Source organism: uncultured Lutibacter sp. (assembly GCF_947493565.1).
GTDB lineage: Bacteria > Bacteroidota > Bacteroidia > Flavobacteriales > Flavobacteriaceae > Lutibacter > Lutibacter aestuarii.
Genome location: NZ_CANLRG010000002.1, coordinates 57672 through 173014 on the forward strand (window position 1 = coordinate 57672; position 115343 = coordinate 173014).

Here is a 115343-nt window from a genome sequence, read left to right on the forward strand (position 1 = left end):
TTTAATAAAGAGCAATGATTAGTAAACAGCCTTGTTTGAAGCATTTAGGCAGTATTTTAACGCTTTTAAAATAAAGAATACACAAAAAAAAGCCGAATTAAAGTCTTTTTTTTCAGTAAAATAAGAACTTCTTAAGTAAAATATCCATCAAAAATTGAAAATAATTAGATTTTATTAAAAGGTTAACTCCTTATTTTTTAAGTTTTTAAATACAATTAAAGCATTTTTTTAGTAGATTAGCAGTAAAAAAACAATAGTTTTAGTAAATCAATTATTGCATAATAAAAATTATATATGTAGTTTTGTTGACTAATTGTAATAACACAAGTTTATTAACCTATTTAAATTTTAAAGAATATTAATTAAAAAGTTACAAAATGAAACATTTAAAAAAATTGTCGGTAGTTCTGATGATAACTACCCTATTCAGTGCTAGCTTTACATCTTGTATCGATACAGAAGTGTCGCCAGTTGTTGAAGCCATTTATGAGGCTCAGGCCGATTTAATTGCTGCACAAACTGCTGTGCAAAATGCTGAAGCTGCCCTAAGAACTGCGCAAGCTAATGCTGCACAAGCACAAGCTGATTATACCGCTGCGCAAACTGCTCAGGTAGAAGCTATAACAGACGGTATTATTGCTGAAAACTCTTACCAAGCTTTAAAAAGAGAGCAACAATTACTTAAACTTGTTGCAGAAACTAATTTAGCAGTTGCTCAAGCTCAAATGGAACTTGAAAAAGAACAAGCTAAATTTAACATTAAAATGGTAGAACTTTTAGCTAAATTAGAAGAAGCTAAAGTTCAAGTTGCTATTGGATATGCTATTGATTACAGAAATGCTATGTGGGCTGCTAACAACATTTGGTCTGACTTATTAACTGCTAAAGCTGATTTAGCAGATGCTGAATTAATGCTTGTTGACCCTGATGGTAATGGTGTTGGAACTGAGGTTTCTTACGCTTACCATTTAGCGATGTTAACTAATGCGGTTGCTGAAGCACAAGCAAGCGTTGATGATATTCAAGCTAAATTAGACTTGTTTAATGAGCATGCTGAAGATCCAATTGCTGCTAAAGAATTATTAGATGCTCAAAAAATTGAATTAAAAGCTCAATATGAAATACTTCAACAAAAAAGAGCTGAACAAGAAGAGGTAATCGACGATCTTCAAAATGAAAGAGATAACAGAAATGAGTATGTTACTGAAATTGAAGATGCTATAAGCAAACATAATACTGCTGTAGGTCAAATTAATGACAGAAACTCTTGGATTTCAAATGCACAAAATAATATTGCTGATTGGCAAGCTGCAATGACTAACTATGATGCTATTAAAGCTACATTAGAACAAGCTGTAGTTGATGCTGAAGACAGAATTGGATATGATGGTACTGGTTCTGCTGCTGACCACGAACACAACCACCCTCTACCTTACGGTTTATTAGGTGATATTGATGCTGCAACTACTGCACTTGGACCTTTAAATACTGCGGAAACTAACGCAACTAATGCTTTAGGTACTTATACTGCTCCTGTAGTAACTGACAACTATATTGATCCTACTGTAACTGCTTATGATGTATTATTTAATGCTGAGTTAGCTATACTTAAACACGATCAAGCTTATGCTGCACTTACAGCAACTTATAATGCTGCTGCTACTGCTTTATCTGCTGCTACTGCTGCTTATAATGCTGCTAGCTATCAAGCTGATTATGACGCTGCTGTTTTGGCTGAAGGTGTTGCTCAAACTAACTTAACTAACGGTATAACTGCTTATAATGATGCTAAAGCTGATTTTGAACTAAATCCTAGTGGAAGTTTAGATATAGATACACCAATTTCTCCTGTTCTTATAGATGACTTAGATTTTGTAGGTATTCATACTGATGATCCTGCAGAAACAAAAACGTATGTAAAAGTTTCAGCTTGGAGTGCAAGTCATATTAATCCAGCTAACTATGCTCCATCTGCATTAGATGTTCCAGAAACTTACAATGGTACTGATGTACTAGTTGCTGCTGCTGATATCGTTGCTAACGATCCAAATATTGCTGCAATTACTGATGTAATTTTATGGAATCAAGATGGTACTGCTACAGATGGTGCTGGTGCTGCAATTGCTGCTCCAGGAACTTCATTAGCTGTAGCTGATGCTTCAGCGGCTTCTCCTAATATTGGCTATACTAAAGTTTACTTTTTAGAAGTTGAATCTGATGATGATAGCGAATCTTATCTATATACGTTCAATGTTGCTACAAACTTACTAGGTCTTGATGATTTCTCTGGTAGAGCAATTATTGGTAATGTTTTAGATCCAAACTACAATCCACCTTTAACTATTACTGATGCTAATGCATTTTATACAACAGATAATGCAGATGCTAATGGTGAATATCAAGCTGGAGGTACTGATGCTTTAACTTTATATGCACTATTATGGAATGCTAAATTAGAAACTGCAACAAAATTATTTGTAAAAGATAATGCTGATGCTAATTTACAAGCATTACAAGATGCTTATGACGCTCAAAAATTATTATATGATGAAGGTCTTGTAACTAGAGCTGGGCTTGTAGCTGATGCTGCTGCAATTGTAGCTGCTGGTGGTGCTGTATATGTTGCACAAGCGAATCTTACTGCTGCTCAAAATGCTGTAATTGCTCAACAAGATGTAATTGATGCTCTTGAAGCAGAATTAGGATCAATTGAATATATTACATCAGGAACAGCTGGTCCAGGACAAATTCTTAGAGAATTAAACGATGGTAACTTATTTATCTCTTGGGATGTACACGCTAACGATGGTGTGCCTGCTGCAAACGTAATGTACGAATACAGAGCTGATGCTGGATGGGAAACTGCTTATGATGGTGACGGTGCTATGGGTGATGCTGATGCATTAACTGCGTATGCTGAATTATGGAATGCTCAAGAAGCTTTAGCTAGACATACTGAAACTACATTAGCACAATACCAAGATAATATTGATCTGGCTAATGCGGATATTGCTGATTGGGAAAATGAAATTACAATTATTCAAGCTCGTTTAGATGCTAATTTAGCAATTGTTAATGATATGTTACCTGTATTAACTGATCTTGGAATAGAGTACACGTTTGAATTTGATACTGATGGTAAAGGAGTATTTGAAGTAACTAATGATACTATAGGTGGTCCAAATAGCTATGCTGATATAAGAGCAGAAGTAATTGCTGAAAACAAAGTACTATGGGATATTGATAGAGAAATTGCAATTCTTGACGATCAAATAGATAGAGTTAATGATTTAATTGCTGCTTGGAATTCAAGTTACAATAATTTTGTTAACACTATTATTCCTAATTTAGAAGCTAGTTTAGTTACAGCACAAACAGATCTTGCTGAGGCTCAAGCAGCATTAGCATTAGCTACAAATGATGAAGCTGCTGCAACTGCTAATATTGAGTACTTAGAAGCTAAAGTTGAAACTTTAGAAGCACGTTATGCAAATGCATTAGCAATTGCTGAAAAATATAAAGCATTACTAGATGCTGCATTAGCGTCATAATAAGATTCTTTAAGTAAAATAATAGGGCTGTTTAGGCAGCCCTTTATAAAACAAAAATTAACTCTTAAAGAACTAAAACATATGAAAAAATATTTAATTTTATGCTTTATCCTTGCTTTTACACTAACCAGTGTAAACGCTCAAGATAAAGATTCAAACCACGTTTGTAAAACAGACCCTTGTAACCATGGTGTAAAATATGCACCTGAGAAAGGAGACTTTACTGCAGCGATGGTTTTTGGACGAGGAGCATATCTAAATGGAGGGTTAACTGTACCTAGTTCTTATTATAGTGTTAGTGGTGATGCACCTTACGCAAATGACGTAGATGCTAACAATAACAGTATAACAAATATGGTAGGTGCTGAAGGACGTTACTACGTAAGTAATAGATTTGCCCTTTCATTAACAGGAGGTGCTATATTACGTAATACACCTTCTCAATTAAACATCCCAGCTGTTACAGATGTTAATGGTAATGTAATCATCCAAGCGTACGATGCAGTTGTTGCAGATGAACGTGCAGATGTTAGCTTTTCTGTTGGCGGACAATGGTTGTTTAATACAAAAAATAATAGATTATTTCCTTATTTAGGCGTTGCATTTCCTTTTGACTATGCTAGAAGATCTTTATATGATCCAACAGTAACAGTTGATAATTCAGGAAACCCTACAATCACAGATTTAGGTGCACGTCACGTAGATATCACAGCTTTTGGAATTCAAGCTGTAGCAGGTGTTGATTATTATGTTGCTAAAGATGTATTCTTTGGTTTCGATATCAAACCAGTATCTTATACATATGCTGCAAGCGTTAAATCTCCAGGTCCAGGTTTATTAAACTTGGAAGCTGAAAACAATACAGTTTCATTCTTTGCTCAATTTTCTTTCAAACTTGGGTTTAAATTTTAACTTGTAGGTTACTATAAATAATGAAAGGGTTACTTAACGGTAACCCTTTTTTTATATCAATACAATTTAAATTTGATTATTTTACTAAAGACAGTTGAATTCGTTTACGTACACTATCAACTTCTAAAACCTTTACTATAATTTGTTGATGTAAACTTACCACACTTGAAACATCACTTACAAAACCATCAGACAAGTTTGAAATATGAATTAAACCACTTTCTTTAATTCCAAGGTCAACAAAACAACCAAAGTTTGTAATATTATTTACTATTCCTGGAAGCAACTGGCCTTCGTGTAAATCGGTTATGGTTCTAATATTTTGATTAAACGTAAAAACTTTAGCTTTTTCACGAGGATCTAATCCTGGTTTTTCTAATTCAGATAAAATATCTTTTAAGGTTAAAATTCCAACTGTTTTTGTACAGTATTTTTCTAATTTTATTTTTTGAAGCAATTCTTTATTCCCAATTAAATCGGCAACAGTACAACCTTCATCTTTTGCCATTTTTTCTACAATAACATAGCTTTCTGGATGTACGGCAGAATCATCTAATGGATTATTAGGATTTTTAATTCGTAAAAAACCTGCACCTTGTTCAAAAGCTTTGTTTCCTAAACGAGCTACTTTTTTAATATCGTTTCTTGATGTGAATGCACCATTTTCATCTCTATACTTAATAATATTTTCGGCCAATTTTGGTCCAATACCCGATACGTAACTTAATAAAGAAACACTTGCAGTATTTATATTTACACCAACAGAATTTACACAACTTTCTACAACAGTATCTAACGATGTTTTTAATTTAGCTTGATCAACATCGTGTTGATATTGCCCAACTCCAATAGATTTTGCATCTATTTTAACCAATTCTGCCAAAGGATCAGCCAATCTTCTCCCAATAGAAACCGCTCCACGTACAGTTACGTCGTAATTTGGAAATTCATCTCGTGCAATTTTAGAAGCCGAATAAATACTTGCACCTGCTTCACTTACCACAAAAACCTCAACATCCTTATTAAACCGCATTTTTCGAATTAACTGTTCCGTTTCACGTGAGGCTGTTCCGTTTCCTATGGCAATTGCTTCAATTTTATACGCATCAACCAACGAACTTATCTTTTTCATAGCACCTCTAGCATCGTTTTTTGGAGCGTGCGGATACAGAGTTTCGTTATATTCTAAACCTCCTTGAGCATTTAAACAAACCACTTTACAACCTGTTCTAAAACCAGGGTCAATAGCCAAAATTGTTTTTTCACCTAATGGAGCACCTAATAACAATTGCTTAAGATTTTTGGCAAATACCTGTATGGCACTATCATCTGCTTTTTGTTTAGCATTACTAATGGCTTCATTTGAAAGTGAAGGCATTAATAACCGTTTATAAGCATCTTCAATTGCCATACTTAATTGCTGACTACAATTGCTGTTAGAATGAATAATGCGATCTTTAATTTTAGACAACGCTCTTTCGTTGTCAATTTCAACTTTTATGCGAATAAAACCTTCTTTTTCCGCTCGTAAAATGGCCAATATTCGATGAGATGGAATGCTGTTTAAACGCTCGGACCATTCAAAATAATCTTTAAATTTTTGAGCTTTCTCTTCATTAATTTTGTCTTTAACAACTTTGGTAGTAATTGAAGCAAATTTATTGAATTGATAACGAACATTATTTCTAATATCTGTTCGTTCATTAATCCATTCAGCAATAATAAAACGTGCACCTTCTAAAGCAGTTTCAATTGTTTTAACTTCTTTATTAATATATTTTGAAGCGGTATATTCCAAATCGTTCACACGCTGACTCATTATCATTTTAGCCAACGGTTCCAAACCATTTTTACGAGCAGTTTCAGCCTTTGTCTTGCGTTTTTTCTTAAAAGGCAGATAAATATCTTCTAAAACTGTTAAATCGGTTGTAGCCTCAATTTTTTGTTTTAATTCTGCAGTTAAAACCTCTTGCTCTTCTAATGCTTTTAAAATGGTTACTTTTCGTTTTTCTAGTTCTTCAAACTGTGATTTAAATTTAACAATTTCACCAATTTCAACTTCATTTAAATTTCCTGTTTGCTCTTTTCTATAGCGAGAAATAAAAGGAATGGTACAATCCTCATTTAATAATTGTACGGTGTTTTCTATTCCTTTGCTTGGAAGATTGGTTTTAGATTGTATAAAGTTGAATAATTGCATTGTAAAATTTTAATAGTGTAATTAAAAAAACCCTGAAAAAGTTCAGGGTTAAATTTATAAATTATGCTTTATAAATATCGCTATTTATATAGAATAACAAAAAATTAGATTAGCTAATCTGTTCTCCATTTTTTACCGCATCATTTTCTGGTTCAATAAAAGCCAATGTACCATCTTTCGTATCGGTCATTAAAATCATTCCCTGACTTTCAACTCCACGTAATTTTCTTGGAGCTAAATTCACTAAAACCGTTACTTTTTGTCCAATAATTTCTTCAGGTTTAAAACTTTCTGCAATACCAGAAACAATAGTTCTAATATCAATACCTACATCAACTTTTAATTGAAGTAGTTTTTTTGTTTTAGGTACTTTTACAGCATCAATAATAGTTCCAACTCTAATATCAAGCTTTGTGAAGTCGTCAAATTCTATCGTTGGTTTTTGAGGTTCTACTTTTTTAGTATCGGCATCATTTACCAATTTGGTTGCCTCTAATTTATCTAATTGAATTTGAATGTCTGTATCTTCAATTTTAGCGAATAACAATTCAGCCTTTCCAATTTGATGATTTGCAGCAATTAATTCGTCTTTCTCTTCAACATCATTCCATTTTAAAAAGTCATTGCGAAACTCATTCTTAGAGGAGATTACTTCGTCGCTTTGCTCCTTGTAATGACGTAAGTTCAAAATCCCTTTTAATTTTGCAGAAGTAAAAGGTAAAAAAGGTTCACAAACAACCGCTAATCCAGCAGCAATTTGTAAAGCCACATACATAATAGTTTTTACTCTTTCAGGATTTTCCTTTAGTTGCTTCCAAGGTTCTTCATCGGCTAAATATTTATTCCCTAAACGTGCCAAATTCATCAATTCTTGCGAAGCCTCTCTAAAACGGTAACGTTCTATAGAACTACCTATAATTGAAGGGAATTTTTGCAATTGTTCCAACGTTTCATTATCTATATCGCTAAATTCATTTGGTTCAGGAACAACCCCTTGATAATACTTATTAGTTAAAACTACCACTCTATTGATAAAATTACCTAAAATAGCTACCAATTCGTTATTGTTTCTTGCCTGAAAATCTTTCCAAGTAAAATCGTTGTCTTTAGTTTCAGGAGCATTTGCAGTAAGTGCGTATCTTAAAACATCTTGTTTATCAGGGAACTCTTCTAAATATTCATGCAACCAAACCGCCCAATTTTTTGAAGTTGAAATTTTATTGCCTTCTAGGTTTAAAAATTCATTGGCAGGTACGTTTTCAGGTAAAATATAACTTCCTTCTGCTTTTAACATTGCTGGAAAAATAATGCAGTGAAATACTATATTATCTTTTCCAATAAAATGAATTAATTTAGTGTCTTTATCTTTCCAATAAGGTTCCCAATCTTTACCTTCTCTTTGTGCCCATTCTTTGGTAGATGATATATAACCAATAGGAGCATCAAACCAAACATATAATACTTTGCCTTCTGCACCTTCCACAGGTACTGGAATTCCCCAATCCAAATCTCGAGTTACGGCTCTTGGTTTTAAACCATCGTCTAACCAAGATTTTACTTGTCCTAACACGTTCGTTTTCCAATCATTTTTATGGCCTTCAACAATCCATTCTCTTAACCACTGCTCGTACTTATCTAAAGGTAAATACCAGTGTTTTGTTACTTTGGTTGTTGGTACATTTCCTGTAATTGTCGATTTTGGATTGATTAAATCTGTTGCATTATGACTTGTTCCACATTTTTCACATTGATCGCCATAACTTTCATCATTTCCACATTTTGGACAGGTTCCAATTACAAATCTATCTGCTAAAAACTGTTTGGCTTCTTCATCGTATAATTGTTCTGTAGCTTCTTCAATAAACTTACCTTCATCATATAACTTTTTAAAAAATTCTGAAGCTGTTTGATGATGAATTTCAGCAGAAGTACGGGAGTAATTGTCAAAAGAAATTCCAAAATCACTAAAAGATTTTTTAATAATTGCATGATATTTATCCACAATATCTTGTGGAGAAACTCCTTCTTTTTTAGCTTTTATTGTAATTGGAACTCCATGTTCATCAGATCCACAAATATATAATACATCGTTTCCAGTACTACGTAAATATCGCGCATAAATATCAGCTGGTACATAAACACCTGCTAAATGCCCAATATGTACTGGACCATTGGTGTATGGTAATGCTGCTGTAATGGTATATCTTTTTGAATTGCTCATCAAAATTTGTTTAAGAAAGCACAAAAATAAGGATTGTTTATTAGAAAAATGAAAACTTCATTGGCTTTTCGTATTTTGCTGTACAATTAATTTGAAATGAAAAAGTAAAAAATGGCTACACACAACGAATTAGGAAAAAAAGGTGAAGAACTAGCAGTTGAATTTCTTCTAAAAAATAACTATCAAATTTTAGAACGTAATTGGCGTTTTAAAAAAGCAGAAGTTGACATTATTGCTTTAAAAAATAATGTTTTAGCCGTTATTGAAGTAAAAACTCGATCTACAGATTATTTTGGGAATCCACAAGATTTTGTAAATCCAAAAAAAATTAAATTATTAGTAGAAGCTATCGATTATTATATAACTACTAAAAATGTTGATGTTGATGTTCGCTTTGATATCGTGGCTATTTTAAAACAACAACAACATTATAAAATTGAACATTTAAAAGATGCTTTTTTATATTTTTAATGTTCAAAAAATTCTTTAACATTTTCAAAATAATAAGGCTTAGAGATTATTTTCTTGGTGGCATCTAATATAAAATAGGTGGGTGTAGCGTTTATTTCATATTCGCGAGCTATAGGATTTTCCCATTTCTTTAAACCTAGAATATTTGTCCATTTGGTCAGGTTTTGAGTCTGTTTTTTAAACTCTACATCATTCATTTCTAGCGCAATGGCAATTACATGAATCTTAGGTTTGTCTTTTGTGTATTCATATAATTTTGGTATCTCATTCAAACAATGTGAACAAGAGGTACTCCAAAAAACTACCATATATTGGTCTGCATTGTTAAGTTCACTTAAGTTTTTGGTTATACCATTTTCTTCCCACGTAATTTCTGGAGCGTATTTACCAATTGCAAGTTTAACTTTAAGCTGAATATCTTTAATAACATTTAAATCTATAAGTTCTTTTGGTAATTTTTTATAATAACTCTCTAAAATAAAGTCTATTAACCCCACATTTTCAACCTGAGCAAACGTATATAACAACGTAGTTAATAGTTCGCTTTTTAACAATTGGTGATTGCCTACTTTTTGCATAACTTCATTCACTGCATTTTTATACAAAACATTTTGAACTTCCACATCTTCTGAGCTGTTTAAGTAAAACACATAATCAATTATTTTTTCACTAAAAAAACTGGAGCTTTTAAGATTATCGTCTTCAAAGTTTATAAAATCGAAATAATGCTTTTTTTCACTATTTAAATATGCTTGTGGATTATTTATTAAACTTTTAGCATAGTATTTATTACTCGCGTAAATAAAACTATTTACCAACTTCCCTTTAGAGAGTTGCTCAAAATTAGTTTGTAAATTATTTTTTTGAAGTAATAAACTTGTGTATATTTTTTGACTTTTTAGTTGTTCATTTGTATCCGTTAATCTAAAAAAAAGTAGTTGGACAGAGTCTAATTGTTGCCTTATCTCAGAAGTTTTTATGGTGTACTCATCATAAATTTTATTTTCTTCAGAAACTAAAAAATTTAAGGTTGTTGAAGGTGTTTCTCGGTTAAATTCTAGTTCAATATTTTCATTATTATAAATAAAATCAACAAAACCTCTATGTTGCATATCGTACATTAATCGATACATACCAGATGAAGAATTTTCAGGAAAATCAATTTTAAACTCTCCATTGGTAATTGTTGCATTTTTAACATATAATTGTTTGGCTCCTTTTAATTGATATAAAATAATCCAATTATTTTCTTTTGAAATAGGTTCTACCTTTCCTTTTACAAAATGTTGCCCTGAAACAGTAAAAGAAATCAACAAAAAAAGAGGTAGTAGTTGTTTAAGCATCGTTTTTATTTTCAATGATTTATTCAATAATCACACCAAAAATAACTAAATTTATTATTTTGCCTAAAATAGCATTTATGAATTTTGAAAATAAAATTATTTGGATTACTGGAGCTTCTTCTGGTATTGGAAAAGCTTTGACTTTTGAATTGTCAAAAAGAAAAGCTAAACTGATTATTTCTTCAAGAAATGTGAAGGTTCTTGAAAAGGTAAAAAAAGAATGTCTTTATCCTGAAAACGTAAAAATTATACCTTTAGACTTAGAAAATTATGAGAGCCTAGCATCAAAAGTACGTGAAGCTATTAGTACTTATGGAAAAATTGATATTTTATTTAATAATGGAGGCATCAGTCAACGATCTTTAGCTAAAGAAACTTCAATTTTAGTTGATAAGCGTATTATGACAATAAATTACTTAGGCACTATAGCTTTGAGCAAAGCTTTGTTGCCTCACTTTATCGAAAACAACCAAGGTCATTTTGTAGTTACCACAAGTATTGTTGGAAAAATTGGAACTCCCATGAGATCATCCTATGCAGCTTCAAAACACGCCTTACATGGCTTTTTTGACAGTTTGCGTGCTGAAATTCATCAACACACTATTAAAGTTACTTTAGCATGTCCAGGTTTTGTTCAAACTAACGTTTCAATTAATGCTTTAACAGGTGATGGTTCTCCTCAAAATAAAATGGACAAAGCCACTCGCAATGGATTAACTCCTTTTACTTTTACAAAGCACTTATTAAAGGCTGTAGAAGCCCAAAAAGAAGAAGTTTATATTGCAGGATTTAAAGAAAAATTAGGCATTTATACCAAGCGATTTTTTCCAAAATTACTTTCTCAAATGATTCGGAAAATAGCGGTAACTTAAATCAATTGTTGCGCTTTAAAATACAATACGATGGCTTCTTTCATTAAAACCGTTTGTTCACCAGCTTTTAAAATAGGCAATTCTTCAAGCACTTTATAATGTGGCCATCCATCGTTATCAAAAAAGTCAAATTCATAATATCCAAAAGGTTCTAACAGCCTACAAATTGCAATATGCATTAAGTTTACTTTATCGTCTTTTTTAAATTCAACAGCTCCTTTACCTAATTCTTGTACGCCAATTAAATAAATAATAGCGTCTAAATTTAATTGTTCTCCATCCCCAAATTTAGAGCTTAAAATTTCTAAAACTCTTTCGTAATCTTCTTTTAATTGTATATCTCTTGACATTTGAAATCTATTGTTAGATTGCAAATATACAAATCGATTCATGTATATTTACAAAAACTATTACATGAATACTTTTGATATTATAATTACTGCCTTCTTGCTATTTGGATTTATTAGAGGTTTTTTTAAAGGTTTATTTGTTGAAATTGCTTCTTTAGTTTCATTAATAGCTGGAATTTATGGAGCCATTCATTTTTCATATTTTGTAGGAAATTTTTTAGCTAGTAAGGTATCTTGGGAAGAAAAATATATTACGATTGTTTCTTTTGCTATTACCTTTGGTATTATTGTTTTAATAATAGCTTTATTGGGAAAACTATTTACCAAAATGGCCGATTTTGCTTCGTTAGGGCTTTTAAATAAATTATTAGGAGGTGTTTTTGGAGCTTTAAAACTAGGATTGATATTAAGTGTTATTTTATTAGTTTTCAGTAAATTAAATAACACTATTCCTTTTATTTCAAATACTCAACAAGAAGCCTCTATTTTATACGAACCTGTTAAAAATTTAGCTCCAACACTTTTTCCTAATTTTTTAAAAGTTGTAGAAGATGAAACTGATTTTGAGATTTCTAAATAAAATTTGTTAGGATTCAAAAAATCTCACGTCAAAAAAGCATCAAACTATCAATATTTTATGAGTTCATTAAAAAAAATCTTATTTATAAGCAGTATTGCATTTTTATCTTTAATTGGCTGCAATTCAAAAAAACAAGCTTCCTTTAGAATATCTGGTAAAATAAATAGTTTAAAAAATACGTATATTTTATTACATAAAATTGAAGATTATCAACAGTCACAAACCTCATTAATTGATTCTATTTACATAAATAAAAAAGGTGAATTTAATTCCATTTATTTTTTACAACCCGCAATTTACACCTTGCAAATAGCTGCTAAAAAAATAACATTAGCAATAGACCACAAGCAGCATATTGTAGTAAAAGGGAGCAGTATTAATGATTTAAGTATCACTGGTTCTAAGGATACCGACTTATTGAATAAATATGAACAATACAGAGAAGAATCGTTAAACAGGTTGGTAACATCTGTTAGAACTCAAATTAAAAAGCTTCAAAACAATGATGTTTCCAATGAAGAAATTATTAGATTAAGAGCTTTAGAAGTTGAAAATTATCAAAAACACTTAAATGAATTAGTCAACTTTGTTAAAAATAAAATGGGAGTTTCTATTGCAATTTATCCTACTTCTTTACGATGGAACAATGAAAATTTACCTTTTTTAAAAGAATTGGTTTTAAATTTTGAAAACAAACATGGGCCAATCAACATAACTCAGCAACTAAAAGATAAAATTAAGCTATTAGAAAAAACAAATATAGGTAGTCAGGTTTTACCTATAGAGATGCCTTCTAAAAATGGTCAAATTGTTTCTTTAAACAGTGTAAAAAAAAGAGTAACTCTTATAGACTTTTGGGCTAGTTGGTGTCCACCTTGTAGAACTGAAAGTATTTTGTTAAATAACCTCTACAAAAACTATAATTCTAAAGGTTTTGAAATTTATGGTATCTCACTAGATACTAACAAAGATCGTTGGTTAAAAGCACTTGAAACAGATCAAAGAACATGGGTAAATGTATCAACCTTAGAAGGATTTAATACACCTATTGCAAAAGAATATGGTATTGCTGCTTTACCTACTAATTTTTTAATTGATGCTGAAGGGAAAATTATTGCTCAAAACATTCATGGGGAGCAGCTAAAACAAAAAATAAAAGAAGTGTTTGAAAATTAAATTTCTTTTAAACCTGTTGATGGCATCCAGCCTATTTTACCATCGGCAATTTTAATTTTTTTCCAATCATCAAGTTCGTCTAAAATTATAACTTTTGTACCTTCGTGCAATTCAAAAACTTCTTCACTTGTTTTGGTAGGTGCATTTTTAATTTCAACTTTTTGTTTGTAAATAATTGCAGTTCTATTTTTTTGAACAGTTTTATAATTATTAAAAGCAAAAAAAGTAGAAACTACCATAATAAAAGCAGCTAATATAGAGCCGTTAAAAAACAAAAATTTCTTTCTAGTTCCTAAAGAAAAATAGTACAATAAAAACATCATTGCAACCAAAAAGGAGGCTACAACAGCTATAATTGCCCAAGTATCAAACGGTAATTTTTGAATAATATTAGCTGAAAAACGTTGAAAAAATGTTTTAGGAAGCTCCTCAATTACATCAATAGTCATTCTTTTAGCAAAAGCTAAATTTGAATTTGCATCTTCATGTACAGGGTTTAACTTTAAAGCTTTTTCGTAATAATAAATTGAAGGAGCAACTTTATTTAACTTATAATAACAATTACCTAAATTAAAATACAAATCATCTGAAGCAACTCCTTGCTTTTCAATGCTTAAATACAATTCAATTGCTTTGTTGTATTTTCCGTTTTTATACAAATTATTGGCTTCATCAAATATTTTATTTGGTGTTTGTGAAAATGCAACCAAATTAAAAAGTAGTACAATGCTAAGTATTAAATTTTTCATTTTACAAATGCTTATCAATTTTGGTTATTACAGTTTTAGCTTTTTCAAATTCTTGCTCCATCATAACATTGGTTGTAGGTGTATAACGCGCAAAATCACAATCATTTAACACTTCAACAAACTCGTTTATAGTTGCTAAATCAACTCCTTTACTTTGTAAAATTTCTGATATTTTTTCTTTAGAAATATCGGAAGTTTCCACAAATAATTTAGCCTTTAAAAAGTTATGCAAGGCTTTCTCTAAAGCAATGTAAAAAGCTTCTTTTTTACCTAATTGTTTTTTTGCTTCCGATAAATATTTTCGAGCTAATTTATCTGCTTTTCTAATTTTATTTCCAAAAACATCTCCTGCTCTTTTAGCGCGATTTTTACCAATCATAATTCCTATTGGTATGGCTAAAAATGGCAATAGTAACAACAAATAAAATGTGATTGAATTTAAAAATATACCTTTTTTAATTGGGTTAAATGTTGTATTTAATGCTATAAATCTAAAGTTATTATCATTGGCTATTACTTGTTGTTTTTGATTTGAAACTATATTGTTGTTCGCTGCTGAAGGTAGTTCTTTGCCTTCTGTTACCTCTACAAAAATTGCTTCAGTTTTAATTGTTGTATATTTTTTTTCTTTTGGGTTAAAATAAGAAAATGTGACTTCTGGTATTTTGTACTTTCCTTTGTATTGTGGTACAACGGTATAAGCATCAGAAATAGTTCCTCTTAAACCATTTAAAGAAGTTACCACTTGTTCTTTATGCTCAGGTGTATAAACCTCCAACTCTGCTGGTGTTGTAATTTTTGGGATCTCAAACAGTTTTAAATTTCCTCTCCCTGAAACCTCTACTTTAATTTGAGCAGCATCATTAGCTTTCAGTATATTTTTATCTGCAAATACGTTAAATTCAAACTCTCCTACAGCACCTGTAAAATCAATAGGTTTACCTTCTTCAGGTAAAGGTTTTACCAGTACATTTTTAGTTGGAGATTCTGTTGAATAACTAATATTTCTAGTAATCATATTCCCAAAAAAATCGCCTCTTCCTGTAGGTACACCAACAGAAAAATCCATTTTTATAGGTTCAACAACTAGTTTTCCGTCTCTTTGAGGAATTAAAACTGCTCTTTTTAAGATAAGATATCTATAATCTTCACCATTATATTTCCCTCTTCTTACCGTACCATCTTTTACTTCAATATCTTGGTTCCAAAATCCATTATATTGAGGAGATTCCGTTACTCTCCAATCATTAACACTAATATTTTCACTTACAAAAAGTTTGTAAACCACATAAATTCCTTCGCCAACATAAGGTGACAAATTAGAAACTTCAGCAACTAAATGTATATTTTGTTGAGCTATATATTCTGGATTATTTGGATCTTTTGGTATTTCAACTTTTTCAGTAACTTCAATCTTTACTGTATTGGATTTTACGATATCATTATTATACTCTATAGTTGCAGGCTCTATAACAAAATTACCTTCATTTTTAGGTTCTAAGATATAAATGTAAGATTGTGAGTAACTTGCCTTACCATTAATCCAAGATTGATTTACAGAAGAACTTGGTCCACCTACCACTTTAAAATTGTTAAAAGATGGCGGTTTAAAATTATCTGCCCCTTGTTTATTAACTGTAAATTGTATTTTAAAACGTTGGTTTACACCCAATTTATTTTTACTAACTGATGTTGTAAACTCTATTTGAGCACTTAATAACTGAGTTGCAAGCAGTAATATACTTAATATGTAAAACTTTATAAATTTCATTTATTAAACTATTAATTACCAGTCTTTTTCTTGTTTTATTTTTTTGCCTTTAGCCTTTTGAGCATTTAACTTTTTTTGTGTTTTATTTTCTTCATTGTTCATTGCCTCTAATAACTGCTTCATTTGCTCAGGGGTTAATTGATTAGGCCTAGGTTGTTTATTTTTTTCTTCGTCTTTTTGATCATTTTTATCTTTTTTAGGATCTCCTTTATCATCTTTTTTGTCTTTCCCTTTATCTTGATCCTTGTTTTTATCATCTTTCTTCTCATCATCGCCTCCTTCTTTTTCCTTTTGATCTTTATTTTTGTTGTCTTTATTGTCTTTGTTATCCTTATTATCTTTGTTGTCTTTATCGTTTTTATTTTGTTGTTGTTGCTGCTTTAAAAGTTCTTGTGCCAAAGCTAAATTGTACCTAGTTTCATCATCTTTTGAATTATTTCGCATTGAATTTTTATATGCTTGGACAGCTTGTTCGTATTTTTTCTCTTTCATAAAAGCATTCCCCATATTGTGATAGGTTTCGGCTTTACTCATTTTTTCATTTACTGTTTTTTCAACCAATTCAAATTGTGTAACTGCTTCTTTATTCCTGTTTTGTTGATACACTGCATTTCCTAAATTATACGAAGCTTTCGGGTAATTTGGATTTTTAGACAGGGCTTTTTTATAAGCAATCTCTGCTTCATCAAATTTTAACTCATTGTATAGTTTGTTGCCGATTCTAACATCTTCTCTAGCTTCTCTTTCTAATGCTTTTTGATTTTTTTCTTGTGAAAAAGCAAGTGTTGCTAGCATTAATAGTGAAAATGTAAGTAGTTTTTGTATGTTAAAAAATTGTTTCATGTTGTTTTTATTTTTGATTGAATAAATTCAACTTTTGAACCCATTTCGTTTTCTTTTCTAATAATAATACATCAATAATTAAAAATAGCAATCCTAAACCAATAAACCATTGAAATTGGTCTTTATAATCTGAAAATTGTTTCGTTTCAAACTCGCTTTTTTCAGCTTTTACTAACAAATCTTCAATTATGGTTATGGTTTCTTGAGTTTTATTTCCGTTGATATATTTTCCGTTTCCTTCATTTGCTATTGCTCTTAAAACCTCTTCTTTCATTTGTGTAATTACCACTTCACCCTTGTTATCTTTTTTATAACTAATTACAGATCCATTGCTTTTTATTGGAATTGGTCCTCCTTTTTCTGTTCCAACACCTATGGTGTAAATTTTAATTCCTTGTTTTTTTGCTTCTTCAGCTAAGGAAACTGTATTTTCTTCGTGATCTTCACCATCGGAAACTATAAACAAAAATCTGTTGGTTTGTTCATCATTATCAAAATAAGTAATTCCACGTTCAATTGCTTCATTAATGGCTGTTCCTTGGCTTGAAACCATATCAGGATTGGCATTTTGCAAAAACATTTTTGCTGCTGCGTGATCTGTAGTTATTGGAAGTAAAGGGTATGAATTTCCTGCATAAATAATAATTCCAATTCTATCACTTCCTAAGCTTTCAATAATGCGCGTAATTATCTGCTTTGCTTTGTCTAAACGACTTGGGGCAATGTCCTCAGCTAACATACTTTTAGAAACATCTAATGCAAAAACAATGTCTACACCTTGTCTTTTAACGGTTTCTAATTTAGTTCCCATTTTTGGATTTGCTAAACCAATAATTAAAAAAGCTAAGCCTAAACAAACAACAATTATTTTTAAAAATGATTTAAATGTAGACTGCTCTGGACTTAATTTTTGAATTAAATGGGCATCAGCAAATTGCTTTTGAGTGCGTTTTTTCCACCAAAGCACCAACAAAAACAGTACAAAAAGTACAGGTATAATTGCTAAGTAAATAAAATATGTTGGTTCTTCTATTTGATACATTTTTAAATATTTATATAAAACTTTTAAATATGGTATGCTTTAAAGCCATTTCTATTAAAACTAACAAGCCCGCTATAAGTACTAAAATTCTATAATTTTCTTGATAGTTGTAATATTTAAACTCTTCTATTTCAGTTTTTTCGAGTTTATTAATTTCGTCATAAATAGCTTTCAATTTTAAATTATCGGTAGCTCTAAAGTACTTACCTTCGGTTTCTTTAGCAATATACCTTAATAAATCTTCATCTATTTCAACAGGAGAATTTCTAAATAACAACTGACCTGTTCTAGGATCTTTAGCATAAGGAAATGAAGCGGTTCCATTTGTTCCCAAACCAATGGTATACACTTTAATTCCTAAACCAACTGCTAATTCCGTTGCTGTTTTAGGATCAACAAAACCTGTATTGTTTACTCCATCGGTTAATAAAATAATTACTTTACTTTTCGCTTTGCTTTCTTTCAATCTATTTACTGCAGAACCTAATCCCATTCCAATAGCTGTTCCACCTTCTAATTGTCCCCATTTAATTTCTGAAATGGTATTCCTTACAATTCGTTTATCACTAGTAATTGGTGTTTGCGTAAAACTTTCTCCAGCATAAACTACAATTCCAATTCGGTCGTTTGGGCGCTGATTTACAAATTCATTGGCTACTTTTTTAAGAGCCTCTAATCTATTAGGTTCTAAATCTCGAGCTAACATACTTGCAGAAACATCAATTGCCATTACAATATCAATCCCTTTATTTGTTTTAGTTCGCTCACTAACTTCAACAATTCTAGGTCGTGCTAAAGCAATAATTAAAAGTGTCATTGCAATTAATCTTAAAACCGGCAATAAAGGTTTTAATTTTGATAACAAAGAAGGCTGCGTTTGAAAGCCTTTTGTACTTCCTATAGTGAATGTTGCCTGCCCTTTTTTTCTAATTAGAAAAAACCATACCGCTAATAATGGTATTAAAATTAATAACCATAAAAACTGTGGATGTAAAAATTCAAAATTTTCTAACATAGTTAATTATTTATGGATACCGAATTAATAATACGTTCGCTAACTTGTTTAGCAGAAGCCTCTTTTTCAGGGTAAGACACAAATACTTGTTGCATTCCTTTTGTATTGGCAAATAACAACATGGTTAATTTATTATTTTCCATTTTTTTAGTAACAGGGTTTTCTAACGTATAATCCATCAAAACTTTTCTACCTTCATTACCATCAATAAGTATAGGTTCTTGTTGAATATTGGTAAATGTTGTATTCATTTTAGCTTCCATAGACTTAATAGAGCCTTGTACACCACCATCTAAATTAAAATTGTCAACTTCACTTAAAAAATGGATGGTAGAAACTATCACATAAAAATTACTAATTAAACTTTTGTATGAATAGCTTGAAAAATCTCCAACTGAAGTGACACCGTTATCTGGAAGTTGTACTGATTCAATCTTTAAAATTTCAGGAGTTTCAATGGTTATTGGCGGATGTCCATAAGTAGCTTTATACCATTGTTTATTAGAATCCATCATTTCTGAAGTGGTGTCTCCTAATACATTTTTCTTTAAAAATTTATAACCGAAATAACCAGCAACTCCAATAATTATAATAAAAAAAGCTGCAAAAATTAATAAGTATTTTTTTAAATTACTTTTCTTTTTTGGTTCCTCAACTGCTATTTCAAAAGCTTGATCTTGAGTTGCCTCAGCTTCTTGTACTCTTTTTTTATGAACGGCTCCTTCTGTATCTTTTAAAATGTGTTCAATAATAGTTCTATCATTTTTAATTTCTTCAACTATTGGTTTAGATTTAGCAAATTTCACTAAATCTGCACTTTGTAATACTTGTTTTAATTGCTGTATGGTTGCTTTTGAGATTCCTAATTTACTAGATTCATTAAAGTCGGTAATGGTTTCAATTAATTCGTTAGTAGTAGATTCTAGTGCTGGAATTTTAATATCTTTTTCAATATAAGTTCTAACAATGTCTGTTAACTCTGAATAATAAATCTTTATTTTGTTTTGTTGTAATAGTTTTTTCCCATCCAATTCAACTAAACGTTGCATAGCTTCTTGTATTGGTGCTACATGTACTTTAGGGATGATTTTTTCTTTTTTCTTTCTAAAAATAACATAAAGAATACCAGCTATTAACAATAAAACTGGAATTAAAATCCACCACAAATGCTTATAATCATCAAATGTTTTTGGCTCACTTTTAATTGATTTTATTTCATATAAGCCTTGTTTGGTTGTATCAACTTTTACGGTTGCCACGTTTATTAACAACGAATCTGTTACATATTTTTTATTGCTAATTAAAATTTCTTGTTGAGGAATAACATAACTCCCACTATCAAAACTGGTAAGTAAGTATTTTTTTTCTAAGCTGTTTTTAAGAGTGTCTATAGGCAATGTTTCTACCACTTCAACCTTTCCTAAACTATCCAATTTTAACTTAGGAAAAATAACATTATTGGTTTCATTCACTGAAATTTTAAATTGAATTTGCTCTCCAATTTTTATCGAAGTAGTATCTGCTGTAACAGTAACTGGATTTTGTTGGGAAAACCCAATAAAACCGATAAAAAATAAGATATAAACTACTTGTTTTTTCATTTTAAATTCTTCTTTCCAATACCATTTGTTATTTAGCACCTTTGCGTTTAAAATAACCTAATAATTTTTTCACATAACTTTCATCAATCCTAGAACTAATTGTTCCTGCTCCACTATGACTAAATGATTTTTCGAAATATTCAACTGCGTTTTGATAGTGCTTTTGATAATTATTTCTCACTTTTTTTGAAGAAGTATTTACCAATAATGTAGTTCCTGTTTCGGCGTCTAGCATTGGTACCATTCCTAAATTTGGAATTGTTTCATCATGTTTATCAAAAACTCTAATTCCTGTTACGTCGTGCTTTCTTCCTACAATTTTTAGGGTATGTTCATAATGTGTATCCATAAAATCAGACAATACAAATACGATGGCTTTTTTCTTCATTACACTCGATAAAAATTTGAGTGCTTCATTAATAGTTGTTTTTGTACTTTTTGGTTGAAATTCAATCAATTCTCTAATAATACGAAGCACATGACTTTTCCCTTTTTTTGGAGGAATAAATAATTCAACCGAATCTGAAAAAAGTAGTAAGCCAACTTTATCATTATTTTGAATAGCAGAAAAAGCCAAGGTTGCGGCTATTTCGGTTAAAGTATCGCGCTTAAACTGATGTGTTGTTCCAAAAAATTCTGAACCACTTACATCAACCATGAGCATCATTGTTAATTCTCTTTCTTCTTCAAATACTTTTACAAAGGGTTCGTTATAACGTGCTGTTACATTCCAATCTATCGCTCTAACATCATCTCCATATTGATATTGACGTACTTCTGAAAAAGTCATACCACGCCCCTTAAACGAACTATGATATTCGCCTGAAAATATGTGATCAGACAAGCGGCGTGTCTTAATCTCTATTTTACGAACTTTTTTTAGTATTTCTTTAGTATCCATAATTCCTATTAAATTGTTTAAAGTGTATTTATTGAATTACTCTTTATTATCTTCTTTATAAATTAGAACAATAAAGCAGTTACACAAATAAACATTTTATGGTACTTCTACTTGATTTACTATTTGATTGATAATGTCTTCTGAAGTTACATTTTCAGCCTCTGCTTCGTATGTAATTCCAATTCTATGACGTAAAACATCGTGCACAACAGCACGTACATCTTCAGGTATTACATATCCTCTTCTTTTGATAAAGGCAAAACATTTAGCTGCCATGGCTAAGTTGATACTTCCACGTGGAGAAGCTCCAAAACTTATCAACCCTTTTAAGTCTGGTAAGTTATATTTTTCAGGGTAACGAGTAGCAAAAATAATGTCTAAAATGTACTTTTCAATTTTTTCATCCATATAGACTTCTTTTACTGCTTCTCTTGCTTTTATAATTTGATTGATAGATGCAACTGCATTTATGGTTCCAAAACTATTATTTAAATTTTGGCGCATAATTAGTTGTTCTTCATCCAATTTTGGATAATCAATCACTGTTTTTAACATAAAACGGTCAACCTGAGCTTCAGGTAACGGATAAGTTCCTTCTTGTTCTACTGGGTTTTGTGTTGCCATTACTAAAAATGGTTCTTCTAACTTGAAAGTAGTATCTCCAATAGTAATTTGACGCTCTTGCATTGCTTCTAACAAAGCAGATTGAACTTTTGCTGGCGCACGGTTAATTTCATCAGCCAATACAAAATTGGCAAAAATTGGTCCTTTTTTAATGGTAAAATCGTTGTCTTTTACACTATAAATCATTGTTCCAATTACATCCGCTGGCAATAAATCTGGTGTAAATTGTATTCTGCTAAAATTACCTTGTACTGCCTTTGATAGTGTGTTAATAGCCAATGTTTTAGCTAAACCTGGAACACCTTCTAATAAAATGTGACCATTCCCTAATAAACCAATTAACAATCGTTCTACCATGTGCTTTTGGCCAACAATCACTTTGTTCATTTCCATCATTAATAAATCGACAAAGGCGCTTTCTTTTTCAATTTTTTCATTAATTGCCTTAATATCAACCGAAACATTACTTTCTTCTATCATTTTATTTAATTTTTTAAACGCGTGAATTTAACATGCTTTCTTACACCATGCAAATAGCATAAATATTTTTTTAAACCTTGTTAAAAATTGGTTAAAAGTAGAATGATTTACAAAGGTTTAATAAGATTTTAACATCATTTGCTCCCCATCAAAAACAGCATAGGTAAAATGGGTAATCCAATCTCCGGTATTGACATATTTTGAGTTTTCAGAGAGGTGAATTTCTAAGGGAAGATGTCTGTGTCCAAATACAAAAAAATCGTATTTTTTTTCAGTTAATTTCTTTTTACAATATTGAACTAGCCATTCGTTATCTTCTCCTAAAAATTTTACATCTTCCTCGCCAGATATTAGCTTGTTTTTTACAGATAAATACTGAGCTAATTGTATTCCAATATCGGGATGCAACCACCTATATAACCACTTTGAAAAAGGGTTTGTGAAAATTTTTTTCATTCGTTTATACCCTTTATCTCCTGGTCCTAAACCATCCCCATGACCTATAAGAAATACTTTATTATTGAAGATAAATTCTTTAGGTTGATGGTAAATTGGTATGTTTAATTCCTTTTCAAAATAATCATGCATCCACAAATCATGATTTCCTACAAAAAAATGGATTTGCACACCACTATCTCTTAGCTCTGCAAGTTTTCCTAAAACTCTTACAAAACCTTTTGGAACTGCTTTTTTATACTCGAACCAAAAGTCAAATAAATCTCCCAATAGAAAGAGAACTTCACAATCCTTTTTAATTTCATTGAGCCAATTAACAAACTTTTGTTCTCTAATTTTACTGCTATCGGTTGTAGGAGCTCCAAAGTGTTGATCTGAAGCAAAATATATTTTTTTATGAATTGTCAAAATTTAGATGAATTAGAAACTCAAAGATACGTTTTAGTTCTTATTTTTATCTTCTTTCGCTTTTTTACCTTCCAACTCAAGTACTTTTAAAATCATATTATCTTTAGTTTGACTAATGACGAAATAACCTGTTTGATCAAATAAATCTCTTGCTACAAAGGCTTTAAAATATCGTTGAAGGTCTTCTCTAACCTTAGGTGCTAAAGGATACTTTATATCCAATTCTTTTAAATATTGTTTAAATATTCTACCATCTTTATCAAAATTTACAACAAAATCATCCAATTCCCATTGACTCATTTCACTTCTATGATTATCTATATATCTAAAAACAAAATCATTTAAACCTCTATACAACCTTGTACTATATGTACTTAATGTATCGATAGAAACAAAAATATCTGGAATAATACCTCCACCACCATAAACAATTTTTCCTTTAGGAGTTATATATTTCAAACTGTCATTAACTTTAATGCTATCTTTTGATAGTAATTCTCCATTATGAACTCTTTCAATATAATCATTATTATATGTTTTGTTTCCATTATGATCGTATGGTTTTTGAATAGATCTACCCGTTGGAGTATAGTATCGAGAAGTTGTTAATCTAACAGCCGAACCATCTCCTAAATCCATTTCTTGTTGAACCAATCCTTTACCAAAAGACCTTCTTCCAACGATAGTACCTTTATCATTATCTTGTAGTGCTCCTGCCACAATTTCACTAGCTGAAGCTGAATTTTGATCAATTAACACGTATACATTTCCATCTTCAAAACTACCTCTTTTAGTTGCGTAAGACTTATCAACTTCACCGTTTTTATTTTTTGTAAATACAATTAGCTTTCCATCTTCTAAAAATTCGTCAACAATGTTATTAGCTATGTCCATAAATCCTCCTGGGTTTCCTCTTAAGTCTAACACTAGCGAAGTCATCCCTTCAGAAATTAATTCGTTTAAAGCTTGTTTAAACTCTATATAGGTGGTTCTTGCAAATCGTTCAACATTAATATAACCCAGTGTTTTAGTAATCATATAATAACCCGAAACACTTTTTATTGGAACCTCACCTCTTGTAATAGGAATTTCGAGTATTTCGTTAGTTGATCTTCTATAAACAGAGACTAAAACATTTGTTTCTGGTGCTCCTTTTAAAGATCTCATAATTAGATCACTTACTTTTCTTCTCCCTAAAAAGGTTTGTTTTTCATTTGCTTCAACTCCAGCTCTTTTAAAAATACTTTCACCAAATAAGGTATCATTATCAGCTATCAAAATTCTATCCCCAGCTTTTATGCCTGCCTTTTCACTTGGTCCATTTTTAATTACACCTGTAACCGCTACCGTATCGTTATGCATTAAAAAAGAAACTCCTATTCCTTCAAATTTCCCTTGCATATTTTCTGTAACACGTTTTAAATCTTCTTTAGGAATATATACAGAATGTGGATCTAATTTTAAAAGCATATTAGTAATAGCATCATCTAATAAACTGTCGGTATTTACCTTATCAACATAATCATATTGAATATAATTTATCAAACGTTTTATTTTAGCTTCATTGGTATTTGAGCTAAATAACATGGTTTTATTTTTAAAATTAAAGGTACTTCCAATAAATATTCCAACTGCAATTGCAATTCCAATAAATAAAGGTAAATAAGCTTTTCTTTTTGCCATTTTTATTCTTTAAGATGTGTTAATTCAACTCCTGCTTTCTCTAAAAATTCTAATCCAGAGGTGTCTTTATATTTTTCAGCATAAACGATTCTTTTGATTCCGGATTGATGAATAAGTTTACTACATTCTTTACAAGGAGATAGTGTTATATATAACGTAGAATTTTTACAAGATTGTGTGGAACTTGCAACTTTTGAAATAGCATTGGCCTCTGCATGCAAAACATACCACTTTGTATTTCCTTCATCATCTTCACAACAATTTTCAAATCCTGTTGGAGAGCCATTAAACCCATCAGAAATTATCATTCTACCTTTTACTATTAATGCTCCAACTTTTTTTCTTTCACAATACGATAATTTTGCCCACTCCTTTGCCATACGCATATATGCTTGATCGTACTTTAGCTGTTTTTTACTCATAAAATTTGAAATAATTACGAAATTACTAAGATTCAAATGAACTTCAAGTTAAAGTTTTACCAAAAAATGGCTCCTTTTAAAATTGGTAATACAATTCCAATAACTATAGATGAAATGATAAGAACCCAATCTCTTTTTGAAAACCTAAAAATTGTTTGAAAAACAAATCCTAAAACTAAAATAATAAAAACAACTATTATTTGAGCAATTTCAATTCCTAAAGCAAACTCTAATAATGGAATTAATTTATCTGTTGATTTACCAATAAGAATTTTAAAATATCCTGAAAATCCTAAACCATGAATCAATCCAAAAAATAATGCAAATACTAAATTAGTATTTGTTTTGGTTAGTTTAGAGGTGTTTTTGGCGTAAAAAATATTAACTAAGGCTGTTATAATGATGGTTATTGGAATTAAAAATTCAACCCAATTAGAGTTTACAGAAACTATCTTATAAGCTGATAGAATCAACGTTAAGGTATGACCAATGGTAAATAAGGTGATTAACCAAAGTATTTTTTTCCAATTTTTAAAATCGTAAACTACTGCTAAAGCGATTAAAAAGAGTACATGGTCATATGCATTCCAATCCAACACATGAAAAAGTCCTTCTTTAAGGAAAAACATGAAATTATCCATAAATAATTAAAATTTTAGTCCTCAAATATAGAAAAAACTTTTTCCTATAATTAATTAAACCAATTATTTATCAAATCCTTTTCAATTGGTTTAGCTGTTTTATGGATGTATTCATTTTTAGCAGCATCATATGTATAATCTTCACCCCAAACTTTATAGTTTTCAGCAACCTGCTTAATGCTATCACAAACGTATAAAACTTCTTTATTGGTAATGGTTGGGTGTATTGACATACGTATCCAACCAGGTCTTTCAACCATACATCCATCTAATATTTTTTTCTCAATACTTTTAGAGGTTTGCTGATCTACATGTAATAAAAAATGCCCATAAGTACCCGCACAAGAACAACCTCCTCTAGTTTGAACTCCAAATTTATCATTTAACAGTTTAACAATTAAATTAAAATGAACATCTTTAATAAAAAAAGAAAAAATACCTAGCCTATCTGTATGCTGTCCGGCAAGTATGATTAAATTTGGAATTTTTGAAAGTTTGTCAAAAACAATTTTATTAATTTCATGCTCTCTAGCAATGATATTTTTTACCCCCATTTTTTCTTTTAGTTGAATGGATAAGGCAATTTTAATAGTTTGTAAAAAACCTGGAGTTCCACCATCTTCACGAGTTTCAATATCATCAACATAGTCATGATCTCCCCAAGGGTTGGTGTAATTTACAGTTCCACCTCCTGGATTGTCAGGCACTATGTTTTTATACAATTTTTTGTTAAAAATTAACACTCCTGAAGTACCTGGACCTCCTAAAAATTTATGAGGAGAAAAGAAAATAGCATCTAAATACATTTCTTCATCTTCTGGATGCATATTTATTTCAACATAAGGTGCGGAACAAGCGAAATCTACAAAACAAAGTCCGCCATGTTGATGAATGATTTTAGCTATTTTATGATAATCAGTTCTAATCCCTGTAACATTAGAACAAGCAGTTACAGATGCTATTTTAATTGGTCTATCTTTATATTTTTCTATAATTTGTTTAAAGTTATCAAAACAAATTAAACCAGAATCTTGACAAGGAATAATTTCAACATCTGCGATAGTTTCTAACCATGATGTTTGATTAGAATGATGCTCCATATGAGTTACAAAAACTATCGGTCTTAATTCTTCTGGAATGGAAGTATACTCTTTTAAATTTTCGGCTACTTTTAATCCTAAAATACGTTGAAATTTATTAACTACTCCAGTCATTCCACTTCCTGACGTTATCAATACATCATTTTCATTAGCATTTACATGAGCTTTGATAATATTTCTAGCTTTATGATACGCCATTGTCATTGCCGATCCAGTAATAGATGTTTCAGTATGAGTATTTGCAACAAAAGGTCCAAATTGATTTAACAGCTTTTCTTCAATAGGTCTATATAGTCGTCCACTTGCCGTCCAATCAGTATAAATAATTTCTTTTTCACCAAAAGGCGAAATAAATGTTTGGTTGTTGCCAATAATATTTTTTCTAAATTGCTGAAAATAGGTTTCTAATTCAGAAACCTGCGTGTCAGATTCATTCAAAATTTCTTTTGTTGTATCTTTTGAAAATAACTTTGAAAAAAAACTCATTTCAATTATCTTTAGTTTGTGATTTTAAAAAAGAAACACTCCAATTTATAAAAACTAGAGTGAATCTTCAACATTAAAAATCAATTTCTTATTTAAAATTCGCGATTCCCTCTTTTAACCAATTGTGGTATTCATCCACATCAGGTGTATATCCTGTTGGATCGATTAAATTTTCTCCATTATGATCAATTAACACATAAAATGGCTGAGCATTTGCACCATATTTAATCGTTTGAAATTCACTCCACTTTTGACCAATATATCTTAATTTTTTTCCAGGTCTTAATTTAGATTCAATTTCTCCATCTAATTTCCTTTTATCATCAACATATAAAGAAATTAAAACCACTTCATTTTTAAGTATTGGCAATACTTGATCTTTTGCCCAAACATTTTGCTCCATTTTTCTACAATTTACACAAGCGTGTCCTGTAAAATCAATCATTGCTGGTTTTCCTACTTTTTTTGCATAAGCCAATCCTTTTTCGTAATCATTAAATGCTAAAATATTATGCGGAGCCATTAAATGGGCGCCTTCAGGAATGTCAGAATGATTATCACTTGATCCACTTCCTAATTTTGTAAATCCTACTCCGTAAGGTGATTCACTATAATGTTGTGCTGGAGGAAATGCACTAATCAAGTTTAATGGAGCTCCCCAAAGTCCTGGAATCATATAAATTGTAAATGACAATGTTAATAACCCTAATCCTAATCTACCAACTGAGATGTGTGTTAATGGAGAATCATGTGGTAATTGAATTTTTCCAAATAAATAAAAAGCTAATGTTCCAAAAATTGTTATCCAAATTGCTAAAAACACTTCGCGCTCTAACCAATGTAATTGTAAAACTAAATCGGCATTTGATAAAAACTTAAATGCTAGTGCTAATTCTAAAAATCCTAAAACAACTTTAACGGTATTTAACCAACCTCCAGATTTTGGTAAAGAGTTTAACCAGCCAGGGAAAGCAGCAAATAAAGCAAAAGGAATTGCTAATGCTAATGAAAAACCTAACATTCCAACAATTGGTCCTATTTGACTTCCTCCTGCCGCAGCTTCAACTAATAAAGTTCCAACGATTGGTCCTGTACAAGAAAATGAAACTATGGCCAAAGCTAGAGCCATAAAAAATATTCCAATAATACCTCCTCTATCTGCTTGTGCATCTACTTTTGTTCCCCAAGAACTTGGCAATGTAATTTCAAAAGCTCCTAAAAATGATATGGCAAAAATTACGAGTAATAAGAAAAATATAATATTAAACCACACATTTGTTGACAAAGCATTTAATGCATCTGCACCAAATATTGCGCTTACTAAAATCCCCAATAACACATAAATAATTACTATAGAAAATCCATAGATAATTGCATTTTTCACACCCGCTGCTTTACTTTTACTTTGTTTGGTAAAAAAGCTTACTGTCATTGGAATCATTGGAAAAACACATGGTGTTAAAAGTGCAGCAAATCCTGAGAAAAAAGCTATGATAAATATGGTTAATAAACTTTTATTTGATGATTTACTTTTTGTTGTTTTCGCAACATCTACATTTGATTTGTTTGTCTCATTCTTTGTAGTTTCGTTAGCAACTGTTGTTGCTTTTTTTCCTGTAATTGAAAAGTTTAAATCAACAAATGTTGGAGGTAGGCAGTTAGAGTCATCACAAACCATAAACTCAACCTCTCCAGCAATTTTTAACGTATTTTCTGTTAAAAGTTTAATTCGTTGTTTAAAAATAGTTGAAGTTTCAAAATACTTGATTTTCATATTAAAAACAGGATCATCAACAGTATGTCCTTCTTCTTCAGATACATTTCCTATTAATTCGAAGTCAGCACTGGTTTCAAAAGAGAAAGCTGTTGGTATAGGACCATCTTCAGGCACATTTTGAGAATATAAATGCCAGTTTTCTTCTATAGAAGCTACAATTATTAAATCATATTCTGTATCACTAATTTTTTCAACATTTGTTGACCATTTTACTGGGTCATGAATTTGAGAATAACTAGTTACGCTTAAAAATAATATGGATAGAAGTAAAAATATTTTTTTCATATTAAAATTTGTTTCTTTTTAAGAATTGTCAAAATTAAACAATATTAGTTACTAAGTCGTTGAATCCTTTATTTTCCCCTAAGTTATTATGTTAAATTTTTCTTAATGTATAAACATTGCTATAAATAAAAATTTTAATATTTAAGCTACATAAAATATTACTTAGAATAAAAAACTAAGAAGTTTAACGTTTACAGAAAGGTTTTTCCTTACTATTGTTATGTGAAATCCATAAACTTTTAATAGATTTAAAAAATAAAATTAAAATTATTTTTAAGACTCAAAAAATAAATTACTTTTGAAACAACTATATGAATCAAATCATCCCCAAAGACATTTTTATAGTTAAAAAGGGTTTATTTAAATAAACCCTTTTTCTTTTGCTTTAAGTATTAATTCTCTATCGTCATTATCCTTAACTTTAAAGATATCTTTTAAATGTTTTTTTCTTTTTTCAAGCCCAGCCATAGACATTGGAATAAGCTTTGGAAGGTCTTTCATTTTAGTACCAATAGACATTTCATATAATAATTGCCTATCAATTTTATCTAATTTATAATTTACCGTAGCTTGTTTTCTAAACAATTCCAAAACTGATTTACTGTAATAGGGAGAATCTTCCATCACCGTTTTTATGGAAGCAATTAATTCTTCTTTATCAATATCATTTTTAATTAAAAATCCATTTGGATTTACATTTTTAAGAATTGCCTGAATTCTATAGTTGTCATTAAAAGTAGTTGCTACAATAATTTTACATTTGGGTTGTAATTCTTTAATTCTAATTCCTAAATCTTCACCTGATAAAAAATTCCCATCTGTTGAAGGAGGCAAGGAAATATCTAAAAAAACAATGTCTAATTGATTTACTTCTTGGATTAGGTCAAGAGCTTTATCGCAATTATTAGCTATTAAAATTTTAAAGTTGATATTTTTATTTTCTGCACTAATAAATTCGAATGCACTTTTATAGGCATCAGCAATTATTGGGTGGTCATCAATTATTAGTACATTATACTTATTCATCATAATTATATGGGGCAATTAACAAAAACTGAAGTGCCTTTGTTTAAGTTAGATGTTATTTTAAATTTACCACCGAGGTTAGTGGCTCTTGAATGCATATTTTTTAATCCGATTCCTTTTCTTTTATCTTTAGTGTTAAATCCATTACCGTTATCCTTAACTACTAAATTAATATTTTTATTTTTAATTTCAATTGTTATCGTTACAAAATCAGCGTTGGCATATTTAATTATGTTTTGTAGCGCTTCCTGAATTATTCTATAAAAATTAATTTTCACTTTATCATCAACCTTATCCCAATCTATTTTTTTATCACATTCAAAATTATATTTAAAATCTCCTATTTTACTTTTTTGTTCAATTAAATCATCAATAATTTTTGAAAAATCTTCTTTTGAAGATAAAATTTCATTTTTCAATTCATGTGAAATGGCTCTTATTTCTTTTTCAATATTTTGAAGTTCATCAATATAAGATTTATGTTTTTCAATAGTTGGTTCATCTCCCTTAATATTTAAAAATCCCAGCCCTAGCCTTGTACCAAAAATTCTACCCAAAACACCGTCATGTAAATCTGCAGAAATTCTATGGCGTTCTTTTAAACGCCCTTCTTTTAATTTGGCTTGTTGCTTTAACATTAACGTAAAAATTTCCTCGTTAGCTTTTTGTTGCTCTCTTTCAAAAATTAATTCTTTATTACGCGCTCTTTGGGCTCTCATTATATAGGCAAATGACACTAAAAAAATCAAGAATACTGAACCTATAATAATAAAAATATTTTGCTGTGAAAGTTTTTCAGTCTCCTCAATATATTCATCAGTCTCAAATCGAATTCGTGTAAATTTATTTCTAATTTTTCTTTCTTCTATTTGTAAACTGTCATTTAAATGAACGTATTCTTCTAAATATTTTGATGCATTTTTTTTATCAACTTTAGACAATAAGTGTAGTGTTTCTAATTTATCTCTATTATTTTCAACTTGATCTGCTAAACCAAAAGCATCGTTGGCTAATTTAATGGCGGTGGTTGTATCTAATTTATACGCATACAATTCAGACAAGTGCCTTTTGCTAATTACTATTCCTGAGCTGTTTTTTAAACTATCTCTAATAAAAAGCGCTTTATTAAATTGCGTAACAATATTGGCGGTGTCTCCTTTTAAAAACTTAGTATAAGCAATATTATCTATTAACCTTGAATAAAAATTAGCATCAATTTCTTTTAAATTTTTATGTGCCAAAGCATTTTCAAAATTTTCTATGGCTTTATCATAAGCTTTTTGTTTTTGGTATGCCAAGCCCAAATTACTCAAAGTCCATTCTTTAAAAATTCCTTTTTTATCATTCTTTTTTAAATACTCAATTGCTTTATTTAAGTAAAAAATTGAACGGTCAAATTCTTCAAGTTCTAAATAAATTAGCCCTAAATAATTATAACACTCATATAGCCTATCATACCTTTCAACTTTCTCAAACCTTGAAATTGCTTCAAAAATTGTTATTTCACTTCCCGTATAATCTTTTAAACGCCCCTGTATAAAAGCCATATTATAAAGCATTTTAGCAGCATAGTAATTATGTTTTACTTGTTCAAAACTTTCAAAAGCTTTATGATAATGATAATAGGCACTATCTACCGTTTCAACATCGGTATAATAATTTCCATAATTCCAATGCGCATCTCCTATTTTTAACCCATCATTCAATTTTTTAGCAAATGCTAACGATTCGCTATTTACTGCTAAAAACAAATCATTAATGTTTAAATATTCTGTTTCTATGGCAATTTTGGCTAAATAGATATTTTGTAAAGAATCTGAAGGCTGCTTTTTGGCAAATTGATACGCTTTTTCAAGCAATTCTTTTTTTTGAATAAATTTTAATTCTTTTTTTTGAGATTGTTTGATATAATAAGAAACACTGTCTTTCTTTGGCTCACTTTTTTTATTTATAACCAATAATGGTTTTTCACAAGACATTATGGCAATAAAAAACGTTATCCAAATTGATAATTTTATGAAAGATATGTGGTTTATTGCTTTGATATTATTTAGGGTTGTTAAATAACAAAGCTACTAAAAAAGCCTTAACTAAATTAGTTAAGGCTTTTTTAAATTTTTATCTATAAAATATTATTTTATCAATAATAAATTAATCTCTAGTTCTCATTACATCAGCACTACCATCTTCTCCAGTTGCAAAAACAGTATCAGGTGCATAAAGTTCCTCATCAGCAGCAATACTGTCTGAAGTACAAGAAATGAAAGAAGCTGATAATAATAGGAAAGCGAAGATAAATTTAATTGATTTCATAATAATGGTATTTTAAAATTTTAGGACTATATGTTTTTATTATTCTATGAGTATTTTTTTTAATACTATACCCCAAAAGTAGTCCATGAATGCTATTTAGCACTCTTTAAAATCCGTTAATTAGTAAAATCATACCATCTATACGTGAAACAGTACCATTTGATAGAAAAATCTAACTTATTGACAAATAAGAATATTCTGACAAAGATTTGTTAATACTTCTTATATTATTGATATAGGTTTTGGTGAAAGGCACCTCATAACTATTTCTTTTAATTGTACAAATAGATTTTCCAAACTGTATTCTAGAAATAAAATTTTTATTAATAATATAACTCTTATGAATTCTGTAAAAATTATTTGGCAGAATTTCTTGAAAAGTTTTTAGCGTTTTAAAAGCACTAATAATATTTCCATCATTCATATAAAAATCGGTACTATTATTGTCTGCTTTTAGAAAAAGAATTTCATCTGTTTTTAAATATTGGTAGTCTTTATATGATTTTAAACAAATGTTTTTTCTAGATTTTGCTGGTATTTTTTTTAATATTTTTAAAACTGTTTTTCTTATCTCTAATTCTTCTAGGGGAATTAATAAAAAGTCAAAAAACCCATTTTTAATTACTTCATACAACTTATCTTTTGAAAAAGACATTGCTATAAATACTGGAAAATCATCGTTAAACAAGTTAAGCTCTTGAGCAAATTCAAATGGATTTTCAAAAGTATTATCAATATTAAAAAAAACTAAATCTGGTGTTTCTTTTAAAATTGTATTCATTGACAGGTTATAATCACTCGAAGCTCCAATACAATTAAACTCGTAATATTCTTCTAAAACGTTTTTAATTTTTTGAATTGATGTAGTGTCTTTATCTATAATAAAATAGTTACGCATTTTGTGGGGACAAATTTTGTTTTAACAAAAATAGTAAAGTTTTGCTAATAAAAGTATGGTTTTCCCCTACTTTATTTACGGAAAAATTAAGATTAAAGAAAAATAATCATCGTAAATTTATGCACATACCCTATTTGAAGACACGTTTTTGATGCATTTTCATTAACCCTTATAAAACAATTAGTTAACAATTTTATTACGAATAATTCAACTTTTTGGAAAATCATGAAAAAGCAATCAAATAAAAAGTCTATAGCGAAATTTGATAAAAAAATGAAAGAGCAAACGAACCCTAAAAGTAATTCTCCAATTGACAGTTCAAATAACAATGAGTTTAAAAAAACTTTTAAAAAAACAACCTCTAACTACCCAAATAATATTTTAGAACTATTTAAACGTTTAGGTATTGAGTAAAATTTCAATTATTCACTTATTCTACAATAATATAGCCTCCTGTTAATTTAAATTATAACAGGAGGCTATATATAATATCTCACTTATATTTATATTGGATTTTGTTCTACAAGTGGATTTGCATCAATTTCATCTTGAGGGATTACCCAAACCCATCTATTATCACTTGCAGGTACTTCTAAAACCCCACCTGTTCTTGAAGATGTGTGCCTAGACCCAGGTTCTTTTCTATTTAATGGCAAATTCAAACGTTTTAAATCTAACCAACGGAAACCTTCACACCATAATTCAATTCGACGTTGTACCATAATTTCATCTATTAAATCTTGTCCAGTATTAGTAGATAAAGTATAAGCATCATCTCTTGTTATAATTAAGTCAAAAAGAGCTTGTGCTGCCAATCCATCTTGTCCATCTCGCGCCAAAGCTTCAGCCTCAATTAAATACATTTCTGCTGCACGCATCATAGGTACATCCATTAAACTAACAGCTGTGCTTTGTGATAGAAATTTTTGATTAGTATAAGGATGTCTACTGTGTCTAGATGATATTTCATAACCATCTTGTAATTCGGTGTGTTCACCATCTTCAGACCATAATGTTTTACGAACATCTGTGTCAGATATCATATCATATAACGGCTTGTTAATAGATCTTGGATTTGCTCTAATTGATGAAGAACTGTAATTTCTAGAAATATACGCTCCAAGGTTTCCAAAATAATTTGTTTGATCCTCTACAATATGACTTGCCCACATAAATTCACTGTTCTGATCTAAATCAGTAGAAAATCCTTTACGATAAGTTTCTTTATCCATTAATGTATAACCAGCTCTAGCTTCAGATGCATATTGAGCAGCAACTCCCCAGTTCCCTTGAACAAGAGCAACTCTAGCTTTTAATCCTTTTGCAACACCTACACTAAGGTGTGATTTATTAGGGTGTGATTTACCTGCTAATAATGTGATTGCTTCATCAATATCAGCATTTATTTGCGTGTAAACTTCTTCAACTGTTGCACGTGCAATAGGTTCAGTAGATGGTTCCGTTTTTAAAGGAACTCCTAATTGACTGTTAGTTTGCCCTTTTACATAGCGACCTGCCCATGTTTGTACCAGCATAAAGTGACCATAAGCTCTATATAATAATGCTTGTCCCTTTATATTGTCTTTATCATCCTGTTCTCCAACAGCATCATCTATACCAGCAATCAATATATTGGCATTTGCTATCCACTCATAAAACATAGCCCAATGAGCTCTATTATATGAATTTGTAGGAGAATCTGTTAAAATCCATCTAAGTCCTGTAGTCCAAGTACTAGAGTTAAAAACATGATCTTCACCCATTTCAGACATAAACATATTAAAATGACCAGCGCCACCACGACCTTGACTACCATATCTAACATATAAAGCTCTATGTATTCCATTTAATGCTGCCATAGCATTACCTGTTGTTTCGGTCACAACTGCGGCTCCAACTTGATCGGTAGGAGTTGTTTCCAAAAAGTCTTTATCACAAGCTGTAAACAGTACATTTATAGCAAGCATTCCGATAAAAGTAATTAGTATTTTTCTCATTTTATTTTTTTTAAAATTTAACATTTAAACCAAGACTTAGAATTCTTGAAGGTGTATATACATTATTAACAGTACCATTAAAGTTTTGCTGAACGCTCATTCCTTTTCTTGCATTTGATGTAAAGATGTTTTCTCCACTCACATAAATTAAGGCATTAGAAACTCCAATGTTGTTAAGGATGCTTTCTGGCAAGTCATAAGATAAATTAACACGTTTTAAATTAAGATATGAAGCATCAGTAAGCCATCTGTCAGATGTTGCGTTAAAATCGGTTGTATTACTAGGATCCATTCTAGGAACATCAGTAATGTCGCCAGGTTGTTGCCAACGATCTAAAATATCTGTACTTAACGCACCACCATAACTACCAGAATTCATAAGGCCTTGATAGCTACTGTCTAATATTTCACCCCCTATTTGAAATGTAAACAAAAAGGATAAATTAAAATCTTTATAAGTAATATTATTATTTATTGAACCTGTTAAATCAGGAATAGCAGTACCTGCATAATGGTATCTAGCTTGGGCATCATCAGTTGTTAATGTCATTCCATCTATGGTTCTAACAGATGAGCCTGTAGATCCTTCTTCAGCAACATACAAAATTTCACCATCAGTTGGATCTACACCATACCAATCTCTCAACCAATAATCATAAATTGAATGGCCAACCATTAATTTTTTAGAACCATTTATTATTTCCTCTTGAGGTAATTTAGTGAACTCATTTTTAATAGTTGCTGCATTGATACCAAAGTTCCAAGTTAAATCATCTGTTCTTAAAATATCATAATTTAAGCTTACTTCAATTCCTCTATTGTACATAGAACCAATATTCTCAGGAATACTAGTACTACCACTTGAAAGAGGTAATGGAACATTAAATAATAAATTATCAGAATTACGATTGTAGAATTCTATAACACCATCAAATCGATTATCAAATAAACGAAATTCAAGAGCAATATCAGAACTCTCACTAGCCTCCCACAATAAGTTTGGTGCAGCAAGACCAGCTTGCAATATCCCTGGCTCTGCTTGATTGTTATACCCTAAATCATACAATCCTTGATAAGCATAAAAACTAATGCCTGAATTATTTCCTAATTCACCGTATGAAGCTCTCAACTTTAAAGAGTTTATCCAATCTTTATCTTCAATAAATTTTTCTCTGTCTAAGCGCCAAGCAGCACCTATTGACCAAAAATCTCCCCATCTAGTTTCTTTAGAAAATTTTGAAGAACCATCTTGTCTATAAGAAGCACTAACAAAATATTTACCATCGTAATCATAATTTAAACGACCGAAATAACTCTCATCATTACGATTGTCTAATACTGACGTTAAACCTAAAGTAGTCACAAAATTAATGAGTTCAGAATTACCATCAGCAATTTGTTGCTGGCGAGAGCCATCTAAATCACTAATTTTATATTCTAGTGACTCATGAGCCAATAGTGCTTTAAAATTATGTTTTTCATTAAATGTCTTTGTGTAATTTAATAATTGGTTAAAACCAACAGAAGTTCTACGGTTGTATGTTCTACCAGCTCTCCCACCTGGAGCACCGTCACCTACATATTTATTTTCATAGTCTGTATTGTAAAAATGACGTTGATCAAAACTAGCATTTATTGTAAAAACAAGCCCTTCAGTTAATGTAATATCAAAAAAGGTTTTACCATTGATAGATGTAATTTCATCTAGGTCTTCATTAAAATCAATTTCTGCAACTATATGTCTACCAAAATTAGCATCACTTGGTCTAGCTGCATCTAAATCATATATTTTATCTCCATTAGCATCTAAAATATAATCTCCATTAGCAGACTGCTTATAAATATTATAAATTGGTCCCATGCCTCTAGTAAAGCGAATTGGATTCACAAATGAACTTGATTGTCCAGAAGTAGCTTGAGCTTGATTTCCTTGAGAAGTTGAAACACCAACATTTAAACCAGTTTTTAACCAATTAGTTGCTTGGTGATTTACATTTACACGTCCTGAAATTCGTTCAAAATCAGAATTTAATATATAACCTTCCTCCTTTAAGTACCCTAAAGAAACATAGAAATCACTTTTTTCAGTACCTCCTTGAAAGCTCATATCATAATTTTGACGAAATCCTTTTCTAGTAATAGCATCTTCCCAATCTAAATTATCAGGGTTTAATAGACTTGCACTTGGATTGATATTACCATCAATACCTACTATTTGATCGAAAGCTACATTGAATGGGTTGCTTTCTAACTCCTCAAAAATATTATTTGTAGCATATAAGTTTGCTGCAGTTACATCAGCAGGATCATCAACACCAGGTATTGCTTCACTGTTACGTAAAACTTCCCACATTATTTCATAATATTGTTTTGCATCTAATCTATCATATTCAGGTATAGAGCGGTCAATTACACTAGCAGACATATTTAAAGAGAATTGTCCTTTTCTATTTTTACCTTTTTTTGTTGTAATCATTACAACCCCATTGGCAGCTTTATTTCCATATAACGCAGTTGATGAAGCATCTTTTAAAATTGTTAGACTTTCAATATCTGCTGGATTAATAGAGTTGATAGAGCCTGTAAAAGGAATACCATCAACAACGTATAAAGGAGAACTACTTGCAGAGAAAGAGCCGAAACCTCTGATGCGAATATCTTGACCCGAGCCAGGTTGACCACTTCCAAATGTAGCAGTAACTCCAGCTGAAGAACCTTCAATTGCAGTAGTTACATTTGACAGTGATATTTTACCAATATCATCGCTATTAATTTGGGTTGCAGACCCTGTGAAATCTCCTTTTTTTGATGTCCCATAAGCTGTAACAATAACTTCTTCTAATAAATTTGCATCCTCTTGCATTACAACATTTAAGATATTGCTATCACCTACAGTAACACTTTGTGTTTTCATACCAACATAAGAAAAAACCAAAACATCACCTTTATTAGCAGCTATTTGATACTTTCCATTAAAATCAGTTTGAGTTCCCTTGGTAGTTCCTTTAATGACAATTGTTACTCCTGGTAAAGGGCCGGTAGCGTCTGTCACCGTTCCAGAAACCATATTTTGAATAACTGTAGTAATTTTGGATTTAATAACCTCATCTGAAGATTTAGTACTATTAGTCCCTTCCTCATTGTTAACTATTATTTCTTCAATTAACTCACTTATTGAGGTGTTATTTTTTGGAAATAAAACTATTTGGTTTTTAACAAATCTGAAATCTATTTCTGTTTTCGCTAATAATTGAACCAAGACTTTACTTAAATTTTGATTTTTTACATTTAGAGAAACCTTTTTGGTTACATCAATTAAATTATTACTATAAAAGAAGTTAAATTCAGTTTTATTTTCAATTTCAGTAAAAAATGTTTTTAGTTCAGCATTTTTTAAATTAATTGTTATGTTTTGCCCATAAGCGTCTGCTGCAAACAACTTTGCCATGGTAACAAAAAATAAGATGGTGTAAATTTTCATAATCCTTAAGAATAGAATTTTTCTTGAAAAGACCTTAATTTCAGTTTTTTTCATAATTTTGAATGGTTTTTAATTGTTGATTTCATTTGCGTGATTTGATGATTATTAATTATTTAAGGAGAGTGTTGCCGCACTCTCTTTTTTTATTTCATTTTTAATATTATTTTCTCATTTTTTATTGAATATTTAATTGGAGATGATATACTTAACAAGTCTAAAACTTCTTTGATCTTTAAATTATCAAACGTTCCAGTATATTCATATTCTAACAAACTTTCAGAACTCACAACAAACTGAACTTGATATTTTCTTTCCAAATCTTTTATAACATCTTTTAGACTTGTTTTATTAAAAATTAATTTTCCCTCTCTCCAAGCTATCACATCAGAAGAGTTAACTTCTTCAATTTTCATTTTTTTCTCAGCCTTATTAAAAACAGCTTTTTGAGATGGCGTTAAAACTATAGGGGTATCTTTATCTTTAATTAATTCTACTTTTCCTGTGACTAATGTTGTTTCAATTTTACTATCTTTTTCATAAGATTTTACATTAAAACTAGTTCCTAAAACTCTTATTTTTAGTTCATTTGCATTTACTATAAAAGGTTTATTAACGTTTCTTTTTATATCAAAAAAAGCTTCTCCTATGAGTGTTACCTCTCTAATAGTATCTTTAAACTTTTTAGGATAAATTAATTTACTATCGATATTTAAAGAAATTATTGAGCCATCTGGTAATATAACTTCTTGTTCATTACTATTAGATGTAATTTCATTAAACAAATCTTTTTCTTCCTCTTTATCTTTAATTAATTCTTTAGAATTAACATAACTATTATTGTTTATTTCTTGATAGTTCCAAAATAAGAGTACACTTAAAAATAAAACTGCTACACCAACCGAACTGAACACATATCTTTTTTTATTTTTAATTTTTTTACTAAAATTTATATAATGAGATTCATTATTATTATTTTTAATTTCTTTAAGTGCCTGCCCTATATACTTAGCCTTTAGAAAATTAAATTTATTTTGATTACTTTCACTTTCTCTAATCCATTCCAATACTTTTTTCTTTTCTGAAAGTGTACTTTTTCCTTCTATATACTTTATAATATATTTTTCTTGCATTTTTAAGAGGTTATATACTTATATGACGTAACTATTCATACGTATCCCCTACAATATTTAAAAAAAAGATAAAATTTTATCGGTATTATTAAAAAAAAGATAAAAACTCTCGAAGATAAAGTCTCATATGCTTTATTGCCTTAGTAATATGATTTTCAACAGTTTTAGTAGATATATTAAGCTCTTTTGATATTTCTTTATGCTTTAAACCTTCAATTCTACTCATTACAAAAACATTTTTACATTTTTCAGGTAAAAATTCAATTCCATTCATAATTGCTTCTTCTAATTCTTTTTCAATAATAGAAGAAGCTAAATCATCTGCAATTGCTTTGTAATTTATTGAAGCCTCAATTTGTTGTGTATTATTTTCAATATTTAATGTTTGTTTCTTTTTTCTCAAATAATCCAAACAAGCATTTCTAGTAACTGTATAGATATATCCATTGATATTAGTTTGAATATTTTTTTGAGACCAAACTTTTAAAAATACATCTTGAATAATCTCTTCAGCATCTTCATTGCAAGAAATATAACTATTTGCAATAAATAACAATTTAGATCTATAAAGTTTAAATAATAACTGAAATGCATTTGCATCTCCCTCATTAATTAAATCTATAAACTCAGAATTATTGATATTTAAGTTATTATTCATTTACACATCTTTCATATCTGTAACTAATTTACAGAAAATTTATTAAAAATAATTTAACCTCTTTATTAGCCTCTATTAAAAAAGTGTTGATTATATTTATAATGTAACTTTTTTAAACAATTTACTTCCTATAAAAATTAAAATATTTGTTAAGTATAAATTTTAAAAACCATTTTTTTTAAATGTAATAATCATTTTTAAAATCTCTATTGTTAAAAAGTTATCAATTATAGAATACTATTGTAATGTTTTCGATTTATATGATAACTGACTTGAATAATTTGTTCTAAACTATATGTTTTGTTAATTGGCTTCTTTATTTTTTATGATGGCAAATTATAATGAATGATGATTTGAATCGTTCAAATTTAAAAACAGAACCTATAAGAAAAGATTTTACTAAGCTTTTATTTTATAAATTACACCTTTAGATCCTTCAAAATCAAAATCTCTATCATACATAAGTCCAATTTTTTCCAACACTTTAATGGAGGCTTTATTATCTTTCATTGCTCTACCAATAATTTCAGTTATTTTAAATTTATTTAGTCCAAAATTAACACAAGCTTTTGCGGATTCAGTTGCATATCCTTTATTCCAATGTTTTCTAAAAAATCTAAATCCAATATCATATTCATTAAGATTTTCTGTAAATTTAAGTCCACACCAACCTAAAAATTCTTTATTTTCTTTGTTGATTACTGCCCATCTTCCTATTCCATATTTTTTATATTGGTCATAATTTTCTAAGAATTTTTTAGATTCCTCAATATCTTTAAATGCTCCTTCTCCAGTATATTTCATAACTTCTTTATCAAGATTCAGTTGATAAAAAGATTTCGCATCATTTACATTCAATTCTCTTAATAAAAGTCTTTCAGTTTCTAATATTGGAAAAGGGTTGAATTTCATTTCAGTTTTTTAAAGTTTTTATTCTCTTTGCAAAATAATCATTGCTACTTATTTCATAGGCTTTAGTTGCATATTCTAAAGCTTTTTTACTGTCTTTTTGAGAAATATAATAATCTGCCATTGAATTATATACATTAGGACTTTTAGGATAATATTTTATTCCTAATTCAAAAAACATCTTTGCTTTTTGTAATTTTTTGTTTCTATGATTTCCAAATTTGAGTTCCATTTTGTGTCTATTCCATTTAAACACCATGTCAATACTACTATCAATCAACACTTTGTTAGTGTTCAAGTTTTTTATTTGAAACACCTCCATTGGAGGTTTCATTTGTTAGTAAATTTCTTTAAGCTCTTTTTTTTGTTTTCATATCAAATAAATCCTAGTTGTTGCACAACAGTTTTTCTATCAAATATTTGTGTATGTCCTCTTATTAAATGGTTTTTGAAATGATAAATGGTAAATCCTTTTGTTTTAATTGATTTATTAGTAGGTGGGTGATCTCCAATCATTCCAAGATTTGTGCCTGTTAAAATCCAAGTTATTGCTACATGATTTTCTTCTGAAATAGCAGATGTTATTTCAAAATTCATATCTGGAAATGAATCAAACGAAAATTTTAAACGTTCTTTAAATTCAGAATACGACAAGGTTTTTCCTTCCCAAGGATCAGCAGTATCAAGATGAATTGTATATTCTTTATCAATAAAATTGTTCAACTTTATCAATTTTTTTATTATTCCAAATTTCTTCCATAAATTTCCGAAGGAAAGCTTCTTTATTCATCACTGCTTTTTAGTTTTTAGATTTATTTAAATAACATCAAACTCAACAAATATACTATAGAAATAATAGAATTGTTTTGTTTTTGATTTACTTAATAGGTTTAAATCTAACTTCTTTTAAATAAATGTTAATACAAATGGAACTAAAAAAGGTACAATTACTGTCAAAACAACACCACTAAAAACAGCTATAATTGCCCATTCTTTCCCTGTACTTTCTGAAATAATAGGTAAACAGGTATCCATAGAAGTAGCCCCACCAGATACAATACCTCCCAGTTTACCAAAATATTTTACAAAAAAAGGTGTAGCTAAAAGCGTAATTATTTCTCTTGAAATATTAGACAATAAGGCGATAACCCCTAAAGTTTCTCCACTAATTTCTGTTATAAATATAGAAGATAAACTATAATATCCAAATCCAGCAGCTACAGCCATAGCTTCAATTATACTAATTTCAGAAATAAAAAATGATATTAATGCTGCTCCTAATAATGAACCTAAAATAACACAAAGCGGAACTAGTATAATTTTAATTTTTGTTTTACGAATGATACTAAGTGCGTTACTATCTGCCCCAATTCCTATACCTACAAAAAACATTAAGGCATATAATGAGTACTTGGAAAAATCATTTTCTATCAAAAAATCGGGTAAAAATTTATACATACCTAAAACCACACCCACTATAAACATTAAAAGTATAATAATACTATTTTTCATTTTTATTGATAAAGAATAATTTGTAAGTGATATATGCAAAAATTAGACTTCCTAACACCGCTCCAAAAGTGATTAAAAAAGCTTGTATGCCAATATTTGTCATATTAGAAATAATGGTTTTATTTAAACCAACTCCAATTCCTAAAAGAAATAATAACATATAAATAATTAGTGTTGTAATCTTGCTTGAACATAAAATAAATTGGGGTTTGTTTCTGAAAACATATCCAAGAATTAAACCTATGGTCATTAAAAATAATACTGGTGTCATATCTATTTAAGATGATTATAGAAGCGTTTTATAAAGAAGTGCTTTAGAAAAACAAATGTAATTTTTAAAATTAGTTTACTATTGGTTGAATTGTAAATGAGTAACTGTATTTTTGATTTGCTGAAATCGTATATTCTTGATGTGGTAGTCTTCCCCAAGAAGTATCACCGCCAACTCCCATTTGTAAAAAATCAATATTCCATTGAATGGTATTTCCAATTTTAATATCAGCACCATGCTTTTTAGTTACAGGAACTAACCCAGACGCTGATTTTAAAGCCTCGTCACTATTAAAATCAATTTCTTTCATATCAAAAGGCCAAACACTTACATTTAATAATTGTTCTTTGGATGAAACTTTTAGAGTCATATTTTCAGAAGCTAATTCCATCCATCTAATATCTGTTTTATTACCTGTTTCTTGTGGTCGCAGATAGCGATGGAATTGCGCTTCAATTTTTCCTGAATATACTCCAGTTTTAACACCTGTTTTTCTATCCCAATAACTTTCATTAGGTCCGTTACCATACCAAGATACCTCTGTAAAATTATTTGGAATTGTAAGGTACATTCCTATTCTTGGTATATTTGGCAGCTCTTTTTTATTTGGACTGAAAGCATAATCTACTTTTAAATTTCCATTATTTGCAATCAAATAATTTATAAAAACAGTAGCTTCATTATTTGGAAAGTTGTACTCAACCTTAAAAGAAACCCCATTTTTATTCTTTTGAGGTTTATTGATTAATTTTGAGGTGTAATTGTACGATGCATTTTGCCATACCTTTGCCCATTTGTCCATTCCATTTCCTAAATCATTGTCAGTTGGAGGTCTCCAAAAATTAGGACGGATAGGTTGATTAGTAATTTCATTTCCGTCAAATACCCAAGAAATAATTTCACCAGATGTAGCGTTTATTTTTAAATTAGTTTTATCATTTTTCAACTCAATTCCGTTTTCAGAAGCAATAATCTCCAATGTATTTTCTTTTGAACTTGAAACTGATTTTTTAATCACTTCATTCAGTTTAAATTGATCCCAAGCTATTTCAAAACCTACAGGTATTAATTTTGTAGCATCTTTTTGAAGTAAACTTATTTCTAAAATATACTCTTTATTAGCGTCGAAACTTTTAGGGAAATTTTGCAATATAAAGTTTCTTTTTTGTTGAGGTAGTACTGCTATATTTGCAAGGTTTCCTTTAAGAAAGGTTTTACCATCAGCCAATAGTTTCCAAGCTATATTTTTATCTGAAAAATCAACAAAAAAGTTTTTATTTTCAATTTCAATAATTCCGTTTCCTAAATAATTAAATTGAGCAGGTTCATATACTTTCTTAACTTCAGTTATATGAGGATGCGGATTTCTATATGGATCAACTAATCCGTTATTTAAAAAATTACCATCGGTTGGTAAATCTGGATGAAAATCGTGTCCATACGCTAAATATGGTTTTCCATTTTCATCTTTATATTCTAAACTTTGATCAACCCAATCCCAAATATATCCACCTTGTAAATTTGGATATTTTTCAATTATATTCCAATAATCTTGTAAATTCCCAACGGAATTCCCCATCGCATGTGCATATTCAATCATTATTGAAGGTTTTTCAGAATTTGATTTTCCATGAGCAATTAAATTTTCAGGTCGTGGGTACATGGGACAATATAAATCGGTATAATTTTTTTTCCCAGCAGGTTCATATTGAACTATTCTATTTTGGTCATTTTCTTTTAACCATTGATAGGTGGTCCTAAAAACCTGACCTTCACCTGCTTCATTTCCTAAAGACCATGAATAAATTGACACATGATTTCTATCTCTATAAAACATACGTTGAGTTCGCATCATATGAGCTGGTAACCAAGTTATTTCATCACCAATTTGAGTATTTTTATTTATTGCTAATGGATGGCTTTCAATATTCGCTTCATTAATTACATATAAACCGTATGTATCGCATAAATCTAACCAATAAGGATTATTTGGGTAATGTGAACAACGTACTGCATTAATGTTATTTTGTTTCATTAATTGTATGTCTTTTTCCATAGTTTCTTTAGCAACCACATGCCCTGTAAAAGGATCCGTTTCGTGTCGATTAACACCCTTAAAATAAATAGCTTTTCCGTTAATTAATACTTGGCTATTGATAATTTCCACACGCTTAAATCCAATGTTTTTTGTTATAAATTGGTTGTTTTTAGGATTTTCATTATCATTCAAGCTAATTTTTAATTGATACAGTTCTGGAAGTTCTGCAGACCATTTTTTTACAAACTCAACAATTTTTTCAGCTTTAAATTTAATAGAAGAGTGTGCGTTTATTTCAATTTTTTTCAAAGTTTTAAAAACTGAATGCTCCCCATCTATAATTTCAAGCGAAATGGTTCTAGTGCTTTTAGTATTTGAAGTATTTGAAATTGAAACAGTTCCTTTAAAAATACCATTTAAGTATAAATCATCAAGATTGGTGTTTGCATAGTAGTCAGAAATAAAAACTTTTGGTTGAGTATATAAATAAACATCTCGTTCAATACCACTCATCCTTAACATATCTTGACTTTCCAAATAACTTGCATCGCTCCATCTAAATAACTGTAGCGCAATAAGATTTTTACCTTCTTTTAAATAACTTGTAATATTGAATTCTGCAGGGGTTTTGCTACCTTGTGAATAACCTACGTAACTTCCATTTACATATACGTACATAGCCGATTTTACTCCTGCAAAATGCAGTATAACATCCTCAAATAAAAACTCTTCTTTAAGTACAATTTCTTTTCTATAAGTTCCTACGGGATTGTATTCTGTTGGAGCATTTGGCCATTTTGTTGTAAAGGGGTAACGTTCATCCAAATATATTGGGTAACCATAACCTGCAACCTCCCAATTTGAAGGCACTTTAATTATTCCCCACTGGTTATCATTAAATTCTATGTTTTGAAAAGTTGTAGGGCGTTTTTGGGGATTTTTTACCCAATTAAACTTCCAATCACCATTTAGATTTAAAAATCGGCGTGAATTTTCCTTTTCAATAATTTTAGAAGATTCTGTACCAAAAAAAGTAGCTCTTGGAGGTAATTTGTTTTCTTCAAATATTTGATGATTGAAATGATTTTTTTGTTCAGGTATATTGTTTAATTGCTCCTGTTTACAAGAAATAACCACAAAAGAAATAATTAAAACTAGTAATTTAATTTTCATTGATTTGTATAATTTATAAAAATTGCTTTTAGCTTGCTCAGTTGAAGATAAATTGTAGTAATTCATTGTTATTAATCTGTTAAAAGCATAATAATGTGAGCAGCACTCCAGCTAAAATTTTGAGCATTTAGGCCTTCTCCTGTAATTGGATGATAATTTTCTCTAATCGATTTTCCCTTCCCTAAAATTCCTTCAGCTCCTTCTAATATTTTAACTGTTGCTAAATCTGCTTCAGTGTTAAAATTATAATTTCTCAAGCCTTTAACACCAAAATAAGCTTGATCTAACCAATTTGGACCTCTCCAATACCCTTTTAAAGGATTGAATTTTGGATGATCTGCACTCATAGTTTGGAATGGTACTTTTGTGAAAAACTTTTTAGGATCCATTATAAGGTTTTTAACTGTTTCTGCTTGTTTTTTGGAAACCACATTAGCCCAAAGCGGTATCCAACCTTCACTCCCTTCACCTTTAATAAATTTGTTTCCTTCTAAATTGGTATCGTAAAACCATCCGTCTTTGGTATCATAAAATTGATTTTGAATGCGAGTTTTTAAAATTTCAGCTTCATTTTTATAAACTTCCACATCTTCATTTTTTTGAATTGCTTCTGCTAGTTGTGCTAAGTACAATTTTTCTGCATATAGATATGCGTTTAAATCTACACTTTCTTGATTTAAAGAATAAGCCCCTTCTTCATTTTTTAAAATGATTGAATCATCAAATCTAATGGCATTATCCATTCCGCTTTCCCATTTTGCAGCAATTAAAGTTCCATCAGTTGAACCGTATTCACACAAGCCATCTTTATCGTGATCTCGTTTATTATACCACCAATAATGATATTTTTTTAATTTTGGGTATAGCTCTTTAACAAACTTAAGATTGTTGTCTTTTTCAAAAATTTTGACAACTGCCCATGCAGAAAGAGGTGGTTTGGTATCTCTATAATTATGAGGTTCAATATTGGTGTCTCTATATATACAATCAACTACAAAACCATCTTCACTTTGAAAATCAAACATAGCTCTAATTTGATTTTTAGCCAATTCAATATTGAAATAAGACAGGCCTACTGCGTGTTTCCACGAATCCCAAGACCAAAAACCATTAAACCATTTGTAATGATAGCTTGGAAACAAGCCTTCAAATTTGAGTTCTCCAGCTGGGATACGCCAATTATTTTGTAATGTTAAAATTGATTTAGCTAACGCCTCTGAATATTTTTTTGCAATAAATTGTTTTTTCTGATTAGAAATTAAGTGAGCTAATTGCTCCTCTTTTTCTAATTTTCGGGCTTTTAAAACAAGCTCAAAATTACTTTTAAGGACTTCCTTTTTTTCTTGCTCCCATGAATATTCTGGAAATATGAAGGTTTGTGAAACTATAAGTTCTTTTAATTCATTAGGCTTTAACTCCAAGGTTGTAGGAACAGTTGTATAGGTTGTTTTTGAACTCGATATTACAGTTTCATTTGGAAACAATAAATAACCAGTTGCTGTACTTTTAGACGAGGTTATTTTTAATCTATTTTTAGTTGATGACAGTGTTAAATTTTTAGTTAACAACCCTTGATTTCCCCACTGATATTCAATTTTTATGTTGCTATTACTTTTATTAGTAATGGTTGATCTAATTATGGCAGTATGTCCAGAACTAAAAACTAATTCTTGTTTTAATTCAATATTTTTACTTTTAAAAGTTTGCTCTAAATGGCTATTAAAGCTATTGGTTTCTATAGCCTTCCATTCAACATTTTTTAATTGTAACTTTGCAAGAGAAGGGCTACTCCAAATTCCATTTTGTTGAGTCATTAAAAAAGGACCGGAAAAACCGCCATAACTTGAAATTGAATTTGGAAAACCATAAGCAAACCAAGCTCCCTGATCTGAAAACATTAAACCCGATTTATCTATAGAATCTTTTGGAGTGATTCTATAATCAAGAATATTTTTACTATAATTAAGATAATCAACTTTCTTATCAATTTTTAGCGGCTCTTTTGATTTATTACAACTAAAATTGATAACCAAAATTAAAATAACTATATGCTTAACTACTTTATTTAAATACATTTTTTCAATTCATTTATTTTCTAAAAATACAATTGCAACAAATTTCGATTATTTTTCTTTATTTATTCAAAAAAGACCTTTACTTAACCTTTCATTTCATCGTTTTAAAAACATATCAATCTATAATATCTATATTTGTAACTTGATGAGATTTTTGGAAGTTTTTATATTTATTTCACCTTTATTTAATACTTTATCAATCATTAGCTTATGAAAATATTGATTAAAATTATTTTTTTCTTCCTTGTATTTATTTGTTTTCCGGTGTATTCTCAAACTAATATTTGGGATGAAAACCCAAGCGAATCTAAAAAAGAGTTAGATAGTTTATTAACTATTTTACCTTACTCAACAGGAAAAGATAAAATACCTTTATTAAATAGAGTTGCGGAAATTTATTGGCCTATAAATCCAAATAAAACTATAGAATATGCAAATGAAGCCTTAAACTTATCCCAAAAATTTAATGATAAAAGCCAAGAAGGGTTAGCACTTATTAATCTTTGTCAAGGTTATTTGTTTAATGATTTTTACAACAAAGCTTTAGAATTAGGGCTAAAATCTTTAGAAATTAGAAAGAAAATTGGCAATGATTACGACTTAGCTTTTACATTACGCACCCTAGGATGGTTGTATTATGATATTGCGTATTTTGATAAAGCTTTAGAATACCATATAGAAACCTTAAAACTACACGAAAAAATAGGTGACAAACAACGAATAGCGTATAGCTATAATAGTATTGGCTTAATTCATGAAAGAAAAGGAAATTGCAATTTGGCATTATCTTTTTTCAAAAAGTCTTTAGCACTAAAAAAAGAGTTTAAAAATAAAGATAGAATTGCCGAAACTATGAAAAATATGGGCATTTGCTATCGAAAAATTCATGAACTTGATTCTGCTAAAACATTTTTAGAATCTTCTTTAGAAATCACCAATCAAATTAAAGACGATCATAATAAAGTTGATATTTTAAATGAACTTTCAATAGTATATCTAATGCTTAAAAATTATGATAAATGCTATTCATTATTAAAAGAATCTAGACTAATTATGAACGGTTTAATGGATACTAAAGAATGGATAGTTGAAAATGATAGAATTATGTCTGATTACTATTTAGCAATTGGAGATTACAAAAATGCACTTAACAAATATAAAACATATGATTTAGGAAAGTCTGAAATTTTTTCAAGTAATAAAAGTGAAAAATTGGCAGAAATGAGAATTCTTTATGAAGCAGAGCGAAGAAAATCAGAAATTAAATTACTAGAACAACAAAGAAACCTAGAGGCGCAAAAAAGAAAATCGTTACTTGTAGGCTCTATATTATTAGTCATTATAGGAATTCTTATCATTGTTTCACTTTGGAATAATATAAAAAAGAAAAAAGCTATTTATTTACAAAGTGAAAGACTTTCAAAAGAAAAATTAAAAACACAATCACTTCTTCAAGAAAACCTTGAGCACAAGTTAGAATTTCGTATGAAAGAATTGACAAATTTAGCGTTGTTTATATCTCAAAGAACATCAATATATGGAGATTTGACCAAATCTTTTAAAAGTTTAAATTTTACAGATATAAATCAAATAAAAAAAGATATTAATGCACTTATAAAAGAATATGCATTTAAGCTAAATATTAATGAAGATTTACAAAAATTCCACACAAACGTAGAAACTTTACAAAGTGATTTTTTATTCAAAATTAAAGAGAAATATCCACACCTAACTAATAAAGATGTACAACTAGCAGTACAAGTTAAACTTAAACTTAGTTCTAAAGAAATATCTAATATTAATAACATTTCTCTAAATTCTGTAGAAATTAGTAGACACCGATTGAGAAAAAAATTAAACTTAGATAAAAAAGAAAACTTAATTAATTTTCTAGAAAATATTTAGTTTCTCACCACATTAAACTCGTATAACTTTATCTCATATAAAAGTTTCTTCTTTTTATTTTAATCTTTTATATGAGATATAATTCTGATATTTCAATAATAACATTACTCTTTTTTTACTTCATATTAAAAATACTTTAAAAAAAGTATTTAGACCTATTGTAAAGGTCAAGTAAAGTCCATTTTTAACTTTTTTTGGGAAAATAATTCAATATTTGAAATGACAAAACTCATACAAAATTTAAAGTATGTACAAATTCTAATAATTAACTTTTTTAATATGAAAAAACAATCAACAAATCAAAACCAGTCTTTTAACAGTCTGTTTTTATTGCTTTTTATGTTAGTAACGTTTGGGTTTACTTCCAATTCTTTTTCTCAAAGCATTAGAGTAAATGGAACGATAACTGACACTGCAGGAGTCCCATTTCCTGGGGCAACAGTTACTATTAAAAGTAATCAATCTATTGGTGTACAATCTGACTTTGAAGGAAACTATTCAATTGAAGTTCCTAATAAAGAAACAGTATTGGTTTACAGTTATTTAGGATATATTACGCAAGAAATTACCGTAGGAAACCAAACAACAATAAATGTTTCTTTATTAGAAGGTGCAGAAAATTTAGATGAAGTAATAGTTATTGGTTATGGAACTCAAAAAAAGAGTGATGTAACTGGAGCTATTGGTCAGGTTAAAGGAGATGATTTAACTCAAGTTGTAACTACAGAACCTATGGATGCTTTACAAGGTAAAGTAGCTGGTGTTAGTGTTACTTCATCTTCAGGTAGTCCAGGTTCAGCTGCTGAAATTATGATTAGAGGGGTGGGTAGTTTTGGAAACAATCAACCATTATATATTGTTGATGGCGTTCAATCTGACTCCTATTTTTTAGATGCCAATAATATTGCATCAATTGAAGTTTTAAAAGATGCTGCATCTGGTGCAATTTATGGTACAAGAGCAGCTAATGGAGTTATTATTATTACTACTAAAAAAGGAAAAATAGGAAAGCCTTCAGTTAATATAGAAACTTCATATAGCATGAATTCTGCAAGAAATAAAATGAACGTTTTAGATGCTGATGGTTATGTAAGTGTACATAAACAAATGTTTGAAAATGCTGGGGTTAGTTTACCAACGTATGTTCAAAATCCTCCTTCTGTCAATACTAATTGGGTTGATGAAACACATCAAAATGGAAATCTTTATTTGTTAAATGCGAGATTAAGTGGAGCTTCAGACTTTATAAATTATAGTGTAAGCGGAAATTATGCAAACGAAGAGGGTTTATTAATTGGCTCAGGGTTTTCAAAAAAAGGAATAAATGCTAATATTGGAATTACAAAAGAAAAATTAAAAGTTACAACAAAGCTTAATTATAGTGAAACAACTACCGATCCTTATAAGTTTTCTTTAAGAGAAACATATATGATCTCTCCATTAATTCCAATATATGATGAAACAAAACAATCTGGTTATGGTTATAGAGATGGAGACATTCCCGATCATAGAAACCCAATTGGAGAAAATGATTTCCTTCGACAAAATCATACAAATTTGAAATACTTTTCTGGTAATGTGAATGTTGGATACGAAATTATTGACGGTTTAAATATAAATGCAAACTTATCAATGTCTAATTTAAATAATTATACCTTTAATTTTCATGAACCATTTAGAGTAAGAGATGTCCAAGATACTGAATCTAGAGAATATTCATATGTTTCTGAATATATAAGTGAATTTCGTAGAATTAATCAAGAATATACCGCTAATTATAATTTTGAGGTAAAAAAGAACATCTTTGATGTGTTAATTGGTTATCAAAGAATTTCTGAGCCTTTTAAAGAAACATTTACTCAAGGTGAAGGTTATAAATTTGATGATGATGGAAATAAAATTCCTGCAATTATTTTAGACCCTAGCTTTAATACACTTAATGCTTTTAGTGATGGAACTTATACAGCAAGTGGTACAAATGCAGAATATGCCTTAGTTTCATATTTTGGGAGAATCAATTATTCTTTTGATAATAAATATTTAGTTCAAGCTAGCATTCGTAGAGATGGTAGTTCAAAATTTGGACAAAATAATAAATATGGCGTTTTTCCTTCATTTGCTATGGGATGGAAAATCACAGAAGAAAACTTTATGAAAAACCAAGATTTTGTTGACTTTTTAAAATTAAGATTAAGTTGGGGACAGGCAGGTAATGATAGTGCTTTAGGTTATTATGATTATGTTGCTTTAATAAGTCAAGGAAAAAGTCAAGATGACGGTGGTTATGTATTTGGAATGCCTCAAACCTCTTTTTTAGGAAGTATTGCTAGAGATTTACAAAATGATGATTTACAGTGGGAAACAAATACTTCATCAAACTTTGGACTTGATTTTGCTTTTTTAGAAAATAAATTTAAAGGATCAATGAACTACTATAATAGTAAAACAGCTGATTTATTAATTACTAAAATTGTGTCACCATCAGCTGGAATTAATAGCCCAGTGATCAATGTTGGTGAGTTTGTAAATAATGGATTTGAATTTGAGTTAGGATATTACAATAACTACAATGAGTTTAACTATAGTGTCTTTGCAACTTTAACCACAATACATAGTGAAGTAACTAAATTGAGCAGTGATGATCAAGTATTATATGGTGTAGGTTTAAAATATGGCTCCGACCATTTTGTAAACCAAACAAAAGTTGGTTACGAACCAGGCGCATTTTTTATGCCAACTTCCTTAGGAATTTTTCAAAATCAAGCAGAAATTGATGCACATAGTTTAAATGGAAATTTAATTCAACCTGATGCTGCTCCAGGTGATCTTAAATTTGAAGATATTAATAATGATGGTGTTATAAATGATGATGACGCTGTTTATCAAGGAACTGCAATACCAAAATTTGAGTATAGTTTAAATTTAACTGCCGACTATAAAGGTTTTGATTTTACCGTCTTTTTACAAGGTGTGGGTGGAAATAAAATTTATAACGGAAATAGTTTTGAATTGTTAGGAATGGACAGTGGAAGAAACTTTAGAACCGAAACATTAAATGCCTGGACACCAACAAACACAAACACAAATATTCCAAGAGCAGTTTTAGGTGATCCCAATTTAAATACTCGAGCTTCAACACGCTTTTTAGAAAATGGCTCATATTTAAGATTTAAAACGTTACAAGTGGGTTATTCTTTGAATTCAAAAGTATTAGAAAATTCTTTTATAAATAAATTAAGAGTATATGCAACAGGTCAAAATCTAATTACAATAACAGATTATAAAGGCCTAGACCCAGAAATAGGAGGCAGTATTTTGTCAAGAGGAATTGATAGATCTCTTTATCCAAAATATAAGTCTGTAATTTTTGGATTGCAACTTCAATTTTAACCTAAAAAATTAATCACATGAAAAATATATATAGAATCGCTATAATTCCATTTTTATTAATAGCCTTCTCATCTTGTAATGATGATGAGTTTTTAAATCAATCGCCTCCTGATAAGCTTACATCTTCAAGTTTCTGGAGAAATGTTGAAGATGCAGAATCAGGTTTAACCGCAGCATATTCAGAATTAGAATCAAGAAGTAACTTTTGGGATGGATGGCAAGAAGGTAGACCTGTAGTCGAATATTTTAGATCTGATTATGCTTTACCAGGACCTGATGCTACAAATTATGGACACTGGATGTCTATGTTTAATTTTACTTATACAAACGGGCATACCTTTATTGATGTGTTATGGAAAACCAATTACAAAGGTTTAAACTTTGCCAACCAAGTAATTACTAAAGTTAATAAAATGACCTCCGAACAAATTTCCGACGCCGATAAAAAACAAATCATTGGTGAAGCTACTTTCTTAAGAGGATATTACCATTTTAAGTTACTTACACTATTCAATCAAATAATTATTAGAGACGAATTAATTTCACAAGAAACTTTAGACAAACCATTATCTACAAGACCTGAGGCTTGGAATATGATTATTACAGATTTTACAGCAGCATCAACAATGCTGTCGGAAACAAATGAAGTAGATAAATTAGGTAGAGCTACCAAAGGCGCAGCTTTAGCCTACTTAGGAAAAGCATATTTACATAAAGCCGGAGATGCTTCATCATCAGAAAGTACTGATTTTGAAAATGCTGCAAACGCTCTTAAACAATTAGTAGTTGATAAAGTAGGTAATTACTCTTTAGAACCTAACTTTTTAAGTCTTTTTAATGGCGAAAATGAAAATAATAACGAATCTATTTTTGAATTGCAATTTAAAAGTGGAGATGCGTCTTCTTGGAATGCAACAAGACTTCATGCATTTGTAGGTGATTGGTGTATTGGAGGCTGGGGAGGTATAGAAGCTACAATGTCCTTAGTAAATGAGATGAAAAAAGAAGGCATGATAGCTACAAATGGATTGTATGATAATAGACTTTATGGTTCAGTTTATTTTAAAGACTCCTTTTATAATGATACGAATACCAATGAAATGCAAGGAAGTACTTGGGATCTATTAATAAATGATACTTACGGATCTCCTAATGCAAAAGATCAAACTGCATACTTTAGAAAATGGTTGCCAAATTATGTTTGGAATAATTCTTATGTTGGAGTTAATGTTGTATTAATGCGCTATGCAGATGTTTTATTAATGTATGCTGAAGCACTTAATGAAATAGGTAATACAGCAAATGCTATTACATATATAAATGAAGTTAGAGAAACTCATGGTCTAATGCCAGCCTTAACAATAAGCTCACAAAGTGAAGTTAAAGAACAAATTATTCACGAAAGAACAATGGAATTAACACTTGAATCTACTCGATTTTTTGACTTAAGAAGATGGGGGATGTTAGACCAAGCAATGCAAGCTGCAGGAAGAAATAGTTTCAATAGTACTGAACATGCATATTTACCTGTACCACTAGTTGAAGTTCAATCAAATTCTAAAATCAATTAAACCTTTAGAGTGCAAATTTAATTGTATCCATTAATTGAAAAGACCCCAGTCAGTTGGGGTCTTTTCAATTAAGAAAAATATTTCAGCAATTTAATTTTATAAGTTCAAGAATATCTTAATTTTTTTGATAACAATACGGTAACAAAAATTAGAAAAAAAGCATTAAAAAAGGAAAACAAAATAAGGTTAATTTTATAGATATACTGAATATCAACTACTTAACACTTTATTTGTTTTCCTTTTTTTATTATAGTACCTCGAGTGGGAATCGAACCCACACTCCCGAAAGAACTGGATTTTGAATCCAGCGCGTCTACCAATTCCGCCATCGAGGCTATTCAAATTGGTGTGCAAATTTAAAAAAAAATTCCATCTAAAACATAAAAACTTATCGAAGTTCTATAATTACTGCTCAAATAATTTTAAATTTGCACGCAACAAACAACAACACAATACAAACTTATTAAATAACACAACTAAAAATGGGAAGCTCACAATTAGAACCTAAAATTTTTGCCTGTTCACAAAGTAAAGAATTAGCTGAAAAAATAGCCAAAAGCTATGGTGTAAAACTTGGAAACGTAGTAGTTTCACGCTTTAGCGATGGTGAATTTCAGCCTGCTTTTGTAGAATCAGTTAGAGGAAGAAGAGTTTTTATAATAGGTTCAACATTTCCAACAGCTGATAATTTAATGGAAATGTTACTAATGTTAGATGCTGCTAAAAGAGCATCCGCTAGACATATTACAGCTGTTATTCCTTATTTTGGATGGGCACGACAAGATAGAAAAGACCAACCTCGAGTGGCTATTGGGGCTAAATTGGTAGCTAATTTAATTCAAACTGCTGGAGCTACAAGAATAATGACAATGGATTTACATGCAGATCAAATACAAGGGTTTTTTGAAAAACCTGTTGATCATTTATTTGCTTCAACCATTTTTCTTCCTCATGTTAAAAAATTAAATTTAGAAAACATAACCATTGCATCACCTGATATGGGTGGTTCAAAAAGAGCTTATGCTTATTCAAAATACCTAGAAAGTGAGGTTGTAATATGCTACAAACAACGTTTAAAAGCTAATGTTATTAGTACAATGGAATTAATTGGTGATGTAAAAGATCGCCATGTAATATTAGTTGATGATATGATTGATACTGGAGGTACTTTAACCAAAGCTGCAGATTTAATGATGGAAAAAGGAGCACTTAGTGTAAGAGCAATATGTACACATCCTATACTTTCTGGTAACGCTTACGAACATATTGAAAAGTCTAAATTACTAGAACTTATTGTTTCTGATACAATTCCGTTAAAAAAGCAGAGTTCTAAAATAAAAGTTGTATCTTGCGCCCCTTTATTCGCAGATGTGATGCATAAAGTCCAAGACAATACATCCATAAGCGGACAATTTTTAATGTAAATAATTAATAAATAAATATAAATGAAATCAATTACAATCACAGGATCTAAAAGAGAAAGCGTGGGTAAAGTTGCAACTAAAGCCTTACGTAATGCTGGAAAGGTACCTTGCGTGTTATACGGAGGGGATAAACCACTACACTTTTCAGCGGATGAAATTTCATTCAAGAATTTAGTGTACACTCCAAATGTATACACTGCAACGATTGAATTAGAAGGTGTTACCTACAATGCTATTTTACAAGACATTCAATTTCACCCAGTAACAGACAAAATTTTACATGTTGATTTTTACCAATTATTTGATGATAAATTGGTAACTATGAATATTCCTGTAAGATTAGTTGGAGTATCTCCAGGTGTTATTAATGGTGGTTCTTTACGTTTTGCAATGCGTAAATTAAGTGTTAGAGCATTGCCTGCAGATTTACCAGACTTTATTAACGCTGATATTTCTAAATTAAAAATTGGAAGCAAATTAACAGTTGCTGAATTAGCACAAGACAATTTATCAATTCTACATCCTGAAAGCAGTGTTGTAGTTCAAGTTAGAACTTCTCGTAGTGCTGTTTCCACAAATGATGAGGAAGATGAAGAAGGTGAAGAAACTGCAACTGAAGAAGCTACAGAATAACATTCTTACTTTTAAATTAACAAAAGCGTTGCAATTAATTGCAACGCTTTTTTCTTTTTATTCAAACCACTTCTTTTTTTAGTACTTTTGCACCATGTACTTTAAACGTGTAATACAATTATTATTCGGTTCAATAAAAGACGAATCAACTATTAATGATATGAAAAAATTTCTAATTGTTGGCCTAGGAAATATTGGAGAAAAATATGATGAAACTCGTCATAATATTGGGTTTAAAATTTTAGACAAGTTAGCTTTAAATGAATCCATAAATTTTGAAAGTGAAAAATTGGGAGCTATCGCAAAATTTAGATTTAAAGGAAGAACATTTATATTATTAAAACCTTCAACCTATATGAATTTAAGTGGAAAAGCTGTAAAATACTGGCTTACCAAAGAAAAAATTCCTTTAGAAAATTTATTGGTAATTTGTGACGACTTAAATTTAACTTTTGGAGCTATTAGATTAAAAGGTAAAGGAAGCGATGGAGGTCATAATGGTTTAAAAGATATTCAAAACACATTACAAACCCAACAATATCCTCGATTTAGATTTGGTGTTGGAGCTGAGTTCTCTAAAGGACGACAAATTGATTATGTTATGGGAAATTGGAATGAAAATGAAGTTAAAGAACTTCCTGAACGTTTAGAAAAGTCTTGTGAGCTAATCAAATCTTTTGGTACAGCAGGCTTAAACAATACAATGAATACTTTTAATGGAAAATAATTAAGCTATTAAGTTTTAACTTTGATCATTTGCATACCACTCAGCATGTGAACTTCCTGTTTCTTGTAATTTTAAAGAATGAAGTTTGATATTATTTGGCAACCTATTTTTAATTTTTTTGGCAAAATCAACTAGCATCATTTCGCTCGTTGGTTGATAATCCACTAAAATAACATTATGCCCTCTTTTTTCTAATTCATTGGCTAGTTCAATGTGAGGAGTATTTTTATTAAATACCGTAGCATGATCAAATTTATCGACAATTTCAGAAGCAACAATTTTTTTTAAATCTCCAAAATCTATAACCATTCCGTACTTAACATTTGATGTATCATTAATTGGGATTCCAATTACCGTGACAGATAATTTATAACTATGTCCGTGCACATTTTTACATTTACCATCATATCCGTATAGTGCATGACCCGTTTCAAAATCAAATTGTTTAGTTATTCTAATTTTATTATTCATTGCTTTTCAGCTTTAAAAATTCATTTATTAATCATCCAAATCTTTTCTATTTTTAGCTTTATAATATATAAAATATGCTAAAGCTGCAAGTAATACAAAAGGTAGATATGTTCCTATTACAACACCTATTTCATAGCTACTATCTGGTGCATTTTTCATTTTTTCTTCAATGTCAACTTGTTGAACCAAAAGAAGTATCATTGATAATTTCATTGTTTTTTAAATTTTTGAAGTGCTGTTTTAGTAAATTCAGATAGTACTAAAGCACCACTAGTTTTAGCTCTTTCTTCTAGTAAATGACCCCAATTTTCTGTTCCTTCCCATAACACTTTTTTCATTTCATACAATGCTTTTGGGTTGTAACTAGTAAGCTTTAATGATAAATTTTGAACTTCAGCATCTAATTCATTAATAGATTCAAAAACTTTTGCAAATAACCCTTTTTCTTTTGCCCAATAGGCATTTTTCCAACTTGTAGCATCCAAAGTTAACTCACTTAAAGCAGCTATTCCAATTTTGCGTTCTACTATTGGAGCAATTACAAATGGTCCAATACCAATGGTAAGTTCAGATAGTTTAATAGAGGCTTGTTCTGTTGCAAAGCAGTAATCACAAGCAGCAGCTAAACCAACACCTCCACCTACAGCTTTTCCTTGTACACGACCTATAATTAATTTTGAGCATGTACGCATTGCGTTTATTACATTGGCAAAGCCCATAAAAAAATGTTTTCCTTCTTCGTTGTTTTTAATAGCTATTAGTTCATCAAAAGAGGCACCTGCACAAAAAGTTTTTTCCTTCTCGCTTTTTAAAACAATTACTCGAACATCATCATTTAAACTTAATTCATTAAATGTAGTTGCTAACCTTTTTAACAATTCACTTGGAAAAGAATTACTAGCAGGGTGATAAAACTCAACCGTTGCTATATTATTTTGAATATGCGTATATAAACTTCCGTTATTCATAGTGTTCAAAGTTACGTGTTTTTATGCAAATATTTTCGTCTAAATATTACTACCAACACACCTGATCGAATTAACATCCATACAGTAAATGCGATCCAAACAGCATAGAGCTTTAAATTGAAATAATCTCCTATTAAAAGAACAGGCGTAAATCCTAAAAAAGTTGCTCCTAATAATAAATTTCTTAAAATAGTTGCTTCTGCTAAACCCTTAAAAATACCATCAAAAACAAATGCCACAGCATTTATTGGCTGCATTATTAATACTATCCAAAAAATACTATAAAAAGAAGTTAATACTTCCATTTCTTGAGAAAAAAGTTCTCCAATTTGAATGTATAAAATACTACAGACAAAAGCTAGCGATATAGCTATTGTAATGGAATATTTACTTAATTTAATACTTAACCTCCAAAGTTTTTTGTAATTTTTTTCTCCTAATAATTTCCCTGAAACTATATTTCCTACACTCGCGTACCCATCAATAAAAAAAGCAAAAAACAACCAAATTTGAAATGCAATGGTCTGTGCTGCAATGTAATTATCTCCATATTTGGTTGCATATGAATTTGCTAAATACAATGCAACATTTAATGCAGCAGCTCTTATTGCTAAATTTAAACTTATAGCAAGTAAATTTTTAATTTCTTTATTAAATGGAAATTGAATTTTTAGTTTAAATGGCGTTTTTTTAAGTAATAAAATCAACGCTAAAATTACCATTACTCCTTGCGAAATTACACTTGCCCAAGCTGCCCCTGCTATATGCATTGGATTTATAAAACCTTCAATTCCATACACCAATACAATGTCTAAAACAATATTTAATGCAGCCCCAATGATACTAATTACCATTGGCCAAAAAGTATTTTGCAACCCTCTGAAAACTCCAAATACTGAAAATATAAATAACGTTAAAGGGAAACCAACAGCCCTAATTTTAAAGTATTCAACAGAATAACTTAAAATAAGACCTTCTGCATTGTATAATTGAAAAATTTGATTTACAAATAACAGAGATACTAAATAAATAACTACACTAACAATAATATTAATACCAATTATTTGAGCTGGTAAAGTTTCAATTTCATGAAGTTTTTTAGCTCCCAAATATTTTGCTACCGTTGCCGAAATGGCTGAACGTGTTTGTGCTAAAATCCAAACTAATGCTGAAATAAAAGACCCTGCAATACCAACTGCAGCTAGCGCTTCTGTTGGATGTTGCTGAATATTACCAACAATGGCCGTATCGGTTATAGAAAGTAAAGGTTCTGCAATACCTGAAATAATGGCCGGTATTGCTAATTTATTTATAGCTTTAAATGATATTGTGGTTTTTTTATTCATTTAAAATTAGTTCGAAACAATAAAATGGGTAACTACTTTGATTTGGGAAATAAATTTCTTCTAACTGAGCGTAATTACGTTTTTTATAAAATTTTAAATTTCGATTATTTTGACTAAAAGTATCTAACCTAACAGAGTTATATTTATTCTTTATGGCATAAGATTCAGCAAAATCCATTAACTTTTGAGCAAATCCTCTTCCTTGAAATTTAGGGTGTACTGCCAAGCGATGAACATATAAATTATTTCCATTTTTTGTTTTCCACTGCACATTTTTATATTCTTTATCTTCAATTTCGGTTAGTACAATTAAACCCACAATCAAGTTATTCTCTTCTAGCTTCCAAATTTGTTGTAAATCAATATCTTTTTGCAAAATCTCTTTTGAAGGATATGTTTCATTCCATTGAAAAACACCATTTTTAATTAAATGTTGTGCGCAACTCCTTATAACCTGATACAGTTGATCTAAATCTTTCTCAATTGCTTTTTCTACTTTCATGTTTATTCTGAAATGTGCTGTAAAATTAAGGGTTAAATACTTATATTTGTGTAACAAAACTATTTTAAATTGAAAACAATTTTAGTACCTCTTAATCCTTTAGAAAAAGGATATACTATTTTACAATATGCTTTTGATTTTGCTACATACTTTTCAGCAAAAATAGTGATTTTAAAAACATTTGAGATCTCAACCGTTACAGGTCCTACACCAGCAATAGATAAAGCTCTAAAAGAAAATTGCTTAAAAGAATTAAAAGAAGTTTTAAGTGAAATAACCTCTAAAAATAATTCTTTTGAAATACGTTTAGTCAAAGGAAATTTGGTGGAAAATTGTGCGGAATATTTACAAGAAAATGATGTTGATTTAATTATTTCAAGACCAAAAAGATCGGAAAAAAGTCCTCATTTATTTATAGGAAATACTACGGGGAAAATGATTAAAACCATAGATTGTCCTTTATTATTAATCCCTAAATCCTTTAAATTTCAACCCTACCAAAAAATTTTAATGGCCATAAAATCGGGAATAATTAAAAAAGAAAATGTATTTACTTCTTTAAAAGATATTATTACAACATTTAATGCTCAATTAAATTTACTACAGGTAAAAACTCCCAAACTAAAAGAAAGTGATTTAATTATTAATGAAGAATTGTTACAATTAAAATCGTCTCTAGTTTATACAGAAAACGAAACAATTTATCATGGAGTTTTAGAATATTTACATGATGTTAAACCTGATTTAATTTGTGTGATTAGAAGAAAAAGAGGGTTCTTTTCTAAACTTTGGGAACAAAATACAGTTAAAAAAACGGATTTTGAAAGCAAAGTTCCTTTATTAATTTTAAAAGGAGCTTTATAAAATAAAATCAATACTTAATTCAACTACTTTTTTTAAGTGATTTGGCATTTCGTTATTTAGCCAAGGTTGCGTACATCCCAATGTGTGTTCCATTTTTTCAATCATCGCAAGTTTACTATTTGAATTCCATTTATGTAAATTTTTAGCTTCGTTAGGTACAACTACTTCATCTTTTTCTCCTTGAATAATCAAATGAGGAATATTCAACTTAGACGCCGATTTTTTTATAGTTAACCGCTCTTCATTCTCTTTAAAATTTTCATAAAATTGAAATAAATGAGGCATCTTTTGTTTAGTTCTAGAGTTTTGAATATATGAAACCCCTGCTTCTTCCCACTGTTTTAAAGCATCTCCTGTAGGGAATCTTGCTCCAAAATCGGAAACAGCTGCCCAAGTAATTAGCTTTGTTATTTTTTTATTTTCTGAAGCCTTAATTGTTACTATTCCTCCTCCTCTTGAATGACCTATTAAAGTGATATTTGAAAAATCTATTTCATTTTTAAAGTCATCATTTTCAAGTACCCAATTAATAACATCTTCTAAATCATCAAGCTCTATCGAAAAGTTATTTTCACCAAAAGCTTCTAAATCTGGGAAGTCAATTGGATTTTCTAATGTTCCTCCATTATGAGAAAAATTGAACTTTACAAAAAATAGATTCTTTTTAACAAACTCTTTTGTGGCTATATTCCATGCACCCCAATCTTTATACCCCTTATACCCATGACAAAAAATAACAATTGGTTTCTTCTCATTTGTTTTATTAAAAAAAACATCGGTTACTATTGGTTTTTTATGCTTTGAACTTTTTACAATGGTATTTTTTATTGACTTCATTAAGTAAATTTTTTAAAATGGTAAATTTTTATTTTCTGTAAAAGGAATTTCTGGGTTTAAAATTTCAATAAAAAGTTGATTCACTTCAACCATAAACTCATTTATTCGCTCTAAAGTTACCTCATAATCTTTTCCTCTAGAATTTTCAGAAAAATTCATTTTTAAAAATCCTGAATTCAAATTTTTGAAAGAAATGATACCGCTTTGTAAATTTATATTTTTATTAGTAAGATTTTTAGAATACATATAACTATACAACATTACTTGTAGCGCTTTAGTGTATTTATAATCTTCGGCAATGACACTAAAATTAGTTAATTTTAAATTTTTAGCTTCTACTTTTCCCGTTTTATAATCAATAATTCTAATAACACCATCCAACTCATCAATTCTATCTACAATTCCTTTTATTTTTATTGGAAAATTAATTCCTTCTACGATTAATTCTGTTGTTAAAGACTCTTCTAAAGCTTTAATTTTTAATTGATGATTTTTTAACAATTGTAATTCTTGCTTTAAAAAGCGTTGAATATGGTTTTTACATACTTCAAAAATTAATTTGTTTTTACCTGTTTGTATATTTCCGTTTAAATAATGTTTTTGGAAAAACTTACTTAATAAACCATTTGTTTGTTTTTCCATATTAACAATATGCTCCTTAGTTAAAAACACGTTAATATATGGCTTGTACAGGGCTTCTAACACATCGTGTATAACAGAGCCCATTGTATTCATAGCTATTGTTTCTTCAACTTCATCTTGCTCTTTAATTCCTAAAATTTTTTGTTCATAAAAACTAATAGGATTATAAATGTAAGTTGCTAGTGCTGAAGGTGAAATTCCTTTTGAAAAAACTTCTTTTAACTTTTGTAAAACTTCTGGTGTTTTTTCAACTTGAAAAACCACTTCTTTTGAAGATTGAATTTTGGGGCTTATAATAGACTTAATAATATTAGGGTTTTGAATCTCCAATTTAGTTAAAAAACGACTTTTTTCTCCTGCTCCATATCCATCTGTTTCTGTATTGTAAATTAAATAAACATTTTTAGCGCGTTGTAATAAACGTTGAAAATGGTATGAAAAAATAGCATCTTTTTCTTGATAGGTTGGCAATTTAAAATGTTTTTTAACATCAAAAGGCATAAATGAAAATTCATTTTTTCCTGCCGGTAAAATTCCTTCGTTTACAGAGGTAATAATAACTGTTTCAAAATCTAAAACCCGAGTTTCTAACATACCCATTAACTGTAAACCCTGCAAAGGTTCTCCTTGAAATGATAATTTTTCATTTTTCAACAATTGATTAAAAAAATGAATAAGTGTTTTTAGGTCTGAAATATGTTGATACTTTAAATTTAACGTTTTTAATTGCTGAAAAACTGCATAAAAACGATATAAATACTCTTTTTCTACACCTTCAACAAAAGTTTTTAATTTATTTATTAAGTAAATGCATTGTTCAATTATTAAATTAACGTTTGTAGGTATTATAAATAATGAAAACAATAATTGAAGTTTGTCCTGTTCTTCAGTTGAAATATACTTCTTCAAAGCATTAGCACTTAAAAATATAGAATTTTCATTTTTAATTTTTTCTATTAATACTTGGAGCAGCTCATCTTCAAATTTATTTAAAAAAGGATCATTTAAAAGGTTTAAAACATCTTTATAATAAAACTGTTCTTCACTTTCTTTATTAAATTTTTGTTGATTAAGATATAATTTAAATAGTTTTTCAAACAAATTAGCTAAAGGAATATCGTTTAAAGGATATCCCATAGTAATATTAATATTTTTTACTTTATTTGGTAAAGAATTTAGGGTTAGAGTTAGTAAATTTTCATCAGCTAAAACTAAGGCTGTTTTATTAAAATTATCAAATTTAGAAAGTAATTCTCCTACATATTTAATTTGTGTTATATTTTTTGGAGCGCCAATTATGTGCGTTTTTTGATTGTTTTTTTCAATAGTTTGAGTCCATAAAAAAGGATTGCTTTTATAATAATTCCATTCATTTTTATATTTTCTTAAAAACACACCCGCTTCATTTGATTTATGGAAAAAAGTTTCATTAGCATCCCAATAAACAGTGGCTATATTATTATTAAGCATTTCTTGAAAAATATACTCTTCCGCTTTATTTAAGGCATTAAAACCTACATAAAAAATATGTTTGTTTAAATTTGTTTGAATATAAAACTCTAAATTATTGGTAGCTTCTTTATAGATTAACCCTTGATATCCATACTTATTGCTCTTCAACTTTTCGGAAAGAGCATTGTATAATACATCTAAACTTCCAAAAAAATTAAGATAGTTAATGGCTAATTGACTAGGTTTTTGATTTTGGAACCATTTATCTAATTGTTTAATATCTTTTAAACTAGAAAAAATAGCATTTGAGTTTACCAAATAGCTATCTATCTCATTAAAATCGTGGAGTGCTATGGTTGCCCATTGAGAAAAAGCTTCAAAAGACTCTCTATTTTCCTTAGGAAAAAACTCTTTATATACATCGTAAAACTCAAAAAGTAATTGTGTATTATCAATTAAGTTAAGGTCTGCAAGTTCCTGAATATAATTTTCTATACTTATAATTTTTGGTAAAAATGAAGATTTTGGTAGCTTCGCTATAAGTTCTTCTTTTAAAAAAATACAGGCGCGTTGACTAGGAAGCACAAAAACTAAATTAGCATAGTTTTCATGATTTTTTATAACTTCATTTACAACATTTGAAATAAAAGTATTCATATCATTTATATACACCATAAAAATAGAAAAGTCAAAACAAATGTTTTGACTTTTCTAAAACTATTTTTAGTTATTTAGTTAGATCATTATTAATCTATTAACTTCACATCAACTCTTCTGTTTTGTGCTCTTCCTTTAACGGTGTTGTTAGAAGCTATTGGCATTTCTTCTCCATAGCCTTTAGCAGTTAAATTACCTGAAGAAACTCCTTTAGTAATTAAGTAATTTTTAACAGCTTGTGCTCTACTATCAGATAATTCTTGGTTACGAGACTTACTTCCAACACTATCTGTATGACCAGAAATGGCAAATTTTTCAGTTGAATATTTAACCATAATACGAGCTGCTTCATCTAATTTTGAAATAGTTTCAGATTTAAAGGTTGTTTTTCCCGTATCAAAATAAACTGTTTTAAACAATTCTTCAAGTTTTGCCACTTCAGTTTCAGTAATTTTTGGGCATCCATTATTTGAAGCTGGACCAACTTCATTAATACATTTATCATCTTTATCTAATACACCATCTCCATCGGTATCTGGCCAAGGACATCCTTTGTTTAAAGAAGGGCCTGATACATTAGGGCAGGCATCATCTTTATCTAATACACCATCTCCATCGGTATCTGGACAACCATTATTAGCTTTAGTTCCTTTGTTATTAGGACACGCATCATCTTTATCAGTTATACCATCTCCGTCTGTATCTGGGCAGCCATTTAATTCTTCTAAACCAGCCACAGAAGGACAGTCGTCTTTTGAATCAATAACTCCATCTCCATCTGCATCTGGACAACCATTATACTCAACCAATCCAAATACATCAGGACAGGCATCATATTTATCATAAATAGTGTCTCCATCCCTATCATTTCCTCCAAACTTAAGTACAAAACCTAACGAGTGTTGAAAATGTTGTACAATGTTACTTTCAAAAGTGTGTTTATATTTAGACTCTATATTTAATCCAAATTTTTCATTAAACCACACGTTAAATCCTACTCCTCCATTAAAGGTTCCTATTCCAAAATCATCCATCCAAGTATATCCACCTCCAATGGTAGCATATGGATCAAACCAAGAAGTTTCACCAAAAGCTTCATTTAAGTCATATTTAACAGCACCATCTAAACTAACATATGACATATTGCTCTCTGAATTATCTCCAACTTTTGAAATTCTATTTAATGAAGCAGCTCCCTCAATGCTAAATCCATCAGTTAAGTACTTTCCAATAGTTAATTTAGAAACTGAAGCCAGTATGTTATAATGATCTTTTGTATTAACAAATTCATCGAACCATCTACCATGTCCATTCAAATTTGCATTGGTTGGGTAAAAATCAATTGCATTTGTACCAATTCCAATAAGCCAAGTATTGTTTTTGTCTTGTGCCACTAAACTGGCAGTTCCCATAATTAGAAGTATAACTAATAACGTAGTTTTAAAATATTTCATCGGTGAGAATTTAATTTGTGAATAATCTGTTTACTAACAAATTTAACTTATTCATTATAAAATATCCAAATAATTTTAACAAAAAAAAGGGGTGATTCATATGAATCACCCCTTTTTTACTGATAATTTTTTATAATTTATTTTATCTCGTTGATTTCAACTCTTCTATTGTTGAATCTTCCTTCTTTAGTAGCATTAGTATCAATTGGAGATGCTTCACCAAATCCTTTAGTTACCAATCTATTTGCATCAACTCCTTTATTTACAAGGTAAGTTTTTACTGAGTTAGCTCTAGCTTTAGATAATTCTAAATTTCTAGCATCAGAACCTGTATTATCTGTATGACCATCAATTGAGAATCTAAATTGTAAGTTTTGGTTTTGATTTAAAATAGTAGCAACATGGTCTAAAATGGTTGCAACTTCAGGTCTAATTGTTGATTTTCCTGTATCAAAGTTAATCCCTTTAGCAGCTTCATTTACTGTTTCTTGATCAACAAAAATTTCTGGACATCCTTCATTTGATGCAGGACCAGGAACCTCAACACATCTGTCAATTAAATCAATTACACCGTCTTCATCAGTATCTTTGAATGGACAACCCGCATTTGTTTTTGGGCCAGGTACTTCAGGACATGCATCATCTTTATCTGCAACACCGTCTTTATCTTTATCTGGACAACCGTGTAATTTCATTTCTCCAGGAACAGTAGGACATTTATCTTTCATATCGATAACACCATCACCATCTGTATCAGGACATCCATCAAATTTTGCTAAACCAGCAACTTCTGGACATTTATCACAACAGTCACTAACACCATCATTATCAGAATCTGTATCAGGGCAACCATCAAATTCTGCTAAACCAGCTACATCTGGACATTTATCATCTTTATCTCTTACACCGTCTCCATCAGAATCAGATTTTCCAAATCTCCAAGTTAATCCAACTGAATGTTGGTACATTTCAAAATCAATAGGTGTATTTACTTTTTTGTATCCTGTAGTAAAGTTGATACCAACTTTATCTGATATCCAAGCATTAAAACCTGCACCAGCATTGAAACCTAATCCGTCTTTTGAACCTACCCAGTTTTCACCAATACCAGCATATAAGAAAGGATCAAACCATCCTGTTTGTCCAAATGCATTGTTTAAATCATATTTTACATTCAAATCTAATCCTACGAAAGTAACATCAGAACCAGCACCCCAAGGTCTGTCAATTTTATTAACTGCTCCAGCTACTTCAAGGCTAAATCCTTTTCCTAAAAATCTGTTCACAGAAATTCTGCTCAACCAAGGCACAACATTTACGTCGTTTCCATTAAAGTCATAAGACCCAAAATAACCAGATTTTGCATCTGATGCTGTACTAACGTCAATAGCATTAGTTCCAAAGTTTAACATCCAAGGATTTTCTTTGTCCTGAGCATTAGCAGTGCTATAGGATGCAATTAATAACAAAGCCAATACGGCAATTTTTAAATGTTTCATTTTCAATAAATTAAATTAAATGTTCTTTTTTTATGTTTTAAGCAACAACCCTTATGCTGTATAACTTAATTAACAAATTTACAAATTATTCTTAAATAGAGTACAATATTATGATAATTCTAGACAATATTCAACTTTTTACCCACTTTTATAAAGGCTTTTATGGCTTTATCTAAATGATTTTGGCTATGAGCTGCTGATAATTGAACTCTAATTCTAGCTTTTCCTTTTGGCACAACTGGGAAAAAGAATCCTATCACATAAATTCCTTCTTCTAGCAACATATTAGCCATATCTTGAGATAATTTGGCATCGTATAGCATCACTGGAACAATGGCAGAATCTCCTTTTACAATATCAAAACCAGCTTTGGTCATTCCTTCTTTGAAATAATTAGTATTCCATTCCAATTTATCCCTTAAAGAAGTATCTTTAGAGATCATTTCAAATACTTTTAGTGAAGACCCTACAATTGCTGGAGCTAATGAATTTGAAAATAAGTAAGGACGTGATCGTTGACGAAGTAGCTCTATAATTTCTTTTTTCCCTGTTGTGTAACCTCCCATAGCTCCTCCAAGAGCTTTTCCTAAGGTACCAGTTACAATATCAACTCTACCCATCACATTTTTTAACTCCAAAGTTCCTCTACCTGTTTTTCCAATAAAACCTGCTGCATGACATTCATCTACCATTACTAAAGCATCATATTTATCCGCTAAATCACAAATTTTGTCTAAACTTGCAACTACACCATCCATTGAAAAAACTCCGTCCGTTACAATAATTTTGAAGCGGTGGTTATTTTTATTTGCTTCAATTAGTTGTTCTTCTAAAGCTTGCATATCGTTATTTTCATATCTATAACGAGCAGCCTTGCATAAACGAACTCCATCAATAATTGAGGCGTGATTTAAAGAATCTGAAATTATAGCATCCTCTTGTGATAATAATGGCTCAAAAACACCACCATTAGCATCAAAAGCTGCAGCATATAAAATAGTATCTTCTGTTTGATAAAAATCGGCTATTGTTTGTTCTAATTGTTTATGAATGTCTTGTGTTCCACATATAAAACGAACCGAAGACATTCCAAACCCATGCGTGTCAAGAGTTTCTTTTGCTGCTTGAATTATTTCTTTATTATTAGATAAACCTAAATAGTTATTTGCACAAAAATTAATTACCTCTTCTCCAGTATTAATTTTAATTACCGCATCTTGAGAAGTTGTAATAATTCGTTCAGATTTGTATAAACCTGCTTCTTTAATCTCTTGCAGTTCGTTTTGTAAATGTTGTTGTATTTTACCGTACATGTTGTTTATTTTTTTACAAATTTATAAGTTTTTAAACTTCTTCAACAATAATTTCTTCATTAATATATACCAATATTTTTTTAATAATTGAATAATTTAAATCTTCAAGAATATTTTTATAATTTATTAGTTGTTGATGATATTTTTTATGAGGATTTCCTGTTTTATAATCTATAATTACTACTTCATTATTATTGACTACTAATCTGTCGGGGATGATAATTTGTTGATCTTTAGAAAGAATTTCTTGTTCGGTATAAACTTCATTATTTTGCTCAAAATACATTTGAAGTTTTGGGTGATTTACAATATTGTTGAGTATTAAACTTATGGCTACTTTTTCATTTTTTGAAATAGTACCATTAAAAATATATGTATTTACAACCTCTTCAATGTCGTTTTTGGTATTAATTTTTGATAAAATTTCATGAATTAAATTTCCATAACCAATTGCTTTTCCTTGTTCGGTATCCCAAAGTAAAGAAGAGTTAGCTACAATAGAAATGTTATGGTTTTTCCAAGAATTTGAAATAAAACTTTGTTGAAAACTCGATTTATTTTCTTCCTGTACTTCAATAGTTACTCGTTTTGGGTTTCCAAAAGTATAGTCATTTATAGCTGCATCCCAGGCATTTATTTTTTTTAAATAATTAATGAAAAACCCCGAGGTTACTGATAATTTTTCCTCTCCTTTTGTTAAATTTTGTTTTTCTGAAATAATATATAATTGTTCTATAGGACGAGTTAATGCAACGTATAATAAATTAAAATTATCTAATTCTAATTCTTCTCTTTGTTTTTCAAACAACTGTACTCCTTGCTCTCCAACATAATTTAACTTATTACTATAGTTAACCAATACCGAGTTTATAGTACTTTCGCTATTAAAATTATACCAAACTTTTGGGTTAATTTGTCGATAAATTTCAATATCATACGGAAAAATAACTACTGGAAATTCTAATCCTTTAGCTTTATGAATGGTCATAATTCTAACCGCATTTTTAGCTTCAGGAGCTACAATGCTAAGCTTCTCTTTTTTTAATTCCCAATAATCTAAAAAAGCATTTATTGAAGTTTCCTTTTTTTGTTGGAACTCAAAAACTACATCTAAAAAAAATTGAATATTTGAATCGGATTCTATAGCTAATTTAAAACTTCTAATACAATACTCTATACTTTCATAAAATGGACTTTGAACAAACTCATTATAATTAAAATAAAGCTGATACTGTTCAAGTTCTTCAAAAAACTGAGTAAAAGGAAGTTCAATAAAATGACTGAAAAATTTATGTTTTGACTCTTTAATTTTTAAAAAATCATATAAAAAATAAAGCAGCTTAATCTTATATTCTTTAGCTAGTGGGTTTTCTAACGCGTATAATAAATTAATAAGAAAGTTTATTTTTTTACTGTTTTTTAACAACAAGGTTTCTGATGAAATTATCTCAATTCCGTTTTCTGATAAATAATTAGCAACTGCAATGCCTTGATCTTTTTTTCTAACCAATACACACACTTCATTTTTTTGAAATGAAGCATCTAAATTTTGAATAATATTTAAAACCTTTTTAGGATACACTAATTCTTTATCTTCATCCTCATTACTTTTTTCTACAAATGACAACTGTACAAAACCTCCTATATTAGTAGTTGTATTTTGATTATTTCCATTAAAATACAAATTACTATAATTTGCGTTACTTAAAAATTGTGAAATATGTTGAAAAAACTTATTGTTAAAATTTATTATTTCGCTAAAGCTTCGGTAGTTGGTTTCTAAATTTTGTAGCTTTTTAGGCACATAAAAAGGATTATTAGTTGGAGCTATTTCTTTTGAAGAAAGGTTTATAAACTGTTCTGCTTTACCTCCTCTCCAACGATAAATAGACTGTTTTGCATCTCCAACAAGTAGTAATTTACCTTTTTCACCCAATTCATTTTCAGATGAAAGGGCATTATCTATTAATGGTATTATATTTTGCCATTGTAGTTCAGAAGTGTCCTGCATTTCATCAATAAAATAATATCGAAATTTTTCACCAATACGTTCGTAAATAAATGGTGCAGGTTCATTTTTAATGGTATTGCTAATTAACTGATTAAACTCCGCATTAAGCATTATATTATTTTCACTTTTTAATTCTTGTAACGCATTATTGATATAATTTAAAACAGCTAAAGGAATTAAACTTTCAATAATTAAACTGTTTAAAACATAGCTATTGTAAAAAGTTTCGAATATTTGTTTTGAAATAAAGTAGTAGTCTTTTAATTGATCTGAAATTGCTTCAATAGATGACTTGGAAACGGCATTACATTTGGCTGCATAGAGGTTTTTATTTTCTTCGATTGTTTTATTTAACCTTCCATCAAATTTTACAGCCTCTGGCTTTTGTTGCTTTAAGTTTTGGAGCTTTAAAAAATGTTTAGGAAGTTCACCAGCATAGCTAAACTCATTAAACTCTAAGCCATTATTTTTAATAAGTGTTATTGCTTTTTGGGCAACTTCCTTAAAATTATGTTCAATTTTTTGATTTTCTTTTTGAAGTTTATTTTTCAGCAATTTAAAATCTTGAACAGAAACATTTGTTAATAATTTTAAATGAGAAGCATGATTTTCATTTAAAATAATTTTTGCAAACTCTTTTAATTCTCTTGAAACATCCCAAGCTTTATCTTCATCTACTTTTTGAAGTGAATAATTAACCAATAAGTTTGTTAGCTCTTGATCTTCTCCTATTTTTGAAATTACTAAATCTACCGCTTCATTTAACAAACTTTCAGCATCCATTTCTACCTCAAAATTTAATGGAATTCCCAAATCAAAAGCAAAAGTTCTAATTAATTTATGGGTAAAACTATCAATAGTTGTAATATTAAAAGCTGAATAATTTTGAAGTATTGCGTTTAAAATTATCTTCGATCTTTTAAAAATTATATCATCTAACAAGTTTGTTTCTACGCCTATAACCTTAAGCATTTGGTTGGTAGTTTTTTTGGAAAATGCATTTAAATTTTCAACCACCCGCTCTTTCATTTCGCCAGCCGCTTTGTTGGTAAATGTAACTGCTAATATTTGTTGAAATTTATAAGGATTCTCACTGGTTAAAAGAATTTTTAAATACTCCTTTACCAAAGTAAACGTTTTACCGCTTCCAGCCGAGGCATTATATACTTGAAATGATGTTTGGTTTTGCACGTTCTATTTTTGATGCAAAATACCACTTTAAACACAAAAAGCCGAACGTTAAGTTCGGCTTTTTCAACATTTATTTAACCTATTAAATTTTATTTACCTTTTTAATAGCATTTGTAAATTCATCTAAATCGTTGTCATTTAGCACTAAATGAATGGCTTCATCAGCTACTTTTTCAACATTATCAATTGGAAATCCAAGTCCAACACATATTTTTTTTAACACTTTAGCTTCATCTCCTGTAGCTTCATTATCAGCAAAAACCATTTTTGCTAAATCATATAAATGTTCTATACGTTCTTCATAACTATGAGGAGTGTATATTGGATAATCTTCTGGATTATTTAAAATTTCTTTGTATTTTTCTTCTAAAATATGAAATCTTTTAGCCAATCTTTTTAATAATACTTCTTCTCCTTCAGACAAAAAACCATCTGCCTTTGCCAATCTAACTACACTAGCAAAATGTGCAATATTTCTTTTTTGTTTACCACTTAAATTATGATCTGAAATTCCCATTTAATAAATTTTAACCGCAAATATAAATAAATATCTAAATATTTAAATTTAATTTTTCAAGTTAATGTTTCATGGGGTTTGCTTGTTTAATAACTTTTTTAAAATCGTCCATATCAGGTTCTTTTAAAAAAAACTTAATTGCTTCTTTAACAATTAATCTTGCGTTTTCTGCTGGAAAACCTAAACCTACGGCAATTCTATCCATCATAGAGGTTTTATCTATTGTTGGATTTTTATCTAAGAATAGCATTTTGGTTAAGTCGTATAAATGCTCTAATCGCTCCTCATAACTTACAGGCGGATTAATAGGGTACTTGTTTGGGTTTTTTAATATGGCTTCGAATTCATTTATAGTTATATCTAACCTTATCGCTAATCGTTCAAGTAGCCTGCGTTCATCTGCGTTAATCACATTATCAAGCAAAGCTAATCTAACTATCGAAGCAAAATGCCCAATATTTTGTTCGTGCAACCCTGTTGGGTATAAATCTGAAATAGACATAATAACTGATACTTTTTTAATTCACTTACCTAAATTTACATAATAATTGTTAATTTTTTTCATTTTTTTTATAAAATACTACCTTTGGCAAAATTTGCAACAGTTGAGTAAGCAAAATATTATTAAAACCTACGAACAAATTGTTGAAAACAAACAATTTGTTCAACTCTTATTAAAAGAAAAACAACAAATTCAAATTTCGAATTTGGTTGGATCTTCATTGTCTTTTATCATTTCTGAAAGCTTTAAAAAAGTAGATAAGCCCTTCCTATTAATCTTTAACGATAAGGAAGAAGCAGCCTATTATTTAAACGATTTAGAACAATTGTTAAATGATAAAGATGTGCTTTTTTATCCAGGATCTTACCGTAGGCCTTATCAGATTGAAGAAGTTGATAATGCCAATGTTTTATTACGTTCAGAAGTTTTAAACCGATTGAACTCTAGAAAAAAACCAGCGGTAATTGTAACCTATCCAGATGCACTCTTTGAACAAGTTGTTACCAAAGCGGAATTAAAGAGAAACACCCTAAAAATTGGTGTAAACGATAATTTAAGCTTAGATTTTGTAAACGAAGTCTTGTTTGAATACCATTTTAATCGTGTTGATTTTGTTACCGAACCAGGTGAATTTTCTGTTCGTGGGGGTATTATTGATGTATTTTCATTCTCAAATGATGAACCCTATAGAATTGAATTTTTTGGCGATGAAGTAGATAGCATTCGAACTTTTGATGTTGAAACTCAACTTTCAATCGAAAAACTAACAAAAGTTAGCATAATGCCAAATGTTGAAAATAAAACATTGGATGAAAAACGAGATAGTTTTTTAAAATATATTTCCTCTAAAACTGTTGTTTTTACTAAAAATAAAGACCTATTTGCTGATAGACTTAATAAACTATTCTCAAAGGCAGAGGAAGTGTTTAAACAATTATCTACTTCCATAAACCACACCAAACCAAGTGAGCTTTTTTGTAATGGTCAACTCATAAAAAAACAATTAAAAGATTTTACAACTGTTGAAATTGTAAACACATTTCAAGCAGGAGTTACTTCTAAAACACAACAAAAAATTCTTCAAAATGGAGAAAACAATGCCATAATATTTAATACAAAACCACAACCAGCATTTAATAAACAATTTGATTTGTTAATTGAAAATTTTCATCAAAATTCAGAAAAAGGTTTTACCAATTATTTGTTTTGTGATTCTCAAAAACAAGCCGATCGTTTTCATGATATTTTTAATGATGTTGACAAAGAAATTGAATACAAAACCATTGTTTTTCCATTATTCCAAGGTTTTATTGATGTAGATAACAAGTTAGTTTGCTATACCGATCATCAAATTTTTGAACGTTATCATAAGTTCCGTTTAAAAAATGGCTACGCTAAAAAACAAGCTATTAGCTTAAAAGAATTAACCAATCTTGAAATTGGAGATTTTGTTACCCATATTGATCACGGTATTGGAAAATTTGGAGGACTTCAAAAAATAGATGTTGAGGACAAAAAACAAGAAGCTATTAAATTAATTTATGGAGAACGCGATATTTTATACATCAGCATTCACTCACTTCATAAAATTTCAAAATACAACGGAAAAGATGGTAAAGCTCCTAAACTTCATAAATTAGGTTCTAAAGTTTGGAAAAACCTTAAGCAAAAAACCAAATCTCGTATCCGTCATATTGCTTATAACTTAATCGAGTTGTATGCAAAACGAAAATTTCAAAAAGGATTTCAATATCAACCAGATAGTTATTTACAACACGAGCTTGAGGCTAGTTTTTTATATGAAGATACTCCAGATCAATCTTCAGCTACTCAAGATGTAAAAACAGATATGGAAAGTGAACAACCTATGGATAGGTTGGTTTGTGGAGATGTTGGATTTGGAAAAACTGAAGTTGCGGTTAGAGCCGCTTTTAAAGCAGTCGATAACGGAAAACAAGTTGCTATTTTAGTGCCAACTACAATTTTAGCTTTTCAACATTTTAAAACATTTAGCGAACGTTTAAAAGATTTTCCCGTAACTGTAGAATATTTAAATCGGTTTAGAACAGCAAATCAACGAAAAGGAGTGTTAACTGGTTTAGAAAATGGTTCTGTTGACATTGTTATAGGTACGCATCAATTAACTAATGCAGCTATAAAGTATAAAAATTTAGGATTGTTAATTGTTGATGAAGAACAAAAATTTGGTGTTGCTGTTAAAGACAAGTTAAAAACCATTAAAGAAAATATTGACACTCTTACATTAACCGCAACTCCAATTCCAAGAACATTGCAATTTAGTTTAATGGCAGCTCGAGATTTATCAGTAATAAGCACTCCGCCACCAAACCGGGTTCCTATTGAAAGTAATGTGATTCGTTTTAATGAAGAAATTATACGTGATGCTATTCGATATGAAATTCAACGAGGTGGACAAGTATTTTTTATACATAACAGAATTGAAAACATAAAAGAAGTTGCTGGAATGTTACAACGGCTAATACCAGATGCTAAAATTGGTATTGGTCACGGGCAAATGGATGGTAAAAAATTGGAGCAATTAATGCTTTCTTTTATTAATAATGAATTTGACGTGTTGGTTTCAACCACCATTATTGAAAGTGGTTTAGACGTGCCGAACGCAAATACCATTTTTATAAACAATGCCAACAATTTTGGCTTATCCGATTTACACCAAATGCGTGGAAGAGTTGGACGTTCAAACAAAAAAGCGTTCTGTTATTTTATTACACCGCCTTATCATATGATGACAGATGATGCGCGTAAAAGAATTGAAGCCATTTCGTTATTTACCGATTTAGGAAGTGGAATTAATATTGCCATGAAAGATCTAGAAATTCGTGGTGCTGGTGATCTATTAGGTGGTGAACAAAGCGGTTTTATTAATGATATTGGTTTTGATACGTATCAGAAAATATTGACCGAAACCATTGACGAATTAAAAGAAAATGAGTTTAAAGACTTGTACAAAGATGATTCAAATGAGCCAAAAAAATATGTAAAAGAGATTCAAATTGATACTGATTTTGAAATATTATTTCCAGATGATTATATCAATGTAATTTCTGAAAGATTGAATTTATACAACCATTTAAGTGAGTTAAAAACCGAAGAAGAATTACAACAATTTGAAGTACAATTAATTGATAGATTTGGTGAGCTTCCAACACAGGTAGTAGATTTATTAGACAGCGTTCGTATAAAATGGATCGCTAAAAAATTAGGTATAGAACGTTTAATTTTAAAGAAAAATAGAATGATTGCTTACTTTGTTTCTGATCAACAAAGTTCATATTATCAAACACCCATTTTCACAAAAGTGCTGTCGTATGTTCAAAAAAACCCAACAAGTTGTGTGATGAAAGAAAAGGAAACCAAAGCTGGGCTACGTTTATTACTTACCTTTATCAAAATAAATTCGGTTGAAAAAGCTTTAAATACCCTTGTAAATGTTGAAAAATAATCATTTAAAACATGTTTTAGAACTAAATATAGCTGTGCTTTTAGTTAGTACGTCGGGGGTTTTAGGGCGTTATATTGAAATGCCACCACCTGTTACTATTTGGTTGCGATGTGTTTTTGCTGCAATTATTTTAGGGATCTTTTGTTGGTATAAAAAAATAGATTTAAAAGTACTTCGAAAAAGAGACTGGTTCACTATAGGAATCAGTGGTTTATTTTTTGGAGCACATTGGGTAACTTATTTCTACGCCTTGCATCTTTCCAATGTGGCAATTGGAATGCTTTCATTATTTACCTACCCTGTGGTAACAGCGCTACTTGAACCCTTATTTTTTAGAACTAAATTAAATATTAAACATGTAGTTTTAGGCGGTATAGTTTTAGTTGGAATTTATTTTTTAACACCCGAATTTGATATTCATAACAACTATACCAAAGGAGTTATTTTTGGACTAATTTCTTCAGTTTTTTATGCAATTAGAAATATTTTAATGAAGAAAAAAGTAGCCAACTATCATGGCTCTATGCTAATGTTTTATCAAATGATTATAATTACTTTAGTTCTATGGCCAGTTCTTTTTATTTTTGAGACAAATCCAACTATAAACGATTGGTCTGCTCTTATTGTTTTAGCTTTATTTACTACTGCCATTGGACATACGTTATTTGTAATAAGTTTTAAAAACTTCTCGGTAAGTACTGCAAGTATTATGAGTAGCGTACAACCTATTTATGGAATTATATTCGGCTTGTTATTTTTAAATGAAATACCAACCTCAAAAACTATTATTGGAGGAATTTTAATAATTTCGACAGTAATTATTGAAAGTATTCGAACAAACAAAAAGTAATATGGAATTTTTCAGAATTATTGATAAACAAACTACAGAAGAACAGCTTCAAAAAAATATACTGCCAACTACTATTGATAGGTTTACTGAGACTATGCTTTTTCTTGAAAGTTTCAATTCTGATTTTAAAGGCGTTACTCTTTGGGGTGAATTCAATATTAGTTATCACAAAATTAATGGAGGTGTACGATTTACTTTGCTGGATTGCCCAAATGCACTATCGTGGACGATAACCACAGGCTTTCCACCTGAAAGAAATAAAATTGTAGTACACTGCACCATAAACCGAATTCAAAAACCAACTGAGTTTATTGAAGAAATTGAAGAATTTTTAGGTGAATGGGAGGCTGGATTGTTTGAAAATTTCTAAAATGTAAATTCCATTGTAAAATAATTAGTTACATCTATCACATGCATTCCCACACTTTCTGCAGCTTGCATTCCTAAAATTCCATCTTCAAAAACCACGCAATCTTTTGGAGCAACTTTCATCAATTCAGCACATTTTAAAAAAGTTTCAGGATGTGGCTTAGGGTTGATAATATCTGTAGAAGTAACAACTATATCAAAATATTGTTGCATATTAATAACTTCTAATGTTTTTTGGGCTCCACTTCTAGTACTCCCAGTTCCAATAGACATTGGTAAAACTTGATGATATTTTCGAATTACATCTGCTACTATTGAAATTTCTTTAGTACTCTCTACTAATGTTTTAAAATGAGATGACTTTATGGCTCCAACTTCAATAGGATTCATGGTAGTTCCAAATAACTCATTTAGTTTTAAAATAGTTGCAGTTCTTGGCTTTCCAGTTAAACTCATAAATAACTCTGCATTAAAATCAATGCCATAAGGAGTAACGGCTTTTCGCCATGATTCAAAATGATATTGCATCGTATCTGCTATGGTGCCATCTAAATCAAAAATGAGACCCTTTACATTTTTTGGGATTTCAATCATATCGGGTTTGAATAGGTTTTGTTGCGTGTTTAAAGTTCAAATTTAGCAAAAAAACGAATAGGAAGTCCTTTAGAGTTTTCGTAAGTTGGCTTAAATTAGCAATAAACTATATTACTGTATTACAGGTAGTTTTTTTAATAATTTTAATATTTTTTTCATCAACTCTTTTAAATGAGTTCCGTTTTCATACTCTATATTGTAAGTTGAACTTCCAGAAGCTGTAGTTGAATATTCGGAACCCTTTTTACGTAAATAAATAATCGGTTTTCCTTTTGCTTTTGCATATCCAATTTCAATTCCTACTCCAATTGATTTAGTCGTCAATTCAGCAATTAGAAAATCAGAGTTGTCAATCTCAACAAACGCTGTTTTCATCATTTCAATTTCCTCATTTTCTTTGAAATTATATTTATCAACAAATGAAAGTAATTTAATATCATTCGTTTTACATATTTCAATCAAGCTTTGTACTTCTTTATCGAATAATTTTCGGTTAGAATAACTTATGGCTAAATATGCATTTCTCATTTTTGTTAAATTACCTAACAATTATTTTTATAAACGACAAAAATAGAAATTATTGAAAGAACCAACGTAAACAAACCATTAAATAGCTTCAAACAGTTTTCCAGGTAATGGTTTTACTATTCCTTTCATTTCTAAATTAAATAATACTGTAGTTGTTTTATGGATGGGCAAATTACAATTCAAAGAAATTACATCTAACATTTTTTTACCTTCATCTACTAAAAAATCGTACACTAATTGTTCAATTTCGTCTAATTCAACAAATAATTGCTTTTGAATTGTTTTTGTTAAGGTAGTTTCCAATTCCCAATTTAACATTTCTATCAAATCTTTTGAAGAAGTTAAAATGGCCGCTTTATTTTGCTTAATTAAATTATTACAACCCTTACTATAAGTGTCAGATGCTCTACCAGGAACTGCAAAAACATCTCTATTATATGAATTTGCAATATCTGCAGTTACTAAAGAACCTCCTTTTTCAGCAGATTCAATGATAATAGTTGCCTCAGAAATACCCGCTACAATACGGTTTCTTTTTAAAAAATTTTCTCGAGTTAAAGCGTCATTATGCCAAAAATCAGTTAAAAAACCACCATTATTGTTAATTTGAGCCATGTATTTTTTATGGGATTTAGGGTAAATTTCTTCAAAACCATGAGCCAATACTCCAACGGTTTGCAAGTTGTTTTTTAGAGCTGCTTTTTGTGCGCAAATATCTACTCCATAAGCAAAACCACTTACAATTATTGGGTTATAACTTTTAAGTTCTTCAATTAATTTTTCACAAAAAGTCCTTCCGTAACTAGTAATTTTTCTTGTTCCAACAATACTTATTACTGGATGATTTAATAAATTAATAGTTCCATCTTTAAATAATAGTATAGGACCATCTATACAATGTTTTAATTTTTCGGGATAATCTTTTTCTTTAAAATAAAGTGTTTCAATTGCTTTTTGTTGAATGTATTTTAATTCCTTTTCTGCATCTTTTAAATTTTTTATATCAAATAAATGGCGTATGGTAAAAGCTCCTATCCCATTTATTTTTTGAAGTGTTTGTTGTTTTTCTTTTAGTACATTTTTGGCGCTTCCACAGTGAGATATTAACTTTTTAGCATTGATATCTCCAATACCTTTTGCACGTTGAAGTGCCAAAACATAGAGTAATTCTTCTTCTAGCATATTTTAACAATTTGAATGTCAATATATAAAATTATTGTTAATAAAAAAGCTGATAACTTTCAAAAATACATTCGCTTTTTTCTATATTTGTTTTAATGACACTAGCAAAATACATAAGCGACTTATTATACCGATATGAATGTGTAATTATTCCAAATTTTGGCGGATTTGTTACCAATGAAATTTCTGCAAAAGTAAATCACTATACGCATACATTTTATGCACCTTCTAAACAATTAACCTTTAATTCACATTTACAAAATAATGATGGTTTATTGGCAAATTATATAGCAGCGTCTCAAAATATTTCATATTCAAAAGCTTTAGAGTTTATTTCTAAAGAAACCGAACAATGGAAATTTCTTTTAAAAAATAATGAATTAGATATTGAAAATATTGGGTCACTTCGTTTAAATAAAGAAGGAAATTATATTTTTGAACCCAACACCTCTGTAAACTATTTAACTTCATCTTTTGGTTTTAGTACTTTTAATTCACCAGCAATTAAACGTATGGAATACCAACAAAAAGTTAAACAACTTAAAACTATAGCTCCTGTTTTACCAACCAATGAAAATAAAACGCCTGCTTTTATAAAATATGCAGCTAGTGCAGCTATTATTTTTGCTTTAGGAACGCTCGGTTGGAACGAATATCAAAAAATAACATACAACAATTTGGTAGCTGAAGCTGAACAACAACAGCAACAAGTAGAAAAAACTATTCAAGAAGCAACCTTTGTTATCAACAATCCATTACCTGCTATTACTTTAAATGTTACCAAACAAACCTACAACTATCATGTAATTGCTGGTGCTTTTAGAGAGTCTATAAATGCTGAAAAGAAACTTAAAGAGTTACTTGAAAAAGGTTACAATGCTAAAATTTTAGGAGTCAACAAATGGAATTTAACACAAGTTTGTTACTTAAGCACCAATTCTAAAAATGAAGCAATTAACACCTTAAACAGCATTAAAAAAAGTGTTTCTAAAGATGCATGGTTGTTAGTAAAAGAGTACTAATAACTTAGACTTTATAGCTTTTATTATTTTTCATAAAATAGCCTTATCTTTGCCGAAAATCAAAAAGGCATGGTAAAAACACCTAAAGAATCTTTAACTATTTTAACTGATATTGTTTTACCTGGTGAAACCAATCCATTAGGAAATCTATTTGGAGGGGAATTACTAGCTAGAATGGATAGAGCTTGCAGTATTGCTGCACGTCGTCATTCAAGAAGAATTGTTGTAACAGCCTCTGTAAATCACGTTGCTTTCAATAAAGCTGTCCCCGTTGGAAGTGTAGTAACAATTGAAGCTAAAGTTTCACGTGCTTTTAAATCATCTATGGAAATATATGTAGATGTTTGGATAGAAGATAGAGAATCACAAGAGCGCTCTAAAGTAAACGAAGGAATTTACACTTTTGTTGCTGTTGACACCACAGGAACTCCAGTTACCGTTCCTCAAATTGAACCAGAAACAGAGTTAGAAAAAAAACGTTTTCAAGGTGCATTAAGAAGAAAAGAATTAAGTTTAATTCTTTCTGGAAAAATGAACCCAAATGAAGCTACTGAATTAAAAGCACTTTTTACAAATTAAACAACTACATTCTATAAATCCAAGAGGCTGGGTTTTCTGTGGTAGTGTTTTTTGACAATACAAACCCAAGTATAGTTTTACCCGTAACCTTATCTGTAAAAATAGTCCCAATTTCTTGTTTTGTAGTTACTTTATCACCTTTATTTACAAATACGGTTGCTAAATTTTTATAAATGGAAATATAATTTCCGTGTTGAATATATACCATTTTTTTATTCCCACTCATTACTTGTACCGCTAAAACTGTTCCGTTAAAAACCGCTCTAGCTTTACTTCCTGAACTTGTAGTAATTCTAACTCCATTACTTTTAATAGTTGCTGTTTTAACAATTGGATGAGGCTGATTTCCGTAGTACATAGAAACATACCCTTTTTCAACTGGCCAATCTAGTTTTCCTTTGTTTAACTCAAATTTAGAGGCTAATTCTTTAGCTTCTGGCGTTAAAGCAAAAGTAGCAGAAGAACTTGAAGTTGTAGTTTTTGTTGATCCAGAAGCTTTATTAGATGCCACAATTGCATCTCTAATTAATTTTTCAATTTGTGCATCAATTCTACTCTCCTCTCTTTGAAATTGTTTTATTTGTCTTTTATACTTGTTTTCTTTTTTCTTAATTTGAGTTAACAAATTTTCTTGCTCCTTTTTTTCTTTTTCTATAACAAATTGTTCTTTCTTTTTTTCTTCAAGCAACACTTGCTTTTGTTTTTTCTTTACTTCTAAAGAATCCGTTAATATTTCTAATTCTTTAGTTTTTTCAATAATCTCTTCCCCTTGTCTTTTTCTAAATGAAGTATATTGCTTCATATATTGAAATCTTTTATATGCTTGAAAAAAGTTGTCGGATGATAGTAAAAACATGATTCTACTATTTTGAGATTTACTTTTATAAGATTTAAAAATCATGTCTCCATAATCTTTTTTTAAAGCTTCAAGATTGCGCTTATTTTTATTAATTTCAAGCTGATTTAAATAAATTTCGTTACCTAATTCATTAGATTCTTTGGTAATAATTAAAATTAGTTCTTCACGTGCATTAATTTTTCCATCTAAATCTTTCAACTCAACCAATAGGTTTTTTTCTTTTCTTTTGGTATTTGAAAGTAACGCATTAATGTATATTTGATCCTTTTGTAATTGAACACGACGCGCTTCTAATTTTTGACGCTTAGTTTTTTGAGCTGATATATTTACACTTAACAAAAGTGCTACTGCAAGAAAAAGGTAATTTAATTTGAACTGCATTATTCTAAACTAATTTCTTTGTAACCATTAGGAATTGAAAAAGGAAATGTTAATTTTTGATTAAATTCAACTGACCTATATTCAATATTAATTGTAGTTATACTTTTATTATCAGTAGCCCTAATACGAATATTTTCAGGAAACTGTTCTCCTTTTATTTCTTTATAATGCGGATAAGATACAATTAATAATTGTTGTTTTTCAGTGTTTCTAATTTCTTGTTTATTTAACTTAAAATTATCTGGATTCATAAAAAATAAAATCCCAAACAAATCATTGTCTTTTTTAGGACTTAATTGATATAAGTTATTCGCTATTTTTGAGTTATATTTTCCTTTTTTTAAATCTAAAACTGCTTGCCCTAGTAAAATATTTTGGACTTTTTCATAATCTAATTCTGTCCCCAACCACTTACTTAATAGAGAAAAATCGCCATCAAAATATGTGCGCTGTAACTTTTCATAATAACTAACCCTAGTAGGTGTTATTTTAACTTTCGCTAAAGGAATTCCAAGTTTGGTGGCACTCATCCAAATTGTTTTATCTTTTTCTATTCGTAATTTAATCGTAACGGAAGCTGATGTTTTACGGTCTTTGTAACGAGCACTTATTTTAGCATTGACTGTTTTTTTATTAAAATTTTGATGGTAGTGGTTGTTAATTATTTTTTTTGTTGAAATATCTCGAACCGCACTTTTATCTGCAATATTTTTATTGGTTTTACATGAAGTAATTATCAATAAAATTAATACTACTATTTTTGAAATGTTTTTCATTTAATTTCTTTGTCTTAATTCTTGAAGCTTCTGTTTATATTTCAAAATGTCTTTTTGTTTATTCAACCCTTCATAACTAATAATTAACTGCATATAAAACTCAGCTTCCATTTTCATATCATCTATTACAAAATCAATGCCAATAGTTAAAACGTCAACAGCTTCATTATATTTCCCCAACTTATTTAATGCCATTCCATTTATTTTATATAAATAAGGTTGAGCTGGGAATAAATCTAACGCAGCTTTACTATCTAAATACACCTGTTTAAATTTCTCTTCAGTTACTTCTTTTGATAAAATTTCTTTTAAAATTTTAAACTCTTTTTTTTCAACATAAATTTTTTTTAAGGAGTCTATATCAGTAGTTTTATAATCATCCACCTCAGTTAACTTCTTATGAATAATTACTTTAGCTCTGGTGTCCAAATATTTTTGATATGCTTTGGTTTTTAACGTTGTTAAACCTCTTTCTTTAATTTCAGAAATTAATTTTTTAGCGGCTTCCAAATCAGAATTTTGAAGGTAAAGCACCACCAATCCATCAGAGTATTTTGGATTGGCATCCATTAATTTCTTTTGAATTTCTATTGCATCAATAAAATTTCTTTGAGCTTTTAAAATGGCTACTTTTTGACTTAATAAGTAATTGTTATTAGGCTCTTTTATTAAAGCTTTATTAATGAAAATTTCTGCTTCAAAGTATTTTTTTAGCGCCAAATAATTTTTAGAAAATTCAAAAAAAACAGCCACATTAGTAGAATCTATTTCATAACATTTTTCTAAATTTTCAATGGCTTTGCTATAATTATTAATAGCTTTTTGTTTTAAAGCTTCAAAAAAATGAGTTTGAAACATTAACTGTTCATCTTCATTTATCGTTGCTTTTTGAGCTGAAACTAGTATTGAAAAAAACACCATTCCAACTATAAAAATGCTATGTAACCTATTTCCTTTCATACAGGTTTGCAATATACAATTTATTAGAGCTAAATATAATTGACTATTGCAAAAATTAAAAGGTTTATATTAAATTTTAAAGTTAAATACTCATAATGATGTTATTTAAAGTTTTCACTTTAATTTTATGTAGTTTTGTGAAAATTTTGAAAGAATGAATTACTTATCAGTTGAAAATATATCAAAAGCATTTGGAGAGGTTGAGCTGTTTAGCAACATTTCTTTTGGAATTAATAAAGATCAAAAAATAGCTTTTATTGCTAAAAATGGTACTGGTAAAACTTCGATGTTAAATATTATTGCGGGTATCGACAATCCTGATACTGGACAAGTTATCTCTCGCAAAGGGTTAAATATTGAATATTTATCTCAAGAAGATTGTTTAAATGACCATCTTACAATTGAACAAACCATTTTTGATTCAGATAATGAAACTTTAAAAGTTATTGAAGAATATGAAAATGCTTTAAAAAATCCTTCTGACGAAAAAGCCTATCAACTTGCTTTTGAAAAAATGGAAACATTGAATGCTTGGGATTTTGAAACGCAATACAAGCAAATATTATTTAAATTAAAATTAGACGACTTAACTCAAAAAGTTGGTTCACTGTCTGGTGGACAGCGTAAAAGACTCTCTTTAGCTGTAATTTTAATTCATAAACCTGATTTATTGATTTTAGATGAGCCAACCAATCATTTAGACCTAGAAATGATTGAGTGGTTAGAAAGTTATTTTGAAAAAGAAAAAATCACTTTATTTATGGTTACACACGATCGCTTTTTTTTAGAACGTGTTTGCAATGAAATTGTAGAGTTAGATAATGGTAATTTTTATACCTATAAAGGAAATTATTCTTACTATTTAGAAAAAAAAGAAGAACGTGTTGAACAAGAACAAGCCAGTATAGAAAAAGCCAAAAACCTTTTCAATAAAGAATTGGAGTGGATGCGCAGACAGCCCAAAGCACGAACTACTAAATCCAAAAGTAGAATTGATGATTTTTATAAAATAAAAGAAGAAGCCCATAAACGAAGAAACGACCATACGGTTCAACTAGAAATTAATATGGAACGTATGGGGTCTAAAATTCTAGAATTACACAACATTTCAAAATCGTTTGATAATTTAAAAATATTAGACAAATTTGATTATGTTTTTAAAAGAGGAGAGCGCATAGGTATTATTGGTAAAAATGGTACTGGAAAATCGTCCTTTTTAAATATGATTACTCAAAAAATCCCTGTTGATTCTGGCAAAGTAGTTGTTGGAGAAACTATTAAATTTGGCTATTATACACAAAATGGAATCAATCCTAAACCCAACCAAAAAGTAATAGAAATTATTAAAGAATACGGCGAGTATATCCCGTTAACTAAAGGTCGTAAAATTTCAGCTGCGCAATTATTAGAACGCTTTTTATTTAATAGAAAACGACAATATGATTTTATTGAAAAATTAAGTGGTGGTGAACGTAAACGCTTGTATTTATGCACGGTATTAATTCAAAATCCAAACTTTCTAATTTTAGATGAACCTACTAATGATTTAGATATCATAACTTTAAATGTATTGGAAAACTTTTTATTAGATTTTCCTGGGTGTTTGTTGGTTGTTTCTCATGATCGCTATTTTATGGATAAAATTGTAGACCATTTATTTGTGTTTAGAGGAGAAGGTATTGTTGAAGATTTCCCTGGTAACTATTCCGATTTTAGAGTTTATGAAGACTCTAAACCTGCAGAAACAACATCCGTTGTAAAAAATACAGATACTCGAGAAAAAAACACTACCAAAGCTAAATTATCCTATAAAGAAAAAAAAGAATACGACGCTATTGAAGGTGAAATTGAAGCTTTAAACATCGAAAAAAAGAATATTGAAACTCAATTTTTAGACACTTCTTTATCAGGTGAAGAAATAAATGAATTATCGATTAAACTTCAAGAAATAGCTAAAAAAATTGAAGAAAAGGAAGATCGATGGTTTGAACTCACAAGCCTACTTGAAGATTAAACATATATTATATCCATTTCTTCCATAAGTGGCTCATTATTAAAACGAAGCAATAATTGTGCTACTGCTACCGCATCTTTCTCACAATATCTAACTATCCTGTCAATATTCCCTTCTTTGTAATACACTTCTCCAACTTCACTTCCACTAATATCATCTTTAGGAGAAGGAATCTTTAAAATTGAAGTCAATAATTTTAAAGAAGTATAATGTTTATAATCTCCAAATTTCCATAACTCCATAGTGTCTAAATGAGGAATTTCCCAAGGCTTTTTCCCAAATAAATTTAATTTTTCTGGCAACGCTATTTGATGAATAATCATTCTTCTTGCTATGTATGGAAAATCAAACTCTTTACCATTATGTCCACATAGCAAGTGTTGAGGCTTATTAAAATGATTTTCTAGCAGGTTCTTAAAATCATTTAAAATATTTACCTCATCTCCAAAAAAAGAGGTAACCCTAAAAGCTCTACTGTTACTGTTGAAATTAGAAAAAAAGCCAACTGAAATACATACAATTTTACCAAATTCAGCCCAAATTCCAGCTCTTTCATAAAATTCAGATGGGGTTATTTCGTCTTTGCGTTGGTATTGTGTTTTTAAATCAAATAGTTCTTGTTTTTCCTCAGATAAATCGGAATAATTTTCTACTTCAGGAACTGTTTCAATATCTAAAAACAAAATGTTTTCAAAATTTAATTTTAAGTTCATAGCTTCACATTTTTTACTAAAAATACTAAAATAACATCTAAAATTAACAACTTTTGTTCGTAAAATTAATATTATGTAATTTTAATGTTAGCTTAATGTTATAATTTTATTTAAATCTCTTCATTTATTTTGTACTCGCAATTTATATGTATTTTTGAACATTAATTAGTAATTGATTATAATGAAAAACGCTGATATTAAAATTTTGTTAGTTGATGATGAACCCGATATTTTAGAAATTGTTGGGTACAATTTAAAAAATGAAGGATATAAAATTTTTACTGCTAAAAATGGAATTGAAGCTATTAAAATAGCAAAAAAGGAAGTTCCTCATTTAATAATTTTAGATATCATGATGCCTGAAATGGATGGTATTGAAGCTTGTGAAAAAATTAGAGCAACAGAGGGTTTAGAAAATGTTTTAGTCACATTTTTTACCGCAAGAGGAGAAGATTACTCTCAAGTTGCTGGGTTTAATGTTGGTGCAGACGATTATATAACAAAGCCCATAAAACCAAAATTATTGGTTAGTAAAATTAAAGCTTTATTACGTAGAATTAATAATGTAGTAGAAGTTGAATCTAATGAACAAGTTACCATTGGAGATATTATTATAGATAGAGACGAGTATGTAATTATTAAAGATGGTGAAAAATTATCCTTGCCAAGAAAAGAATTTGAGTTATTTTCGTTATTAACTTCAAAACCAGGAAAAGTTTTTAAAAGAGATGATATTTTAGATAAAGTTTGGGGAAATGAAGTTGTTGTAGGGGGGCGTACTATTGATGTTCATATAAGAAAATTAAGAGAAAAAATAGGAGATAAAAATTTTAAAACCGTTAAAGGAGTAGGCTATAAATTTGTAATAGATGAAGATTAAAAAAACATATTCTTTTGCCTTTTGGTCATCTTTTTACATTACCCTTTTAACCGCTTTTGCTCTTTTTTTATCAGCTTATTTTTTATTAGATATTTGGCTTAGTTTTACATATTTATTACTTTACATAAGTATTGTATTTCTATTTACTTTTTTAATCATCCAATACCGTTTAGAAAAATTTATTTATCAACGTATAAAAAAAATATACGATAGCGTTTCAATTTTAGATAAATCCGATTTAAATAAAACATCTATAACTTCAGATATAGATACTTTATCTCGTGAAGTTCAAAAATTTGCAGAATCCAAACAGCAACAAATCAGAAATTTAAATTTAAGAGAAGGGTATCGAAGAGAGTTTTTAGGGAATATTTCACACGAATTAAAAACACCTTTATTTACCGTTCAAGGATATTTACTAACCTTAGTTGATGGTGCTTTTAAAGATGAAAAAATTAGTCTAAAATATCTAAATAGAGCAAATAAAGGCGTAGATAGACTGATCTCTATTGTTAAAGACCTAGATCTAATTTCAAAGCTAGAATCTGCCGATTTAAATTTAAACAAACAGCCATTTGATATGGTGAAACTTGTAAAAGATGTTTTTGAGCTTTTAGAAATGAAAGCTAAAAAAAGAAATATCTCATTATTGCTTGATAAACACTACGAGTTTCCAATGATGGTTATTGGTGATGTGGAACGCTACGAACAGGTACTTACAAATTTGATTGTAAACTCAATTAAATACGGAAAAATTAATGGAACTACTATTATAAGTATGGAACCCCACAAAGGCAAAAAAATACTTGTAAAAGTAAAAGATAATGGCGAAGGTATTAAAGAAGATCATTTATCAAGAATATTTGAACGCTTTTATAGAGTTGATCAGAGTAGATCTAGAGAACAAGGGGGTTCTGGATTAGGACTTTCTATTGTTAAACACATAATTGAAGCACATAACGAACAAATTTTCGTAAAAAGTAAAGCTTTTAGAGGTTCAGAGTTTTCATTTACTGCTGAAAAGTTGGAACAATTCTAAATGAATTGTAGTTTTTAAAGGCTGAAAACCATGAAGCTTTTTTACTTTTTTTAATTCATTTAAATTAAAGTCTTCCTGTTTAGAGTAAGGTGAAATTTTCTTAAAATCCATTAATTCAGCTAAATATTCTTGTTCCTTTTGTCCAGTAGTTGGTATAAAAAAAGTTTTTTTACCTAAAACTGCCATATCCATAATAGTTGAATAACCTGAACGAGCTATAACTAAATCACTTTCATTAATTGCTTTTTCTAACTCGTGAGATAATAAATGATTTTTAACCACAATATTGGATGAAGCAGTGATTTTTTTTTCAGAAAAAACACCTCTAATAAATAATACTTTTCCATTAAAATGTTTCAGTTCATTCAACAGCTTATTTTCTAACAAGGTTCTTTGAGGTTCTATCCCTGAAAGCACTACTAATATATTATATTTTAAAGGTAATTTTTGAAGTTTAAATCTACTTAAAACACCTATAAATTTTAATTGTTCCTTTGGAAGTTTTGTACTACTTAATTCTCCTGAAAAATTTGATTTTCCATAAATATCAGGCACCCAAATTTCGTTAAATTTTTCATATATTTTTTGATGAATTTTTGTAGTAAAAAAAGTAGTAAACCCTGAAAGAACTCTTAATTGATGTGTAATATAAACCGATGGAATTTTAGCATGATAAATCCCAAATCTATTGTCAGAAATAAGTCCATCAATCTGCTCTTTTTCTATAATTTTAGCAAGCGCCTTTTTTTCTTTGAATATTGTTAAAATAATAGCTGGAACTTGTAAAAATAAGCTACCTATTAAATAGTTTCCATTTTTAGGATAGCTGATATTGTACGATGGTAAATTGTAACTTTTAAGTAAAGGAAATTCATTTTGAAGTAGCATCAATGAATTTCCATCACTTGCAATAATAGGTTCAAAATTGGCTTCTTGTAGGGCTTTTATAATAGGAATACAACGCGTAGCGTGGCCAAGTCCCCAATTTAGTGGAGCGACAAGAATTTTTTTTTACAAGTCAAACCCAATATCTTTTCTAAAATTCATTTTATCAAAACATATTTTATCAATATTTTGATATGATTTTTTTAACGCTTCTTTAAAATCATTTCCATAAGAAGTAATAGCAATTACTCTACCTCCGTTGGTAATTACCGCTTCATTTTTAGTTGTAGTTCCTGCATGAAAGGCAATAGAATTTTCTATGGTTTCTAAACCAAAAATTTGTTTCTCTTTTTCATAAGTCTCAGGATATCCACCAGAAACTAACATTACCGTACAAGCACTTTCTTCCTTAAATTCAATTTTTTTGGTATGTAACTCATTATTCCCAGCAGCAATTAACAGCTCTAAAAAATCACTTTTAACCCGTGGAATTACCACCTCGGTTTCTGGATCACCCATTCTACAATTGTACTCAATTACTTTTGGCTCATTTCCAACTTTTATAATTCCAAAGAAAATAAATCCTTTATAAGGTATCTTATCCTTTTGTAAACCTTCAATTGTTGGTTTTATAACTTTGTTTTCAATTTTACCCATAAACTCTTCGTTGGCAAATGGCACTGGAGAAACTGCACCCATTCCACCTGTATTTAAACCAACATCCCCTTCACCAATACGTTTGTAATCCTTGGCGTTTGGCAAGTTCACATAACTTTTTCCATCTGTTAATACGAAACAGCTTAGTTCAATTCCGTCCAAAAATTCTTCAATAACAACTTTATTGCTTGCTGCACCAAATTTTTGATGGGTTAGCATTTCTTTCAATTCATTTTTGGCTTCTTCTAAATCATTTAAAATTAGCACTCCTTTTCCAGCTGCTAATCCATCAGCTTTTAACACATACGGAGCATTTAATGTTTCTAAAAACTGATACCCTTCTTCTAAATTTTGTTGTGTAAAACTTTTATATGCTGCTGTTGGAATGTTATGACGGAACATGAATTCTTTTGCAAACTCTTTACTTCCCTCTAATTGGGCGGCGTATTTTTGAGGCCCAATTATTGCTACATCTTTAAGTTGATTATCATTTAAAAAGAAATCATGAATTCCTTTTACTAAAGGGTCTTCAGGACCAACCACAACCAATTGAATAGCGTTTTCTAAAACTTCCTTTTTAACAGCTTCAAAATCTGTAGGGCTTATAGCTATGTTTGTACCTACCTGTTGTGTTCCAGCATTACCAGGAGCTATAAATAAATTACTTAATATATTGCTCTGTGCAATTTTCCAAGCCAATGCGTGTTCTCTTCCTCCTGATCCTAAAATTAATACATTCATAAATAAAGTTCCTTATTCTTAAATTTTTAAAAAGTTGATTTTGTTTTTTATTTTGTTAAAAAATTTGTTCTAATATTTTTTGAGTAATTACGTAAGTTGGTAAAACCCCTGTAGTGCCTAAACCTCCTGAAGCTAGTGTACTACCTGTTTCTAAAGGATTATCTGAAGCATAGTACGCATAACGTACTTTAACTTTACTGGAGATATTTCCTCTAATTTTTGAAGCGGCCTGTATTGCTTTTTGATAATGTGCTCCTTCCATTTCAAGGCCTGTTACTTTCCAAGTAGATTCGAAAAAGAATTTTAAAATATCTTTGTTTTGAAGAGAAGTTCCTAAAACCGTAACCATAGCTCCTGTATACACATCAACTCCACAACCCTCAAACTGCTTCTTTTTTAATTGATTTTTAAATGGATAATTATCTGCTGTTCCTTCAAAAATATGTGATGAAGGAATCATTATATCACCTTTTCCACCTTCTAAAATACCCGCTTTCCCCATAATTGAAACCGACTCAACATTTAAATGCTGCTTTTTTCCTTTTTTACACTCGTATGGTTTAAGCAGTTCATCCATGGTTTCATATGCTTGCTCTCCAAACGCGTAATCCATTACAATAATTACAGGCTTTTCTTCATGTTCTAAACAATTTTTGTACACATATTGTGTTTTTGAAATATCAATTTTTTCAGTATCAATTATTTGAACATTGATATTGGTACCTGAAGTATCTTTAACATAAGTTAATCCATTTTTTGAAGCATACTCAATAACTTGATTTCTTAAATCTTCATTTTCACCATCACTTAATAACTCAAATAATGAAATAAGATTATTGTCTTTAACTTGCTTTGGCAAAACTATTGGAGCATAAATTGAATTCATTACACTATGCATATTAGCACTTATAATATGAATTGGGCGTTTTAAAAGATTGTGGTCATTTAATACTTTTTTAATATTGTTTGCCCAAATTTCACCATAAATATGATGCCCTATTCGTTCACGTAAAACTGGACTAAAAGAAATGGCTCTTTTTAAATTGTGTATTCGTTCATTTATTGCTAAACACCCTAACCAATATATAATTTGAAAAAACCTGTCAGCATTATTTTTTTGAGCTAAAATTTTATGAACATTTTGAACTTCTTCAAAAGTTCGTCCTAAAATACTTGCTAAATGAGCCAGCATAATATCTTGCTCATCTTTGGTTAATTTTTTATTATGTAGTACAACTTCCTGAAGTTTGTTCCATTCTCTTATGGTATTTCCATCATCATTAATAAGTACTTTTGATGCTATTTTATGCGATTCTACAAATAAAAATGTTAAATGTGTTAAAATATCATAGATTTCTGATCTTCCTCTAGTAACCTCAATATTCATTTGATCTTTATCTATTCTAAAACAATTTCTTCGTCTTTTAGGAGGAATTATAGGTTCAAAATGAGAATTTGAATATCCTTCATCGGCAGTTAAATTAATAAATTGACATTCTTCAATTCCAATTGGAAGGCGTTCAATTACATAAATTAACCCATTTAATTCTACTTTTTCTTCTGCAATAGACCCATAAATTTCTGGGCGTAACAATAATAAAGATTCACGCAAAGCATCACCCGAAATACCCATTGGTTTATAAAAACCACGGGTAAATAAATGACGCATAGTAATGTACAAACGCTCTATGGCATTTGATGATTCTTGTGCTCTAGTTCTTCCTTTAATTTCTGCTTGTAACATATATTGTTTTTGGATTGCAAAGATACAACATCTCTGATTATTTATTATTTATATTAAAAACAATGATTTTCAATTAATTAAGTATTGAATTGTATTGCTGATCATTAGTTAAAATTGAAACTGCTTTTAAAATTGTTTTATCAAAAACTACTTTTTGTTGATAAACGCCTTTTATATAATAATAACGTTTTACCAATTCTTCAGTTAATTTATAGCGTATTTCTTCTTTGTTTTTATCTAATTCAATTATTTTTTCTTCTTGTATTTTAGTTAACAAAGCTTGGTAAGTTTTAGTTAAATTAGCATCCAAATTTTCTTCTTTTGCTTTTTCTAAAGCTTTTTTTAATTGAATTTCAGTAGCCGTTTCAAAATCTTGGTGATGTGTGCTTAAATAATCTTTAAAAGCTTTATAATCTGATTCTTTCAACTGAAATTCAGCCGCATTTAAAATGGTTGGATGTTTATAAAAATATTGAGTTGCATAATTAAAAAATGCATCGGAATTAAATAGAATTTCTGTGATTTCTGTAGTTGTAGGTTTTTCTATTTTTACATCAGGTAAAATTCCACCTCCTCCATAAACAGTTCTTCTTTTTTCAGTTTTATAAGCTTCTCTTCCAGCATCTGAAAATTTCGGAATAGTACCATCTTCTTTTCTATTGGTATAATCCAACTCCTGTATACACCTACCACTTGGTGTATAATATTTTGAAATGGTAATTTTCATTTGTGTACCATACGATAATTCTCTATAACGTTGCACCAAACCTTTTCCAAAAGAACGTTCACCTATTACAACCGCTCTATCATAATCTTGTAAAGAACCAGCCAAAATTTCTGACGCTGACGCTGACCGATTATTTACTAAAATTGAAATTGGAATTTCTAAATCTATAGGTTCTTGCCTAGTTTTAAAAGTTTCACTCCACTTTTCTATTTTTGCTTTGGTGGTAACTACAATTTTATCTTTTGGAATGAAAAAATTAGCAATTTCAACAGCTTCATTAAGCAGTCCTCCAGGGTTATTTCTAACATCAATTATTAGTTTTTTCATTCCTTGATCTTTTAAATCTTCAAATGCATTTTTTACTTCTTCTGAAGCCTTTTCGTTAAAGGTTATAAATGAAATATAACCAACTTCAGAAGTTAACATGGTATAATAGGGAACTGGATTTACTTCTATCTTTTTTCTGGTCACTTCAATTTCTGAAATTTTATTTTGACGTTCTATTTGAAGCTTCACCTTAGTGTTTGGAAGTCCATTTAATAATTCTGAAGCTCCTTTTTCGTCAAAATCTTTAATTTCTAAATTTTCAATTTTAAGAATTTGATCTCCTGGTTTTAATCCAGCCTTTTCGGCAGGGGAATTTTTTAATACTTCTCTAATAGTAAGAGTTTTGTTTTTAAATTTAGAAGTCGCTCCAATACCTCCATATTCACCTGTTGCAGCAATTCTTGCAGCTTCAACACCTTGTTCATCATAATAACGGGTATATGGATCCAAATTTTCGAGCATATGATTTACCGCATTATTAGTAAGTTTTGCAGGATTTACTTCATCAATATAATACATATTTAATTCCTTAAATAAGGTAGTATAAATATCTATTTGTTTGGCAACCTCAAAAAAATCAGACTGAAAACCAGCAGAAATTGCTATGGTTAGGGTTAAAAAAATTTCTATCACCCATTTTTTAAACTTGTTCATCTTCTTTAATTTTAGTTAAAAATTTAGCACAAACTTTTTTTAAAGCAGCTTCTAAATCTTCGTATTTTAATTCTTCTTTAGCCATATAAATAAACATAAAAATATATGGTTCTTTTAAATTAGCAGAAAAAAGATACTTGTTTTTTCTGTAAACTTCACGCATTAATCTTTTTATTCTATTTCTATTTACTGCTAATTTTATTAACCTTTTTGGAACTGAAAACCCAACTTTAATCGGAAACTCACCTGAATGATTTAATGAAAGATATTTGATTTGTATAGGATAAGACTTTACTCGTTGTCCTTCTTCAAAAAGTTGTTCAATTAACTTTCTGCTTTTTAATTTTTCTTCTTTTCCTAAAGTATATTTCATACTATTTTTTTGAATGTTGAGCCTCCAAATAAATTTAGAGTTTAAATTTTCAAGATATATGTCTTAAAAAATTTCTGTTTTTACACACATAATTAAGTATCACAAATGTAAACAATAAAAGATTTTAATTGCTAAATTTGTGATTGAACAAAAAAACAAACAATGTCACAAGATTTATTTCAAGCACCAGATTATTATCAATTAGATGAATTATTATCTGAAGAACATATTTTAGTTAGAGATGCTGCAAGAGAATGGGTAAAAAGAGAGGTTTCTCCAATTATTGAAGATGCTGCTCAACAAGCTAAGTTTCCAACATCAATAATTTCAGGATTGGCTGAAATAGGTGCTTTTGGACCTTATATACCTGAGGAGTATGGTGGTGCTGGATTAGATCAAATTTCTTACGGATTAATTATGCAAGAAATTGAAAGAGGTGATAGTGGGGTACGTTCCACAGCATCTGTACAATCTTCTTTAGTAATGTATCCTATTTGGAAATATGGAAATGAAGAACAAAAACAAAAATATTTACCAAAACTAGCTAGTGGAGAATATTTAGGTTGCTTTGGTTTAACAGAACCTGATCATGGATCTAATCCTGGTGGCATGGTTACCAATATTAAAGATATGGGAGACCATTATTTATTAAATGGTGCTAAAATGTGGATTTCAAATGCTCCTTTTGCAGATATTGCTGTAGTGTGGGCTAAAAACGAAGAAGGCCGTATAAAAGGGCTTATTGTTGAACGTGGAATGGAAGGGTTTACAACTCCTGAAACACATAATAAATGGAGTTTAAGGGCTTCCGCTACTGGAGAGTTGATTTTTGATAATGTAAAAATTCCAAAAGAAAATATTTTACCTAATAAAGATGGTTTAGGAGCTCCTTTAGGATGTTTAGATTCTGCTCGCTATGGAATTGCTTGGGGAGCAATTGGTGCTGCTATGGACTGCTATGATACTGCTTTACGTTATGCTAAAGAACGTATTCAATTCGATAAACCTATTGCTGCCACCCAATTACAACAAAAGAAATTAGCCGAAATGATTACTGAAATTACCAAAGCCCAATTATTAACTTGGCGACTTGGTACACTTAGAAATGATGGCAAAGCAACTTCTGCTCAAATTTCAATGGCCAAACGAAATAATGTGGAAATGGCTTTAACTATTGCAAGAGAAGCTAGACAAGTTTTAGGTGCTATGGGAATTACTGGAGAATACTCTATTATGCGTCATATGATGAATTTAGAAAGCGTTATTACTTATGAAGGAACGCATGACATCCACTTACTTATAACTGGATTGGACATTACAGGCTTACCTGCATTTAAATAAAATTTATAAAGAAATTCAATTCTCCATAAAAAAGACTTCCTATAGGAAGTCTTTTTTATTTATATATATTCTAAAAATTATTGTATAACAATCTTTTTAACAATGTTTCCATTTGAGGTATATACCTTTACAATATAGGCTCCTGAGCTTACATTTACAGGAAATGAGTTATTTCTTCCATTAAAATTCTTATTCCAAGTATTCACTATTTGCCCTAAATAGTTATATAATGAAACTCTTTGAATTTCAGTATCTAAAATTTTATTGATTTGTAATTCACTAGTAGAATTATTCATAAAAACAAGAACTCCTTCATTTACACTAATTTCTTGAATGGTTTTTAATCTTGGTTGAAACGCCACTACAAATCTATCTTTATAAACTCCTTCCGCCAATTCAATTTCAAAATTATTTTGAGTAATATTAAAGGTTTCTCCTGAATTTAAATCCTTTATATACACCTTAAAATCATCAGGGGTATTCTCTAAAGCGTCTACACCTATTTTTACCATTCCTCCGTTAGATTTAATTCCTAATGGTATTTCTGTTTCTGCGCTAATGGTATTGATTCCTTGAATCACAAACTTCTTATTATTTATTAACCAATACATATCATCATTAAACTCTTCATAAATTGGTGCGTCGTACCCCCAATCAACTTCATTTGTAGTATTTTCATCAATAGTTAACAATAACTGCCTGTGTTGAATTTTAGTAGCTTCAAATCCTAATCTTATTTTTAATCGCTTATCTAAGTTCTCTTCTTTATTTACTTTTGAAGAAATTCCCCCTTTCATAAATATTGAATTTTTAGGATTTTCTTCTGTTACAAAGGCTCTTTGACTATTTTTAAATACAATGTTTCCGCCATCTGAATCTCCTTGTACAAAGAAACCTTGACCTACAGCAATAAATTGTTGTGGCTCTTTAGAACCATTAGGTACACTTTGATTGTTTATAGGATGGGCTGTAGCTTTAACTCCTCCAAGTTTAGTCAAAGTAGCAAAACCGGCTTGATAATCTTTTAAATTATGACTATCTCCTCCATAATGCTCCCAAAAATATAAAGTTCCATTATTCCCTAGTGATGCTGTATTATCGTCAATAAACTTATATGCATCAATTGCGGAAGGATAAGGATTACCAATCAAATAATCGTTAGTTCCACTTACATGTAAACTAATGTCTCCATTATTTGGTTTTCCAACAAATACATAATTTTGTTCAGTTAATACTCCAGGGTTGGCAGTTCCTTTCATTAAAAATCCTTCTCCGGCTTTTAGTTGCCCACTACTTCCAATTTGTTCCCAGCTACTATAACTATCATGAGTTTTATTTTTATAAGCATAAATCCAATAGTTAGCTATTTGAATAGGCGTAGTTGTATTATCTCCATTATAACCTCCAACAAAATCTATATCTATAGGGTTCATCTCATCTGTACCATCTTTTAAAACACTTGCAACAGCATATTTTTTTGGGGGAACATTAGAGATTACGGGAGAAGACCAATCATTGTACCTAAACTTATTACCTACTCCTTGTTGATCGCGTTCCAAATATCCTGTACTATTAATTAAATCAAAATCACTATTGGTGGTTTGTATTAATTGAGATTCTCCATCTAAATCTATGACTCCATTTATTAACAAATAATGTGAAATTTCTAACTTATTTGCTGTGTTTATTGATAATTCATCTTCAGAATTTATCAATCCTAATAATTTAATTGATCTATTTCCTGAATTTATATGATCTCTAGTTTCTACAATATTCCAATCAATTTTTGTTTCTCCATCTAAACCAATTACATTAGGAATCATTAAATTACTTCCATTTTCCCAACTACTAGTATCGTCCCAATTTAAAGGTGTTGAAGCATTCGCATTTACGGAAACATATGGTAACGGAGCCGATTGATTTTTAACTACATGTTTATTTTTTGAAAGGTATTTAATTCTTATAAAATTGTCATTATTTGAAACATCCTCTACCACTGTTCCATAAAATGAATTCATATTAAAATACGCTTGTAAACTAGCCCAACTTTTAGATTTAATATCATTTTTAGAGATACTTTGAGGAAATACTTTTCCATTTACTTTAGAAGAGAATTCTTCAATTTCCTGATTCATTATATAACGAATTTCTTCTACTGTAAGAGATTCGCTCCATATTCTAACTTCATCTATAGAGCCCTTAAATGAATCAATGTTATTTTTGTCTGTATATAAAGCTCCAATAGAATATTTATTGTTTGTGACCAAAGGATTAGGTAAGCCTGAAACGCTTTTATCTAAAATACCATCAATATATAAATTAGCAATACCTCCATTAAAAGTTAGTACTATATAATGCCATAAGTTATCAATTGCATTTATTGAAGTAATTTGTGTACTTCCATTCCAATCAATTTCAATAAAATTATTTGCATTTACTTTAAAATTATAGCCATTCGCCCCTTTAGATATAAAACTTCCTGCCGCCCCATTACTTTTTATCCAAGCAGAAACTGTAAAATTACCCCCTAATTCTAGAGATTCGTCTCCTAATAAAAATTCATGTGTTGAAAAATCTATTTGACTTTTTTGTTCAACTTTTGTGGCTTTACCAAAAGTGAAATATTTTGTCGAGTCAAAATCGTACCAAGTTTCAAAATTTAACCCTTTTAATTCTAATGGTATTACATCAACAATATCATTTGCATTAAAGGTGTTATTGTCTGAAACTATTAACACGTATTTTTCATTAGAATTTAGACTAACATTATTTGTAAGAATAGATGAAGGTATGGAAACTTTAACTTCGGGAACATCATTTTGACTTTCAGTAATTTTCCATTTTCTAGCTATTGGAATAAAAGTAGTAGCTGTTCCACTTAAATTAATTGTTCTAGATGATTGAGATGCTGTAGTAAATCCTCCATTATTATTTCCCCAAACCAAATAGTCTCTATCGGTATTAAAGCTTCCCAAATTTAAATTATTTGTTGTTGCAACTTCTCCTAAACCAATAGCTACAATGCCATTATTGTTTATACTTTTTGATTGTTTTTGATTTAAACTAGAAACATCATCTCTACCAATACCTGCAATATCATAATTAAATCCAGTATTAACAGATTGATCCCAAATTACTGTACCATTAGAATCGACATAATCTTGACTTACACCATTATCACCTAAAGTAATTCCATATTTAATAGCTAAATAGGATTGTATTCGGTTGCGTTCTTGAATCAAATTAGTATCATTTTTACGAACTGAGTATGTTATAATTTCAGCTATTCTACCATTTAAACTAGCTGTACTTCCCTCACTTCTTCCAATCCAATATTTTCCATTTGAAATATTTCCAAAACTTACAATATCAGAAGTCGTGTTTGCAATATTTTCAGCATTGTAAAACAATTCCTGATTATTTGTTGAAGTATTGTTTCTTGTATTAATTATTCCTGCGTTAGTATAGTTGGCCGTTCCTGTTTGCGCTACTCCAAAACCATCGTTAAATCCACTTGAAATTCCATATGCATATGATATTACTTCATTATTAAATCTTTGCGAGTATGCACCAAAACCTATCCCTGAAGCATCATTTTCCGTATTTCCAGTATCAGAATCTGAACAAAAGATATCCATGACTCCAAAAGTTGAATTAACCATAGCATCGGGTATAACCACAACAAATATTTCATTGGAGTAGTATCCTAAAGCTCCTTCTAAATATTGCTGAGGAAGTTTTGTGTAATCAAAACTATTAGATGAAGAAGTTGAATTATTATCAAAGTCAATTACAGGGTTAAAATTTACATTATAGGTTGCATCATCTCTAAAAGTTGGTTCTTGGCCTGGTGTGTTAACTGTAGCATCTGATCCTCTTGCATTATCTCCCCAAAGTGTCACTCCATTACTAGAGTTAGTACTTACATTTTCATTAGCTTTTAACCATAATTTTAAATCTGTTACCACTCCTCCAGGGCCTATAGTTAGAGGTGCAACACTAGTTCCTCTAACAGTAAAAGTATAAGGGTTTTCATCGGCATCATCATTTGAAATTGAAACCTCTGCCGAAAAGGTTCCCAAGGAAGTAGGGGAAAATGTTATAGTAAATGTAGTAAATTTTGCTTCATTAATCTTTTTTGTAGAAGCTAAACTAGAGCTAGAAAAATATCCACTTGTATTAGCTATTAATACTGGATTGGATACATTTAATTTTGAGTTATTTGTTCCAATATTATAAATTCTAAAAGTGACCGTTACTGAAGTTCCAACATCTATACTACCAAAATCAGTATTATTGGTTAACAGCGGTGAATTTGTAGAGTTATCTTCAATTTGGTTATCAAAATTATCTGTTACATCAATTTCAGGTTCTTTATTTGAAGACATTCCTTGAATATCAAATGAATAGCTTGAATACTTCCCATTATTATAAGTTATAGTAATGGTTGCTTTTTTAATACCAGAAGAACTCGGTGTAAATTTTATTTTAATGTTTTGCTTACCTCCTGATTTAATATTTCCAGAGGCATTTTGAATTATAGAAAAATCTGATGAGCCAGTTATAGTTACATTTATCTTTTTAAGGTTTTTATTCCCTTTTTTAGAAGCAATATTTTTAAGTTCAAAGCTATAAATTTTACTTCCATTAACTTCTCCAAAATCTGTATAATTAGTAAGTTTTGGATTTATACTTCCTCTATTGATAATTTGTCCATTACCTTTTACCTGAAGAATACCTTGTGAAAAACCATAAAAACTGAAAAGAAATATAATATTAAAAAAAAATATTTTTTTAAAATCTGGGGTATTAAAACACATAAAAACTATAATATTGAGCCTAACAAAAATAAGTGATAGAAATAGCTTTTACGTAGCTGATAATTTGAAATAAACAAACTACAAGGTATTTACAATAAAAAGTATTTTGTAATAAATAAATTGCAGCAATAAAATATTTAAAAACCCTTAAATTTAAAGATATTTAAGATTATTTAGTATTAAATATACTAATTTATGCGTATTCACTAACTAATTAACAAGTAAAAACAAAATTTTAATTAAATATTAATTAAAGCAGAAATTGATAAATTACGTCCTGGAGCACTAATAGAAGAAGCAAATTCTTTATAATGAACATCAAAAATATTATCAATATTTAGAAATAAAGTAATACTATTATTCGCTTTAAAATTTGATTTAAAATTAAACGTATTCCAACTTGGATTTCCATAATAAACATCCTCCTCTTCATTATAAGGTGTTTGTTCTACATTGTCTATACCCTCAATTAAATTATAATCATTAATTTTTTTCTTTGAATTAAATTTCCAGTTTAAACTTGCCTGAAATCGTTCTTTTTCATACCCTATTTCTATCATCCCAAATAAAGGTGGAATTGATGATAAAGGTTCTTTAGTATCATAAGCTTCTCCCTTTGTATACGTTAATGAACCTTTTGTTTTCCAAAATTCATTTAAACCTCCTTTAAAACTAAAAGTACTTCCAACAATATATGCATTGTCTTTGTTTACGTTTGCAATGATTATTCCTTCTTCTCCATCATACATAATAGTTCCTAAATTGTTTACTTCAAAATAATCTCGAGTTATGTAATTATTTAATAGCGTGTAATAAATATTTAAACCAGCTTCAAATCTTTTATTATTAAAATATTTTAATACACTACTTTCAAAATTATAGGCATATTCTGGCTTTAAATTTATATTTGGAACTGTTACTTTTCCTGATTTTTCTCTAATTTTTCCAACATCATCAATATTCGGTGATCTAAATCCAGATGAAATTACACTATTTAATTGCCAATTTGCATTAGGTTTAAAAATATAACCCAAAGTTGCAGTTACTGCAGAATTATTTGAAGATATGTCAAAATCTGGCAACGTAATAAACGTATCATCTATCCATTTTGCCTTTAAATGGGTATTTACCAATCTTAACCCCGTATTTAAAGTTGCTTTTTTACTAATATTTTGACGGTAATTTGCATAAGCTGCAATACTTGTGTAAGAGCTTCCTCCATCTGGATAACGAGATTGAACTACAAAATCATCTGTAAAACCTACTATTGTATTGTTATAAACATCAAGTGTTTTTCCATAAGATTTTGAATTAACATCATTATATGAACCTTCAAATCCATATGATAAAATTCTATCATCTCCTTTGGTCAACGGCACAAAAAAATCACCATTCAAACTAAAAACATCTACATCTTCATTTCTATAAGAGCGTTCTAAACTTGAAAATTTTCGTTGCACTCTAGACTCTTTAATGTTTTGGAATGCAGCTGTTAAAGTTCCTTTTTCAAGCCAACTTTTATTCGGACTTATTTTTAATTGCGTAGCAGCTAGTAACCTTTTTTGAGGACCATAGTACCACTCCGAAAATTTCAGTTCACCATCAGAATATTCCGTAAGCCTATCAAACCTATCAATATTAGAAGATTCTGAATATTGAAGATTAATTGTTAAATCTGTTTTATTAGAAAGTGGAATTGCTATTTTTTGTAAAATATCGGTTTGATTATAGCCTGTATTTTTTTGAACATTATGATCTCTGTTTACTATAGGGTTTAAATTATAGTACTTATTTGTGTTATTCGAATATTCATAAACCTTTCCCCAATCATCAAAACCATGGGTTCTGTTTTTCCCCATTTTTAAATCGCCAAATTTACTATAGGTTATGCTAGTATAAGAAGCCCATTTTTTATTACTAAACTCCATATTTCCTTCGGTAGTAAATTCATTATTAACGGTACTGAAACGAGAATAAATAGAAGAATTAATTTCTTTATCAGTACTTACTTTTGGTGTTTTAGTATAGTAATGAATTACTCCTCCTAAAGCATCTGACCCATAAACAACAGATGATGGTCCAAATATAACTTCTGTTCTATCAATAATATTAGGCGACACTGTAATAGAGTTTTGTAAATGTCCCATTCTGTAAATAGCATTGTTCATTCTTACTCCATCAATTACCAATAAAACTCTATTAGCTTCCATACCTCTTAACACGGGACTTCCACCTCCAAATTGTGATTTTTGAACCTTAATCCCTGGTAAATTAGCTAATAAATCTGCAGAAGTTTGAGGCGCCATTTTTTTGATGTCTTCTTTTGATGTAATTTCTATTTGTTCGGCTATTCTACTTCTTTTTTCTTCTCCTCTAGAGGCTGACAAAACAATTTCATCTAATTGTTCAGATTTTTTACTTAAATACACTACAAACTCTAAAACACCCAATTCTTTTTTCAATATCTCATATTCTATATACGACAAATGATTAAAAAACAACACATCAAAGTTTCCAAATACAGATAAATCTGCAATTCCATTTTTATTAGTATATACTACCGTATCATTAATATCATTATAAATAGTTACATTTTCTATTGGAAAATTGGAACCTCTTTCTAATACTTTTACTTGTTGTGCTTCTATTTTTGTTACTATAAAAATGAAAAAAATAATTTTTAAATATTTCATAATTAACTAAATACCGATTTTAAAACATTTATAGATTTTGGTTTCTTAAAACCACTAATATGTAATTCAAAATATTGAATTAAAATGGAGAGTACCTCTTGTCTGTTAGAAGCGCTAAAATCCACTTGGTGTAACACATCAAAATTTATGCCTAACAGCTTTTTAAATTGAAGTAATTTTGAGCCCGTTACCGTATGCTGTTTTGAATAGCTAGTAAAGTTTCCTTCTAACAAATTAAAATAACTGCTATTAGCATTTTCAAGCTCTGGATAAAAACCTAAAAACTTAGTTAAGTTTAGCAAAAAAAGTAAATGAAAATTTGAAATATTTGCATGTGTATCAAGCCATAAAAATGAAGTCTCTAAATAAGTATACAACGTACTATTTTTATCTTCCTCTTTTATTGAACTAAACAATATTTCAGCTAAAAAAAGTGATATTGTTTGTTTTTTTATAGAAGTATGTATTGATTCATAAAAATGTGAAACTTCTACATCTCTTAAAGAATTTAATACCCCTCTATTATTATGATTTGCTGTTAAATTTAACTGAGTTAAAGGTTGAAAATAGGCTGGCTTAATTTTGGCCTTTTTAGACTTTAATACACCTTTTAACATATATGATTTTAAACCATAATCCTCTGTATAACAAGTTGTAATTAAACTGGTATCTCCATACTTTATAGTATTAATTACAATTGCTTTTGTACTTTGAATCATTATGTTAAATTGGAATGATAATTTTGTAATTGTAAACTTATCGTGTATTACTCAGTATTAAATTAAGACATTCAAATATATTTAAAAAATAATGAACCTGAATGTGAAGTTAGTTTCAAAAAAAAACCTTGAACATTATAAATTTTAATTACAATGTTCAAGGAATAAATAAATCAACCCCAAAGACTTATTTAATGTTTTTAATGTATAGTGCCAAAACCCCTCTTGACATTAATACAAAACAAATATACATCTGATTATACTTACTTTGAAATGAAATATGCCTTTGTGCTTAAAAAATATATAAATGGTTAGTTTTTAGCAATAAACGGTATTTTTAGAATTTTCTATTTTATTAAAAATTGACTACTTCAACAGTTTCAAAACCCCAAGATATTCCTTTTTTCTTGTAAATCACCTTTTTAACTGTATGTTCATTGTTAAGTTGTACCAACCTTTCGTAAGTAGTTTCTTTAATATTCTGACAAACACTACCCGTACCTATAAATTTTATAGTACTTTTATTATTTTTAGTTTTAAAATCTTCAATGATTTTATCGTCTGAAGGAATTGAAAATTTAAGTATTGACATTAAAGATTAATATAAATTAATTACAAATTTAGTTATCCAAAAATATATATTTTATTAAAATTTGCTAAAACCTATTATGAATCAATAAATGGTATTTTAAATTTTATAAATGGTTTGTTTTTCTTAATTATTTATTGGAAAACTTACTAAAACTTGAGTCCCCGTTTTTTCTTCGGAAGAAATGTCTTTGGTTTCAATTTTTACATCTTTATTTTTATATAGAATTCTAATTCTATTTTCTGTTGCTTCAGTTCCAAAAAATTTGCGTTTTTTGGACATATGCTCTAATTCTTTTGCCTTATTAATACCAATTCCATTATCTTGAATAATACAAAGAACATTATCATTTGCTCTTTTTATAATAAGTTTAATCTCTTTGCTACCTTCTTTTTTCATAATTCCATGCCAAATAGAGTTTTCAATAAAAGGCTGTAAAAATAGAGGTGGTACTTTGATGCCATCTAAATTTAAATTTTCATCTACTTCAACAATGTAATCGAACCCCCCAGAAACTCTCATTTGCTCAAGTTTAACATATAGAGAAAGTATTCCTAATTCTTCAGATAATGTTGATGTAGGACTTGATGAACTGTTTAAAATAACTCTAATTAAACGTGAAAATTTTGTAATATAATCAGATGCTTTTTCTACTTCATTCTTTAACACAAAATTGTTAATGGAGTTTAATGAATTGAATAAAAAATGTGGGTTCATTTGACTTTGAAGAGCTGTCATTTTCAACTCTTCCATTTCTTTCAGTTTAACGGCAAGTCTCACTTCAGCATTTTTACTTTTTTGTTCAATTCTCTTTATTATAAAACCTATTATAACTGAAAATATAATGCTTTGTAAAATGGCTCCTAAATAGGTGAAAAACATCGCTTGAAGCCCTCTAGATTCAAAAAATTCAGTTCCTAAAAATATTTCTAAAAAACTTATATTAGCTAATGCAACATAAATAAATGATCCAACCACAAAATAAATAGAAAATTTGTCTTTTATTTTAGTTACTATAATATAATATGTTAGTAAGGTAAAAAGTGTTAAAAAAGGAACTACTATTGTAAACGCCTTAACTTGAAATTCATAACCAAAAAGTGCTTGAATTACAATAAAAATACCTGCTAATATTAACAGTATTTTGGTTCCAAGTTCAAAATACTTGTCCCACTTTATTAAATGAGTTCTTGTATCTAATAAGTCTCTAGCAAAAGCAATGTAAGCTGCATATGCCAAAAATTGGATAGAAAAGTTAATGTAATTGTAAAATGCCTGAAACTCTCCATTTAATACATGTTGTAAAAAATAAATTGTAAGTGCTAGTAGATATAAACTATAGTATAAATATAGTTTACTTTTATTTTGAAAGAAAATTAAAAAATGATAAATGAACAGCACGAAAAGCCCTCCTCTTATCCACGAAAAAATTTCAGAACCGTAATCTAAAAACATTTTTTAATCTAAATATAATCTTTTAAATAATTCAGCTTTTCTATTTCTGCTTATACTAGCTGTTAAACCATTAGTCATAATAAGTTCTCCACCTAAACCTTTTAAATATTCTTTTACATGATTTAAATTTACTAAATAAGAATTATGTACTCTGAAAAACTCAGGAAATAAGAATTTCTTTTCAACTTCTTTAAGTGTTTTGGAAACCAAAATTTGTTGTTCAGATTTTAAAAAAATTGTTGTATAACTTTTATCAGATTTTAACATAACTACATCATCCTTTTCTAATAAATATACCTTTCCATCAGCTGAAATATTTATTTTATCATTATTGTCATTCAAATTATTTAATAATAATTGAAGTTTGTTTTCTAATAAATCGCCTTTTTTAGATTTTTGAATTTTATCCATTGCTTCTAATAGCTCATCTTTATCAACAGGTTTAAGAAGATAGTCTATCGCTGATACTTTAATTGCTTTAAGTGCAAATTCATCATGCGCTGTTGTAAAAATTAGATTAAAATCTCTATTATCAAGCTTTTCTATCATTGTAAAACCATCCATTTCTGGCATTTGAATATCCAAAAAAACAACATCTGGTTTTTCTTCATTAATAATATCAATGGCTTTTATTGGGGAGTTACAAGTGCTAACTTCCACATTTTCAATATAATTTTTCAATTTCCATTCTAATGCTTCTAAAGCATCATTTTCATCATCAACTAATAAAATTTGTAACATAATCTGAGGGTCGATGTTAATTATTCCTTTTTCAATTAATTTGCAAGATACAACATTTGAATATATGTTCAAAAAGTTAATTTTTTATTTACTTTTTTACAGGCAAAACGTAAAAAAATACTGCTATAAAGTGACAAAAACTACCTATTAAAACAAATATATGAAATATGGCATGGTTGTATTTTATACGCTTAATACTGTATAAAACTGCTCCAATGGTATAAGAAATTCCTCCAGCTAATAACCATAAAAGTCCTTCTAAAACTAAACTATTTACTAAAGGTTTTATAGCAAAAATAATTAGCCACCCCATTAACACATAAGCTATGGTTGAAATTTTGTCATATTTTCCGGTATAAAAGAGTTTTAAAATAACTCCCATAAGTGCCAAGCCCCAAGAAACGCCAAAAATAGTCCAACCTACCCAGCCCTTTAAAACAACTAATGTAAACGGAGTATAGGTTCCAGCAATTAAAATATAAATAGCAGCATGGTCAAAAATATTTAAACGTTGGCGTAATTTAGGGTTTTGAACATAATGATATAAGGTTGAAGCCGAATATAAAACTATTAAACTTGCTCCATAAATACTAAAACTCACTATATGCCATGCCGTTCCTTCTAAACTTGCAAACACAACTAACAAAACTAAGGCGGGTATACTTAAAACCAACCCTATTAAATGTGAAATTACATTCCATTTCTCTTCTTTAGGATCATAGTATGTTACTAAGTCTTTTTTCATTTTTTTTAAACGAAATTAAAAACATTTAATTATTTATTGTTTTAATTATTTCTGTCGGAAATTAATTCATTAAAAATTAAATTAAATGTTTGTTTTTTTAAAGAGTCACTATCTCTAATAATCATTCCTTTAGTTTGAATAAAATGATGAATTTTTACTCTTAGTTTTCCTGGACTTCCACTAAAAAAAGTATACGAAAATCTTTTTTTACAATCATACATTGTAATAGGCACAATAGGTATTTGGTGCTCAATTGCCAAACGAAAAGCCCCATTTTTAAAATCGGCTAATACAATACTTTCATCATCAGGAACCAATCCTTCTGGAAAAATACAGATATCCAAACCATTTGATAGTCTTTTTCTTGCTTCATCAAAAACTGCTTTTCTACTTCTCGAATTGTTTCTATCAACAATAATACAGGTCTGTTTATAAAAAAATCCAAATATTGGAATTCTGGTCAATTCTTTTTTACCAACAAAAACAAATGGATTTTTTGCCAGCGCAAGCATAACCATAATATCGATCATTGAGGTATGGTTTGGGCAAAACATATAGCTTTTTTTATCATCTAAAACTTCATCTTCAATTACCGCTATTTTAAAGCCCATTACAAAAAGTATGGTTTTCCCCCAAACTTTGGCAATTTTAAAAAATACTGGATACAGTTTTTCTGACGAAGTTACTATTAATAAAATAGGAAAAATAGCAAGCACACTAAAAAACACCCAGCCATAAAACCAACAGCGCCAAAAAATGTATAATGGATATTTAAAAATTTTCATAAGTATCAAAAATACATATTTAAATTCTATTCTTTTTTTCTTTTTTAAATATGTATTTTTGCCTTTCAAATTTAAATACAAATGTCGAGAATTTTAACAGGTGTTCAAAGCACAGGAACACCACATTTAGGAAACCTATTAGGTGCAATTATTCCAGCAATAGAAATGGCAAACAACTCTCAAGAAGATTCGTTTTTATTTATTGCAGATATGCATTCTCTTACTCAAATAAAAAATGGTAAAGAACTACGTGAAAATACTTACAGCGTAGCAGCAACTTGGCTTGCCTTTGGTTTAGATGTTAATAAAAGTGTTTTTTATCGACAAAGTGATATCCCTGAAGTTACTGAACTTTCTTGGTATTTAAGTTGTTTTTTCCCATTTCAAAGATTGACTTTAGCTCATAGCTTTAAAGATAAGGCAGATCGTTTAGATGATGTAAATGCTGGGCTTTTTAATTATCCTATGCTTATGGCTGCAGACATTTTATTATATGATGCTGAAATTGTACCAGTAGGAAAAGATCAATTACAGCACTTAGAAATAACTAGAGATGTTGCCAACCGATTTAATCATCAAATGGGAGATACTCTTGTTCCTCCTGAAGCAAAAATTAAAGAGGGTACTATGTATGTTCCAGGTACAAATGGTGGGAAAATGAGTAAGTCTAGTGGAAATATTATAAATTTATTTTTACCTGATAAGCAATTACGTAAACAGATTATGAAAATTCAAACGGATTCAACTCCGTTAGAAGATCCTAAAAACCCTGATACTTGTAATTTATTTGCTTTATATAAATTAATTGCTTCTCCAAAACAAGTAGTTGAAATGAGAGCAAATTACGAAAATGGAAATTATGGTTATGGGCATGCTAAACAGGCTTTTTATGAATTATTAATTGATAAATATTCTACTGAAAGAGAACGTTATACCTATTACATGAACAACTTAGAAGAAATTGATAAAGCTTTAGCAATTGGAGCTGAAAAAGCACGAAAAGTTGCAGCAAAAGTTTTAAAAAGAGTTAGAAAAAAAATTGGTTATTAGTTTAATCAAATAAAAAAAACCGCTAAATATTTAGCGGTTTTTTTTATTTGGTTTTTTAGTTATTTAATTTTTATCGTTTTTAAAATAGCTTCTATTTCAAACATATAATCACGTTTGTTAATTGAAGGTGCGTAGGTAAAGCCTTCTACTACTACCAATCTATTATTTGGCTTATCTACAATAGTATAGCTTAAAAATGGACCTGCCATATATACATTTTTAACTTCCCACTTACCCCGAGTTTCAAAAGCTTTTTTACCATCAATTTCTACTTCAAAAATATGTGGTGCATAAGCTTCCTCAGTAATCATATATGAGCCATCTATTTCACCTGGAATGTATTTTTCACCTATTGCATCTCTAATAGCAACAATATTGTTTCCATTTTCATCATCTTCAGAAGTAATAGGAACTGTATACGCAATAACTTCCATGCTATTACCTCCACCTATATGGTAACGATACCATATAAAATCACCATCATCTTCAACTTTATTATATTTTCGTGGAAATTTTAAAGTAAAACCTTGCTTATTAAACGTCTCAATTGTTGTTGGATCCCAATAACTTTTTGAAATTTCTCGCTGAGTAGCTTTTAAATCGGCATCTTTAAAAATAGTGACTATTTTTTTACTATTTTTTTGAATTTCAGAAATCAACTCTTCTTTATTTTTTGCTGTTATTGTTACAATTTTTTGAGGTGCAGCATAAACATTGGTAGCAACTTTAAATGTAGTTGAATCTGTTATTCCAATATTTAACACACTTCTTGTAGCTCTAAACATGCTTCCAAAACTTTCTATTGGAACTTGAGTTACTTCAAACTGCGATTCTGGTTGTGGTAAGCCTAAAACAGGTTCTGTGATTATTTTTCTTAGCTCATCTCCTAACTCTCCTTGCCATTCGCTATTTTTCATTACAATTAGCAGATTATTAATACGACCATTTGCTTCTTTTAATATTTTTTTATTATCTCCAGATCCACATGAGATGAATAAAGAAACTACAATTAATAAAACACTTATTTTTTTCATTTGTTATGATATTAATTTACACTGATTAAATTGAATGCTCAACAAATTAAGCTTTTCTAAATTATTTTGTAAATATTTTTAATTTCATTCCTGGTTTTAGACTTTTAGCACTCCAAATATTGTTCCAATCTTTAATATTTTGAACAGAAACATTAGAATATTTTTGAGCTATAGACCAAAGCGAATCTCCAGATTTAACTGTATGTGTACTGAAATTTCCTTCAGGTTGTGCTTTTTTTGTTTTGTTAGATGTTGCAACTGCAACCGATGTGTTTAATTTTTTAGGATATACTATAAGTCTTTGACCAATTCTTAATCTGGTACTTCGCATATTATTCCAACGTTTTAAACTGCTTACAGATACGCCATATTTGTTAGCTATTTTACCTAAAAAATCACCGCTTTTAACTCTGTAAACAATCCGATCATTCATTTCAAAGTATTTTGGTAATGGTTTTTCTCTTTTAGCATCTTCAGCATCGGCATATGCATAAATTAATTGCTCGTTACTTATAAAATTACCAACATCTTTAACTGGTAAGGCTAATTTATAATCTCTACCTTTTATGTAAGGCACAATATCTAATTTATACTGTGGGTTTAAAAATTGTAATACTTCAATATCAACATTTAAAGTTTCATAAATTTGTTCAAAAGTTAATTGTCTTTTTACTTGAACCGTATCTGTTTCAAAATAGGTTAGTGTATTTTCTCTTGCCTTAATATTATGCTCATTTGCATATTCAAAGATATATAGTGTAGCATAAAAAGCAGGCACGTAATTAGCTGTTTCTCTAGGTAAGTTATGCCTAATATTCCAATAGTTAGTACTACCTCCTGAACGGCGAATTGCTTTAGTTACATTTCCTGGTCCTGAATTATACGCTGCTAAAGCCAAATCCCAATCTCCAAAAATTTTATACAAACTAGCCAAATATTTACAGGCAGCTTCTGTTGCGCTATAAGGGTCGGAACGTTCATCAACATAAGAGCTTACATTTAAATCAAATTGTTTTCCAGTTTGATACATAAATTGCCATAATCCTGTGGCTCCAACTCTTGAGCGCGCTCTAGGTTTAAGTGCAGACTCAACAATGGCTAAATATTTCATTTCTAAAGGAATGTCATATTTATCTAATACCTCTTCAAAAATCGGAAAATAATAACGTGCTTTTTCCATTAAACCAGAAAAAGCGGATTTTCTTCTTTTTAAATAGGTTTTAATAACTTGTTCTAAATGCGTATTGTATTCAATATGAAAAGGAGTTTTACTGTCTAAAATTTGCAAACGCTCTTTTAATACATCTGTTGGGAGTTCTTCTAAATCGGTTACTAAAATTTCATCTTCTTTTAGTACGTATTGAATGGTATCATACAAAGGCGATTTAATTAACTCGTTTAGCCATAAACTATCAATTAATGTTGCCTCTTTATGAAATTTAAGTACTAATGAATCTGATTTTTTTATAAATAGTGTATCATTTTCAGAAAATAACTCTTTGGTATCTTCAATTTTTTGAAGTTGCAAAGAATCCTTCTCTTTTTGCGAAAACCCAGTTACACTTATCAATAAAATTGCTATAAATCTTAGTTTCCTCATTAAAATTTATTCTTTTAATAGTTTTGAAATTTCATCTAAATTAGGTGCTAAAATAATTTCTATTCTTCTATTTTTAGCTTTCCCTTCAAGAGTTTTATTGGAGTCAATTGGTACAA

General features: G+C 29.4%; 93 protein-coding genes and 1 tRNA gene (1 of these 94 only partly in view). 24 read left to right on the top strand and 70 right to left on the bottom strand.

Annotation, left to right across the window (positions count from 1 at the left end; all coding sequences use genetic code 11):
• Positions 1-377: 377 nt before the first annotated feature.
• Complete coding sequence (locus Q0714_RS02130; protein ID WP_298262656.1) at positions 378-3551, top strand: hypothetical protein; 3174 nt, start codon at positions 378-380, stop codon at positions 3549-3551.
• A gap of 81 nt (positions 3552-3632) precedes the next feature.
• Positions 3633-4463, top strand: coding sequence for a BT1926 family outer membrane beta-barrel protein (locus Q0714_RS02135; RefSeq protein WP_298262657.1), 831 nt, complete (start codon positions 3633-3635; stop codon positions 4461-4463).
• A 76-nt stretch (positions 4464-4539) separates the two neighbouring features.
• Here the strand turns inward: Q0714_RS02135 and Q0714_RS02140 are convergent, their stop codons facing one another.
• Positions 4540-6663 (bottom strand): Tex family protein, encoded by a 2124-nt coding sequence (locus Q0714_RS02140; RefSeq protein ID WP_298262658.1) that lies wholly within the window; start codon positions 6661-6663, stop codon positions 4540-4542.
• 109 nt (positions 6664-6772) lie between these two features.
• Positions 6773-8884, bottom strand: a complete 2112-nt coding sequence (gene metG, locus Q0714_RS02145) for a methionine--tRNA ligase (RefSeq protein ID WP_298262659.1) — start codon at positions 8882-8884, stop codon at positions 6773-6775.
• A gap of 111 nt (positions 8885-8995) precedes the next feature.
• Here metG and Q0714_RS02150 point away from each other — a divergent pair, with 111 nt between their 5' ends.
• Positions 8996-9355 carry a YraN family protein gene (locus Q0714_RS02150; protein ID WP_298262660.1) on the top strand — a complete coding sequence of 120 codons (360 nt, stop codon included), beginning with the start codon at positions 8996-8998 and terminating at the stop codon, positions 9353-9355.
• Here the strand turns inward: Q0714_RS02150 and Q0714_RS02155 are convergent.
• Positions 9352-10698, bottom strand: coding sequence for a thioredoxin-like domain-containing protein (locus Q0714_RS02155; protein WP_298262661.1), 1347 nt, complete (start codon positions 10696-10698; stop codon positions 9352-9354). The genes Q0714_RS02150 and Q0714_RS02155 overlap by 4 nt on opposite strands.
• A gap of 77 nt (positions 10699-10775) precedes the next feature.
• Between Q0714_RS02155 and Q0714_RS02160 the strand changes: the two genes are divergently transcribed.
• Positions 10776-11570, top strand: a complete 795-nt coding sequence (locus Q0714_RS02160) for an SDR family oxidoreductase (RefSeq protein WP_298262662.1) — start codon at positions 10776-10778, stop codon at positions 11568-11570.
• Here the strand turns inward: Q0714_RS02160 and Q0714_RS02165 are convergent.
• On the bottom strand, positions 11567-11920 hold the full coding sequence (locus Q0714_RS02165) for a hypothetical protein (protein ID WP_298262663.1): 354 nt from the start codon (positions 11918-11920) through the stop codon (positions 11567-11569). The two genes, Q0714_RS02160 and Q0714_RS02165, sit on opposite strands and share 4 nt — an antisense overlap.
• A gap of 64 nt (positions 11921-11984) precedes the next feature.
• Here Q0714_RS02165 and Q0714_RS02170 point away from each other — a divergent pair, with 64 nt between their 5' ends.
• Positions 11985-12500, top strand: a complete 516-nt coding sequence (locus Q0714_RS02170) for a CvpA family protein (RefSeq protein WP_298262664.1) — start codon at positions 11985-11987, stop codon at positions 12498-12500.
• A 57-nt stretch (positions 12501-12557) separates the two neighbouring features.
• The gene (locus tag Q0714_RS02175) at positions 12558-13676 is read left to right on the top strand and encodes a TlpA disulfide reductase family protein (RefSeq protein ID WP_298262665.1); all 1119 of its coding nucleotides are present in this window, start codon (positions 12558-12560) and stop codon (positions 13674-13676) included.
• Here the strand turns inward: Q0714_RS02175 and Q0714_RS02180 are convergent.
• The 18 genes from Q0714_RS02180 to Q0714_RS02265 form a co-directional block, all read right to left on the bottom strand.
• On the bottom strand, positions 13673-14425 hold the full coding sequence (locus tag Q0714_RS02180) for a tetratricopeptide repeat protein (RefSeq protein ID WP_298262666.1): 753 nt from the start codon (positions 14423-14425) through the stop codon (positions 13673-13675). The two genes, Q0714_RS02175 and Q0714_RS02180, sit on opposite strands and share 4 nt — an antisense overlap.
• A gap of 1 nt (position 14426) precedes the next feature.
• Positions 14427-16196, bottom strand: coding sequence for a BatD family protein (locus tag Q0714_RS02185; RefSeq protein WP_298262667.1), 1770 nt, complete (start codon positions 16194-16196; stop codon positions 14427-14429).
• A gap of 15 nt (positions 16197-16211) precedes the next feature.
• On the bottom strand, positions 16212-17039 hold the full coding sequence (locus Q0714_RS02190) for a tetratricopeptide repeat protein (RefSeq protein ID WP_298262668.1): 828 nt from the start codon (positions 17037-17039) through the stop codon (positions 16212-16214).
• 7 nt (positions 17040-17046) lie between these two features.
• Positions 17047-18081: a VWA domain-containing protein gene (locus Q0714_RS02195; RefSeq protein WP_298262669.1), complete on the bottom strand. Its 1035-nt coding sequence runs from the start codon at positions 18079-18081 to the stop codon at positions 17047-17049.
• A gap of 10 nt (positions 18082-18091) precedes the next feature.
• Positions 18092-19096 (bottom strand): VWA domain-containing protein, encoded by a 1005-nt coding sequence (locus Q0714_RS02200; protein ID WP_298262670.1) that lies wholly within the window; start codon positions 19094-19096, stop codon positions 18092-18094.
• Positions 19097-19098: 2 nt separating this feature from the next.
• Positions 19099-20697 carry a hypothetical protein gene (locus Q0714_RS02205; RefSeq protein ID WP_298262671.1) on the bottom strand — a complete coding sequence of 533 codons (1599 nt, stop codon included), beginning with the start codon at positions 20695-20697 and terminating at the stop codon, positions 19099-19101.
• A 28-nt stretch (positions 20698-20725) separates the two neighbouring features.
• Positions 20726-21598: a DUF58 domain-containing protein gene (locus tag Q0714_RS02210; RefSeq protein ID WP_298262672.1), complete on the bottom strand. Its 873-nt coding sequence runs from the start codon at positions 21596-21598 to the stop codon at positions 20726-20728.
• A gap of 96 nt (positions 21599-21694) precedes the next feature.
• Positions 21695-22702: a MoxR family ATPase gene (locus Q0714_RS02215; protein ID WP_298262673.1), complete on the bottom strand. Its 1008-nt coding sequence runs from the start codon at positions 22700-22702 to the stop codon at positions 21695-21697.
• A 117-nt stretch (positions 22703-22819) separates the two neighbouring features.
• Entirely contained in the window at positions 22820-23566 is a 747-nt protein-coding gene (locus Q0714_RS02220; RefSeq protein WP_298262674.1) for a UDP-2,3-diacylglucosamine diphosphatase, read from the bottom strand.
• A 33-nt stretch (positions 23567-23599) separates the two neighbouring features.
• Positions 23600-25249, bottom strand: coding sequence for a S41 family peptidase (locus Q0714_RS02225; protein ID WP_298262675.1), 1650 nt, complete (start codon positions 25247-25249; stop codon positions 23600-23602).
• Between the two features lie 2 nt (positions 25250-25251).
• Positions 25252-25671, bottom strand: a complete 420-nt coding sequence (locus Q0714_RS02230) for a dCMP deaminase family protein (protein ID WP_298262676.1) — start codon at positions 25669-25671, stop codon at positions 25252-25254.
• A 56-nt stretch (positions 25672-25727) separates the two neighbouring features.
• A complete protein-coding gene (locus tag Q0714_RS02235; protein ID WP_298262677.1) occupies positions 25728-26312 on the bottom strand; it encodes a HupE/UreJ family protein in 585 nt (194 codons plus the stop codon).
• A 50-nt stretch (positions 26313-26362) separates the two neighbouring features.
• Entirely contained in the window at positions 26363-27898 is a 1536-nt protein-coding gene (locus Q0714_RS02240; RefSeq protein WP_298262678.1) for an aminotransferase class V-fold PLP-dependent enzyme, read from the bottom strand.
• 88 nt (positions 27899-27986) lie between these two features.
• A complete protein-coding gene (locus Q0714_RS02245) occupies positions 27987-29960 on the bottom strand; it encodes a cytochrome c biogenesis protein CcdA (RefSeq protein ID WP_298262679.1) in 1974 nt (657 codons plus the stop codon).
• A gap of 360 nt (positions 29961-30320) precedes the next feature.
• The gene (locus tag Q0714_RS02250) at positions 30321-30989 is read right to left on the bottom strand and encodes a response regulator (protein WP_298262680.1); all 669 of its coding nucleotides are present in this window, start codon (positions 30987-30989) and stop codon (positions 30321-30323) included.
• 2 nt (positions 30990-30991) lie between these two features.
• On the bottom strand, positions 30992-32965 hold the full coding sequence (locus tag Q0714_RS02255) for a sensor histidine kinase (protein WP_298262681.1): 1974 nt from the start codon (positions 32963-32965) through the stop codon (positions 30992-30994).
• 172 nt (positions 32966-33137) lie between these two features.
• Positions 33138-33299, bottom strand: coding sequence for a hypothetical protein (locus Q0714_RS02260; protein WP_298262682.1), 162 nt, complete (start codon positions 33297-33299; stop codon positions 33138-33140).
• 172 nt (positions 33300-33471) lie between these two features.
• Complete coding sequence (locus Q0714_RS02265; protein WP_298262683.1) at positions 33472-34197, bottom strand: LytTR family DNA-binding domain-containing protein; 726 nt, start codon at positions 34195-34197, stop codon at positions 33472-33474.
• Positions 34198-34422: 225 nt separating this feature from the next.
• Here Q0714_RS02265 and Q0714_RS02270 point away from each other — a divergent pair, with 225 nt between their 5' ends.
• Positions 34423-34611 (top strand): hypothetical protein, encoded by a 189-nt coding sequence (locus tag Q0714_RS02270; RefSeq protein ID WP_298262684.1) that lies wholly within the window; start codon positions 34423-34425, stop codon positions 34609-34611.
• 89 nt (positions 34612-34700) lie between these two features.
• On the opposite strand, the gene Q0714_RS02275 is transcribed toward Q0714_RS02270, so the two are convergent.
• The 11 genes from Q0714_RS02275 to Q0714_RS02325 all read right to left on the bottom strand — a co-directional run bounded on the left by Q0714_RS02275 (position 34701) and on the right by Q0714_RS02325 (position 49441).
• Positions 34701-36194 (bottom strand): RagB/SusD family nutrient uptake outer membrane protein, encoded by a 1494-nt coding sequence (locus Q0714_RS02275; protein WP_298262685.1) that lies wholly within the window; start codon positions 36192-36194, stop codon positions 34701-34703.
• A 10-nt stretch (positions 36195-36204) separates the two neighbouring features.
• Entirely contained in the window at positions 36205-39729 is a 3525-nt protein-coding gene (locus Q0714_RS02280; RefSeq protein ID WP_298262686.1) for a TonB-dependent receptor, read from the bottom strand.
• An 89-nt stretch (positions 39730-39818) separates the two neighbouring features.
• A complete protein-coding gene (locus tag Q0714_RS02285; protein ID WP_298262687.1) occupies positions 39819-40805 on the bottom strand; it encodes a FecR domain-containing protein in 987 nt (328 codons plus the stop codon).
• Between the two features lie 88 nt (positions 40806-40893).
• Positions 40894-41463, bottom strand: coding sequence for an RNA polymerase sigma-70 factor (locus tag Q0714_RS02290; RefSeq protein WP_298262688.1), 570 nt, complete (start codon positions 41461-41463; stop codon positions 40894-40896).
• Positions 41464-41862: 399 nt separating this feature from the next.
• Positions 41863-42375 carry a GNAT family N-acetyltransferase gene (locus Q0714_RS02295; RefSeq protein WP_298262689.1) on the bottom strand — a complete coding sequence of 171 codons (513 nt, stop codon included), beginning with the start codon at positions 42373-42375 and terminating at the stop codon, positions 41863-41865.
• A gap of 1 nt (position 42376) precedes the next feature.
• Complete coding sequence (locus Q0714_RS02300; RefSeq protein ID WP_298262690.1) at positions 42377-42706, bottom strand: hypothetical protein; 330 nt, start codon at positions 42704-42706, stop codon at positions 42377-42379.
• 41 nt (positions 42707-42747) lie between these two features.
• A complete protein-coding gene (locus Q0714_RS02305; RefSeq protein ID WP_298262691.1) occupies positions 42748-43095 on the bottom strand; it encodes an ester cyclase in 348 nt (115 codons plus the stop codon).
• Positions 43096-43278: 183 nt separating this feature from the next.
• Positions 43279-43884, bottom strand: a complete 606-nt coding sequence (locus tag Q0714_RS02310; RefSeq protein ID WP_298262692.1) for a lysine exporter LysO family protein — start codon at positions 43882-43884, stop codon at positions 43279-43281.
• Complete coding sequence (locus Q0714_RS02315; protein ID WP_298262693.1) at positions 43874-44155, bottom strand: LysO family transporter; 282 nt, start codon at positions 44153-44155, stop codon at positions 43874-43876. Before Q0714_RS02315 ends, Q0714_RS02310 begins: the two co-directional genes overlap by 11 nt.
• Positions 44156-44225: 70 nt before the next feature.
• Positions 44226-47366, bottom strand: coding sequence for a glycoside hydrolase family 2 TIM barrel-domain containing protein (locus tag Q0714_RS02320; protein ID WP_298262694.1), 3141 nt, complete (start codon positions 47364-47366; stop codon positions 44226-44228).
• 71 nt (positions 47367-47437) lie between these two features.
• Positions 47438-49441, bottom strand: a complete 2004-nt coding sequence (locus Q0714_RS02325; protein WP_298262695.1) for a trehalase family glycosidase — start codon at positions 49439-49441, stop codon at positions 47438-47440.
• Between the two features lie 210 nt (positions 49442-49651).
• Between Q0714_RS02325 and Q0714_RS02330 the strand changes: the two genes are divergently transcribed.
• The 3 genes from Q0714_RS02330 (at position 49652) to Q0714_RS02340 (ending at position 56307) form a co-directional block, all read left to right on the top strand.
• Positions 49652-51346, top strand: coding sequence for a tetratricopeptide repeat protein (locus Q0714_RS02330; protein ID WP_298262696.1), 1695 nt, complete (start codon positions 49652-49654; stop codon positions 51344-51346).
• Positions 51347-51625: 279 nt separating this feature from the next.
• Positions 51626-54736, top strand: coding sequence for a TonB-dependent receptor (locus Q0714_RS02335; protein WP_298262697.1), 3111 nt, complete (start codon positions 51626-51628; stop codon positions 54734-54736).
• Positions 54737-54753: 17 nt separating this feature from the next.
• Positions 54754-56307 (top strand): RagB/SusD family nutrient uptake outer membrane protein, encoded by a 1554-nt coding sequence (locus Q0714_RS02340; RefSeq protein WP_298262698.1) that lies wholly within the window; start codon positions 54754-54756, stop codon positions 56305-56307.
• Between the two features lie 253 nt (positions 56308-56560).
• Here the strand turns inward: Q0714_RS02340 and Q0714_RS02345 are convergent.
• A tRNA-Leu gene (locus Q0714_RS02345) sits at positions 56561-56642 on the bottom strand.
• A gap of 147 nt (positions 56643-56789) precedes the next feature.
• Here Q0714_RS02345 and Q0714_RS02350 point away from each other — a divergent pair.
• From Q0714_RS02350 to pth, 3 genes are all read left to right on the top strand, one after another.
• Positions 56790-57731, top strand: coding sequence for a ribose-phosphate pyrophosphokinase (locus tag Q0714_RS02350; protein ID WP_298262699.1), 942 nt, complete (start codon positions 56790-56792; stop codon positions 57729-57731).
• Positions 57732-57752: 21 nt separating this feature from the next.
• Positions 57753-58364 carry a 50S ribosomal protein L25/general stress protein Ctc gene (locus Q0714_RS02355; RefSeq protein WP_298262700.1) on the top strand — a complete coding sequence of 204 codons (612 nt, stop codon included), beginning with the start codon at positions 57753-57755 and terminating at the stop codon, positions 58362-58364.
• A gap of 160 nt (positions 58365-58524) precedes the next feature.
• Positions 58525-59091: an aminoacyl-tRNA hydrolase gene (gene pth, locus Q0714_RS02360; RefSeq protein WP_298262701.1), complete on the top strand. Its 567-nt coding sequence runs from the start codon at positions 58525-58527 to the stop codon at positions 59089-59091.
• Positions 59092-59106: 15 nt separating this feature from the next.
• On the opposite strand, the gene Q0714_RS02365 is transcribed toward pth, so the two are convergent.
• From Q0714_RS02365 to Q0714_RS02385, 5 genes are read right to left on the bottom strand one after another with little or no spacing between them, the layout of a single operon-like run.
• On the bottom strand, positions 59107-59562 hold the full coding sequence (locus Q0714_RS02365; RefSeq protein WP_298262702.1) for a 6-carboxytetrahydropterin synthase: 456 nt from the start codon (positions 59560-59562) through the stop codon (positions 59107-59109).
• A gap of 27 nt (positions 59563-59589) precedes the next feature.
• Entirely contained in the window at positions 59590-59775 is a 186-nt protein-coding gene (locus tag Q0714_RS02370; RefSeq protein WP_298262703.1) for a hypothetical protein, read from the bottom strand.
• A complete protein-coding gene (locus Q0714_RS02375) occupies positions 59772-60530 on the bottom strand; it encodes an enoyl-CoA hydratase/isomerase family protein (RefSeq protein ID WP_298262704.1) in 759 nt (252 codons plus the stop codon). The genes Q0714_RS02370 and Q0714_RS02375 overlap by 4 nt, the downstream gene beginning before the upstream one ends.
• Positions 60531-60541: 11 nt before the next feature.
• Positions 60542-61876, bottom strand: a complete 1335-nt coding sequence (locus tag Q0714_RS02380; RefSeq protein WP_298262705.1) for an MATE family efflux transporter — start codon at positions 61874-61876, stop codon at positions 60542-60544.
• Positions 61869-62378 (bottom strand): GNAT family N-acetyltransferase, encoded by a 510-nt coding sequence (locus Q0714_RS02385; protein WP_298262706.1) that lies wholly within the window; start codon positions 62376-62378, stop codon positions 61869-61871. Before Q0714_RS02385 ends, Q0714_RS02380 begins: the two co-directional genes overlap by 8 nt.
• 69 nt (positions 62379-62447) lie before the next feature.
• On the opposite strand from Q0714_RS02385, the gene Q0714_RS02390 reads away from it, so the two are divergent.
• A complete protein-coding gene (locus Q0714_RS02390; protein ID WP_298262707.1) occupies positions 62448-63242 on the top strand; it encodes a universal stress protein in 795 nt (264 codons plus the stop codon).
• On the opposite strand, the gene Q0714_RS02395 is transcribed toward Q0714_RS02390, so the two are convergent.
• The 8 genes from Q0714_RS02395 to Q0714_RS02430 all read right to left on the bottom strand — a co-directional run bounded on the left by Q0714_RS02395 (position 63237) and on the right by Q0714_RS02430 (position 75317).
• Complete coding sequence (locus Q0714_RS02395) at positions 63237-64079, bottom strand: alpha/beta hydrolase fold domain-containing protein (RefSeq protein ID WP_298262708.1); 843 nt, start codon at positions 64077-64079, stop codon at positions 63237-63239. The genes Q0714_RS02390 and Q0714_RS02395 overlap by 6 nt on opposite strands.
• Positions 64080-64091: 12 nt before the next feature.
• The gene (locus Q0714_RS02400; RefSeq protein WP_298262709.1) at positions 64092-66830 is read right to left on the bottom strand and encodes a PD-(D/E)XK nuclease family protein; all 2739 of its coding nucleotides are present in this window, start codon (positions 66828-66830) and stop codon (positions 64092-64094) included.
• A gap of 89 nt (positions 66831-66919) precedes the next feature.
• Positions 66920-68284: an OmpA family protein gene (locus tag Q0714_RS02405; protein ID WP_298262710.1), complete on the bottom strand. Its 1365-nt coding sequence runs from the start codon at positions 68282-68284 to the stop codon at positions 66920-66922.
• Between the two features lie 137 nt (positions 68285-68421).
• The gene (locus Q0714_RS02410; RefSeq protein ID WP_298262711.1) at positions 68422-69783 is read right to left on the bottom strand and encodes an OmpA family protein; all 1362 of its coding nucleotides are present in this window, start codon (positions 69781-69783) and stop codon (positions 68422-68424) included.
• A gap of 119 nt (positions 69784-69902) precedes the next feature.
• A complete protein-coding gene (gene kbl / locus Q0714_RS02415) occupies positions 69903-71096 on the bottom strand; it encodes a glycine C-acetyltransferase (protein WP_298262712.1) in 1194 nt (397 codons plus the stop codon).
• Between the two features lie 31 nt (positions 71097-71127).
• Positions 71128-74298 (bottom strand): exodeoxyribonuclease V subunit beta, encoded by a 3171-nt coding sequence (locus Q0714_RS02420; RefSeq protein WP_298262713.1) that lies wholly within the window; start codon positions 74296-74298, stop codon positions 71128-71130.
• Positions 74299-74380: 82 nt separating this feature from the next.
• Positions 74381-74815 (bottom strand): TerB family tellurite resistance protein, encoded by a 435-nt coding sequence (locus Q0714_RS02425; protein WP_298262714.1) that lies wholly within the window; start codon positions 74813-74815, stop codon positions 74381-74383.
• 61 nt (positions 74816-74876) lie between these two features.
• On the bottom strand, positions 74877-75317 hold the full coding sequence (locus Q0714_RS02430) for a TerB family tellurite resistance protein (RefSeq protein ID WP_298262715.1): 441 nt from the start codon (positions 75315-75317) through the stop codon (positions 74877-74879).
• 103 nt (positions 75318-75420) lie between these two features.
• Here Q0714_RS02430 and mfd point away from each other — a divergent pair, with 103 nt between their 5' ends.
• From mfd to Q0714_RS02445, 3 genes are read left to right on the top strand one after another with little or no spacing between them, the layout of a single operon-like run.
• Positions 75421-78801: a transcription-repair coupling factor gene (mfd, locus tag Q0714_RS02435; RefSeq protein ID WP_298262716.1), complete on the top strand. Its 3381-nt coding sequence runs from the start codon at positions 75421-75423 to the stop codon at positions 78799-78801.
• Positions 78788-79651 (top strand): DMT family transporter, encoded by an 864-nt coding sequence (locus tag Q0714_RS02440; RefSeq protein WP_298262717.1) that lies wholly within the window; start codon positions 78788-78790, stop codon positions 79649-79651. Before mfd ends, Q0714_RS02440 begins: the two co-directional genes overlap by 14 nt.
• Position 79652: 1 nt before the next feature.
• On the top strand, positions 79653-80021 hold the full coding sequence (locus Q0714_RS02445; RefSeq protein ID WP_298262718.1) for a hypothetical protein: 369 nt from the start codon (positions 79653-79655) through the stop codon (positions 80019-80021).
• On the opposite strand, the gene Q0714_RS02450 is transcribed toward Q0714_RS02445, so the two are convergent.
• The 3 genes from Q0714_RS02450 to dprA form a co-directional block, all read right to left on the bottom strand.
• Positions 80018-80614 (bottom strand): HAD family phosphatase, encoded by a 597-nt coding sequence (locus Q0714_RS02450; protein WP_298262719.1) that lies wholly within the window; start codon positions 80612-80614, stop codon positions 80018-80020. The genes Q0714_RS02445 and Q0714_RS02450 overlap by 4 nt on opposite strands.
• A 111-nt stretch (positions 80615-80725) precedes the next feature.
• On the bottom strand, positions 80726-81142 hold the full coding sequence (locus Q0714_RS02455; RefSeq protein WP_298262720.1) for a nucleoside 2-deoxyribosyltransferase: 417 nt from the start codon (positions 81140-81142) through the stop codon (positions 80726-80728).
• A gap of 78 nt (positions 81143-81220) precedes the next feature.
• Positions 81221-82324 carry a DNA-processing protein DprA gene (gene dprA, locus Q0714_RS02460; protein WP_298262721.1) on the bottom strand — a complete coding sequence of 368 codons (1104 nt, stop codon included), beginning with the start codon at positions 82322-82324 and terminating at the stop codon, positions 81221-81223.
• A 95-nt stretch (positions 82325-82419) separates the two neighbouring features.
• On the opposite strand from dprA, the gene Q0714_RS02465 reads away from it, so the two are divergent.
• Together Q0714_RS02465 and Q0714_RS02470 are read left to right on the top strand one after the other, a co-directional pair.
• On the top strand, positions 82420-83346 hold the full coding sequence (locus Q0714_RS02465; RefSeq protein WP_298262722.1) for a hypothetical protein: 927 nt from the start codon (positions 82420-82422) through the stop codon (positions 83344-83346).
• 69 nt (positions 83347-83415) lie between these two features.
• Positions 83416-83925, top strand: coding sequence for an acyl-CoA thioesterase (locus Q0714_RS02470; RefSeq protein WP_298262723.1), 510 nt, complete (start codon positions 83416-83418; stop codon positions 83923-83925).
• Between the two features lie 4 nt (positions 83926-83929).
• Here Q0714_RS02470 and Q0714_RS02475 read toward each other — a convergent pair whose 3' ends face one another.
• The 3 genes from Q0714_RS02475 to Q0714_RS02485 are packed head-to-tail and all read right to left on the bottom strand — an operon-like array spanning position 83930 to position 86901.
• A complete protein-coding gene (locus Q0714_RS02475; RefSeq protein WP_298262724.1) occupies positions 83930-85165 on the bottom strand; it encodes a peptidoglycan DD-metalloendopeptidase family protein in 1236 nt (411 codons plus the stop codon).
• Entirely contained in the window at positions 85165-85941 is a 777-nt protein-coding gene (locus Q0714_RS02480; RefSeq protein ID WP_298262725.1) for a DUF4292 domain-containing protein, read from the bottom strand. Before Q0714_RS02480 ends, Q0714_RS02475 begins: the two co-directional genes overlap by 1 nt.
• Positions 85942-86901 (bottom strand): hypothetical protein, encoded by a 960-nt coding sequence (locus tag Q0714_RS02485; RefSeq protein ID WP_298262726.1) that lies wholly within the window; start codon positions 86899-86901, stop codon positions 85942-85944.
• A 154-nt stretch (positions 86902-87055) separates the two neighbouring features.
• On the opposite strand from Q0714_RS02485, the gene Q0714_RS02490 reads away from it, so the two are divergent.
• On the top strand, positions 87056-88915 hold the full coding sequence (locus Q0714_RS02490; protein ID WP_298262727.1) for an ABC-F family ATP-binding cassette domain-containing protein: 1860 nt from the start codon (positions 87056-87058) through the stop codon (positions 88913-88915).
• On the opposite strand, the gene Q0714_RS02495 is transcribed toward Q0714_RS02490, so the two are convergent.
• The gene (locus Q0714_RS02495) at positions 88912-89628 is read right to left on the bottom strand and encodes a 3'-5' exonuclease (protein ID WP_298262728.1); all 717 of its coding nucleotides are present in this window, start codon (positions 89626-89628) and stop codon (positions 88912-88914) included. The two genes, Q0714_RS02490 and Q0714_RS02495, sit on opposite strands and share 4 nt — an antisense overlap.
• 181 nt (positions 89629-89809) lie before the next feature.
• Here Q0714_RS02495 and Q0714_RS02500 point away from each other — a divergent pair, with 181 nt between their 5' ends.
• Positions 89810-90508: a response regulator transcription factor gene (locus Q0714_RS02500; RefSeq protein WP_298262729.1), complete on the top strand. Its 699-nt coding sequence runs from the start codon at positions 89810-89812 to the stop codon at positions 90506-90508.
• Positions 90498-91547 (top strand): ATP-binding protein, encoded by a 1050-nt coding sequence (locus Q0714_RS02505; protein WP_298262730.1) that lies wholly within the window; start codon positions 90498-90500, stop codon positions 91545-91547. Before Q0714_RS02500 ends, Q0714_RS02505 begins: the two co-directional genes overlap by 11 nt.
• On the opposite strand, the gene Q0714_RS02510 is transcribed toward Q0714_RS02505, so the two are convergent.
• From Q0714_RS02510 to rnpA, 5 genes are all read right to left on the bottom strand, one after another.
• Positions 91515-92435 (bottom strand): glycosyltransferase, encoded by a 921-nt coding sequence (locus Q0714_RS02510; RefSeq protein ID WP_298262731.1) that lies wholly within the window; start codon positions 92433-92435, stop codon positions 91515-91517. The genes Q0714_RS02505 and Q0714_RS02510 overlap by 33 nt on opposite strands.
• Before the next feature lie 123 nt (positions 92436-92558).
• Positions 92559-93830, bottom strand: coding sequence for a phosphoribosylamine--glycine ligase (purD, locus tag Q0714_RS02515; protein ID WP_298262732.1), 1272 nt, complete (start codon positions 93828-93830; stop codon positions 92559-92561).
• Positions 93831-93885: 55 nt separating this feature from the next.
• Positions 93886-95574, bottom strand: coding sequence for a hypothetical protein (locus Q0714_RS02520; RefSeq protein ID WP_298262733.1), 1689 nt, complete (start codon positions 95572-95574; stop codon positions 93886-93888).
• 73 nt (positions 95575-95647) lie between these two features.
• Positions 95648-97282 (bottom strand): S41 family peptidase, encoded by a 1635-nt coding sequence (locus tag Q0714_RS02525; protein ID WP_298262734.1) that lies wholly within the window; start codon positions 97280-97282, stop codon positions 95648-95650.
• Positions 97269-97655, bottom strand: coding sequence for a ribonuclease P protein component (rnpA, locus tag Q0714_RS02530; RefSeq protein WP_298262735.1), 387 nt, complete (start codon positions 97653-97655; stop codon positions 97269-97271). The genes Q0714_RS02525 and rnpA overlap by 14 nt, the downstream gene beginning before the upstream one ends.
• A 162-nt stretch (positions 97656-97817) precedes the next feature.
• On the opposite strand from rnpA, the gene Q0714_RS02535 reads away from it, so the two are divergent.
• Positions 97818-98996, top strand: coding sequence for an acyl-CoA dehydrogenase family protein (locus tag Q0714_RS02535; RefSeq protein ID WP_298262736.1), 1179 nt, complete (start codon positions 97818-97820; stop codon positions 98994-98996).
• A gap of 77 nt (positions 98997-99073) precedes the next feature.
• On the opposite strand, the gene Q0714_RS02540 is transcribed toward Q0714_RS02535, so the two are convergent.
• The 8 genes from Q0714_RS02540 to Q0714_RS02575 all read right to left on the bottom strand — a co-directional run bounded on the left by Q0714_RS02540 (position 99074) and on the right by Q0714_RS02575 (position 111543).
• Complete coding sequence (locus tag Q0714_RS02540; protein WP_298262737.1) at positions 99074-103816, bottom strand: LamG-like jellyroll fold domain-containing protein; 4743 nt, start codon at positions 103814-103816, stop codon at positions 99074-99076.
• Positions 103817-104055: 239 nt separating this feature from the next.
• Positions 104056-106509 carry a TonB-dependent siderophore receptor gene (locus Q0714_RS02545; RefSeq protein ID WP_298262738.1) on the bottom strand — a complete coding sequence of 818 codons (2454 nt, stop codon included), beginning with the start codon at positions 106507-106509 and terminating at the stop codon, positions 104056-104058.
• A gap of 2 nt (positions 106510-106511) precedes the next feature.
• The gene (recO, locus tag Q0714_RS02550; RefSeq protein WP_298262739.1) at positions 106512-107228 is read right to left on the bottom strand and encodes a DNA repair protein RecO; all 717 of its coding nucleotides are present in this window, start codon (positions 107226-107228) and stop codon (positions 106512-106514) included.
• A 355-nt stretch (positions 107229-107583) separates the two neighbouring features.
• Positions 107584-107820 (bottom strand): hypothetical protein, encoded by a 237-nt coding sequence (locus tag Q0714_RS02555; RefSeq protein WP_298262740.1) that lies wholly within the window; start codon positions 107818-107820, stop codon positions 107584-107586.
• A 123-nt stretch (positions 107821-107943) separates the two neighbouring features.
• Positions 107944-109272: a sensor histidine kinase gene (locus tag Q0714_RS02560; RefSeq protein WP_298262741.1), complete on the bottom strand. Its 1329-nt coding sequence runs from the start codon at positions 109270-109272 to the stop codon at positions 107944-107946.
• Between the two features lie 3 nt (positions 109273-109275).
• Positions 109276-110085 (bottom strand): LytTR family DNA-binding domain-containing protein, encoded by an 810-nt coding sequence (locus Q0714_RS02565; protein ID WP_298262742.1) that lies wholly within the window; start codon positions 110083-110085, stop codon positions 109276-109278.
• Between the two features lie 16 nt (positions 110086-110101).
• Complete coding sequence (locus Q0714_RS02570) at positions 110102-110758, bottom strand: hemolysin III family protein (protein WP_298262743.1); 657 nt, start codon at positions 110756-110758, stop codon at positions 110102-110104.
• A 41-nt stretch (positions 110759-110799) separates the two neighbouring features.
• Positions 110800-111543, bottom strand: coding sequence for a 1-acyl-sn-glycerol-3-phosphate acyltransferase (locus Q0714_RS02575; RefSeq protein ID WP_298262744.1), 744 nt, complete (start codon positions 111541-111543; stop codon positions 110800-110802).
• An 81-nt stretch (positions 111544-111624) separates the two neighbouring features.
• Here Q0714_RS02575 and trpS point away from each other — a divergent pair, with 81 nt between their 5' ends.
• Entirely contained in the window at positions 111625-112593 is a 969-nt protein-coding gene (gene trpS / locus Q0714_RS02580) for a tryptophan--tRNA ligase (protein ID WP_298262745.1), read from the top strand.
• 59 nt (positions 112594-112652) lie between these two features.
• On the opposite strand, the gene Q0714_RS02585 is transcribed toward trpS, so the two are convergent.
• From Q0714_RS02585 to Q0714_RS02595, 3 genes are all read right to left on the bottom strand, one after another.
• The gene (locus Q0714_RS02585; protein WP_298262746.1) at positions 112653-113627 is read right to left on the bottom strand and encodes a DUF4837 family protein; all 975 of its coding nucleotides are present in this window, start codon (positions 113625-113627) and stop codon (positions 112653-112655) included.
• A gap of 61 nt (positions 113628-113688) precedes the next feature.
• Positions 113689-115227: a lytic transglycosylase domain-containing protein gene (locus Q0714_RS02590; RefSeq protein ID WP_298262747.1), complete on the bottom strand. Its 1539-nt coding sequence runs from the start codon at positions 115225-115227 to the stop codon at positions 113689-113691.
• Between the two features lie 6 nt (positions 115228-115233).
• On the bottom strand, positions 115234-115343 hold the 3' portion of the coding sequence (locus Q0714_RS02595; RefSeq protein WP_298262748.1) for an OmpA family protein. It continues 841 nt past the right edge of the window; only the last 110 of its 951 coding nucleotides appear in the window; its start codon lies off the right edge, out of view — the gene reads right to left on this strand; its stop codon occupies positions 115234-115236.

Coding starts and splice junctions, on each gene's coding strand:
- Q0714_RS02130 (WP_298262656.1), top strand. CDS start 378: ATGAAACATTTAAAAAAATTGTCGGTAGTTCTGATGATAACTACCCTA.
- Q0714_RS02135 (WP_298262657.1), top strand. CDS start 3,633: ATGAAAAAATATTTAATTTTATGCTTTATCCTTGCTTTTACACTAACC.
- Q0714_RS02140 (WP_298262658.1), bottom strand. CDS start 6,663: ATGCAATTATTCAACTTTATACAATCTAAAACCAATCTTCCAAGCAAA.
- metG (WP_298262659.1), bottom strand. CDS start 8,884: ATGAGCAATTCAAAAAGATATACCATTACAGCAGCATTACCATACACC.
- Q0714_RS02150 (WP_298262660.1), top strand. CDS start 8,996: ATGGCTACACACAACGAATTAGGAAAAAAAGGTGAAGAACTAGCAGTT.
- Q0714_RS02155 (WP_298262661.1), bottom strand. CDS start 10,698: ATGCTTAAACAACTACTACCTCTTTTTTTGTTGATTTCTTTTACTGTT.
- Q0714_RS02160 (WP_298262662.1), top strand. CDS start 10,776: ATGAATTTTGAAAATAAAATTATTTGGATTACTGGAGCTTCTTCTGGT.
- Q0714_RS02165 (WP_298262663.1), bottom strand. CDS start 11,920: ATGTCAAGAGATATACAATTAAAAGAAGATTACGAAAGAGTTTTAGAA.
- Q0714_RS02170 (WP_298262664.1), top strand. CDS start 11,985: ATGAATACTTTTGATATTATAATTACTGCCTTCTTGCTATTTGGATTT.
- Q0714_RS02175 (WP_298262665.1), top strand. CDS start 12,558: ATGAGTTCATTAAAAAAAATCTTATTTATAAGCAGTATTGCATTTTTA.
- Q0714_RS02180 (WP_298262666.1), bottom strand. CDS start 14,425: ATGAAAAATTTAATACTTAGCATTGTACTACTTTTTAATTTGGTTGCA.
- Q0714_RS02185 (WP_298262667.1), bottom strand. CDS start 16,196: ATGAAATTTATAAAGTTTTACATATTAAGTATATTACTGCTTGCAACT.
- Q0714_RS02190 (WP_298262668.1), bottom strand. CDS start 17,039: ATGAAACAATTTTTTAACATACAAAAACTACTTACATTTTCACTATTA.
- Q0714_RS02195 (WP_298262669.1), bottom strand. CDS start 18,081: ATGTATCAAATAGAAGAACCAACATATTTTATTTACTTAGCAATTATA.
- Q0714_RS02200 (WP_298262670.1), bottom strand. CDS start 19,096: ATGTTAGAAAATTTTGAATTTTTACATCCACAGTTTTTATGGTTATTA.
- Q0714_RS02205 (WP_298262671.1), bottom strand. CDS start 20,697: ATGAAAAAACAAGTAGTTTATATCTTATTTTTTATCGGTTTTATTGGG.
- Q0714_RS02210 (WP_298262672.1), bottom strand. CDS start 21,598: ATGGATACTAAAGAAATACTAAAAAAAGTTCGTAAAATAGAGATTAAG.
- Q0714_RS02215 (WP_298262673.1), bottom strand. CDS start 22,702: ATGATAGAAGAAAGTAATGTTTCGGTTGATATTAAGGCAATTAATGAA.
- Q0714_RS02225 (WP_298262675.1), bottom strand. CDS start 25,249: ATGGCAAAAAGAAAAGCTTATTTACCTTTATTTATTGGAATTGCAATT.
- Q0714_RS02230 (WP_298262676.1), bottom strand. CDS start 25,671: ATGAGTAAAAAACAGCTAAAGTACGATCAAGCATATATGCGTATGGCA.
- Q0714_RS02235 (WP_298262677.1), bottom strand. CDS start 26,312: ATGGATAATTTCATGTTTTTCCTTAAAGAAGGACTTTTTCATGTGTTG.
- Q0714_RS02240 (WP_298262678.1), bottom strand. CDS start 27,898: ATGAGTTTTTTTTCAAAGTTATTTTCAAAAGATACAACAAAAGAAATT.
- Q0714_RS02245 (WP_298262679.1), bottom strand. CDS start 29,960: ATGAAAAAAATATTTTTACTTCTATCCATATTATTTTTAAGCGTAACT.
- Q0714_RS02250 (WP_298262680.1), bottom strand. CDS start 30,989: ATGATGAATAAGTATAATGTACTAATAATTGATGACCACCCAATAATT.
- Q0714_RS02255 (WP_298262681.1), bottom strand. CDS start 32,965: ATGTCTTGTGAAAAACCATTATTGGTTATAAATAAAAAAAGTGAGCCA.
- Q0714_RS02260 (WP_298262682.1), bottom strand. CDS start 33,299: ATGAAATCAATTAAATTTATCTTCGCTTTCCTATTATTATCAGCTTCT.
- Q0714_RS02265 (WP_298262683.1), bottom strand. CDS start 34,197: ATGCGTAACTATTTTATTATAGATAAAGACACTACATCAATTCAAAAA.
- Q0714_RS02270 (WP_298262684.1), top strand. CDS start 34,423: ATGAAAAAGCAATCAAATAAAAAGTCTATAGCGAAATTTGATAAAAAA.
- Q0714_RS02275 (WP_298262685.1), bottom strand. CDS start 36,194: ATGAGAAAAATACTAATTACTTTTATCGGAATGCTTGCTATAAATGTA.
- Q0714_RS02280 (WP_298262686.1), bottom strand. CDS start 39,729: ATGAAAAAAACTGAAATTAAGGTCTTTTCAAGAAAAATTCTATTCTTA.
- Q0714_RS02285 (WP_298262687.1), bottom strand. CDS start 40,805: ATGCAAGAAAAATATATTATAAAGTATATAGAAGGAAAAAGTACACTT.
- Q0714_RS02290 (WP_298262688.1), bottom strand. CDS start 41,463: ATGAATAATAACTTAAATATCAATAATTCTGAGTTTATAGATTTAATT.
- Q0714_RS02295 (WP_298262689.1), bottom strand. CDS start 42,375: ATGAAATTCAACCCTTTTCCAATATTAGAAACTGAAAGACTTTTATTA.
- Q0714_RS02300 (WP_298262690.1), bottom strand. CDS start 42,706: ATGAAACCTCCAATGGAGGTGTTTCAAATAAAAAACTTGAACACTAAC.
- Q0714_RS02310 (WP_298262692.1), bottom strand. CDS start 43,884: ATGAAAAATAGTATTATTATACTTTTAATGTTTATAGTGGGTGTGGTT.
- Q0714_RS02315 (WP_298262693.1), bottom strand. CDS start 44,155: ATGACACCAGTATTATTTTTAATGACCATAGGTTTAATTCTTGGATAT.
- Q0714_RS02320 (WP_298262694.1), bottom strand. CDS start 47,366: ATGAAAATTAAATTACTAGTTTTAATTATTTCTTTTGTGGTTATTTCT.
- Q0714_RS02325 (WP_298262695.1), bottom strand. CDS start 49,441: ATGTATTTAAATAAAGTAGTTAAGCATATAGTTATTTTAATTTTGGTT.
- Q0714_RS02330 (WP_298262696.1), top strand. CDS start 49,652: ATGAAAATATTGATTAAAATTATTTTTTTCTTCCTTGTATTTATTTGT.
- Q0714_RS02335 (WP_298262697.1), top strand. CDS start 51,626: ATGAAAAAACAATCAACAAATCAAAACCAGTCTTTTAACAGTCTGTTT.
- Q0714_RS02340 (WP_298262698.1), top strand. CDS start 54,754: ATGAAAAATATATATAGAATCGCTATAATTCCATTTTTATTAATAGCC.
- Q0714_RS02350 (WP_298262699.1), top strand. CDS start 56,790: ATGGGAAGCTCACAATTAGAACCTAAAATTTTTGCCTGTTCACAAAGT.
- Q0714_RS02355 (WP_298262700.1), top strand. CDS start 57,753: ATGAAATCAATTACAATCACAGGATCTAAAAGAGAAAGCGTGGGTAAA.
- pth (WP_298262701.1), top strand. CDS start 58,525: ATGAAAAAATTTCTAATTGTTGGCCTAGGAAATATTGGAGAAAAATAT.
- Q0714_RS02365 (WP_298262702.1), bottom strand. CDS start 59,562: ATGAATAATAAAATTAGAATAACTAAACAATTTGATTTTGAAACGGGT.
- Q0714_RS02370 (WP_298262703.1), bottom strand. CDS start 59,775: ATGAAATTATCAATGATACTTCTTTTGGTTCAACAAGTTGACATTGAA.
- Q0714_RS02375 (WP_298262704.1), bottom strand. CDS start 60,530: ATGAATAACGGAAGTTTATATACGCATATTCAAAATAATATAGCAACG.
- Q0714_RS02380 (WP_298262705.1), bottom strand. CDS start 61,876: ATGAATAAAAAAACCACAATATCATTTAAAGCTATAAATAAATTAGCA.
- Q0714_RS02385 (WP_298262706.1), bottom strand. CDS start 62,378: ATGAAAGTAGAAAAAGCAATTGAGAAAGATTTAGATCAACTGTATCAG.
- Q0714_RS02395 (WP_298262708.1), bottom strand. CDS start 64,079: ATGAAGTCAATAAAAAATACCATTGTAAAAAGTTCAAAGCATAAAAAA.
- Q0714_RS02400 (WP_298262709.1), bottom strand. CDS start 66,830: ATGAATACTTTTATTTCAAATGTTGTAAATGAAGTTATAAAAAATCAT.
- Q0714_RS02405 (WP_298262710.1), bottom strand. CDS start 68,284: ATGAAATATTTTAAAACTACGTTATTAGTTATACTTCTAATTATGGGA.
- Q0714_RS02410 (WP_298262711.1), bottom strand. CDS start 69,783: ATGAAACATTTAAAAATTGCCGTATTGGCTTTGTTATTAATTGCATCC.
- kbl (WP_298262712.1), bottom strand. CDS start 71,096: ATGTACGGTAAAATACAACAACATTTACAAAACGAACTGCAAGAGATT.
- Q0714_RS02425 (WP_298262714.1), bottom strand. CDS start 74,815: ATGGGAATTTCAGATCATAATTTAAGTGGTAAACAAAAAAGAAATATT.
- Q0714_RS02430 (WP_298262715.1), bottom strand. CDS start 75,317: ATGTCTATTTCAGATTTATACCCAACAGGGTTGCACGAACAAAATATT.
- Q0714_RS02440 (WP_298262717.1), top strand. CDS start 78,788: ATGTTGAAAAATAATCATTTAAAACATGTTTTAGAACTAAATATAGCT.
- Q0714_RS02445 (WP_298262718.1), top strand. CDS start 79,653: ATGGAATTTTTCAGAATTATTGATAAACAAACTACAGAAGAACAGCTT.
- Q0714_RS02450 (WP_298262719.1), bottom strand. CDS start 80,614: ATGATTGAAATCCCAAAAAATGTAAAGGGTCTCATTTTTGATTTAGAT.
- Q0714_RS02455 (WP_298262720.1), bottom strand. CDS start 81,142: ATGAGAAATGCATATTTAGCCATAAGTTATTCTAACCGAAAATTATTC.
- dprA (WP_298262721.1), bottom strand. CDS start 82,324: ATGCTAGAAGAAGAATTACTCTATGTTTTGGCACTTCAACGTGCAAAA.
- Q0714_RS02465 (WP_298262722.1), top strand. CDS start 82,420: ATGACACTAGCAAAATACATAAGCGACTTATTATACCGATATGAATGT.
- Q0714_RS02470 (WP_298262723.1), top strand. CDS start 83,416: ATGGTAAAAACACCTAAAGAATCTTTAACTATTTTAACTGATATTGTT.
- Q0714_RS02475 (WP_298262724.1), bottom strand. CDS start 85,165: ATGCAGTTCAAATTAAATTACCTTTTTCTTGCAGTAGCACTTTTGTTA.
- Q0714_RS02480 (WP_298262725.1), bottom strand. CDS start 85,941: ATGAAAAACATTTCAAAAATAGTAGTATTAATTTTATTGATAATTACT.
- Q0714_RS02485 (WP_298262726.1), bottom strand. CDS start 86,901: ATGAAAGGAAATAGGTTACATAGCATTTTTATAGTTGGAATGGTGTTT.
- Q0714_RS02490 (WP_298262727.1), top strand. CDS start 87,056: ATGAATTACTTATCAGTTGAAAATATATCAAAAGCATTTGGAGAGGTT.
- Q0714_RS02495 (WP_298262728.1), bottom strand. CDS start 89,628: ATGAACTTAAAATTAAATTTTGAAAACATTTTGTTTTTAGATATTGAA.
- Q0714_RS02500 (WP_298262729.1), top strand. CDS start 89,810: ATGAAAAACGCTGATATTAAAATTTTGTTAGTTGATGATGAACCCGAT.
- Q0714_RS02505 (WP_298262730.1), top strand. CDS start 90,498: ATGAAGATTAAAAAAACATATTCTTTTGCCTTTTGGTCATCTTTTTAC.
- Q0714_RS02510 (WP_298262731.1), bottom strand. CDS start 92,435: ATGCTACTTCAAAATGAATTTCCTTTACTTAAAAGTTACAATTTACCA.
- purD (WP_298262732.1), bottom strand. CDS start 93,830: ATGAATGTATTAATTTTAGGATCAGGAGGAAGAGAACACGCATTGGCT.
- Q0714_RS02520 (WP_298262733.1), bottom strand. CDS start 95,574: ATGTTACAAGCAGAAATTAAAGGAAGAACTAGAGCACAAGAATCATCA.
- Q0714_RS02525 (WP_298262734.1), bottom strand. CDS start 97,282: ATGAACAAGTTTAAAAAATGGGTGATAGAAATTTTTTTAACCCTAACC.
- rnpA (WP_298262735.1), bottom strand. CDS start 97,655: ATGAAATATACTTTAGGAAAAGAAGAAAAATTAAAAAGCAGAAAGTTA.
- Q0714_RS02535 (WP_298262736.1), top strand. CDS start 97,818: ATGTCACAAGATTTATTTCAAGCACCAGATTATTATCAATTAGATGAA.
- Q0714_RS02540 (WP_298262737.1), bottom strand. CDS start 103,816: ATGTGTTTTAATACCCCAGATTTTAAAAAAATATTTTTTTTTAATATT.
- Q0714_RS02545 (WP_298262738.1), bottom strand. CDS start 106,509: ATGAAATATTTAAAAATTATTTTTTTCATTTTTATAGTAACAAAAATA.
- recO (WP_298262739.1), bottom strand. CDS start 107,228: ATGATTCAAAGTACAAAAGCAATTGTAATTAATACTATAAAGTATGGA.
- Q0714_RS02555 (WP_298262740.1), bottom strand. CDS start 107,820: ATGTCAATACTTAAATTTTCAATTCCTTCAGACGATAAAATCATTGAA.
- Q0714_RS02560 (WP_298262741.1), bottom strand. CDS start 109,272: ATGTTTTTAGATTACGGTTCTGAAATTTTTTCGTGGATAAGAGGAGGG.
- Q0714_RS02570 (WP_298262743.1), bottom strand. CDS start 110,758: ATGAAAAAAGACTTAGTAACATACTATGATCCTAAAGAAGAGAAATGG.
- Q0714_RS02575 (WP_298262744.1), bottom strand. CDS start 111,543: ATGAAAATTTTTAAATATCCATTATACATTTTTTGGCGCTGTTGGTTT.
- trpS (WP_298262745.1), top strand. CDS start 111,625: ATGTCGAGAATTTTAACAGGTGTTCAAAGCACAGGAACACCACATTTA.
- Q0714_RS02585 (WP_298262746.1), bottom strand. CDS start 113,627: ATGAAAAAAATAAGTGTTTTATTAATTGTAGTTTCTTTATTCATCTCA.
- Q0714_RS02590 (WP_298262747.1), bottom strand. CDS start 115,227: ATGAGGAAACTAAGATTTATAGCAATTTTATTGATAAGTGTAACTGGG.